105 protein-coding genes and 5 tRNA genes (2 of these 110 only partly in view) are annotated in these 115,343 nt (G+C 44.0%); 61 read left to right on the top strand and 49 right to left on the bottom strand.

Annotated features, from left to right (window positions below; all coding sequences use genetic code 11):
- Positions 1-932, bottom strand: partial view of a DNA gyrase subunit A gene (gene gyrA / locus CLV98_RS08385; RefSeq protein WP_109673859.1) — the 5' portion only. Its footprint begins 1,681 nt before the window's first position; the window shows 932 of its 2,613 coding nt (coding positions 1-932); it begins with the start codon at positions 930-932; its stop codon lies off the left edge, out of view.
- Positions 933-1,177: 245 nt separating this feature from the next.
- Between gyrA and CLV98_RS08380 the strand changes: the two genes are divergently transcribed.
- The 3 genes from CLV98_RS08380 to CLV98_RS08370 are packed head-to-tail and all read left to right on the top strand — an operon-like array spanning position 1,178 to position 4,146.
- Complete coding sequence (locus tag CLV98_RS08380; RefSeq protein ID WP_510185937.1) at positions 1,178-2,512, top strand: gluconate:H+ symporter; 1,335 nt, start codon at positions 1,178-1,180, stop codon at positions 2,510-2,512.
- Positions 2,513-2,536: 24 nt separating this feature from the next.
- Positions 2,537-3,019 carry a RidA family protein gene (locus CLV98_RS08375; RefSeq protein WP_109673857.1) on the top strand — a complete coding sequence of 161 codons (483 nt, stop codon included), beginning with the start codon at positions 2,537-2,539 and terminating at the stop codon, positions 3,017-3,019.
- A 17-nt stretch (positions 3,020-3,036) separates the two neighbouring features.
- Entirely contained in the window at positions 3,037-4,146 is a 1,110-nt protein-coding gene (locus tag CLV98_RS08370) for a D-TA family PLP-dependent enzyme (RefSeq protein WP_109673856.1), read from the top strand.
- A gap of 77 nt (positions 4,147-4,223) precedes the next feature.
- Here CLV98_RS08370 and CLV98_RS08365 read toward each other — a convergent pair whose 3' ends face one another.
- From CLV98_RS08365 to CLV98_RS08350, 4 genes are all read right to left on the bottom strand, one after another.
- Positions 4,224-6,449: a bifunctional alpha,alpha-trehalose-phosphate synthase (UDP-forming)/trehalose-phosphatase gene (locus CLV98_RS08365; RefSeq protein WP_109673855.1), complete on the bottom strand. Its 2,226-nt coding sequence runs from the start codon at positions 6,447-6,449 to the stop codon at positions 4,224-4,226.
- 310 nt (positions 6,450-6,759) lie between these two features.
- Entirely contained in the window at positions 6,760-7,113 is a 354-nt protein-coding gene (locus CLV98_RS08360) for an iron chaperone (RefSeq protein WP_109673854.1), read from the bottom strand.
- Between the two features lie 199 nt (positions 7,114-7,312).
- Positions 7,313-7,385, bottom strand: a tRNA-Thr gene (locus CLV98_RS08355).
- A 111-nt stretch (positions 7,386-7,496) separates the two neighbouring features.
- Positions 7,497-9,401, bottom strand: a complete 1,905-nt coding sequence (locus CLV98_RS08350; protein ID WP_109673853.1) for a DUF349 domain-containing protein — start codon at positions 9,399-9,401, stop codon at positions 7,497-7,499.
- Positions 9,402-9,507: 106 nt separating this feature from the next.
- Between CLV98_RS08350 and pdxH the strand changes: the two genes are divergently transcribed.
- Complete coding sequence (gene pdxH, locus CLV98_RS08345; protein ID WP_109673852.1) at positions 9,508-10,149, top strand: pyridoxamine 5'-phosphate oxidase; 642 nt, start codon at positions 9,508-9,510, stop codon at positions 10,147-10,149.
- A 70-nt stretch (positions 10,150-10,219) separates the two neighbouring features.
- On the opposite strand, the gene CLV98_RS08340 is transcribed toward pdxH, so the two are convergent.
- The 5 genes from CLV98_RS08340 to CLV98_RS08320 form a co-directional block, all read right to left on the bottom strand.
- A complete protein-coding gene (locus tag CLV98_RS08340) occupies positions 10,220-11,497 on the bottom strand; it encodes a citrate synthase (protein ID WP_109673851.1) in 1,278 nt (425 codons plus the stop codon).
- Positions 11,498-11,833: 336 nt separating this feature from the next.
- A complete protein-coding gene (locus CLV98_RS08335) occupies positions 11,834-12,253 on the bottom strand; it encodes a hypothetical protein (RefSeq protein WP_109673850.1) in 420 nt (139 codons plus the stop codon).
- A gap of 27 nt (positions 12,254-12,280) precedes the next feature.
- Positions 12,281-13,234, bottom strand: coding sequence for a tRNA (adenosine(37)-N6)-dimethylallyltransferase MiaA (miaA, locus tag CLV98_RS08330; RefSeq protein WP_229203266.1), 954 nt, complete (start codon positions 13,232-13,234; stop codon positions 12,281-12,283).
- A gap of 43 nt (positions 13,235-13,277) precedes the next feature.
- A complete protein-coding gene (locus CLV98_RS08325) occupies positions 13,278-14,174 on the bottom strand; it encodes a hypothetical protein (RefSeq protein ID WP_109673849.1) in 897 nt (298 codons plus the stop codon).
- 330 nt (positions 14,175-14,504) lie between these two features.
- Entirely contained in the window at positions 14,505-15,482 is a 978-nt protein-coding gene (locus CLV98_RS08320; RefSeq protein WP_109673848.1) for a Gfo/Idh/MocA family protein, read from the bottom strand.
- Positions 15,483-15,534: 52 nt separating this feature from the next.
- Here CLV98_RS08320 and CLV98_RS08315 point away from each other — a divergent pair, with 52 nt between their 5' ends.
- The gene (locus CLV98_RS08315; RefSeq protein ID WP_109673847.1) at positions 15,535-15,765 is read left to right on the top strand and encodes a VF530 family protein; all 231 of its coding nucleotides are present in this window, start codon (positions 15,535-15,537) and stop codon (positions 15,763-15,765) included.
- A 16-nt stretch (positions 15,766-15,781) separates the two neighbouring features.
- Here CLV98_RS08315 and CLV98_RS08310 read toward each other — a convergent pair whose 3' ends face one another.
- Together CLV98_RS08310 and CLV98_RS08305 are read right to left on the bottom strand one after the other, a co-directional pair.
- Positions 15,782-16,081, bottom strand: coding sequence for a hypothetical protein (locus CLV98_RS08310; RefSeq protein WP_109673846.1), 300 nt, complete (start codon positions 16,079-16,081; stop codon positions 15,782-15,784).
- A gap of 13 nt (positions 16,082-16,094) precedes the next feature.
- Positions 16,095-16,481, bottom strand: coding sequence for a YchJ family protein (locus CLV98_RS08305; RefSeq protein WP_109673845.1), 387 nt, complete (start codon positions 16,479-16,481; stop codon positions 16,095-16,097).
- Positions 16,482-16,695: 214 nt separating this feature from the next.
- Between CLV98_RS08305 and CLV98_RS08300 the strand changes: the two genes are divergently transcribed.
- Positions 16,696-17,931 carry a DEAD/DEAH box helicase gene (locus CLV98_RS08300; RefSeq protein WP_109673844.1) on the top strand — a complete coding sequence of 412 codons (1,236 nt, stop codon included), beginning with the start codon at positions 16,696-16,698 and terminating at the stop codon, positions 17,929-17,931.
- Positions 17,932-17,993: 62 nt separating this feature from the next.
- On the opposite strand, the gene CLV98_RS08295 is transcribed toward CLV98_RS08300, so the two are convergent.
- Both CLV98_RS08295 and CLV98_RS08290 read right to left on the bottom strand, forming a co-directional pair.
- Positions 17,994-18,458 (bottom strand): CHRD domain-containing protein, encoded by a 465-nt coding sequence (locus tag CLV98_RS08295; protein ID WP_109673843.1) that lies wholly within the window; start codon positions 18,456-18,458, stop codon positions 17,994-17,996.
- Positions 18,459-18,536: 78 nt separating this feature from the next.
- Positions 18,537-19,151 carry an SH3 domain-containing protein gene (locus CLV98_RS08290; protein ID WP_229203265.1) on the bottom strand — a complete coding sequence of 205 codons (615 nt, stop codon included), beginning with the start codon at positions 19,149-19,151 and terminating at the stop codon, positions 18,537-18,539.
- Between the two features lie 190 nt (positions 19,152-19,341).
- Between CLV98_RS08290 and CLV98_RS08285 the strand changes: the two genes are divergently transcribed.
- From CLV98_RS08285 to CLV98_RS08275, 3 genes are all read left to right on the top strand, one after another.
- Positions 19,342-19,414 (top strand) — tRNA-Lys (locus CLV98_RS08285).
- Positions 19,415-19,494: 80 nt separating this feature from the next.
- Positions 19,495-19,567: transfer RNA gene (locus CLV98_RS08280), tRNA-Lys, on the top strand.
- 80 nt (positions 19,568-19,647) lie between these two features.
- Positions 19,648-19,720 (top strand) — tRNA-Lys (locus CLV98_RS08275).
- 459 nt (positions 19,721-20,179) lie between these two features.
- Here the strand turns inward: CLV98_RS08275 and CLV98_RS08270 are convergent.
- The 5 genes from CLV98_RS08270 to CLV98_RS08250 all read right to left on the bottom strand — a co-directional run bounded on the left by CLV98_RS08270 (position 20,180) and on the right by CLV98_RS08250 (position 26,540).
- Positions 20,180-20,860 (bottom strand): ABC transporter ATP-binding protein, encoded by a 681-nt coding sequence (locus CLV98_RS08270; protein WP_109673841.1) that lies wholly within the window; start codon positions 20,858-20,860, stop codon positions 20,180-20,182.
- A 1-nt stretch (position 20,861) separates the two neighbouring features.
- Entirely contained in the window at positions 20,862-22,121 is a 1,260-nt protein-coding gene (locus CLV98_RS08265) for an ABC transporter permease (RefSeq protein ID WP_109673840.1), read from the bottom strand.
- On the bottom strand, positions 22,118-23,197 hold the full coding sequence (locus CLV98_RS08260; protein ID WP_109674024.1) for an efflux RND transporter periplasmic adaptor subunit: 1,080 nt from the start codon (positions 23,195-23,197) through the stop codon (positions 22,118-22,120). The genes CLV98_RS08265 and CLV98_RS08260 overlap by 4 nt, the downstream gene beginning before the upstream one ends.
- Positions 23,198-23,447: 250 nt before the next feature.
- On the bottom strand, positions 23,448-24,710 hold the full coding sequence (locus CLV98_RS08255; RefSeq protein ID WP_109673839.1) for a DUF1501 domain-containing protein: 1,263 nt from the start codon (positions 24,708-24,710) through the stop codon (positions 23,448-23,450).
- Between the two features lie 18 nt (positions 24,711-24,728).
- Positions 24,729-26,540, bottom strand: coding sequence for a DUF1800 domain-containing protein (locus CLV98_RS08250; protein WP_109673838.1), 1,812 nt, complete (start codon positions 26,538-26,540; stop codon positions 24,729-24,731).
- A gap of 450 nt (positions 26,541-26,990) precedes the next feature.
- Between CLV98_RS08250 and CLV98_RS08245 the strand changes: the two genes are divergently transcribed.
- A tRNA-Leu gene (locus tag CLV98_RS08245) sits at positions 26,991-27,077 on the top strand.
- Between the two features lie 47 nt (positions 27,078-27,124).
- Here CLV98_RS08245 and CLV98_RS08240 read toward each other — a convergent pair.
- Complete coding sequence (locus tag CLV98_RS08240) at positions 27,125-27,736, bottom strand: deoxynucleoside kinase (RefSeq protein ID WP_109673837.1); 612 nt, start codon at positions 27,734-27,736, stop codon at positions 27,125-27,127.
- A gap of 250 nt (positions 27,737-27,986) precedes the next feature.
- Here CLV98_RS08240 and trhO point away from each other — a divergent pair, with 250 nt between their 5' ends.
- Positions 27,987-28,976: an oxygen-dependent tRNA uridine(34) hydroxylase TrhO gene (gene trhO / locus CLV98_RS08235; RefSeq protein ID WP_109673836.1), complete on the top strand. Its 990-nt coding sequence runs from the start codon at positions 27,987-27,989 to the stop codon at positions 28,974-28,976.
- On the opposite strand, the gene CLV98_RS08230 is transcribed toward trhO, so the two are convergent.
- Positions 28,973-29,470, bottom strand: a complete 498-nt coding sequence (locus CLV98_RS08230) for a GNAT family N-acetyltransferase (protein ID WP_109673835.1) — start codon at positions 29,468-29,470, stop codon at positions 28,973-28,975. The two genes, trhO and CLV98_RS08230, sit on opposite strands and share 4 nt — an antisense overlap.
- 108 nt (positions 29,471-29,578) lie before the next feature.
- On the opposite strand from CLV98_RS08230, the gene surE reads away from it, so the two are divergent.
- Positions 29,579-30,349, top strand: a complete 771-nt coding sequence (surE, locus tag CLV98_RS08225) for a 5'/3'-nucleotidase SurE (protein ID WP_211319998.1) — start codon at positions 29,579-29,581, stop codon at positions 30,347-30,349.
- Positions 30,350-30,371: 22 nt separating this feature from the next.
- Positions 30,372-31,940, top strand: coding sequence for a GH3 family acyl-acid amido synthetase (locus CLV98_RS08220; RefSeq protein WP_109673833.1), 1,569 nt, complete (start codon positions 30,372-30,374; stop codon positions 31,938-31,940).
- 73 nt (positions 31,941-32,013) lie between these two features.
- Here CLV98_RS08220 and CLV98_RS08215 read toward each other — a convergent pair whose 3' ends face one another.
- The gene (locus CLV98_RS08215; protein WP_109673832.1) at positions 32,014-32,628 is read right to left on the bottom strand and encodes a LysE family translocator; all 615 of its coding nucleotides are present in this window, start codon (positions 32,626-32,628) and stop codon (positions 32,014-32,016) included.
- 1 nt (position 32,629) lies between these two features.
- A complete protein-coding gene (locus CLV98_RS08210; protein ID WP_109673831.1) occupies positions 32,630-33,175 on the bottom strand; it encodes an NUDIX domain-containing protein in 546 nt (181 codons plus the stop codon).
- Positions 33,176-33,220: 45 nt separating this feature from the next.
- Between CLV98_RS08210 and CLV98_RS08205 the strand changes: the two genes are divergently transcribed.
- The 3 genes from CLV98_RS08205 (at position 33,221) to CLV98_RS08195 (ending at position 36,010) form a co-directional block, all read left to right on the top strand.
- On the top strand, positions 33,221-34,222 hold the full coding sequence (locus CLV98_RS08205) for a cation diffusion facilitator family transporter (protein ID WP_109673830.1): 1,002 nt from the start codon (positions 33,221-33,223) through the stop codon (positions 34,220-34,222).
- Between the two features lie 73 nt (positions 34,223-34,295).
- Positions 34,296-35,219 (top strand): sugar phosphate isomerase/epimerase family protein, encoded by a 924-nt coding sequence (locus CLV98_RS08200; protein ID WP_109673829.1) that lies wholly within the window; start codon positions 34,296-34,298, stop codon positions 35,217-35,219.
- A gap of 305 nt (positions 35,220-35,524) precedes the next feature.
- The gene (locus tag CLV98_RS08195; RefSeq protein ID WP_158281219.1) at positions 35,525-36,010 is read left to right on the top strand and encodes an LEA/WHy family protein; all 486 of its coding nucleotides are present in this window, start codon (positions 35,525-35,527) and stop codon (positions 36,008-36,010) included.
- Positions 36,011-36,254: 244 nt separating this feature from the next.
- Here the strand turns inward: CLV98_RS08195 and folE are convergent, their stop codons facing one another.
- Together folE and CLV98_RS08185 are read right to left on the bottom strand one after the other, a co-directional pair.
- The gene (gene folE / locus CLV98_RS08190; protein WP_109673827.1) at positions 36,255-36,941 is read right to left on the bottom strand and encodes a GTP cyclohydrolase I FolE; all 687 of its coding nucleotides are present in this window, start codon (positions 36,939-36,941) and stop codon (positions 36,255-36,257) included.
- Positions 36,901-37,317, bottom strand: coding sequence for a 6-pyruvoyl trahydropterin synthase family protein (locus tag CLV98_RS08185; protein ID WP_109673826.1), 417 nt, complete (start codon positions 37,315-37,317; stop codon positions 36,901-36,903). Before CLV98_RS08185 ends, folE begins: the two co-directional genes overlap by 41 nt.
- A gap of 285 nt (positions 37,318-37,602) precedes the next feature.
- Between CLV98_RS08185 and CLV98_RS08180 the strand changes: the two genes are divergently transcribed.
- From CLV98_RS08180 to CLV98_RS08155, 6 genes are all read left to right on the top strand, one after another.
- Positions 37,603-38,952, top strand: a complete 1,350-nt coding sequence (locus tag CLV98_RS08180) for a Gfo/Idh/MocA family protein (protein WP_109673825.1) — start codon at positions 37,603-37,605, stop codon at positions 38,950-38,952.
- Positions 38,953-38,990: 38 nt separating this feature from the next.
- Positions 38,991-40,217, top strand: a complete 1,227-nt coding sequence (locus tag CLV98_RS08175; protein ID WP_109673824.1) for a sugar MFS transporter — start codon at positions 38,991-38,993, stop codon at positions 40,215-40,217.
- Between the two features lie 2 nt (positions 40,218-40,219).
- Positions 40,220-41,311, top strand: a complete 1,092-nt coding sequence (locus CLV98_RS08170) for a GHMP family kinase ATP-binding protein (RefSeq protein WP_109673823.1) — start codon at positions 40,220-40,222, stop codon at positions 41,309-41,311.
- A gap of 149 nt (positions 41,312-41,460) precedes the next feature.
- Positions 41,461-43,470 carry a (E)-4-hydroxy-3-methylbut-2-enyl-diphosphate synthase gene (ispG, locus tag CLV98_RS08165; protein ID WP_109673822.1) on the top strand — a complete coding sequence of 670 codons (2,010 nt, stop codon included), beginning with the start codon at positions 41,461-41,463 and terminating at the stop codon, positions 43,468-43,470.
- A gap of 54 nt (positions 43,471-43,524) precedes the next feature.
- Positions 43,525-43,704 (top strand): DUF6728 family protein, encoded by a 180-nt coding sequence (locus CLV98_RS08160; RefSeq protein WP_109673821.1) that lies wholly within the window; start codon positions 43,525-43,527, stop codon positions 43,702-43,704.
- Complete coding sequence (locus tag CLV98_RS08155; protein ID WP_109673820.1) at positions 43,701-44,075, top strand: MmcQ/YjbR family DNA-binding protein; 375 nt, start codon at positions 43,701-43,703, stop codon at positions 44,073-44,075. Before CLV98_RS08160 ends, CLV98_RS08155 begins: the two co-directional genes overlap by 4 nt.
- 79 nt (positions 44,076-44,154) lie before the next feature.
- On the opposite strand, the gene gldC is transcribed toward CLV98_RS08155, so the two are convergent.
- Together gldC and CLV98_RS08145 are read right to left on the bottom strand one after the other, a co-directional pair.
- Positions 44,155-44,505 carry a gliding motility protein GldC gene (gldC, locus tag CLV98_RS08150; protein WP_109673819.1) on the bottom strand — a complete coding sequence of 117 codons (351 nt, stop codon included), beginning with the start codon at positions 44,503-44,505 and terminating at the stop codon, positions 44,155-44,157.
- 62 nt (positions 44,506-44,567) lie between these two features.
- Complete coding sequence (locus CLV98_RS08145; RefSeq protein ID WP_211319997.1) at positions 44,568-45,299, bottom strand: DUF4197 domain-containing protein; 732 nt, start codon at positions 45,297-45,299, stop codon at positions 44,568-44,570.
- Positions 45,300-45,408: 109 nt separating this feature from the next.
- On the opposite strand from CLV98_RS08145, the gene CLV98_RS08140 reads away from it, so the two are divergent.
- From CLV98_RS08140 to CLV98_RS08120, 5 genes are read left to right on the top strand one after another with little or no spacing between them, the layout of a single operon-like run.
- Positions 45,409-46,677 (top strand): competence/damage-inducible protein A, encoded by a 1,269-nt coding sequence (locus CLV98_RS08140; protein WP_109673817.1) that lies wholly within the window; start codon positions 45,409-45,411, stop codon positions 46,675-46,677.
- 59 nt (positions 46,678-46,736) lie between these two features.
- Entirely contained in the window at positions 46,737-48,062 is a 1,326-nt protein-coding gene (locus tag CLV98_RS08135) for a dihydrolipoamide acetyltransferase family protein (protein ID WP_109673816.1), read from the top strand.
- A 2-nt stretch (positions 48,063-48,064) separates the two neighbouring features.
- Positions 48,065-48,598: a 5' nucleotidase, NT5C type gene (locus tag CLV98_RS08130; RefSeq protein ID WP_109673815.1), complete on the top strand. Its 534-nt coding sequence runs from the start codon at positions 48,065-48,067 to the stop codon at positions 48,596-48,598.
- Entirely contained in the window at positions 48,595-49,272 is a 678-nt protein-coding gene (locus CLV98_RS08125) for a response regulator (RefSeq protein WP_109673814.1), read from the top strand. The genes CLV98_RS08130 and CLV98_RS08125 overlap by 4 nt, the downstream gene beginning before the upstream one ends.
- Before the next feature lie 2 nt (positions 49,273-49,274).
- Positions 49,275-50,651, top strand: a complete 1,377-nt coding sequence (locus tag CLV98_RS08120; protein ID WP_109673813.1) for a sensor histidine kinase — start codon at positions 49,275-49,277, stop codon at positions 50,649-50,651.
- A gap of 343 nt (positions 50,652-50,994) precedes the next feature.
- On the opposite strand, the gene CLV98_RS08115 is transcribed toward CLV98_RS08120, so the two are convergent.
- The 3 genes from CLV98_RS08115 to CLV98_RS08105 form a co-directional block, all read right to left on the bottom strand.
- Positions 50,995-51,741: an acyl-CoA desaturase gene (locus CLV98_RS08115; protein ID WP_109673812.1), complete on the bottom strand. Its 747-nt coding sequence runs from the start codon at positions 51,739-51,741 to the stop codon at positions 50,995-50,997.
- 113 nt (positions 51,742-51,854) lie between these two features.
- On the bottom strand, positions 51,855-52,517 hold the full coding sequence (locus CLV98_RS08110) for a DUF4159 domain-containing protein (RefSeq protein ID WP_109673811.1): 663 nt from the start codon (positions 52,515-52,517) through the stop codon (positions 51,855-51,857).
- A gap of 10 nt (positions 52,518-52,527) precedes the next feature.
- Positions 52,528-53,241 carry an RsmE family RNA methyltransferase gene (locus CLV98_RS08105; protein ID WP_229203264.1) on the bottom strand — a complete coding sequence of 238 codons (714 nt, stop codon included), beginning with the start codon at positions 53,239-53,241 and terminating at the stop codon, positions 52,528-52,530.
- 6 nt (positions 53,242-53,247) lie between these two features.
- Here CLV98_RS08105 and CLV98_RS08100 point away from each other — a divergent pair, with 6 nt between their 5' ends.
- The gene (locus CLV98_RS08100) at positions 53,248-53,436 is read left to right on the top strand and encodes a hypothetical protein (RefSeq protein WP_109673810.1); all 189 of its coding nucleotides are present in this window, start codon (positions 53,248-53,250) and stop codon (positions 53,434-53,436) included.
- Positions 53,437-53,607: 171 nt separating this feature from the next.
- Complete coding sequence (locus CLV98_RS08095; RefSeq protein ID WP_109673809.1) at positions 53,608-54,618, top strand: glutamine synthetase beta-grasp domain-containing protein; 1,011 nt, start codon at positions 53,608-53,610, stop codon at positions 54,616-54,618.
- A 75-nt stretch (positions 54,619-54,693) separates the two neighbouring features.
- Here the strand turns inward: CLV98_RS08095 and CLV98_RS08090 are convergent, their stop codons facing one another.
- Both CLV98_RS08090 and CLV98_RS08085 read right to left on the bottom strand, forming a co-directional pair.
- Positions 54,694-55,248: a hypothetical protein gene (locus tag CLV98_RS08090; RefSeq protein ID WP_109673808.1), complete on the bottom strand. Its 555-nt coding sequence runs from the start codon at positions 55,246-55,248 to the stop codon at positions 54,694-54,696.
- A 25-nt stretch (positions 55,249-55,273) separates the two neighbouring features.
- The gene (locus tag CLV98_RS08085; protein WP_109673807.1) at positions 55,274-57,460 is read right to left on the bottom strand and encodes a glutamine synthetase III family protein; all 2,187 of its coding nucleotides are present in this window, start codon (positions 57,458-57,460) and stop codon (positions 55,274-55,276) included.
- Between the two features lie 215 nt (positions 57,461-57,675).
- On the opposite strand from CLV98_RS08085, the gene CLV98_RS08080 reads away from it, so the two are divergent.
- Positions 57,676-59,430 (top strand): LTA synthase family protein, encoded by a 1,755-nt coding sequence (locus tag CLV98_RS08080; RefSeq protein WP_229203263.1) that lies wholly within the window; start codon positions 57,676-57,678, stop codon positions 59,428-59,430.
- A 38-nt stretch (positions 59,431-59,468) separates the two neighbouring features.
- Complete coding sequence (gene mtaB, locus CLV98_RS08075; protein WP_109673805.1) at positions 59,469-60,788, top strand: tRNA (N(6)-L-threonylcarbamoyladenosine(37)-C(2))-methylthiotransferase MtaB; 1,320 nt, start codon at positions 59,469-59,471, stop codon at positions 60,786-60,788.
- A gap of 69 nt (positions 60,789-60,857) precedes the next feature.
- Here mtaB and CLV98_RS08070 read toward each other — a convergent pair whose 3' ends face one another.
- From CLV98_RS08070 to CLV98_RS08060, 3 genes are all read right to left on the bottom strand, one after another.
- Positions 60,858-62,177 carry an ammonium transporter gene (locus tag CLV98_RS08070; RefSeq protein WP_109673804.1) on the bottom strand — a complete coding sequence of 440 codons (1,320 nt, stop codon included), beginning with the start codon at positions 62,175-62,177 and terminating at the stop codon, positions 60,858-60,860.
- A gap of 53 nt (positions 62,178-62,230) precedes the next feature.
- Complete coding sequence (locus tag CLV98_RS08065) at positions 62,231-63,436, bottom strand: porin (RefSeq protein WP_229203262.1); 1,206 nt, start codon at positions 63,434-63,436, stop codon at positions 62,231-62,233.
- A 345-nt stretch (positions 63,437-63,781) separates the two neighbouring features.
- Positions 63,782-64,132: a 4Fe-4S binding protein gene (locus tag CLV98_RS08060; protein WP_109673803.1), complete on the bottom strand. Its 351-nt coding sequence runs from the start codon at positions 64,130-64,132 to the stop codon at positions 63,782-63,784.
- Between the two features lie 131 nt (positions 64,133-64,263).
- Here CLV98_RS08060 and CLV98_RS08055 point away from each other — a divergent pair, with 131 nt between their 5' ends.
- From CLV98_RS08055 to CLV98_RS08040, 4 genes are all read left to right on the top strand, one after another.
- Positions 64,264-65,289 (top strand): acyl-CoA reductase, encoded by a 1,026-nt coding sequence (locus CLV98_RS08055; protein WP_211319996.1) that lies wholly within the window; start codon positions 64,264-64,266, stop codon positions 65,287-65,289.
- Between the two features lie 164 nt (positions 65,290-65,453).
- Positions 65,454-66,563 (top strand): ATP-grasp domain-containing protein, encoded by a 1,110-nt coding sequence (locus tag CLV98_RS08050; protein ID WP_211319995.1) that lies wholly within the window; start codon positions 65,454-65,456, stop codon positions 66,561-66,563.
- A gap of 118 nt (positions 66,564-66,681) precedes the next feature.
- Positions 66,682-67,896, top strand: coding sequence for an aspartate aminotransferase family protein (locus CLV98_RS08045; RefSeq protein ID WP_109673801.1), 1,215 nt, complete (start codon positions 66,682-66,684; stop codon positions 67,894-67,896).
- Between the two features lie 47 nt (positions 67,897-67,943).
- Complete coding sequence (locus CLV98_RS08040; protein ID WP_109673800.1) at positions 67,944-68,834, top strand: aldose 1-epimerase family protein; 891 nt, start codon at positions 67,944-67,946, stop codon at positions 68,832-68,834.
- A gap of 66 nt (positions 68,835-68,900) precedes the next feature.
- Here the strand turns inward: CLV98_RS08040 and trxA are convergent, their stop codons facing one another.
- From trxA to CLV98_RS08025, 3 genes are all read right to left on the bottom strand, one after another.
- On the bottom strand, positions 68,901-69,233 hold the full coding sequence (trxA, locus tag CLV98_RS08035) for a thioredoxin (RefSeq protein ID WP_109673799.1): 333 nt from the start codon (positions 69,231-69,233) through the stop codon (positions 68,901-68,903).
- A gap of 85 nt (positions 69,234-69,318) precedes the next feature.
- Complete coding sequence (gene dnaE / locus CLV98_RS08030; protein WP_109673798.1) at positions 69,319-72,969, bottom strand: DNA polymerase III subunit alpha; 3,651 nt, start codon at positions 72,967-72,969, stop codon at positions 69,319-69,321.
- A 61-nt stretch (positions 72,970-73,030) separates the two neighbouring features.
- Positions 73,031-73,696 (bottom strand): DUF2461 domain-containing protein, encoded by a 666-nt coding sequence (locus tag CLV98_RS08025; RefSeq protein ID WP_109673797.1) that lies wholly within the window; start codon positions 73,694-73,696, stop codon positions 73,031-73,033.
- A 256-nt stretch (positions 73,697-73,952) separates the two neighbouring features.
- Here CLV98_RS08025 and trpS point away from each other — a divergent pair, with 256 nt between their 5' ends.
- From trpS to CLV98_RS08005, 4 genes are read left to right on the top strand one after another with little or no spacing between them, the layout of a single operon-like run.
- A complete protein-coding gene (gene trpS / locus CLV98_RS08020; protein WP_109673796.1) occupies positions 73,953-74,924 on the top strand; it encodes a tryptophan--tRNA ligase in 972 nt (323 codons plus the stop codon).
- A 2-nt stretch (positions 74,925-74,926) separates the two neighbouring features.
- The gene (locus CLV98_RS08015) at positions 74,927-75,493 is read left to right on the top strand and encodes a phosphatase PAP2 family protein (RefSeq protein WP_109673795.1); all 567 of its coding nucleotides are present in this window, start codon (positions 74,927-74,929) and stop codon (positions 75,491-75,493) included.
- 39 nt (positions 75,494-75,532) lie between these two features.
- Complete coding sequence (locus CLV98_RS08010; RefSeq protein ID WP_109673794.1) at positions 75,533-76,477, top strand: ribose-phosphate pyrophosphokinase; 945 nt, start codon at positions 75,533-75,535, stop codon at positions 76,475-76,477.
- Between the two features lie 37 nt (positions 76,478-76,514).
- Positions 76,515-77,081, top strand: a complete 567-nt coding sequence (locus CLV98_RS08005; RefSeq protein ID WP_109673793.1) for a 50S ribosomal protein L25/general stress protein Ctc — start codon at positions 76,515-76,517, stop codon at positions 77,079-77,081.
- A gap of 73 nt (positions 77,082-77,154) precedes the next feature.
- Here the strand turns inward: CLV98_RS08005 and CLV98_RS08000 are convergent, their stop codons facing one another.
- Positions 77,155-78,081 (bottom strand): 2-hydroxyacid dehydrogenase, encoded by a 927-nt coding sequence (locus CLV98_RS08000; RefSeq protein ID WP_109673792.1) that lies wholly within the window; start codon positions 78,079-78,081, stop codon positions 77,155-77,157.
- Between the two features lie 95 nt (positions 78,082-78,176).
- On the opposite strand from CLV98_RS08000, the gene pdxA reads away from it, so the two are divergent.
- From pdxA to CLV98_RS07975, 5 genes are all read left to right on the top strand, one after another.
- Positions 78,177-79,295 carry a 4-hydroxythreonine-4-phosphate dehydrogenase PdxA gene (pdxA, locus tag CLV98_RS07995; RefSeq protein ID WP_109673791.1) on the top strand — a complete coding sequence of 373 codons (1,119 nt, stop codon included), beginning with the start codon at positions 78,177-78,179 and terminating at the stop codon, positions 79,293-79,295.
- A 22-nt stretch (positions 79,296-79,317) separates the two neighbouring features.
- Positions 79,318-80,205, top strand: a complete 888-nt coding sequence (locus tag CLV98_RS07990; RefSeq protein WP_109673790.1) for a YicC/YloC family endoribonuclease — start codon at positions 79,318-79,320, stop codon at positions 80,203-80,205.
- Positions 80,206-80,466: 261 nt separating this feature from the next.
- The gene (locus tag CLV98_RS07985) at positions 80,467-82,266 is read left to right on the top strand and encodes a tetratricopeptide repeat-containing sensor histidine kinase (protein WP_109673789.1); all 1,800 of its coding nucleotides are present in this window, start codon (positions 80,467-80,469) and stop codon (positions 82,264-82,266) included.
- A gap of 53 nt (positions 82,267-82,319) precedes the next feature.
- Positions 82,320-83,504: a class I SAM-dependent methyltransferase gene (locus CLV98_RS07980; RefSeq protein ID WP_109673788.1), complete on the top strand. Its 1,185-nt coding sequence runs from the start codon at positions 82,320-82,322 to the stop codon at positions 83,502-83,504.
- Positions 83,505-83,579: 75 nt separating this feature from the next.
- On the top strand, positions 83,580-85,901 hold the full coding sequence (locus CLV98_RS07975) for an efflux RND transporter permease subunit (protein ID WP_109673787.1): 2,322 nt from the start codon (positions 83,580-83,582) through the stop codon (positions 85,899-85,901).
- Positions 85,902-85,963: 62 nt separating this feature from the next.
- On the opposite strand, the gene CLV98_RS07970 is transcribed toward CLV98_RS07975, so the two are convergent.
- Positions 85,964-86,692 carry a proteasome-type protease gene (locus CLV98_RS07970; RefSeq protein ID WP_109673786.1) on the bottom strand — a complete coding sequence of 243 codons (729 nt, stop codon included), beginning with the start codon at positions 86,690-86,692 and terminating at the stop codon, positions 85,964-85,966.
- A gap of 627 nt (positions 86,693-87,319) precedes the next feature.
- Between CLV98_RS07970 and CLV98_RS07960 the strand changes: the two genes are divergently transcribed.
- The 9 genes from CLV98_RS07960 to CLV98_RS07920 all read left to right on the top strand — a co-directional run bounded on the left by CLV98_RS07960 (position 87,320) and on the right by CLV98_RS07920 (position 100,254).
- Entirely contained in the window at positions 87,320-88,618 is a 1,299-nt protein-coding gene (locus CLV98_RS07960; protein ID WP_109673784.1) for an MFS transporter, read from the top strand.
- A 57-nt stretch (positions 88,619-88,675) separates the two neighbouring features.
- Positions 88,676-90,985, top strand: coding sequence for a DUF7133 domain-containing protein (locus tag CLV98_RS07955; RefSeq protein WP_109673783.1), 2,310 nt, complete (start codon positions 88,676-88,678; stop codon positions 90,983-90,985).
- A 157-nt stretch (positions 90,986-91,142) separates the two neighbouring features.
- Entirely contained in the window at positions 91,143-92,303 is a 1,161-nt protein-coding gene (locus CLV98_RS07950) for a THUMP domain-containing class I SAM-dependent RNA methyltransferase (RefSeq protein WP_109673782.1), read from the top strand.
- Between the two features lie 146 nt (positions 92,304-92,449).
- On the top strand, positions 92,450-93,067 hold the full coding sequence (locus CLV98_RS07945) for a hypothetical protein (RefSeq protein ID WP_229203261.1): 618 nt from the start codon (positions 92,450-92,452) through the stop codon (positions 93,065-93,067).
- A gap of 205 nt (positions 93,068-93,272) precedes the next feature.
- Positions 93,273-94,844 carry a hybrid sensor histidine kinase/response regulator gene (locus CLV98_RS07940; RefSeq protein ID WP_109673781.1) on the top strand — a complete coding sequence of 524 codons (1,572 nt, stop codon included), beginning with the start codon at positions 93,273-93,275 and terminating at the stop codon, positions 94,842-94,844.
- Positions 94,845-94,856: 12 nt separating this feature from the next.
- The gene (locus CLV98_RS07935) at positions 94,857-98,459 is read left to right on the top strand and encodes a response regulator (protein WP_109673780.1); all 3,603 of its coding nucleotides are present in this window, start codon (positions 94,857-94,859) and stop codon (positions 98,457-98,459) included.
- A gap of 54 nt (positions 98,460-98,513) precedes the next feature.
- Positions 98,514-98,882, top strand: a complete 369-nt coding sequence (locus tag CLV98_RS07930) for a response regulator (RefSeq protein ID WP_109673779.1) — start codon at positions 98,514-98,516, stop codon at positions 98,880-98,882.
- Positions 98,883-98,887: 5 nt separating this feature from the next.
- Entirely contained in the window at positions 98,888-99,697 is an 810-nt protein-coding gene (locus CLV98_RS07925) for a CheR family methyltransferase (RefSeq protein ID WP_109674020.1), read from the top strand.
- Positions 99,679-100,254 carry a chemotaxis protein CheB gene (locus tag CLV98_RS07920; protein WP_109673778.1) on the top strand — a complete coding sequence of 192 codons (576 nt, stop codon included), beginning with the start codon at positions 99,679-99,681 and terminating at the stop codon, positions 100,252-100,254. The genes CLV98_RS07925 and CLV98_RS07920 overlap by 19 nt, the downstream gene beginning before the upstream one ends.
- Here the strand turns inward: CLV98_RS07920 and CLV98_RS07915 are convergent.
- On the bottom strand, positions 100,251-101,564 hold the full coding sequence (locus CLV98_RS07915) for an NAD(P)/FAD-dependent oxidoreductase (protein ID WP_109673777.1): 1,314 nt from the start codon (positions 101,562-101,564) through the stop codon (positions 100,251-100,253). The genes CLV98_RS07920 and CLV98_RS07915 overlap by 4 nt on opposite strands.
- A gap of 205 nt (positions 101,565-101,769) precedes the next feature.
- On the opposite strand from CLV98_RS07915, the gene CLV98_RS07910 reads away from it, so the two are divergent.
- Positions 101,770-102,258, top strand: a complete 489-nt coding sequence (locus CLV98_RS07910; RefSeq protein WP_109673776.1) for a TlpA family protein disulfide reductase — start codon at positions 101,770-101,772, stop codon at positions 102,256-102,258.
- Between the two features lie 82 nt (positions 102,259-102,340).
- A complete protein-coding gene (locus CLV98_RS07905; protein ID WP_109673775.1) occupies positions 102,341-102,820 on the top strand; it encodes a Dps family protein in 480 nt (159 codons plus the stop codon).
- Positions 102,821-103,064: 244 nt separating this feature from the next.
- On the opposite strand, the gene CLV98_RS07900 is transcribed toward CLV98_RS07905, so the two are convergent.
- Positions 103,065-103,448 (bottom strand): DUF2958 domain-containing protein, encoded by a 384-nt coding sequence (locus CLV98_RS07900; protein WP_109673774.1) that lies wholly within the window; start codon positions 103,446-103,448, stop codon positions 103,065-103,067.
- Between the two features lie 309 nt (positions 103,449-103,757).
- On the opposite strand from CLV98_RS07900, the gene CLV98_RS07895 reads away from it, so the two are divergent.
- Complete coding sequence (locus CLV98_RS07895; protein WP_146202247.1) at positions 103,758-103,988, top strand: hypothetical protein; 231 nt, start codon at positions 103,758-103,760, stop codon at positions 103,986-103,988.
- A 330-nt stretch (positions 103,989-104,318) separates the two neighbouring features.
- On the opposite strand, the gene CLV98_RS07890 is transcribed toward CLV98_RS07895, so the two are convergent.
- Positions 104,319-104,969 carry a response regulator gene (locus tag CLV98_RS07890; RefSeq protein ID WP_109673772.1) on the bottom strand — a complete coding sequence of 217 codons (651 nt, stop codon included), beginning with the start codon at positions 104,967-104,969 and terminating at the stop codon, positions 104,319-104,321.
- Between the two features lie 115 nt (positions 104,970-105,084).
- On the opposite strand from CLV98_RS07890, the gene CLV98_RS07885 reads away from it, so the two are divergent.
- Complete coding sequence (locus CLV98_RS07885) at positions 105,085-105,459, top strand: VanZ family protein (protein ID WP_109673771.1); 375 nt, start codon at positions 105,085-105,087, stop codon at positions 105,457-105,459.
- On the opposite strand, the gene pgi is transcribed toward CLV98_RS07885, so the two are convergent.
- The 5 genes from pgi to CLV98_RS07860 all read right to left on the bottom strand — a co-directional run bounded on the left by pgi (position 105,438) and on the right by CLV98_RS07860 (position 111,181).
- Positions 105,438-107,087: a glucose-6-phosphate isomerase gene (pgi, locus tag CLV98_RS07880; RefSeq protein WP_109673770.1), complete on the bottom strand. Its 1,650-nt coding sequence runs from the start codon at positions 107,085-107,087 to the stop codon at positions 105,438-105,440. The genes CLV98_RS07885 and pgi overlap by 22 nt on opposite strands.
- Before the next feature lie 115 nt (positions 107,088-107,202).
- A complete protein-coding gene (locus CLV98_RS07875; RefSeq protein ID WP_109673769.1) occupies positions 107,203-108,039 on the bottom strand; it encodes a sugar phosphate isomerase/epimerase family protein in 837 nt (278 codons plus the stop codon).
- 78 nt (positions 108,040-108,117) lie between these two features.
- On the bottom strand, positions 108,118-108,936 hold the full coding sequence (locus CLV98_RS07870; protein ID WP_109673768.1) for an alpha/beta hydrolase: 819 nt from the start codon (positions 108,934-108,936) through the stop codon (positions 108,118-108,120).
- Between the two features lie 36 nt (positions 108,937-108,972).
- Positions 108,973-109,878: an ROK family protein gene (locus CLV98_RS07865; RefSeq protein WP_109673767.1), complete on the bottom strand. Its 906-nt coding sequence runs from the start codon at positions 109,876-109,878 to the stop codon at positions 108,973-108,975.
- A 52-nt stretch (positions 109,879-109,930) separates the two neighbouring features.
- Positions 109,931-111,181: a sugar MFS transporter gene (locus CLV98_RS07860; RefSeq protein ID WP_109673766.1), complete on the bottom strand. Its 1,251-nt coding sequence runs from the start codon at positions 111,179-111,181 to the stop codon at positions 109,931-109,933.
- Positions 111,182-111,473: 292 nt separating this feature from the next.
- On the opposite strand from CLV98_RS07860, the gene CLV98_RS07855 reads away from it, so the two are divergent.
- Positions 111,474-111,638, top strand: a complete 165-nt coding sequence (locus CLV98_RS07855; RefSeq protein ID WP_109673765.1) for a lmo0937 family membrane protein — start codon at positions 111,474-111,476, stop codon at positions 111,636-111,638.
- A 152-nt stretch (positions 111,639-111,790) separates the two neighbouring features.
- Positions 111,791-112,069, top strand: coding sequence for a hypothetical protein (locus CLV98_RS07850; RefSeq protein WP_109673764.1), 279 nt, complete (start codon positions 111,791-111,793; stop codon positions 112,067-112,069).
- On the opposite strand, the gene CLV98_RS07845 is transcribed toward CLV98_RS07850, so the two are convergent.
- On the bottom strand, positions 112,066-112,782 hold the full coding sequence (locus CLV98_RS07845) for an arylesterase (protein ID WP_109673763.1): 717 nt from the start codon (positions 112,780-112,782) through the stop codon (positions 112,066-112,068). The genes CLV98_RS07850 and CLV98_RS07845 overlap by 4 nt on opposite strands.
- Before the next feature lie 143 nt (positions 112,783-112,925).
- Here CLV98_RS07845 and CLV98_RS07840 point away from each other — a divergent pair, with 143 nt between their 5' ends.
- The gene (locus CLV98_RS07840; RefSeq protein WP_109673762.1) at positions 112,926-113,612 is read left to right on the top strand and encodes an ABC transporter ATP-binding protein; all 687 of its coding nucleotides are present in this window, start codon (positions 112,926-112,928) and stop codon (positions 113,610-113,612) included.
- Positions 113,613-113,678: 66 nt separating this feature from the next.
- Positions 113,679-115,343, top strand: the 5' portion of a protein-coding gene (locus CLV98_RS07835; protein WP_229203260.1) for an ABC transporter permease. The gene runs 885 nt beyond the window's last position; 1,665 of the gene's 2,550 nt are visible here — the first part of the coding sequence; its start codon is at positions 113,679-113,681; the stop codon falls past the right edge of the window.

Raw genomic sequence — 115,343 nt, 5'->3', positions numbered from 1 at the left:
GCATCCTTCTTCAGGTCAAATACAATTCGCATCCCATCCCTATCCGACTCATCTCTGATATCGGAAATACCATCCAGCTTTTTATCATTGATCAATCCAGCAATCCTTTCGATCATGCTCGCCTTATTGGTCATATAAGGGATTTCGGTAATGATAATCTGCTCCCGGCCCGTTTTGCTTTCTTCAAAATGCGCTTTGGCACGTATGATGATGCTTCCGCGTCCCGTTTCAAAGGCCGATCGAACGCCTTGATAACCGTAGATGGTACCACCCGTTGGGAAATCGGGCGCCTTGATATACTCCATCAACTCGGCGATGGTAATTTCTTCGTTGTCGATATAAGCCAATGTGCCGTCGATAACCTCCGTAAGGTTATGTGGTGCCATATTGGTAGCCATACCTACGGCAATACCCGAAGAACCATTTACCAAAAGGTTTGGAAATTTACAGGGCAATACCGACGGCTCCGACAGGGAGTCATCGAAGTTGGGGACAAAGTCGACAGTGTCTTTACCCAAATCGGCCAAAAGTTCCTCAGCCAATCTCTTTAACCTGGCTTCTGTGTAACGCATTGCGGCGGGATTATCTCCATCTACCGAACCGAAGTTACCTTGCCCATCGACTAAGGGATATCTTAAAGACCACGGCTGTGCCATACGCACCATGGTGCCATAAACTGACGAATCGCCATGTGGGTGATACTTACCCAACACCTCTCCTACTATACGTGCCGACTTTTTATGTGCTCTATTATAATTAACACCTAAATCTGACATTCCATAAAGTACCCGCCTATGTACCGGCTTCAAACCGTCACGTACATCCGGTAGGGCACGGGAAATAATAACCGACATCGAATAATCGATGTACGCACCTCGCATTTCCTCCTCAATATTAATGGGGATAATGTTTTCTCCAGAAGATTCTGCCATAAAGAATTAGAAAAGAATCACAAATTTTAATGTGAGATTCGCAAAGTACAAACCGTCACCGAAATAATACAAACAATAGTTTCTTAAAAGATCAAATTTCGTCAATTTAAGCCACTCTAACAAACTATCTTTTCACCAATCTGAGCAGGGTGACTTGGTACAGTCTGAGCGATGATTATTCCTCAAAGGATACGTATAAAACTCAAATTTTTACAGTATGAAATTTTAGGAATTGTCTTCTTTACATGATCCTATTTCTATCTAAACACCTTGTTATGCCCATAGTATTGACAGTAGTAGCCATCTTAATGCTTATTTTATTAATAGCCTGGCTAAGAATTGACACCTTTATTTCCTTTTTACTCGTTTCTATCGGTCTTGGCTTCGCCAGTGGCCTCGAGGTGGCCACCATCACCACGGCCATCCAAAAAGGAGTAGGTAATACGCTCGGTGAACTCGTACTGATCGTAGGCTTTGGTGCCATGCTGGGGAAAATCGTAGCCGACAGCGGAGCGGCCCAACGCATTACCGATGCGCTCATCGGTGTTTTTGGTAAAAAGAACATACAATGGGGAATGGCTGTGGCCGGTTTTGTAATAGGCATCCCCCTGTTCTATAACGCCGGCTTTGTGATTGTCATCCCGCTTATATTTATGATAAGCACTACTGCTGGCCTTCCTTTGCTTTATGTAGGAATACCCATGCTTTCGGCATTATCGGTAGCCCATGGTTACCTTCCCCCTCATCCATCTCCCGCCGCCATCGCCAGCCAACTGGGCGCCGACTTAGGGCAGACCCTGCTTTACGGAATCATCGTTTCGATACCGGCTATTGCGGTGGCAGGCCCCATATTTGGAAAATCGTTAAAGAGGTTTAAACCAAAACCCGACGAAGCCCTATTCAACGTGAAGCCCCGCCCCACTGAGGAACTCCCCGGCCTTGGCGTCAGTCTTTTTAGTGCCCTCCTTCCTGTTTTACTTCTTACCAGTATGTCGGCCGTAAAGTCACAGTTCCCCGGTAACAAGGCGATGGAATTACTGGCCGAACCCTATTTTGGCATGTTGCTGTCGGTATTAGTAGCCGCCTTTACACTCGGTATACGCCGGGGACAATCCATGGTACAATTAACAAAATCGATGGAAGATGCCTTTAAGGGGGTTTCTGTAATATTGCTTATCATTGCCGGCTCTGGTGTTTTTAAAGAGATGATGACGGTTGGCGGAGTGAGTATCTACATCGCCGAGGGGTTGAAAGAGGTAGCCATGTCCCCGTTATTACTAAGCTGGGGAATTGCAGCAATCATCCGTGTTTGCGTTGGGTCTGCTACTGTGGCTGGCTTAACGACTGTCGGAATATTAGGCCCTCTTTTGGCGAATACCGGCGTCAAGCCCGAACTGATTGTCTTGGCTATTGGTTCTGGTAGCCTCATGTTCTCTCATTTAAATGACGGAGGCTTCTGGCTCTTTAAGGAATATTTTAACCTTAGCATCAAAGATACCCTTCTGACTTGGTCGGTGATGGAGACCATTGTCTCTGTAATGGGGCTCTTAGGCGTATTACTTTTAAATATTATTCTCTAATACTAACACTTATCTAGCAAAACTATGATTATTGAACATAACCCAGAGGCTAATTTTACCAAACTTGGCCTTGCCTTGCCCCCCGCTCCTCAGCCGGTAGGGGTTTATAGGCCACTCTTGATCGTCGATAATCGTTGGGTTTATGTGTCGGGCCATGGCCCTTTACGCGAAGACGGCAGTCTTATAACTGGACAGATAGGCAACGAACTCAACGAAGAGGAAGGAAAGCAGGCCGCCCAACAGGTTGGACTTGCTATATTGGCCACTCTAAAAGCCCAGCTGGGAAGCCTCAACCGGGTAAAAAGAGTCATCAAGGTGCTTGGGATGGTCAATTGCTCGGCCGATTTTCGCCGTCACCCGGTCATCATCAATGGCTGCAGTGAGTTATTTGCACAGGTCTGGGGTGAAGAAATGGGCGTCGGAGCCAGAAGCGCCGTAGGGATGGGTTCATTACCCGACAATATCTCCGTGGAAATAGAAGCCATGTTCGAGCTCGAAGAAGAATAATTACAAAACAAAATAGTATGTGGTACCAATTGCAGAATGAATCAGAAGTATGTTCCCCAGGACTTCTATTTTACAAGGAAAGAATAATTGAAAATATAGGCAGAATGATCGCCATGGCCGGAAGCCCCGATCGGCTAATCCCTCATGTCAAAACTCATAAGACCAGAGAGCTCGTGCTCCTGCAACTAGAACAAGGCATCACCAAATTTAAGTGTGCCACTATAGCGGAGGCCGAGATGATCGCCTCCTGTGGCGGAAAGTGGATATTGATCGCCTATCAGATGGTTGGCCCCAACCTCGACAGGCTCTCTCAATTAAAACAGCAATATCCCGATGCATTTATAGCCTCATTAATCGATGATATGGATGCCGCTAAAGCACTTAACACCGTATCCGAAAAATACAAATTGGAGGCTCCCATCTATATCGACATCAACGTGGGTATGAACCGTACGGGTCATAAACCAGACGATTCCCTCCCTGCCTTCATCGATAAGCTTTCGCAACTCCCCCAACTCGCTGTAGATGGCCTACATATTTATGACGGGCAAATTCATACACCCGATTATTCGGAACGGAAGACCCTAACCGATAGTACCTATGAAACAGCGCTACCGATTATCGACTATGTCTTAGCGAAAATAGGGCCTCATATTAAAGTCGTTGCCGGAGGCTCCCCCACTTTTAACATCCACAATTTAAAACCTCAGGTTTACCTAAGTCCAGGCACCAATGTACTGTGGGACGCCGGATACGACGAAAGCTTTAAGGATCAGAGCTACCTCACTTCGGCCTTGATACTGACCAGGGTCATATCAAAACCAACGGAGAACATCGTCACCTTAGACCTAGGCCATAAAGCCATAGCCGCCGAAAACCCCATTGACAGGAGGCTCCGAATCTTAAATATGCCTTCCTATGAACTTTTAAGTCAAAGTGAAGAACATGGGGTATTGAGAGTTCCCAGCGATGTATGGCAACAGATTTCTGTGGGGGATACCTATTATGTGGTTCCCTTTCATGTATGCCCTAGCGTAGCGTTACACGAATTTGCCTCTATCGTCGAATATGGCACCGTCCGACAGGAATGGAAAATCATTGCGAGAAGTCGTCGTATCACTATCTAGCTACGAAAGCAAGAAAGAGGTTGGACTATGTGGTCCAACCTCTTTCATTTACAAATACGATTGTGCATTGTTCGCCCTTATTTCTTTAACTGCAATAAGAAGTCATATACTTCATCTTGACTCCTTAAATGAGCCCGTGCAGCCGACAACATATCTCCCACCTTGATGGTAAACGAAGTATCTGGTAGTTCAATAAACATATCCTCATCGGTTTTATCATCGCCCATAGCCAAAATAAAATCGTAATTCCCAGCTTCAACCATTTCTTTTGCAGCCGTTCCTTTATTAAAGGCCGTTTTCTTCACCTCTACGACCTTGTTACCATCGATAATCTGAAGATTAAGCTCTGGCTGGATATAATTTTTTAGTTGCCAAACTAACTCTTGTGCCCGGCGGGTGGCATACTCTTTGTCTTCCGCTGTTCTATAGTGCCAAGCCAAAGAAGTTTCTTTTTCTTCTACCACTGCGCCAGGGCATCGTTTGGCATACATGTCCATAATGGGCTGTATACTCTCTTTCCAGTTCTCCTCGTAGTTTTCGTTCAACACCCATTCAGTGCTCTCCTTGGCTTTGATAAGCGCCCCATGCTCTGCAATAATATGAACAGGCATATCCAAGAACAACTGGCTTAAGAAATGCCTATCCCTACCGCTTATAATAACCACAGTATCATTTTCGGCAAATGCAGCAATCAATTCCTTAACTTCGTCGCTAACAATAGCTTTGGCTGGATCGGGAACGATAGGCGCCAAGGTTCCATCATAATCGAAGAATAATATTCTATTCCCAGCCTGATGATAGGCATCCCGGATTTTCGCAATCCCGGCCTTATTAAGGAAAACTTGTCTCAATTTTTCGTGTTCTTGTTCTAACATAGTTATTTGTGTAAAGAAATCGTTTGTCCAGGCAAACACATCATATTCTCTAATTCTAGAACGCATGACTTTCATACGCTTTTCTTGCTCCTCCTTCGGCATATCCAAAGCCAGCTTAATGGAATCGGCAATATTCTGTTTATCGAGAGGGTTTATGATGAGAGCCTCTCCTAGCTCGGCAGCAGCTCCAGCCATTTCGCTCAATATTAATACCCCCTGACAGTCATGACGACTCGCCACATACTCCTTACAAACCAGATTCATCCCATCTCTTACTGGGGTAATCAGTGCAATATCGCTGGCAGTATACATCCCCACCAATTCAGCAAAAACCATGGAACGATACTGATATATGATCGGCTGCCAATTGATGTTTCCATAGGAGGCATTAATCCGTCCGACCGTCTGGTCTATTTCTGCCTTCATTTGCTGATAGAGCTCAATGGTGTCGCGAGAGGGCACTACTACCATAACGAATGCTACCCTCCCATGCCACGCTCCATTCTGTTCCAAAAACCGTTCAAAGCCGTCGAGCCTGTGTAATATCCCTTTGGAGTAGTCGAGCCTATCCACCGAAAAGATAATCTTCTCTTTAAGCATTTCCCTCGCCACGGTTCTTTCCTTTATAACGTCGGGATCCGCATAGGCTTTATCAAACTTTTTGAAATCGATACTAATGGGGAAGGAATCTATCTTTACAATCCGGTTGCTTAGATTAATATAGTGCAACTTATTACCATGACCCAGCACCATCCGTACGGCTTTTAAAAAGTACTCCACGTAATCGTTGGTATGAAAACCTACCACGTCGGCACCAATAATCCCCTCCACAATCGACTTCCTCCACTCTACGGGAAGCATGCGAAATAACTCATAAGAAGGGAAAGGAATATGGAAGAAAAAGCCTACTTTATTATTTGGAAACTTCTCCCGGATCATCTGGGGCAGCAACATTAACTGATAATCCTGCACCCATACAATATCACCAGGCTGTATGATCTCCTCTAATTTCTCAAAAAACAATTGGTTGGCCGTTTTATAAGCCTGATAATATGCTTCATCGAAACTCGCATGGGAAGGAAAATAATGACATAAGGGCCAAATCAAGTCATTACAAAAGCCTTCATAATAGTTTTCATTTACATCTTCAGGAATAAATACGGGGTGCGCTTTAAAACTATCGTTTTCCAGTGATTGGCCTTCCAGTTCTTCCTTACTGTTGTCGGTATAACCGATCCACTGTATCTTATCACCGGATACAACCGGGGAGTGGGCTCCATCGCCAACTAGCGATAAAACAGCTGAAACCAATCCTCCTGAATTTTGGAATAAATTTACGCCATCTCCTTCTCTTACAATTTTGAAAGGCAACCTATAGGCGACGATAATCAATCGACCCGAATTTTCATCTTCTTGTGTGTTCTTCATATATGGTAAAGGCTCAAAAATATAGAGCTAATTAGTAAATAGACGATCAAGTACTGTTTAATATACAACAACTGTACCGCAAAACAATGAAACTGAGCAAATGAACCGAGGAAAAAAGGAATTCTTAGGTTAAATATGATTTTACTAATAATTGTTTGAAGAATATGATTTGACGTAAATAGTAGGACCCCACCGCCGTTCATGGCAGGCACAATCTGTGGTAAAACTTCCCCATTTATATCCAAAACCCTATCGATGCCTCCTCTTTTCGATAAGAAACTACCTTGAAGTCACCCCTCCTTGCACCAAATCATTGGCGACTTTGGTTATAATTTTCCGCAAGCCTAAAGCGCACGATACGCTCGATCAGGTCATAGGGTATTGGCTTATCGAGCGGAAACTGAACCGATCCCTTACCTTGTTTGTATGCAGCAAGCTCCTCTGCAAATTCCTGATGCCCCGAGGGGGTGGCATAAAAACCTATATGTTTTTTAAACGCCGCAAAATACACCAACGGCTTCCCCCACGACTTATAGGCCGGCATCCCATAAGCTATCAACTCTTCCGATTCTGGAGCCGTGGCCAGTATGAGCGCCCTTATTCTTTTAAGAACTACCTGTACCTCCTCAGGAAACTGGGCCATATACACTTCAATTGCATTCATAACACAAGCTGGTTTGTCGGTTTAACCTAACCCCTAAATTATGGAATAAGAATAAATATTGAAGCTTTTCACAATTTAATAAAATGGTTTTTGTAGTAGGCCGGCTGGCCTATATCTTTTTATATGGCGCGTAGAAAGGGCTGAGAGGGGTATAAAAACACAAAAGCACTTAACAAATATGCTAAGTGCTTTTTATGCGAGCCTCCAGTCGGGATCGAACCAACGACCTACTGATTACAAGTCAGTTGCTCTACCAGCTGAGCTATGGAGGCTTTTAATTCCGGATGACCGTGTGTCATTCCGTTATTGTGGTGCAAAAGTAGGCTAAAGATTTATTACATGCAAGCATTGAATAAAAATATTTTCTACTTTTTTTTCGAAAACTATATAGCCTCCTGAATAATAGTCAGTTGATGTTTTAAATCCTCTAACTGCTCCAGAGCGGCATTTATCTTCCTTTCAAATTCTGCCTTCAATCGATCCGAGGTCTTCGACTTCGCAAAAAATTCTATATTATTTTGCCAAAGCGCTATGTCGTTCTCCAGTTGGGTAACTTTTCGGCGAATATCGGTCTCCTTGCGGTATAGGCCTCGGTTATTCTCCCCATCACGTACCAGCTCCACTTCACTTTCCAAAACGGCCTGCTCCTTCTCTTTACTCGACAACTGAGCTATGGCACTCACATAGGCATTAATAGCGGCAATATACCTTTTTTGGGTAGCCTGCATGTCCTTTTTAGGAACGAAGCCAATCGACGACCATTCCGACTTAAATGCCGACAATAGGTTCAATGTCGACTCGTCCTGGCTGCTGGCCGCATTTTCAATTCTTTCGATCAAGTCGACTTTCTTAGCCAGGTTCTCTTCAAATTCCTTCTCTACTTCTTTATTCTTAGAGCGCTTATTTTCGAAATAGCCATCACAGGTCTTTTTGAATCGATCGTAAATAGAATCCTTGAACTTTTCAGGAACCTGTCCTACCCCTTTCCATTTCTTTTGCAGCTCAATAATTTTTTGAGTATTCGCCGGTGTGTCTTCACCCGTTGCGAGTATCGCCTCTGCTTCCTCACACATTTTGGTTTTCAACTCGAGGTTCACCTCTCTTTTGGCTTCCAACTGCCTAAAGAACTCCCCTTTGTTATTAAAGAAAGTCTTAAGAGCTCCCCAAAACTTCTTACTCAAGTCTTTGCCTTCGTCCCGAGGCATCATCCCCTTATGAGCTACCCACTGATCCTGGAAGGCCATGATCTCCTTGGTCTTGGCATTCCACTCCTTAATACTGCTGGACTGGAACGCAGTAAAAGGGGCAATTTCATTATAGATGGCCAATTTATGCTCATAATGCTCTTTCATCGACTTCTTCTGCTCGGCATAAGAAGCACGTTGAGCATCATAAAGAACGTCCATTGCCAACTTAAATCGTTGCCAAAGCTGCTCCTGTTCTTCCTTAGGCGCTGGGCCTAGATGCTTATACTCTTCAAAAATAAGGTTGGCTTCGGCGAGTATCTCCCTCGACATGGGCCGAGACTCTAATGATTTGCCTAGTTCTTCTACCTTTTGGCATAACTCAGCTTTCAATTCCGCATTTCTACGTCTATCGAGTTCCTTAAGTTCGAAATAAATATGACGGTTGCTAAAATAACGATCGATTAGCGCATTATAGGTAGCCCATAGGGTTCCATTATGCGGTGAAGCGATATTGCCGGCAACTTTCCATTCTTCCTGAATTTTTTTAAACTCTTCCCAGCTACTTTTCAAGCCAGAAGCGTCGGTTTCCCGACCTTCTTCCTCGTCGAGCAACTGGCGCAGCCGTTGCAACAATTCCGTCTTGACGGTAAAGTTCCTTTCCTTTTCTTTATCTTGCTTTTGATAAAAGGCCTGTTTGAATCCTCTGATCTCTTTCGAAAGTGCGTCTATTTGTCGTAAATGCTCATCGGACTTAAACTCAAACCCTTCTTCGGCTCCAGTTTCCTCGATGTAAACTTTTAGAGCGGCTTCCCTTTCTTCCTTTTTGGCTTGGTCGGCTATCTGACGGATTTCCTTCACCACCGTTTCCACCTGGCGAAAGGATGACATCTTAAATTCTGGATGCTGTACCTTCGCTAGTTCGCCTTCAAGCGCCTTTACCAAATCTTCCTTTGACAACAGGCTGTAGTCCACATCGGGGGTATCCTCTTCCGGTTCCTCCTCCAAATCGTTTTGAAGATCTATTTCTAGGGAATCTATTGTGTTTGTTGTCAGGTCCTCCTGCTCATTGCTACCGACCCCTGTGTTTTCTTCCTGTGCCATCGTGTTAAAAATTTCGTAAGTACGTTCTTCTGAACTACAAATCTAACAATCTTTCCATTGAAATGGCTATTTTTGGTCTTCTAACATTTCAACATAATTGAACTAAATGACTAAAACCTTAGCAAATATTAGAATTGATTATACCTTGGACGGTTTAAGGGAGAAAGATTTGGCACCAAATCCTCTTATGCAGTTCGAAAATTGGTTTTCTCAGGTATTAGCCGCTAACATCACTGAAGCCAATGCCATGCTGCTCAGTACTTCGGTAAACGACCGCCCCACGAGCCGCATCGTCCTACTGAAGGGCATGGACCAGGACGGGTTTGTCTTCTATACCAACTACCAAAGTAGCAAGGGTATCGCCATGGCCCATAACCCGCAGGTCGCTCTCACCTTCTTCTGGAAAGAACTCGAGCGCCAGGTGCGTATTGAAGGACGATCTCAGCAGGTTTCCGATCAAGAATCTGACGAATACTTTGCATCCCGGCCACGAGAAAGTCAATTGGGCGCATGGGTGTCCCACCAAAGTGAAGTAATAAAGGACCGCGATATTTTAGACAAGACCCTGCAGCAAGTCCAAGCAAGGTTCAAGGACCAGCCCGTTACCAGACCACCTCATTGGGGAGGTTATCGGGTAATACCCTCCTATATGGAGTTCTGGCAGGGGCGCCCTAGTCGGCTCCACGACAGGCTGGCGTATTTCAAAACAGAATCCGGAACCTGGAATATCGAAAGGCTTAGCCCCTAATAGGCCCATACAAAGCAAAAACGCCTCAGTTTTCACTGAGGCGCTTTTGCTTATAATTCTTAGCTTCCTATTAACGCTCGCTCATCGCTACAAAGTCGCGCTTTACTGGACCTGTATATACCTGGCGTGGACGACCGATAGGCTCCTTATTGGTGCGCATCTCTTTCCATTGAGCGATCCATCCTGGTAAACGGCCAATCGCAAACATCACGGTGAACATATTGGTAGGTATTCCAAGTGCTCTGTATATAATGCCAGAGTAGAAGTCTACATTCGGATATAGCTTTCTTTTTACGAAGTATTCGTCTTCTAGAGCTGCTTTCTCCAACTTCTGGGCGATTTCTAACACTGGATCTTTAATTCCTAGCTTATTCAATACATCGTCCGCTGCTTTTTTGATAATCCGTGCACGTGGATCGAAGTTTTTATACACCCTATGCCCGAAGCCGAATAAACGGAAACCACTGGTTTTATCCTTGGCCATATCAATGTACTTCTGAATGTCCCCTCCATCATTTTTGATGGCTTCTAGCATTTCTATCACTTCCTGATTGGCACCGCCATGCAATGGACCCCATAGCGCACTAATACCCGCCGAAATGGATGAATAGATATTCGCTTGTGAAGAACCTACCAGACGAACCGTTGAAGTCGAACAGTTTTGTTCGTGATCGGCATGTAGGATCAAGAGTTTGTTCAACGCTTTGGCTACTACCGGATCTACCTCATAAGAGGCTACTGGCAAGGCGAACATCATATTTAAGAAGTTCGAGCAATAATCCAGATCATTCTGTGGGTAATTAACCGGATGACCTTGCGATTTCTTAAAGGACCAAGTGGCGATCGTAGGCAACTTGGCCAACAAACGAATGATATGAAGGCTGGTAAGGTCCTCGGCGTCCTGGTGGTCAGGATAAAAAGCGCTCATAGCACTTACCAACGACGACAATACACCCATCGGATGGGCATTGACAGGGAACCCTTCAAATATCTTACGCATATCCTCATTTACTAAGGTATGCGTGCGAATTTCGTATTCAAAATCAGCATATTCCTTTTCTGTGGGTAGTTCCCCAAAAATCAATAGATATGCTACCTCTAAAAAAGTGGCCTTTTCAGCCAAATCCTCGATAGAGTACCCTCTGTAATTTAGTATCCCATTCTCACCATCTAAAAAAGTAATAGCGCTTTTGGTGGCACCTGTATTTTTATAACCGGCATCAATGGTAATATGGCCAGTTTGATCCCTTAATTTCGCAATATCTATCGCTTTTTCCTTTTCACTACCTTCTATTATTGGAAATTGATAAGATTTACCGTCAAGGGTTAATTCAGCTACTTGAGACATATAAACTAAAATAAAATTATTAAAAGGTTAGTACAAATATGATTGAGCGAGATACGCAAAATCAAAACGGCGTTTGAATCAGATTCTACTTAGCAGACATGTTATCTTAACATGAAATCTATCATTATGCTTGCGAGAAGGGCTCAAACACTAGCTGCAATATCTTAAAATTCCATGTACTTTCTATTACTATCTATGTTTTATTTGTGAAAATTCAATTTTGATAGTTTAAAGTTTCACAATTTATATTTTTAATTCTACTTTTTAAGGCCTGCATCCTATTTGCCCTTCTCCAACTTGATTTTTCTAACCAAGAACTACCTTTATTTAGACGAACTAGCACTCCTTTTGCCCTGAACCTAATAACAATTTTATAAGATACCAACCAAAAATGCCAGTCATAATAACCGGTAATAAATAGGCCCCATATATAAAGGATTTGCCTGTCATTCGATAAGTCACCGTACTAAACGTATGATGAACATACCATAAAAATGCTACCGATAGCCCCATAAAGCCCCCCAACAACATTTTCGCCTTGCCAGGCTGTGCCCAACGCACAACGGCTTCGCTTATAATAATAACGCCCAATAGTACCAGACTGACCGTCAGTAAGGCCCTTGGAAAGGTCTTGATATAATAATGCTGGTAGAGCAGTATACCCAACTTACCCACGATATTGGGGTGCGATAATAAATAGGCATTCGTAATGGCCAAGAGTCCTAATAATAACAGACTGCTCACTCTTTTTGTCATAGGGAGATAAATGGAAATATTTCTAGTTTAAATTTTATACCTTCTATAGGTATCTACAATATAATTTGTTTGTTGATCAATTGGTTCATTTGGGTTTAACCAATTTATGGCTACCCCATCCTTTTCCATTTTTCTGAAAAATGTCATCTGCCGCTTTGCGAAACGATGAATTTCAGTTTCTAATTTGGCAACCATTTCGTCGTATTTCAGATCCCCGACCAAGTACATCGTGATCCATTTATATTCAAGGCCATAGTAAATAAGCTCCTCAGCCGACAGCCCCTTATTGAGCAAGGAAGCCACCTCTTCAATCAGTCCGTTCGCAAGCCGATCTTTAAGTCTTATCGTAATTCTGTGCCTGCGAAGGTCCCTGTCAGGGTTAAGCCCAAATACCACAGCCGGATAAGCCCGATTTTCGATGGTTTCTGGATCAATGTCAGGATTGGCCGACAAAAAGGTGACGATTTCAATGGCTCTCATCAATCGTTTTGTGGTAGAGATATCGGCAGAGGGAAAGAGATGGCCCGGAAGTCTTTCCCAAAGCAGTAGGAGAGCATCTCGATCCATGGTGTGGAGCCGCTCTCTCAAAGAAGGATCAATAGGGATTTCCAAATGCCGATGCCCGGCCAAAAGTGCTTGAAGATACATGCCCGTACCGCCACAAAGCAAAGGAACCCTCCCTTTCGCAACAATACTGGGATATACCTTCCTAAAGTCCTCCACAAATTCACGCACATTATATTGATGCCCTGCAGCCACAATATCGATGAGGTGATAGGGGACTCCCGTATATTCCGCCAAATCCTTACCTGTACCTATATCCATTCCCCGATACACCTGCCGGGAGTCCACACTGACAATCTCGCCACCTAGCCGAAGTGCCACCTGTACGGCTAGCCTGGTCTTGCCCGATGCGGTGGGCCCTAAAAGCACCAAAAGTGGCGTTTGCTCCATACTGTCTTTGTGTTCACCTATAGCCATGCTACACTTTCATTATAATGATACTCGCCTTTTAACCTATCCTTTAACATGGGGAAGCGTCAAATGACTTAACCAATTTTACACTTCCCTGATTCCATATCTCCGTGTTGCCGTCGACTGGCTGACTGGTCGGGGACAGGGCTACTCGTTGCCACTGGGGTGCACCGATACTAAATGAGACGGCCGGACTACAAGAAATAGGCGCAAATCCAAGACGCTCATAGCCGGAGCCATCGGACCAATCCAGGTCAGCATAGGTCATCAGATCGTCGGCATGCACCTCTAGGGAAAACGCTTTTATTAATTTACTTAAGCCCCCCACTACGGTATGATCTATTAGATTGGCAAATCGAATCAACTCAAAGGAACGATAAGGCCTGCCCTTCTTTTTAAAAACACGAACGTGACTAAACGTAGCGACAGAGACCAACAATTCTTCGGAATCACCAGTAACCATCTGTAAACTAGGGTTTAATACCCTAAAATATTGCTTAGGAAGGTACAATCCAAATTGATATTTGGACATGGTAGCACCTTGCAAATGATGGTTATTCAAGAATTGTTTGGATGTCGCTTTATCCACTCTCCGCACTTGGGTCAATCTGCCGGGTAGCGTTTCGGATAGACCAATGAGTCCACGAAGTCTCGACTGAACAATCGATTTTTTCCCTCTCCACTGATCCTCCCATAACAGGACAGCGGCTCCATAACGATTGCGGTGTGCCTGTATATATTGAATATAATAACACCTCAAGTCCTGCCGCCCATTCGGAGCGTTTTGCCAAGCCTGAAGGGACACGATGGCCACTAATACGGGTGGTTTGGAGGGGTGTTCGAGTATCAATGGCGCTATGAGTCCATTAAATAGGGGGAGCTTCTCTATTCGGCAATTCGGCAATTCCCTTGCCCAATGGGCTATTTCATCAGTTACAGTTAGCATACAACACAGGGAAGTCCATCTCTTATAAAAAACACAGCCAACCATTTTCAGGCAGGCTGCGTTCTACCCAACTACTTAGATCGTTCTACTTAGTAGTCTTTCTTACCGTCCTTTTTGGCCTTTTTCTCGGCTCTTTTTTCTTTTAAATTTTTCTCGGGCTCTTTTTTGCTACTCCCTTTGTCCAGATTTTTCCCCTTTGCCATGACCTTTTACGTTTAATGTGACATACATCTTTCGATCGACTGGGAATAGACGCTACGCAGACCATACCCAATTTTGGAGGTAAATTTACGGACTGAATTTTGAATAAACCCTACGGTAAGAAAATATCTATGCCGTTATCCAGTCCAAAATCATATTGGCACGCATGCCACTGGCACCGGTACTGGGGCATTTGCCCTCTCCACGGAGGTCTTTTACGATCAGGTCTATCAATGGTTGCTGGACATGCTCAGGGTATGGGATCGTAAATGTTTGAGAACCAGAAGCCGTTTCTAAACGAATATCAAACTTCTCGAAAAATGAGAAATCAATTCGACCTTTACTCCCTATAATGGTAGCCGCATCCTCTCTCTGGGCCTTGTCGACGGTATAGCACCAGCTCCCTTTTCCTAACGCACCCGATTCGAACTCAAAGTTGGCCATCGTGATATCGTCGGCCTTGTACAGTCCAGCCTGATTCCTTGAAATACCCTGTGCAGACTTAATAGGTCCCAAAATATACTCTAATAAATCGAACTGGTGGGAAGCAAGATCATGAAAGTGCCCCCCTCCAGATATTTCTGGATCTACCCGCCAGCGGGGTTTTGCGTCGGCCCCAACCTCTTCGTCGTAGGGCTGCCATTGCAGGGTAATATCCACGAAGCGAATGTCTCCAATGACCTGAGAATCGACCAGTTCCTTTAATTTTACAAAGTATGGAAGGGTACGTCGATAGTAGGCTACAAACAAAGGGACCTCTGTCTGGCGGCTTACTTCAAACATACGGGCACATTCGGCGGCATTTCGAGCCATGGGTTTTTCTACATACACGGGCTTTCCCGCTCGAAGGGCCTTTTCGGTATAGGCCTCGTGAACATCGGGAGGGGTGGCTATATAGATGGCATTGACCTCCGGATCATTAATAAGATCGTCTACCTGGTCGTACCAGCGAGGCACTCCATGTCTTTTGGCATAATCGGCCGCCAAAGTACCATCACGGCGCATCACCGCTACCAAGCTAGAGTTGACAACTTTATTAAATGCCGGGCCGCTCTTCACTTCTGTCACGTTTCCACAACCAATTATTCCCCATTTTATTTGATCCATCACTATCTTTACAGTTTATTTATTACTTATTTAAAAACAAAGCTAAAATGCCATGAATGAAACTTCCCAACAGCCCAACAACCCCCTACATGGCAAAACCTTAGAATATATTTTAACCGAACTATATGATTACTATGGATGGGAGCAATTGGGCTACTATATTAATATCAACTGTTTCCAAAAGGATCCATCCATAAAAAGCAGCCTCAAATTCTTAAGAAAGACCCCCTGGGCACGCCTTAAAGTAGAGCAGCTATACCTTCGTATGCTCGACCGCCGATAAGGTTTTGGCCAATGCTTTAATCCTCCTCGATGTCCTGGCTAGAGGGGCGGTTCGATTGAAGTTCGTTATATCGATTGATGGCCTCTAGGTCCTGCTTATAGGCCTCGAACCGCTCTAACCATTCCTGATCTTTGTGCGCTAACTCTTCCAAGTGCCCTTGTTTCATTTCCTTAAAAATATAAAGCGTAAGGACAAAAAGCCCTGCCACCAGCATTTGAAAGAAACCATCCCGCAAATTACCAGCCGCCATATAACATAAAATAAAAACGATAAAGCTCACCATAAATCGGCCAATCGCAAATTGTCTGAAAACCATATTCGAAGTTTAGTTAAATAGCTTCGTTAAAAACACCATCCAGATAGTACCAGATCCCATCTTCCTTAACAAAGGTGGACTTTTCATGGTGCAAACGCAATTTGCCCATTTTATCTCTGAACTGCGCTATAAATTCGACCCGATTCTCATCCGCCTTCACGATCTCCAGGTCTTTCCAAATATTTGCCCGCGCCCAAGAACCCACCTCATCCCTATCAAACTCCCCTCTTTTGGAGACATGGGTAGTAGTGAGGAGGTAGTCGATATGATGGGTAACATAGGCCGAATACCGGGAACGCATCAGTTGTAACGCCGAGCCCGCCTTTACTTTCCCACTCAGCAGGGGGGAACAACATGTAGAAAACGCCTCACTTGATCCACAAAAACATTTTTTACTCATCGATTTTTCCTATCTTAAATTCTATAAACCCATTTTATAGTTTCAGCAATTTACTGGTCCAGGTCATATATTCCAAAAGCAATACCTAGACTAACCCTACCAATATATCGAGCCTTAAGAATACAATAACCTATTATATCACTTAAGGGTTTTATCTTTGTACCAAATTTACCGATAGATACTAGCAGATAGTGCCTGTCATAGCCCAATCCATATGAAATTTGAAGATTACCGAATAGCCGACGAAATAAAACTAAATTTGACAGAAGCAGGGTTTAAAAAACCCACAGACATCCAATATAAGGCTATTCCGGCCATACTTAAAGGAGAAGATGTGCTGGCTATCGCGCAGACGGGAACCGGAAAAACCGCGGCATTCGCCATTCCAGTAATCGATTTGATCCTTAAAAAGAAAAGCTCCTCGCGTTCAGAGGGAATTAAGTGCCTGGTAATGGTACCCACCAGAGAGCTAGCCACCCAAATCACCAAGGTGTTTCAACAGCTCTCCAAACATACCAAGGTACACGCTTATGGTATCGTAGGTGGGGTAGAACAAGACCCCCAGATTGCCAAACTAGAAAAAGGAATAGATATACTAATCGCCACCCCTGGCCGACTCTTTGACCTGGTCAATCAAGGTCATATTCGACTGACTGACGTGCAGACGTTGATCCTCGACGAAGCCGACCATATGCTTAAGCTTGGATTTTTAAAGGACATTCAAGATGTCATCAAATATTTGCCCAAAAAACGACAGACCCTGTTTTTCTCGGCTACCATCGATGAACAAATCAAGAAAATAGCCTATTCGTTAGTCACTCGTGCCATAAGGATACAGATCTCCCCCAATGACCGTGTAGCCAAAAATATCAGCCATTCCGTCACCTATATCCAAATGGATGATAAACGTTTCTTTTTGGAACGGATGATCAGGCAGAATGAAGAAAGCAAAATTCTGGTTTTTGTACGGACAAAAGTCCGGGCCGAAAGGGTATTTGCCGCCTTGGAACGAATGGGAATAAAGTCGGTAACCCTTCATGGCGACAAAGATCAAGAAAACAGATTTATTGCCTTGGAGCAATTCCGCAGTGGGGATATCCATGTGATGATAGCCACCGACGTTTCGGCAAGGGGTATCGATATAGAAGCCGTGGACTTTGTGGTAAACTATGACCTCCCCGAACAGGTAGAAAATTATGTCCATCGGGTAGGACGAACAGGAAGAGGGGTAAACAAGGGTCAGGCGGTATCTTTTTGTAGCCCTGAAGAGAAGCCCCTCCTTCACGAAATACAGCATTACTTAGGCAACCCTATTAATGTGCTCGATATGAGCAAAAGCGAATATGAGGAGACCATCAACTTCACTGAAGATACCAACCTGGATTTGTCCAGCCTGATGAAAGAGGTGGAAGAATTTCAATCCAAGAAAAAGAAACCTAAGAAAAAATAAAAAATCGGCCTGTAAGCATTAAATAACTTACAGGCCGATTTTTTTGGGGAAGCATCTATATCTTAATACTCTTCCTCGTCAGCTAGAATTTGCCCCCTTAATTCCCCATAAACGTTGTCCTTAGTAGGGATATTCACATAGAGTGTACCCGTGATCAGCGCAGTTTGCTGGTCGTTGGTCAAGGTTTCGGATCCTTGGATTTGTCCACCAGTTGGATTGTTGGCAAGTTCAAACAAAATAGGCCCCGCTTCCCAAGCCGGTGTGGCATGATTAATGGTCACCGAAGTGGGGGTAACGTTTTGAAAAGTAATGTTATACTTCAGCGACATTGTACTTTTATTGTATTCAAAAACTCCTATGCCCTTGCCAGCGGCTGATACGCGTGGAACCGTTTGATCACTGTTGATCGTGGCTGTAAATTTTACAATATCATCCTTGTGAGGGCCTTCTTCTTTACAGGAAAGCATAGTCCCCACCATGAAGATGGAAGTAAATAAAAGTAAAATTTGTTTCATTGGCTTTTTCATACAACTTCAATTAAATAAAGAAAATAGGCTATAAATATACATACAAACTTACAAAAAAATGATACCAACCTAGAACCACTAAATATTTCTGACGTCAGAATGACGGATATAAACAATGGAGTTGTTCCAAATGATGCGATACCAATGGTCCACAGACCCAAGAATTGTAACCCTATGCCCCTTCCCTACCCGATCGACCACGGAAGCCGCTGCGGTAGGATTTTCCCTTAAAAAAGTTTTGGGATTGGTGATGACCGCCGAACGGTACAAAGAAGGCAAGTTGATAATTACCCCCACTACCAACAAATAGGTTAGTATCGATAACTTATGGACGATCAGAATACCCTGTCTTCTCTTGGTTTTCCAGTACATGATGTAAATGATATAGGCCCCAAAAACCAATAATAGCAGGGGCAAATAGGCCCCATACCTCCGATAAAAAATTATAAAATAGCTGTAATCATTAAAATCATACCCTTTAAGATTATGCTCTGAAGCCATTTTATCCATCTTTTCAAACAAGGTTCTTGACGGATTTACAAGGGCCAGTTGACTCAAGTAAAACAGAACATCTGAATAATTCCCGGTCCTTTCCGACAAAAAAGCGAGCTTTAGAACCATGGGTTGGTTATTTTTTTCGGAATTTGTAAAGTTTTTTTTATACAGGCTGAGGGCTTCCGTATATTGGGCCATAGCAAACAGAGAATCAGCCTCTTTTAACGCTGCAATATCCCGTGAAAAGGCCCATTTTGGGGTAAAAAACAAACCCATAAAAATACAAAATCTCAGGTATTTTATCACTAGTACTTGCATTATACTTTTAAGAATTCTACTTTTGCATCGCAATTACGGAAAACGCCTCGGCTAATCCAACAAAATTAACGATTCTGTAGCTCAGCTGGTAGAGCAATACACTTTTAATGTATGGGTCCTGGGTTCGAATCCCAGCGGGATCACAAGCTTTTCAAGTTTTAGGCTTTAGGCCCTAAACTTTAGGCGAAACTGAAGTTGAACAGTTATTTTTAAATCAACACTCGATTCTGTAGCTCAGCTGGTAGAGCAATACACTTTTAATGTATGGGTCCTGGGTTCGAATCCCAGCGGGATCACAAGCTTTTAAGGCTTTAGGCTCTAGGCCCTAAGCTTTAGGCTAAAACTGAAGTTGAACAGTTTATTTAAATCAGCAACCGATTCTGTAGCTCAGCTGGTAGAGCAATACACTTTTAATGTATGGGTCCTGGGTTCGAATCCCAGCGGGATCACACCTTTTTAATAGCCAAAGACCGCAAGTCTTTGGCTATTTTTGGCTATAAGCAGGTGGCATCCCCTGTGGCGTGCAATCTATGATCTGAGCCTCCACGGACCATCATCTTCATATGCCAAAAACGAATGGAACGATCGGCGATCAAACCATTTTATTGGGAGCCTAATCTGATAATATTACAAATACAGGTGGGAGGGTCTGAATAGAAAAGACAAACATCTTCGACCCCTCACGATGTGGCTCTAAAGGCCTTAAATTTAGCACGGGCCGCCCTAGCGGTAAGTTGATCCCTAAAGCCGGACCTAAGCAGTCGTATGGAAGCGGGCCTGAGATGGATGGGGGCAAATAGGGATCAATATATACAGCAAGCATATCCTTAGCATGCAAAGTGAAATTTTTAATAGTAATACCCAAGGGTTTTACAATCCATAGTTTGTCCTAAGAAAAAGCGAGAACATCAAAATTTGGTAATTTTCCCATCTTCCATTTCGATGACCCGATGTGTTTTTTCTGCAAAACTTTGGTCGTGGGTGACAATAAGCAGGGTCTGGTCAAATTCTTCCGCCAGGCGCTTAAAGATATCGAAAACCATTTCACTATTTTTTTTATCTAGGTTTCCGGTGGGTTCATCACCCATTATAATATCCGGGTCGTTGATCAAAGCACGGGCTATGGCTACCCGCTGTTTCTCACCCCCCGAGACACGATTAGCACGCTTCCCAGCCAAATGTTCTATTCCCAACATTTTTAACCTTACTAAGGCCCTATGCTCCACTTCATCATGGCGGTACTTATTTAGCTTTAAGGCTGGTAACATCACATTATGCAAAACTGTAAATTCATTCAGCAAGTAATGAAACTGGAAGACGAAGCCAATCTTTTCATTACGAACCGCAGCCAGTTCGGGTTCCGTTCTATGAATCATCGACTCCTCATCGATCAGCAATTCGCCCTCATAGTCGGTGTCCATGGTCGATAATATATAAAGCAAAGTCGACTTGCCACAACCCGATTTACCCGTCACAGAAACAAATTCACCCTTTTTGATTATAAAATTGATGTCCTTCAAAACCTTGACCGTAACAGGATCTCGAAAATACTTATTAATACTCCTAGCTTCCAGAATAATATCTCCCATTTTATTTACCACGGATTATAACAACCGGATCGACCTGGCTCGCCTTTCTTGAAGGAAACCAACCGGCCAAAAAGGTTGTGATGAGTGAGAAAGACGTCCCAATGGCATAGAACGCGAGGCTATAATTGACAGGATAGGTCGTTATAGTAGGCAAGGAGGCCGTTGTAAACGGAACCTGATCGATCAGCAACGACAAGCCAAATCCGAGCATAAGCCCTAATACCCCTCCAAAAAAGCCTATGCTCAGGGCGATCAGTAAAAAAATACTTTTTACATCGCTACCCGAAAACCCAATGGCCTTCAGTATGGCTATGGAATCCATTTTTTCGAATATCATCATATTCAAAATATTATAAATCCCGAAGCCGGCGACAATTAGCAAGGTTATACCTACCGCATAAGAAATAAGGGTTCTGATAAAACTACCCGTTTCAAATTGTGCATTGGCGGTTTGAATATCCTCAGCATCGGTTCCAAAAATCTGTCGGTACTCTTGCGCTATGGAGGGTGCCTGAGTCATGTTGGTCAGTTTGATCTGAATGTCTGTAATATAATCACCAGGCTTGCCCAGTAGTTTCTGGGTGGTCATTATAGAGGCATAGCTTTGTACTTTGTCAAACTCTAACATACCCGACTGAAAGAAACCCACCACTTTTAAGGGAAAAATTTCTCCTTTGGCGGTAGTAACCTGAACCACGTCACCCAGCTCGGCGAGGAGCTTATCGGCCAGCCCTTTGCCAAGAATGATACTATTGGGCACTTTTTCGAGGTCAGCAGCCTCTCCGGCTACGATATAATCGTTAAAATGAAAGAGTTGGCTCTCCTTTATCACCTCTATGCCATTGACGACCCCGGTGATCTCTATAGCCCCGGCATTGAAAAACACTTGAGCCGTAATTTTGGGCGAAAAACCACTCACCCGTTTATCTTCCTGAAGCACCTGCATGATCGCCCCATTATTATAGATAGACTGTCTGTCACCCGAAGCTTTGATGGATCTAATAAAATGATGGTAATCGGCATACTCCTTCACCTGGTATATAGGCTGATTAGGGTTCGGTTTTATTTCGTTGTATAAGCGAATATGGGGAGTCCTGTTGAGTACCAAGCCATCGAGCAAGTCGTTGAGCCCTGTCATAAAGCTGAGCAAGGTGATAAACATCCCGATGCTAAATGTGACACCAATGGCCGCAACAAGCGTCTGCTTCCACCTGGCCAACAACAGTGCTTTGGCCACATCGATAATCAAATGGTAATTCATTCTTGAGGGATCGTTATAAGATCATTTTCAGTGATACCAGAGATAATCTCCACACGCTGGTAATCCTTTAACCCTGTAACTACCTTTCTCTTTATATTGTTTTCGAGCATGACGGAGTCGCCAGGCATTAGGTAATTCCGGGGGATTGTGAGTACCTTGTCTTTTTTGCTGATCACGATATTCGCTTCGCAAGTAAGGTAAGGATATAAGGTAGGAGGAGCCTTTATAAAATCGGCCTCCACGGTAAAAGATTTGGAACGTTCGTTCATGACGGGTATGATGCTACTCACTACCGCTTCAAATAGCTGACCTTTATAGCTATCCATAGACAGAAATAGATTTTGCCCTATTTTTAGGCTAGCAATGTCATTTTCGTCGATCTGTAATTCCAGTACGAAATCGTCTGAAGCCCCTACGATAGCCACTGGGGTGGTCGCATTGACCATCTCTCCAGCCTCCTTAAAAATATCATAGACGGTACCATCTATTTCACTTCTAACCGTATAATCCTGGGCCATTGATTTTGAAATTTCCAATAATTTAAGCGATTGCTTCCTTTGAAAGGCGATCTGTTTTTTAAGGTCAGCCAAACGAAGTTTTGCCGTTTCCAAGGCATTTTCAGAATTCTGATAGGTCAACGTCCGAGCATCTAATTCGTTTCGGGTCCCTATATTTTTGGCCCATAAAGCCTTTTGTCGTTCCAACATAGACCAATCGTTATCCCGCTTCGTCTGGGCCAAGTCAATAGCTATGGTTAGCTCCTCCAGTTTTTCTTTATTAGCCGCTTCGGAAGCATATTGGGCAGTAAGGGCAGCATTATCGGTATTCAATTTAGCCGTCACATTGGTAATCTGAATAATGGGGGTTCCCTTGGATACAACCTGGCCTTTACGCACCAATAGCTTACTAATGATCCCAGGCGATGCAGCATAGGCCTGATACTGATTTCGGCTTTTAACGATACCCGACGCATACACCGACTCCGTAATAGGGCCAACTGTCGGCTTTAGATGCTCAGTTTTGCTCTGACAGGCGAACAATCCAATCAAAATAATAAGCGTTATATATAACTTCATGACCAGCGGTCTATTAAAAAATATGAAATATCTGAACAGGGTGGATATTCGAATTAAGGTAAGCGCTTTCACCATATTACGAATTTAGCAGGCTTTTCGGTGAAAGCCTGTAAGTAAAAACATTTTTCCTTATGACATAAGTCAGACTATCCCCCACATAAGGGAGTACGGGCATGGTATGCATACAAAAAAACTGCCTGATTCAACTAGATGTTTCTTCAGGCAGCTCTATATTCAAATCTCCTTTGCATCATACCTTCATGATATTTAATGGAGTACCCGTCCAATCAGGAAAAATGGAACTAGAGGAATTAATAGACAAGTGGCTTTGAGCAACTTCCGAAAAAACGGCTCTAAAGTCGGTGGTAACCTTCAAATCGCGGCCATCCTCTAGGTTTTCTTTGGCCAAGGGGTCTAACTTTCCATATACGACTCCCCCATTTACGTCTTGTCCAAGAATAAAATTGCAGGAGGCTCTTCCATGGTCGGTTCCACCGGTACCATTCTCCTTCACCGTACGCCCAAACTCCGTCATACTCATGAGGGTGACTTGGTCCTGTAGACCACCCAAATCTTCCCAAAAAGCCTCAATACTATTCCCAAAGTCGGTTAGGTTTCTAGCAAAAGTACCATTGGTACTTCCTTGGTTAAAATGGGTATCCCAACCATTAGATTCGGCAAAGCCAATCTCCATACCTACGTCCATCTTAATCAATTGGGCTATTTGTTTTAGGGAATTGCCCAGTGCGGACCTTGGATACACCACACCTTCCAATGGCTTATAGGCGTTCACATCCGTTTTCTGTAACATCTTCATCGCCTCAAAACTATCTTTACCAGTGTTACGCAGTAACTCAGAACTCGTTTGTTCATAGAGTGCTTCAAAACTGTTGGCGGCCATGCCGGCACCCGTTTTGCTCCCTTTCATCTGTATATTAAAATCTTGTAGATTACTGATCGCTACCGCTGGCTGATTGCCATACAAGGAACGAGGCAAGGCAGAAGTGAGACTTACGGCTTGAAACGGACTTATAGTCCCCCCATGGCCATTTTCAAGTAGTCGGTTGAGCCAGCCGCTGGAGGTTCCTTTTCTGAACGGTGTCCCCGACTCCATATAATCCTGTGCATCGAAATGCGATCTGGTCGTATTAGGCGAGCCTATTCCATGGACGATAGCCAATTGTTTTTCGGCAAATAGCCTTTCAAAACCCTTAAGGGCCGGATGTAGTCCGTACCGACCATCCAAATCGATGAGTCCTCCCCCTCCAGCCCCAGGGGCAATGAAAAGGTTAGGCCTTGCCGCCTGCAAATGGGTATCCGTAAAAGGGGTAACAGCCATAAGTCCATCCATAGCACCACGCTGAAAAATACAAACCAGGGTCTTCTTTGGCCCATTTGGGCGATTAAAAGCCTTAGCCGCTGCCTGTAGCACAAAAGTGGGCAAGCCTCCCGATAGGCCGGCAGCAAACACGGCCATACCACTACTCTTAATAAATCCTCTTCTCGTGATCATAAAACAATATTAGGTTATTTAACGACGCTGATATTCTGGTGATCCTAATATGACGCCTACCACTTGCGCCAACATATCGGGCTGTTTCGGTGTATTTCCCTTATTCTTTTTCCTGGAGCTGGCCCAATCCATCGAACTATCTAACTTGGCACCGGAAGCCGACTGTTCCACCTTTTCATGTAAGTTGGGATCGGTCAATAAAGGCTCGAGACGAGACACATTGATAGCCGGTACGCGGTCAGGGAGGATAAGACTTAGGTATTGCGCTAAGGCCGCCTGAGCACTTTCCGGTTCATGGCCCCGATTTAAAGCCAACAGATCGACTTGAGCTCCGGGTATCTTCCCTGACGCCAGCGCTAATCCAAAATTCATGCGATTCAGTAAAGCCCCCGTATTAATCCAATAAGTGCCAATATCAGGAAAACCGGTGGGTGCCTGGTAGGCATATAGTTTTTCTCCCATCCGATTCGACCAGCTATAAATTTGGTTGGGGTTATCTATTTCAACATTTAAGTTCCGTACCGCTCCAACGACCAATTCGAAGGGCGACTTTGTTTTGTCAGCTTTTAGCGCCTCTTTCCAGAATTCCGGGGATTCTACCATTACCATCAATACGGCTTTAATATCACCTCCTGTCTTCGTAAATTCCTTGGCCATGGTACTAACTAGCTGCTGAGGTGGTTCATCACTAACGAAGCGGACCGCCAATTTCCTCGATATAAACTGGGCAGTAGAAGGGTGGTTTGCCAGCATATGGATCAGATCGACCCCCTCCTGATACCCTGCTTGCGGTCCAAAACGATGTCCCATCACATTTTTAACGCCTTGATCGTGCCGGCGTTCAGCAAACATAAAATCACCATCAATGATAAAGGCTTCCGAAGCGAACCCCCTCCTACCGCTACGGTCGGAGGCGGACTTGCCCATCGCATAGCTACCCATCGGACGCACGGTCCACCCGGTGAGCACCCTTGCGGCTTCTGTGACATCCTCTTGGGTATATCCCCCATCAACACCCAAGGTATGGAGCTCCATTAATTCCCGCGCATAGTTCTCATTGAGTCCTCTATTGGCCCTTCCCTTCGCGCCCCCCTTGGCCGATGGGGCACTTGCCACGCTACTGAAATTATCGAGGTAATAGAGCATCGCTGGTGACTTAGCAGTAGCCAGGAGTAAGTCATTAAAATTCCCTAAAGCATTGGGACGGATCACATCTCGCTCGTAGGAGGGGATATAAAGCGCACAAATATTTTTGGTAGCAGAGACATTGAAATGGTTAAACCAGAAACTCGTCATTACTTCCTGCAACTGATTTCGGCTGTATATCGACCTATAGACCTTTTGGCCTACCAACTGTCGCTGAAGCTCTTGAGGTGCCTTCCACCCCTTTTCAGACATATACTTCATTAAGTCGCTCCGATAGCTCTTGTCCCCCTTTTGAACCGAATCTGGAGCGATGACACCCTCTTTGATCGCCAGTCGGAGTACTTGTCCAGGATTGCGATAAATGGCCAGTATGGAGTCATTTCCTAGGTCGAGGGCATCATATTTATTCAAATACTGGTTGAGGCCCTCATCCGATCGTTCAGCTCTTAACTGATTCTCAAACCATGTTTCAATTCCTTCCTCCAGCAGCTTATCCACTTCGCCGGGTCGAGCTCCATAAGTAAACCTACTCAAGAGGCAGGCCGCAGCCTGACGATCCGAAAGTCCTGCCCTTTGGTATGGAAACCTCTTGGTAACTCGCCCCGTATCTTGATCGGAACGCGCTGCGGGTAGTACAAAAAAACAACCACATACGAATAAGATTAACCAAAGTCTTTGTCTCATATTTTCCAGAGTTTTTCTAATGCATCATTTGACCAATTAATCCAAATAGGTTTAATTAGCGCATATTAAATTTATGCCAGTACCGTATCGAATTGGAAAATAACGCCCCTATGCTCAGGTATGCGAGAGTGGGAGAAACATGGCAGTCGCCCTGTTAAATATAAGATACCAATAGGCTCCGGGACAAGGTCGGTACCTACACACGACTTTTAAGGCGGACATCCCGGCGCCTAGCCCCCGATACCTATAAGAGATTTGCGGTGGTTATTATCTCATTAAAAATCGATAATACTAAATAATTGACCTTCAAAGCCTTGTAAAATAATTAGCGATAATCGAGTAAAAACAAGATAAATGATTGGTGAAATACACTTTTTCCAGTACTTTTGCAGCCTGTTGGAGAAGCAATTTCTTTTTGAATTTGGCTCCAGCACCTCAAATATATTTTTCGGCCAGGTGGTGGAATTGGTAGACACGCTACTTTGAGGGGGTAGTGCTCATTAGGGCTTGGGAGTTCGACTCTCCTCCTGGTCACCAAAAAAGGTTACAATTAATTTTGTAACCTTTTTTTTGTGGGCATTTTTCTAATAATAAAGTTCTTTATCTATTAGAGAAGTGATGTATTTGAAGTCTTCGGGGTTGTTGACAAAATCCAAATGATTGACATCGATCTCCAACACCTTTCCATGTAAATAATGGTCTACGAAGTGGCTGTATTGTTTATTGAGGTTCGACAGGTAGTCCGCTTCAATTCCAGATTCAAAGTCACGCCCTCTCATTTGGATCTGGGATTGGAGCTTGGGCAGGTCGGCTTTTAGATATATCAAGATATCCGGCGGACGTACCGTATTAATAATGGAGTCGAACAACATTAAATAGGTTTCGTAATCCCTTGGCGTCAGCAAATCGCTCTCAAATAAATTCTTGGCGAATATATAAGCGTCCTCATAAATGGTACGGTCCTGGATAATGGTCGTATAGGTCGCAGATTGTATTTTTTGAATCTGGGCAAAACGACTATTCAAGAAAAAGATTTGAAGATTAAAGGCCCAGCGCTGCATATCCTCATAAAAATCGGCCAAATAGGGATTACCATCCACTGCCTCATACATGACCTCCCAGTTATAATGTGCACCTAAAAGCCTAGTAAGGCTTGTCTTACCGGCGCCGATATTCCCTACTACTGCTATATGCATGATGGTAAATAGTTTGACATAAATGACAAAGTTAGCAGTAAGCCTCCTTTCCTGCAAACCAGTGGCTCCGCTATAACGGGTGGTATTCCAGGAAAGATGCAGCTGCTAACACGCTCCAGTTTTAATGGAAGCCCACGATAAAATTGCTGCTTAAGCACAACGACTTTCGTAAAAACTATCATTATTCGTATATTTGCGACCTCAAAGCGACAAACAAAACGTTTAGGCACCATCAATCAGACAGAATACCATGAAACCATACCGCGTCATTCTATATTATTGCTATTCTCCCATTGAAGATACAGAAACCTATAGAGACGAACATCATCTTTTTTGTGTACAAAATAATCTGCTAGGAAGGATTATTATTGCAGCAGAAGGGCTAAATGGTACGGTATCGGGCACTCCGGAGGACTGCCAGGCCTATATGGACTATGTACGATCGGATGAACGGTTCAAGCACGTCGCCTTTAAAGTAGAGGAGCACGATAGCATTGCCTTTCAAAAATTACACGTCCGCGTCAAGGACGAAATTGTAAATTCTGACCTTCCCGTTGACCCCTTAAAGCAAACCGGCAAACACCTAGAACCCGCCGAGTTTAAGGCCTTGTTGAACGACCCCGACGTAGTACTGGTCGATATGCGTTCGGACTATGAACATGAAGTCGGCAAATTCAAGGGAGCTATTACCTTCGATATGCACAATTTGCGCGAGCTTCCCGAGCATGTAAATGAAATAGCCCATCTGAAGGACAAAAAGATTGTCACCTACTGTACTGGAGGCATTAAATGTGAGAAAGCCAGTGCCTACCTCATCGACCAAGGGTTTCAGGACGTTTATCAGTTGCACGGGGGAATAATCCGGTATGGCCTTGAAGAAGGAGGTGAAAACTTTGATGGCAAATGTTATGTATTCGACAACAGGATCACCGTGGACGTCAATAAAGTTAACCCTACGGTCATCTCCAAATGCCATATTTGTGGCACCCCCTCCGACCGCATGGTAAACTGTGCCAACGCAGCCTGCAACGAACATGTGCCCATTTGCGAGCAATGTGGCTGGGAAATGGAAGGAGCCTGTTCAGAAACTTGTAAGGCGGTCCCCGATAAGCGCATCTACGATGGAACTGGCTATTATGTGAGTAAGAGCAACCATTATCAACCCATACAAGGCCTTAAAAGCCAGAAGCGGAATTTGATAAAAATGAAACTCGCTCAAAGAGCAAGTTCCGTTGATTAGGCCAGGACTTTGGTAAGAACATAATCGTTCATCCAGTACGGGCCAATAGGGATGTCCTCTTCACGTATAATTTCATAACCCATTCGCTCATAAAAGCCTCTGGCTTTGTTGTGGCGATTCACATTGAGATTAAGACATACTCCCCCTTTTTGTATTACATAACTTTCGGCGGCTTGGAGCAAAAACTTACCGGCTCCTGTTCCTTGGCTCGAAGGCAGCACATATATTTTGTGCAGTTTATATATATGAGAAGCCACCCAACCGATGGAAGCGAATCCAACCAAATTTTGATCCTGAAATAATAAGATAAAATGTTGCCCTTGCTGCATCTGATCGGCCAAGGCTTGAGGGGCATATAGGGTATCGAACATATACTGGAGTTGCTCCTCCTGCAATATATGCTTATAGGTAGGCGCCCAAATTTTTGACTGAAGTATAATGATGGATTCTATATCCTCGATGCCGGCATCTTTAATGCTAAAATTGGTCATCATATTGAAAATTGGCTTAAGTTTGTCGAGTAATCAAACTTCAAAGATAATAAAAAACAACTTTGCTCTAGCGAATTCGCCAAGGGCAAGTCAACGAATAAAAAAACAATAATGACAAAACCGCTTATTTTAGTTACCAACGACGACGGTATCACCTCCAAGGGTATTCGTAAACTGGTAGACGTTATGAAAAACATTGGGGATGTAGTGGTGGTCGCACCCAACAGCCCTCAATCGGGAAAAGGCCATGCCATTACTATAGGGGAGCCTCTGCGGTTGTACGCTACCGATATTTTTGATGAAATCGATGAATACGAATGCTCTGGCACTCCCGCCGATTGTGTAAAACTGGCCAAACATTATATTTTAAAGGACCGTAAGCCCGACTTAGTGGTTAGTGGAATTAACCACGGAAGCAATAGTTCCATTAGTATACTTTATTCGGGTACGATGTCGGCGGCTATAGAAGGAGCCATAGAAGGTATTCCGGCCATCGGATTTTCACTATGTGACTTCAAGGAGGATGCCGAATTTGACCATGCCCTACCCTATATAGAACGAATTACACGGGAATCCCTTTCCCATGGCATCCCCAAAGGAGTAGCCCTAAATGTCAATATTCCAGCCATAAATCAGGAGCCAATCAAAGGAATAGTAGTCTGTAGGCAAGCGAATGCCAAATGGCAGGAGACTTTCGACTACAGGGTCGATCCTAACGGAAGAGGGTATTTTTGGATGGCTGGCGACTTTATTAACTTTGACAGCGAAAAAGGAGATACGGATGTTTGGGCATTAGACAACAACTATATTTCTATCGTTCCGAGTCAATTCGATCTGACAGAATACGAAGCGGTACGGGAATTGCAGTCCTGGAACCTCTAATTCACTTAACGTAATTGTTCTAATGGCACTCGTAGGTAGCTTATTAAAGAAGGGGATTCGATTTGGCAATTTGGTAGCCAATCGTAAGAAAAAGAGCGTATCGCTTCAACAAAAAAAAACCTTAGCCAAACTTTTGGCAAGGGCTAGATATACAGAATTCGGGGAGACCTATAATTTTGATGACATCCTTTCGAAAATCATTTTCGAAAAGGAAGATGCTTACTATGAATTATACAAGGCTACCGTCCCTATTTTTGACTATAATACTATTTTTAATAATTGGTGGCAAAAGTCGGTCGATGGCAAGAAAGATATATGCTGGCCCGGCCGAATTAAATACTACGCTTTAAGCTCAGGTACCTCCGAGGCAGCCTCGAAGTATATCCCCGTCACCAAGGCCATGTCCAAGGCCATTCAAAAAACCAGTATCCGCCAGATCCTCTCACTAGGCCATTATAAGGACCTACCCGACGATTTGTATGAAAAAGGATTCTTGATGCTGGGTGGGAGTACCAATTTAAACAATAATGAGGACAAGCATTATGAAGGTGACTTAAGTGGCATCACAGCCAAGCAAATCCCCTATTGGTTTCGTCCTTATTATAAGCCAGGCCAAAAAATTGCCGCTGAAAAAGACTGGGGGCTTAAACTGGAAGAGATCACCCTTCAAGCCAAAGACTGGGATATTGGGTTTATTGTGGGCGTCCCCGCTTGGATTCAGCTCCTGATGGAGAAAATCATAGCCCATTACCAGGTGCGCACCATACATGATATATGGCCAAACCTCAGGGTGTTCGCCCATGGAGGAGTCTCTTTTGAACCCTACCGTAAGGGATTTGAGAAACTACTCGCCAAACCACTCATTTACATCAACACCTACCTGGCATCCGAAGGGTTTATTGCCTATCAGACTCGTCCAGATGCGCAGGGGATGGAACTGGTCTGCGATAATGGCATATTCTTTGAGTTTATTCCTTTTAACGAGCTAAATTTCGACTCGGATGGCACCCTATTGCCCAACCCACAAACCTATAAGATAGACCAAGTTCAAGACCATATTGAGTATGCTTTGCTTCTTTCTACCTGTTCTGGGGCTTGGAGGTATCTGATCGGGGATACCGTGAAATTTGTCGACAAAAGCCGTGGTGAAATCAATATTACCGGCCGGACCAAACATTATCTGAGCCTCTGTGGGGAACATTTATCGGTCGATAATATGAACAAGGCCATCGACCTCGTCTCCGATACCATGGGAATTACCGTTAAAGAATTTACAGTATGTGGAGTTAGCCACGACAACCTGTTCGCCCACCACTGGTATATAGGTGTGGAAGACGACGAGACTATCGATGCAGAAGTCCTCAAATCCAAGTTGGACAGCAAACTCGCAGAACTCAACGACGACTATGCCGTCGAGCGCAAGCATGCCCTCAAGGACCTTATCGTGACCATCGTACCCAATCGCGCATTTTATGGATGGATGCAGGCCAAAGGAAAGATGGGTGGGCAAAACAAATTCCCCCGCGTTTTCAAAAATTTCTTGGTCGACGACTGGACGGGCTACTTGAAAAATGAAGGCTTTATTTCCTAAAGCTAGGCACTAAAATCAAAGCCAGTTCTGATTGATCAGAGCTGGCTTTTTTTGTTGGCGTAATCAGACTCGGTTAGCTTATAAAGCTCGAATACGCCAACTGCAAGGCAATACCAACGAATACTACCCCTGTTAGCCTATTGAACAGTGTTAGAAAACGTGGTGTAAACCACTTTTTAAGCTTATGCGAAAAAATGGCAATGACACATTCCACCACAAAGATGGACACCACACTGGCCCCAAAGAACGCATATTCTTGGTAAAGGGTGTACTGTAAAGCCGTTCGAATGTAGGTGGCAATGGTGACCCAACTAATAAAGTTGATGGGATTAAGGCCATTTAAGAGGAACCCGGTCGAGAAATAGAGGATAAAACCCCCAAAACGCGTTTTAGGATAGGCCATTTCAGGCTTTTTACCTATCAAATTGCTCAACCCCATGGCACCCAGAAACAACACCCCTACAGCCGCCATTCCTTGCTGAAAATAAGGAATATCGGGCAAAAAAGAAGTCCCAAAAATGGCAAAAAAAACGAATAGCAAGTCACAGACAAAAACGCCAAATGCAATTTTAAATCCCGCTGTATACCCGTTATCTACGCTGTTTTGAACTAAAGAAAAGAAAACAGTACCGAAGGTAAGGCATAAACCTACTCCCGTAAGTACTCCATATAAAAGTGATTCCAGCATATTAGATACCCAAAGACCTAGCGGCCATTAAAATGGCACAAACGGAAAGAGAGTCCGTTATTTCCGAACGCATTACCATCTCCACAGCCACCGAAAGGTGAACTTTCTTAATTTGTAATTGTTCCGTCTCTTCGGGTTCGGCCTCCCCTTGGGTGAGCCCTCTGGCAATAAATAAGAATCCTTCTTCATTGGTCGCCGAATTGGAGGTATGAATCCGCGCAAGGGTATCCCATTGTTGCGCTACCAAACCAGTCTCCTCTTTCAGCTCCCGTTTTGCAGCATCCAGAGGCTCTCCTTCTAAGCTCCCTCCCCCTTCGGGTATTTCCCAGGAATATTCTTCGATAGCATATCGATACTGCCCCACCAAATAAATATTATTCTGCTCATCTAAAGGAAGTACTCCGATCGCTTTATTTTTAAATTGTACCAACCCATAAATCCCTTGGTTTCCAGATGGGTTGATTACCTCCCTATGACTTAACGCTATCCATGGGTTCTCATAAACCGTGTTATCCGAAAGGGTTTTCCAGTTGTTTTCAGTAGACATAAGCCGTTAATTATTAGTAAATTTGTATTTTACCCTTGACCGATAATGCAAAGAAACCAAAATAAGCGCAAACAACGTCTCATTCTCCTGTCTTTTCTGGCCAGTATAGGCTTATCGGTTTTAAAATTTACAGCCTATTATCTTACGGATTCCAATGCCATCCTCAGCGATGCTTTAGAGTCCATCATCAATGTAATCGCTAGTGGGTTTGCTTTCTATAGCATATACCTGGCCGCCCAGCCCAAGGATCAAAACCACCCGTATGGTCATGGCAAAATAGAATTTTTCTCGGCTGGCTTTGAAGGCGCACTAATCATCATAGCCTCCCTCTATATCATCTACGAAGCCATTTTAAGATTAATACATCCGGAGCCTATCCACAATCTTGGATGGGGATCCTCCATTATCTTATTTACTATTCTGGTAAACGGAGGCATTGGCTACTTGCTGGTCAAGGAGGGTAAAAAAGTAAATTCAAAGGCCCTTAGTGCCGATGGTCAACACTTACTTACCGACGTGATCAGCAGTGTGGTACTTATACTCAGCGTCATGCTCATTTGGCTTACCGATTGGAACTGGATCGACAGCGTAGCCTCCTTACTTTTTGGTGTATTTCTAATATACAATGGCAGCCGGCTGGTCAACAATTCCGTGTCTTTATTAATGGATGCCACCGACCCAGAACTACTCGATAGAACGGTAGGCCTTTTATCTGACAAAAAACAAAATCATTGGATCGACATACACAACCTGCGGGTACAACAATATGGAGCCGATTTGCACATCGATTGCCACCTCACCTTACCCAATTATTGGGACCTCGGTCAGGTTCATGGCGCTATTCATGATTTTGAAAACATCTTAAAAGAAGCCAATGTCGCGGAAACGGAGGTATTTGTACATGCTGACCCTTGTCTGCCACAATGTTGTGGATTCTGTAGAGTAGAAAACTGTCCTATCCGTCAGACTCCTTTTTTAAAAGATATCCATTGGACCCGAGAGCTTCTGGTAAAAAATGAAAAGCTATATAATGGCGCTGAAAAATGATATCCAGAATTTCCACTTATATTTGAATTCATAAATAGTCTAATTTTCACATATCAAATAACAATCCTTAACCATGCAAGTTTCAAGACGTGAGTTTTTAAAGCAGGCGAGCTTTGGTGCTTTAGCCGCAGCCTCCATAGGCGATTTATGGGCCAATCCAGCCAAAAAACTGTGGTTCGACATCTCTCTAGCGGAATGGTCCTTACACAAAGAACTTAGAGCCAATACCATCACCAATTTGGATTTCCCTGAAATAGCAAAAAAGGAATTCGGAATTTCTATAGTAGAATATGTAAACCAATTCTTTAAAGACAAGGCAGAAGATACGGCCTATCTCAATCAACTGCTCACCAGATGTAAAGATAATGGAGTAAAAAACCATTTGATTATGATTGACGGAGAAGGTGGAATGGCGGAGTTAGATGCCACCACAAGAAACAAGGCCATAGAAAACCATTACAAATGGGTGGAAGCCGCAAAATATTTGGGCTGTAAGACCATCCGGGTAAATGCCTACGGTAAGGGCTCCGACGCTGACGTAGCCAAGGCTGCCGTAGAAGGCCTGAGCAAATTAGGCGAATTCGCCTCTAAAACTGGCATTAATATCATCGTTGAGAACCATGGAGGTTCTTCTTCTAATGGAAAATGGCTTTCAGGAGTGATGAAAGAGATCAACATGAAAAATGTTGGAACCCTACCCGACTTCGGAAATTTCTGTATCCAAAGAGGAAAAGATGGGTGTGAGGAGTCGTATGACCGCTACCAAGGAACCGAAGAACTCATGCCATATGCCAAAGGGGTAAGTGCCAAAACCTATGACTTCGATGCCAAAGGCGACTGTATTGAAACGGATTACTATAAAATCCTAAAGATCGTAAAAGACAGTGGCTTTAGAGGAATCGCCGGGATAGAGTATGAAGGTCACCAGCTCTCGGAAAGAGAAGGGATTAAAGCAACCAAAAACCTATTGGAACGCATTGGACCGTCTATACGTTAACCGACCATGACCCGATGAGATGCCCGGCAACCCCGGGCATTTTTTATGTTATAATACCAGATAAAATAAATTCTAGTAGATTAAACAAAAGAAGAAAGGCTACTATTATTAACAGCAATATCATTCATTATAATAAAGAATAACACTATAATTTATATTGATTATGGCCATATTTTATAATATAAATTGTGACCATTTCGTTACAGATTAGTCTAATTGAGACTCTTTACCTGTTTAGGTTCATGCAAAAATCACCAGATCTTAGCACTAAAAGTTCACTTTCAAGCTTAGCATTCTACACACCAATGAAAATCAATCAGATCAAAGCAGCAATTTTAATCTTTGGAATATCCATGTTTATATCCTGTAGCGAGTTTACTGCGCCGCAGATTGTCTCGATGCAGAACATTCAATTCCAATCCTTACGTAATAACGAGTTGCACTTTTCATTGGAGAGTACCATCAAAAACACCAACACAATCCCCTTATGGGTCGACAAAATGGAGGTAGCCGTTTTTTTTGATGGGGAATTAGTAGGAACCGCCGACTCGCCCGAACAAATCAAATTACCAGGAAACACCACCTCCGACGTCACCTTGCATTATAAGGTGCCCATCAAGAAGCTAAAAAGTAACTTTATAAGTCTGCTGAGTAAAAAAGAAATTCAGTTAAAGGTAGAAGGGAAGTACACATTCAAGAACGATCTGAAGGATATTACCATTCCATACACCTACGAAACCCCATTCAATATGAAGAAGCACCTAAGCGGGTTACTATTGGGTAGTATCTAAAATTCAACTCATTCCCATATGGAAGAGCTCAAGGAGACCTAAGTAAAAAGAGGCCATTCTCTAATTTGAGAAGGCCTCTTTTTGTTTATATACCATACTTTATTGCGACTGGTTCGTACTGCTGTCGGCAAGAGACAGACCTTCCTCGACAACGATTACTTATCCCTTGGCTATTATAGTGCCCATACTCTTACCATATCATGGGCATTTTGGGGCCAATTGACCAGTTTGTATTTCGGGATCGTTAAAGATTCAAATAACGTAAAAACTCATTTCGAGTGTCCTCATTTTCGAACTTCCCACTATAGGCCGATGTAATGGTAGAGCTACCCGTATCTTTAATACCTCTCGAATGCACACACATATGTTGTGCATCAATTACCACTGCAACATCTTCCGTAGAGAGGGCCTGTTTTAGCTCATTGGCGATCTGCATGGTAAGTCGTTCCTGGACTTGAGGGCGTTTAGAATAAAAATCAACAATCCTATTTAATTTTGAAAGGCCGATCACCTTCCCACTCGATATATAGGCCACATGCGCTTTTCCGTAAATCGGCACAAAATGATGTTCGCAGTTAGAGAACACCGTAATATCCTTTTCGACAAGCATCTGGTTATACTTGTATCGATTTTCAAATAAGGTTACTGAAGGTTTATTAATGGGATTCAACCCACTGAATACCTCTTCAATATACATCTTGGCCACCCTCCTAGGAGTTCCATTCAGGCTATCGTCGGTTAAGTCCAGCCCCATGATCTCCATAATATGACGAAAATGTTTTTCGATTAGGTCTATCTTCTCCGAATCTTCCATGGCGAAAGCATCCTTCCTGAGGGGTGTCTCCAAGGACGACATTGAATGGTCCTCTCCCATATGTTCGATCATCTCGTCAGTCGGCAGGATATTCAACAAAGTTCCGTTCTGTTTCATATAAACGTATTTTCAGAGCAAGCTCTGGATCAATTAATTTTCTAAGGATATCATGTATCACCAAGGTGATATTTTCGGCAGTAGGGTTTAGCGTTTCGAACTCCTTAAGGTCTAAATTCAAATTTTTATGGTCAAAGCGATCGATAACATGCTGCCGAATCAGTCTGCTAAGATATTTCATATCGATCACAAAACCCGTTTCGGGATCGACCCTACCAGTAACCTGTACAATTAACTCATAATTATGACCATGATAATTGGCATTATTGCATTTGTCAAAAACCTCCCGGTTTTGCTCCGCCGTCCATGCCTTATTGTGTAGCCGATGTGCAGCATTAAAATGTTCTTTACGGAACACGGAAACCCTAGGATTCATTTGATATTCAGTTAGTTATACTAAAAACTCTTTTTAATGTCGTTACAAAGGTTGTGTCCAACACATTAAAAAAACAGGGATATGGCCAGGATTTCAGAATTTGCCCTCGCTAAATTTTAACGCTTAGATTTAAAAAAATGTTCAAATTTGGAGATTTTAAAATCCATGGGAGGTATTGAAGTGTAAAATTATAATTAATAAAAAAATTTAAAAATAACATTAATGCTCGTAAATTGCATCAACAGAGTGCACAAAAATAATATTCCTAACCCATTATGAATTGATATGAATAGACGAGATTTTATTCAAAAGTCATCCCTGGCCGCCACCATGACCAGCCTCCTACCCCGAGGGATCGAGGATTCCCCCCAGCCCTCCGACAGAGTCAGGTTAGGGTTTATTGGGGTGGGCTTACGTGGACAGAGCCATTTGCAGCAAGCCCTGTTTCGGAGCGATGTGGACATCAATGCGATCTGCGACATAGACCCCAACGCTATCGAAGCGACCTTGAAGCTCATTCAAAAAGCGGGCAAAAAGAAACCGACCGTCTATTCTAATGGGGATGAGGACTTCCTCAATATGGTAAAACGAGATGACTTGGACGGTATCCTTATCGCAACTCCATGGGAATGGCACGTTCCGATGGCCCTGGCTGCCATGAACGCCGGTAAATATACCGCTGTTGAGGTTTCGGCTACCGTAACCTTGCAAGAATCCTGGGACCTGGTCGACACCTATGAAAAAACGGGATCACATTGTATGATATTGGAGAATGTATGTTACCGCCGCGACGTAATGGCCGTAATGAACATGATCAGGAAGGGAATGTTTGGAGAGATGCTCTACGCGCATTGTGGCTACCAACACGACCTTCGAGGGATTAAGCTCAACGATGGGAAAAGCAATAACTTAGGAGTAGAGTTTGGAGAGAAGGGGTATTCGGAAGCCAAATGGCGGACCCAACACTCCGTAGACCGTAATGGCGACATATATCCTACACATGGCCTGGGCCCGGTGGCCCACTGGTTAGACATTAACCGGGGGAATAGGATGATGTATCTGACGTCCATGGCCACAAAATCCCGCGGGCTTCATAAATATATCGTGGACCATGGCGGCCCCAACCATCCTAATGCAGAAGTAAAGTTCGCATTAGGCGACATTGTGACGACAAATATTCAATGTCATAACGGAGAAAATATAGTCCTGATCCATGACACCAACTCTCCAAGGTCTTACTCTTTGGGCTTTAGGGCACAGGGCACCGAGGGTATTTGGATGAACGATGGGAATTCGATCTATCTAGAAGGCGTTTCTCCCAAGGAGCATGTGTCGGAACCGGCAGCACCTTATCTCCAGAAATATGACCATCCTCTTTGGGCCAAGCACGAAAAAGAAGCTGAAAATGCAGGGCACGGTGGTATCGATTACTTCGTTTTTCGTGGTTTTGTAGAAGCAATAAAAAGGAAGGTAGCCCCACCTATCGACGTATATGATGCGGCCGCCTGGAGTGCTATCAGCCCATTATCGGAGCTATCGATTGCTCGAGGCAGTTCACCCGTCGAAATACCAGACTTCACCAGAGGCAAATGGCGTAACAATACCCGTATTTTTGGCCTGAATAACGAATTTTAAAGTATATTAATTAACTTCCAAAATAACCACCATTCTCAATGAATAATAAAAACAATTACCTAGGCCCTCTCCTCATCATTGGTGTACTCTTTTTTGTCATGGGTTTCGTGACATGGGTAAATGGTACCTTAATTACCTTTTTCAAAAAGGCATTTGGACTCGACAATACCAGCTCCTATCTGGTGACTTTTGCATTTTTTATCTCTTACACCGTCATGGCCATCCCCTCATCGATGGTTTTGAAAAAGACAGGATTTAAGAACGGGATGTCGTTAGGCTTACTGATTATGGCCTTGGGAACCCTAATTTTTATTCCTGCAGCCGAAATGGCCTCCTATGCCTTGTTTCTAGTAGGCTTGTTTACGATAGGCATTGGACTCACCCTGCTGCAAACCGCTTCTAACCCCTATGTTACCATTCTAGGCCCCAGAGATAGTGCGGCGCAACGGATTAGCATCATGGGTATTGCCAACAAATCGGCTGGTATCATCAGCCAGGTGGTAATTGGAAGCCTTCTGCTTTCGGGTGTGGCAGCTACGGACCCCATAGAGGAGCTCGACAAGGTGACCGTTCCATATCTTATTCTTACGGCCATTCTGATAGGCCTTGCCCTTCTAATTCGCATGTCGAAGGGGATGGTGGAAGTGAGTGAGGAAGAAGAAGAAAAACCTACCACAGGACTTACCGAGCCAGTTGTTGAAAAAACGAGTGTCTTCCAGTTCCCCAACCTGGTATTAGGAGTTATTGCCTTGTTTTGTTACGTGGGCGTAGAGGTAATTGCCGGCGATACCATCATTAATTATGGGGTTTCCTTGGGCTTTCCCGAAGAAGAAGCCAGGCTATTTGGCACCTATACCCTTGCGGGGATGATGTTCGGATATTTACTAGGCATTGTGCTTATACCCAAATATGTTAGTCAGCAAGCCTATTTAATCTTTTGTTCGGTACTGGGTATTGTCGTTACTATAGCCGCTATATTCTCTACAGGCTTTACCTCCGTTCTTTGTATAGCAATTCTTGGGTTTGCCAACGCCGTTATTTGGCCTGCCTTGTGGCCATTAGCCTTGAGTGGACTCGGCAAGTTTACCAAAATAGCCTCAGCATTTTTGGTAATGGGTATTTCTGGAGGAGCCATATTACCACTCGTTTATGGAGGATTAGCTGACAGCATCGGGAGCACACAACAAGCTTATTGGCTAATGGTCCCTCTATATTTATTTATGTTATACTTTGGCTTTATCGGCCATAAAAAGAAAAGCTGGTAAGAATGACCATATCAACACCCGGGAGAATATGTCTATTCGGCGAGCACCAGGATTACCTGGGCTTGCCGGTTATTGCATCGGCAATCTCTCGTCGCATTACTTTACAGGGAATACGCCGATCGGACCGCCAAATCGTTCTTCATCTTCCAGATTTGGGCCTGACCGAGCAGTTTGACCTGGACCATACCCAGCCGTATACTCAGACAAGAGACTATTTTAAAAGTACCATCAATGTCTTAAAACGGAAAGGACTCCAATTTTCTAAGGGTTTTGAGTGCAACATCCATGGCGATATCCCTATCAATTCGGGAACCTCTAGTTCCTCGGCATTGATAGTTAGCTGGGCACACTTCTTAGATCAGATGAGTGATAACCCCATGAACCTCAGCCAAAAGGAATTAGGGGAGGTCGCCAATATAGCAGAAGTGCTGGAATTTGGTGAGCCTGGCGGTATGATGGACCATTATTCTACGGCCATGGGTCATGTCATTTATTTGGAATCCACTCCAGAGTTGTCGGTAAAAACCCTTACCCCACCACTCGGTACTTTTGTCCTTGGCGATTCCCTCGAGCCCAAGGATACGTTAGGAATCCTTGCCCGATGTAGGTTTGGTATGGAGGCCGTTTTTCAAAAGATCAAACAAACGGATCCATCATTTTCAATTTTTGATATCGGTTTGGAGGACAGTCTGTCCTATCAAAAATTCCTTACCAAGGACGAGTATAGCCTGTTAAAGGCCAATATTGAAGATAGAGATATATTGCTGGAAGGAAAAAAACTTCTTTCAACATCGGTCGCCACCGACCAGTCCCATTTCGATCAGCGTTTTGGTGAATTATTATATGCGCATCACCTCAATCTGCGCGACCATAAACGCACCTCAACGCCCAAAATAGAGCGGATGATGGACGCCGCATTAAAAGCGGGTGCCCTAGGTGGTAAGATTAATGGTTCGGGAGGAGGAGGTTGCATGTTTGTATACGCCCCCCAAGGTGCCGAAAACGTAGCCGACGCCATTAGGCAGCAAGGCGGTAAAAGTTATATTATGCAGGTCGACAAAGGGACAGTCCGTCATGAAGATTGCCCAAAGTAAGAAGAAAACGATTATTTTTGCCCAGAGTAAATTACTCTGGGCTTTTTTTTGTTTGAAAGATACGACTCCATTAACCCCTTCCAATCATGGAAGCCCTTCACTCAGACATAGACCTACCTGCTCAATGCAGATTTAGACATTTTTAATATATGCGCATCGACGATACTAGCGACAGAAAATCAGGCATCTATTGCCCTTCATTAACTCAATATACGCGTAGGAAAACGATCGCAGTCCAGATCGGAGACCTTCCGTTGGGGTCGGATTATCCGATTCGTATTCAGTCAATGACAACCGTTGACACGATGGATACCCAAGGCTCAATAGAAGAGGTGATTCGGATGGTCGATTCGGGCTGTGAATATGTGCGTATCACGGCTCCAAGTGTAAAGGAGGCTCAGAACCTCGAAAACATAAGGAATGGATTGCGCAAACGGGGCGTTCATGTACCCCTCATTGCCGACATACATTTCACTCCAAATGCCGCAGAATTAGCGGCCAAAATCGTAGATAAGGTCCGTATTAATCCAGGGAATTATGCCGACAGGAAACGGTTCGAAGTCATTGATTATTCTGAAGAATCCTATGCCGCTGAATTGGTAAGAATCAGGCAAAAATTTGTCCCGCTCATTTCTATTTGTAAAGAATATGGAACCGCCATGCGCATAGGTACCAATCACGGCTCGCTTTCCGACCGCATATTGAGCCGCTATGGCGACACCCCACTAGGCATGGTGGAATCGGCCTTAGAGTTTTTAAGGATTTGCGAAGAGCACGTATATTATAATATAGTGCTCTCTATGAAGTCCAGCAATACCCAAGTAATGGTAGAGGCTTATCGCTTGCTGGTAGAACGAATGGATGCCGAAGGATTAAAGCCCTATCCGCTCCATTTGGGAGTTACCGAAGCGGGAGAAGCCGAAGACGGGCGCATCAAATCGGCGGTGGGCATCGGAACCTTGCTCGAAGATGGCCTAGGGGATACCGTGCGGGTATCGCTTACTGAAGCCCCAGAAAATGAGGCTCCTGTAGCCAAAACATTGGTAGACCGCTACGTAAAGCGGCTACCTCATGAGCCTATACCTCCCCTAACGAAAATCCCCATTAACCCTTACCAATATACCCGACGTCATACCCAGGAATGGGGCAATATAGGGAGCGGAAATGTGCCTAGGGTCGTAGCCGATTATTCTCAGATAAAACTTGAAAAGTACGATCAGCTGAAAGCAGTTGGACATTTTTACCTTCCCGTACCCGACAAATGGGCCATGAACGACCAAGGAGCCGACTATATCTATACCGGCCAACAACCGGCCGCCTTCATGCTACCCAACGGCCTCAAGGAGATTATGGATATAGATCGCTGGGCTTTATCCGACGACAAGGCCAATAAATACCCGATGTTTACGGCCCAGCAATGGATGCACCGAGGCCTGGCCGAAATTTCGGAAAACTTGAATTTCGTTAGATGTACCATTCACGACTTTTCCGAAGACCTCCTTCAGTGTTTAAAGTCCTACCCTAACCTAGTACTCGTGCTCTCGAGCCATAACCAGCATGCTATGGCTGAAATGCGTCGTGTATTTTTCTTGCTACTCGAACATGAACTCCCCATTCCAGTCATCATAGAAAGAAACTACTCGGCTTACTTAGGCGATGCCCTCACCCTATATTCGGCTACCGATATTGGTGGGCTACTCATCGACGGATTGGGCGATGGCCTCATGCTCTCTCCCGACCTTCCCGAAGAAGCCACAGCGGAACAAAACCTCGATGCTTTGAAATCATTTAATGGCATCGCATTTGGAATATTACAGGCGGCTCGCACCCGCATGTCCAAAACTGAGTATATATCTTGTCCTTCTTGTGGCCGCACGTTATTCGATTTGCAGGAAACAACCGCCATGATTCGTCGGCATACCGAACACTTGAAAGGGGTCAAAATTGGCATTATGGGTTGCATCGTCAATGGACCGGGCGAAATGGCCGATGCCGATTATGGATATGTGGGAATGGGAAAAGATAAAATTTCGTTATACCGAGGACAACAAGTGATTAAAAAGTCGGTCCATACCGATTTTGCTGTGAAAGAGCTTATAGAGCTCATCAAGGAGGACGGTCGCTGGATCGAGCCTAGCGAGGTAGAAGTTTTAAATTAGATTATTATTTATAAGCAGTCCTGGAGACTGCCTCAGAATAAAACAACAGTTCATATGAAAAAGTACTTTCAACTCGGCGAAGTATTTCAATATTTCGTTCGCGTCTTCAAAAAGCCAGATCCCAATATGCCTACCTCCTTTAATCTGAGGGTGATGCATGGTATCAACAAAATATCTATTGTGATGTTTCTTTTCGCCTTAGGCGTCATGCTATTCAGAGCCCTAACCCGATGAATCAAGAACTGCTCCGAGACTACTGCCTATCGTTCCCTGGAGTTACCGAGGAACTACCCTTCGGCCCTGACATACTAGTATTTAAGGTGATGGGAAAGATGTTTTTACTCACTGGTTTGGATGAAATCGATGTGAGTTATAATATCAAATGTGATCCAGAACTGGCAGTAGACCTTCGTGCGCAGTACCCAGCGGTGCAGCCGGGTTATCATATGAATAAAAAGCACTGGAATACGGTACATATCGATGGATCAATACCCACCGATATACAATTGAGGTGGGTCAAAGACTCTTACGACCTGGTGGTCAAAAGCCTGACGAAGGCCCTACAGCAGGAGTTAAACTTGCTTGGTAAAGAAGGGGAAAATTAACTATAACCACAGTTGATTATAGCCACAATAAGAGCCTGGCAGCCGTTTAACGAATACCAGGCTCCCTAGACATACGAAATCAAGCTTCTTTTGCAGCCGCTTTAATTTCTTCATCCAATTTTTTACTCAGCGTGCCGCAGACACCCTCAATAGCGTCGGCCATCACCTTGTCGTTAGTGGCCGTAAGAAGGGTATCCGCAATACCACTCATGAGCTCAATATAAAACCTTTTCATATCGAAGACCTCCATGTCCTTCGTCCAAAGATCTATTTTTAACGTCCCCCGGTGGTAATGATCCCACACCCCTATAGCAATGGCGCGCGTATCATTAATTCCCTCATTGGGATTATCGGTAGCATTCCAATAGATTTTCTCGGGGATGTTCTGGCTGTCCAGTTCTACGTTAAAGTTAATGTCTGATTTCTTCATAAAGGATTTAAATTGTATACCCACCAATAAAGGATTTACACGCTAACAAGTTCCCGAAAAGGTCATTTTCCAATCTGCCCGAACACCTTTTCGAGTAAGCCAGTCACCCTTGCAGCCGGATCTTCCCTGATTTTCTTCTCCTCTTGGGCGATAAGGGTATACAAGCCATCTATCGTTTTTTGAGTCGCATAGGCTTTCAAATCCGGATCCACCTTCTTTACAAAAGGCAGCTTATTATACGTTCCTACGATTTCACCATAATATTCGGTGGCCTTGTTGAGATTTAAGGTACTATCAACCACTGGAAAGAAAGTCTTAAATAGCTCATCGTTAGTAGACCGGCGAAGGTAATCCGTAGCGGCATCATCCTGCCCCTTCAAGATCCCCATGGCATCCTTGATGGTCATAGAGGTAACGGCCTTCACAAAGATGGGCTTCGATTTTTTTGCAGCATCTTCAGCCGCCCTATTCAACGCCAGGGTAAACTTATCCACCTCAGCACCAAGTCCCATCTTAGTGAGCGTCTCTGCCACCTTTTGCGCCTCAGGTGGAACGGCTAGCTTTATTAATTCATTTTTAAAGTACCCATCCAACTTAGAGGCCTTTTCGGAACTATTGCCAACACCCACGGTAAGGGCTTCTTTTAGGCCTCTTACGATTTCATTTTCCGACGAATCTTCACCAGAACTCTGTTGCTGGCCAAATATTTTCTCAAGCCCTTTTGATATTTGCGCCTGAGAAGCACAACTTGTAAGACTAAATAAGATAAGTCCAATAATTACCTTTTGTTTCATCCTGATTTTATGTTTGTTAATTAGTTACTACGGTTCAAACGTAATCAATAACGATTAATTTTGCTTAATTTTGAGAAATAAATGCAATACCTCAATCCATTCCTTATACATGAATGAACTCATAAAGGCTGAAGTTATAACCATCGGAGACGAAATATTATTTGGACAAATCACCGATACCAACACCCAATGGATCGGTGCTCAACTTACCGATATGGGCATAAGACCCTCATGGAAAACATCTGTAGGAGATAACAAACAAGATATTCTTAATGCTTTTTCGGAGGCGAGTAAGCGAGTACGTGTCGTCATCGTAACGGGTGGCCTTGGCCCCACCAAGGATGACATAACCAAATATACCTTTTGTGAATACTTTGGATCTGAATTAAAGATCCACGAAGAAGCCCTGGCTTTCATCACCGACTTCTTCGAGAAACGAGGCCGGGCCATGACGGCCCTGAACACCCAACAGGCCGCATTGCCTACCAATGCCACTTACATCCCCAACCGGTGGGGAACGGCCCCTGGCATGTGGTTCGAAAAAGACGATATCATATACGTTTCCTTACCTGGGGTGCCTTATGAAATGAAGAACCTGATGGAGCACGAAATCCTCCCACGACTAAAGGAACGATTTCGAGGCAACATTATCAAACACAAAGTCGTTAAGACGATTGGCATTGGCGAGTCATTTTTGGCAGAAAAAATATCGGACTGGGAAGATTCCCTACCCAGTCATATTAAACTGGCCTATCTCCCACATTTTGGACAAGTTCGGCTTCGGCTCACCGCCACCGGGTCAGACGAAACCCGGCTCGACCATGAGTTGGAAGAATTGGTAGCCTCGCTTCTTCCTTATATTGAAACTTATGTTTTTGGTTTCGATCAGGACGAAATGGAAACCGTAATTGGCAAGTTATTGTACGAGCAACAAGCCACCATGGGAATCGCTGAAAGTTGTACCGGCGGCTTTATTTCACATCGTATTACGGCCAACTCCGGATCCTCCTTGTTCTTTAAAGGTGCCGTGGTCAGTTACAGTAACGATGTAAAGCGTACGCAATTGTCTGTAAAAGAGGAGACCTTACAGGCCTTTGGTGCGGTAAGCGAACAAACGGCCATTGAAATGGCTGAGGGCGCTCGAGAAGCTCTTGGAGCCACCTTTGCTATAGCCACCACGGGCATAGCGGGGCCAGATGGAGGCACCGAAGAAAAGCCAGTTGGCACTATTTGGGTAGCCTGTGCCTCCCCATCGGGGACCAAAACACAATTGCTACAATTAAAAAGTAGCCGTAAGATCAATATTGAAATGACGAGCTCTTATGCATTAAACCTGCTGCGCAAGTCGATAATTGACCATTACCAAGCTTTGGTATAATCTTTTAATTTAGTTGATTCGATTCGATTTTAAGATTGGATCTGTATAGATAAGGGTATATGAAAATAATAGAAATGTTAATGCCCCCTTTGGGCGAAAGTATATTAGAATGCACCGTTTTGGGTCAGCTCAAGGCGGAAGGTGATAAAGTAACTATCGATGAGTCGGTGCTGGAAGTGGCTACAGACAAGGTCGATACGGAGGTCCCCTGTCCGTATGAAGGCAAACTCATCGCATGGTTAGTAAAAGAAAATGATGTGGTAGCCATAGGAAGCCCCGTTGCCAGAATAGAAGTAGATAACCAGGTTGAGGCACCTACCAAGGGTGATGAAACTACAGATAACGGTGAGGCTCTGCCAGCGGCGTCGCCAGCAGCCCCATCAGCCTCTACTAAAGAGGTCGAAGAACTAGAGTCTCAGCTTGAACAAGCCATAAAGGGCCTTGATACCCAAGCTAAAGCGCATCAAGTGGAATCGATAGGGAGTCAAAATCAACAATTCTATTCGCCGTTGGTGCAGAGCATCGCCCGCCAGGAAGGACTTAGTATGGACGATTTGGCTAGTATTCCTGGCACAGGAGTCGAAAATCGCCTCACAAAAAATGACTTACTCGCATTTTTAGAGAAAAAAACGTCGGCACCTACGGCACCAGCACCGGCTGTGACTCTTCGCCCCGGTGAAAACCAGATCATAGCGATGGACCGCATGCGTAAAATGATTGCTCAACGCATGCTGGAATCTAAGAAAACTTCTGCCCACGTAACCTCCTTCATAGAAACCGACATGACTCCTATTGTGAATTGGAGAAATGGCGTTAAGGACAAGTTTAGGAAAAACTCTGGAATTGGAATTACCTTCACCCCTATCCTCATTGAGGCGGTCGTAAAGGCATTAAAAGACTACCCCATGATGAATATATCCGTTGATGGGGACAATATTATTCTAAAAAAGGACATCAATATTGGTATGGCAGTGGCCCTACCCGACGGTAACTTAATAGTACCCGTCATACATCAGGCCGATCGGTATTCCCTAGCCGGCTTAGCGCAAAAAGTTAATGAGTTGGCCAATAAGGCAAGGAAAAATCAACTTAAAGCCGATGACCTCGCCGGAGGAACCTATACCGTATCCAACATCGGGGCCTTTGCTAATCTGATGGGAACCCCTATTATCGTTCAACCTCAGGTAGGAATTATGGCCTTTGGTGCCATAAAGAAAAAACCTGCCGTATTGGAAACACCACAAGGTGATCTGATAGGGATTCGTAGCCTGATGTACGCCTCACATACCTACGACCACCGCGTGGTGGACGGCTCGTTAGGGGGGCTTTTTTTGAAAAGGGTAAATGACTATTTAGAAAATTTTGATCCAAAACAGACCATCTAAATATGATTAAACTAGCGCTGGACATGGATGATGTATTAGCCAATACACACGAAAAATTGGTGGACATCGTCTTGAATGAATTTAAAAGTAACCTTACAGAAGCCGATTTGCATCGTGCGGGCCTAAGGGAACTTCTACATCCAAAGCAGTATCAGCGCATCCTTAAGATAATGGATAGTCCCGGGTTCTTCAAGGACATCAGCGTCAAAGAAGGTGCCCAGGAAACGGCCCATAAGTTGAGTCAGTACTACGATATTTATATAGCGACGGCCTGTATGGAGTTTCCCAATTCCTTTCAGGACAAATTTAACTGGTTAGCCCATCATTTCGATTTTATACCATGGACCAACCTAATATTTTGTGGCTATAAAAGTATTCTGAATACGGATTACCTCATCGACGACCATCCTAGAAATTTGGCACATTTTCAAGGAAAAGGAATTCTTTTCACCGCGGCCCATAATCGAAGCGAAACTGTTTATCCTAGGGTAAACAACTGGTCAGAGGTGGGCGAGCTATTTATTCCAAACAAATGAAACTATTGCTCATCGAAGACGAGCCTAAAACGGTTCAATCCATCAAGCAGGGGCTGGAAGAAAACGGCTATGAGGTGGACATCGCCTATGATGGCCTCATCGGTCGCCAGCTGGCCAGAAGCCATGCCTATCAGTTGATCATTAGCGACATCATCATTCCGGGCATCAATGGGATCGAACTGTGTAGGGAGCTGCGAAATAGTGGGGACCAAACCCCCATTTTAATGCTTACTGCCCTGAGCACTACCGACGACAAAGTAACGGGATTGGACGCTGGGGCGGACGACTATTTGGTGAAACCTTTCGAATTTAAGGAGCTCATGGCACGCGTGCGTGCGCTCACGAAGCGAGGTAGCAACGTGAGTCAGACTTCACAGATACTACGATTTGCCGATCTGGAGGTATCCCTGGACGCCAAGACGGTGTACCGTGCCGAAAACAAGATAAACTTAACAGCCAGGGAATTCAATTTGCTGGTTTATTTGATACGAAATCAAGGCCGTGTCGTTTCCAAAGTAGAAATCGCCGAACAGGTATGGGATATCGGCTTCGACACCGGCACCAACGTAATTGAGGTATATGTTAATTATCTTCGTAAGAAGATCGATCGGGACTATCCTGTAAAGCTCATTCATACCCAGTTTGGGATGGGTTATGTCTTAAAAATTGAATAGCCATGCAGATAAGAACCAAGCTTACCATTCAGTTTTCGGTGTTAGTAAGCGGTATTCTCTTGGTTACCTTTCTAGCGGTCTATTTCTTCTCGTATTTTAATGTGACGGAAGACTTCTACGATCGTTTACGATCCAAAGCATCTTCTCGGGCGGAACTCCTGTTGAAGGTGCCCCAGGTCAATAATGACATTCTAAGGGCCCTGGATGAAACCAACCGGGACCTGATCTATAATGAGAATATACTCATATTTGACGAAAAGAATCGTCTCATCTATAGTAACCTGGCCAATCCTCGTCTGAAAGCCTTACATGTGTCCAACTTTTGGCTGGATGAAATTCGCCGAACGGGGCAAATTAGGTACCAAGATGGAGCGTATAAGGTGGTAGGCCTCTATTATAAATACCCCTTCAACAGAGCCGTGGTGTTACTGGGCGCCCAAGATCTGTACGGACAAGCTAATTTATCCAACTTAAGTACCCTGCTCATTGTACTTTTTGTAATCCTGACGGCCATAGTAGCACTGGCCGGCTGGACCTTCTCGTGGCGGGCTTTGAGTCCGATGTCCAAGGTGATGAACGATGTGGAGGGCATCCTACCTCAAAAACTGAACAAACGACTCGATGTTCCGAACCAGAACGACGAGATCGGGCGCTTAACGAGTACCTTCAATAAACTGCTCGATCGGATAGAAACGGCCTTTCAAATGCAAAAAATATTTGTGGCCAATGTGAGTCATGAACTTAAAAACCCCCTTACCAAAATTAGGTCCCAGCTGGAGGTAAGCCTGCTCAAGACGAGAGACCCGGAGACTTACCAGAAAACCATCCGTTCCGTTTTGGAAGATATCCACGAATTGGCACAGCTCTCAAACACCCTGCTCGAACTTGCTAAGGTGAGTGAAGATCATCATGAATTGCTCACTGAAGTCATTCGGGTCGACGACCTGCTCCTAGATTGTCGACAAACCTTGAGCCAGACATATTCGCAGTATCATATATTGATCCAATTCGATAACCTCCCTGAAGATGACGCCTGGCTCGAACTGACCGCTAGCACCACCCTGCTGAAGACGGCTTTCCTGAATCTGATGGATAACGCCTGTAAGTTCTCTGAAGACCATACCGTACGAGTTGGCATCGAAGCCTTTGAAAACAAGCTTATCGTATTTTTCGATGACTCAGGGAAAGGAATACCAATGAACGATAAAAGTCTTGTATTCCAACCTTTCTACAGGAGCGAAAATACCGCCAACGTAAAAGGTTATGGCATAGGACTCTCTTTGGTAGAAAGGATCGTAAAGCTACATAATGGAACCATTACGATAGATTCTAAAGAAACTAAAGGAACGACCTTCGTCTTAGAATTTTCGAGAGTCTAAGCAAATTCTAATATCGATTTAAGCCAAAATTAATAACTAATATTGATATTTGTAGAAATAGAAAATCAGATCAATCATTGAGAGATACATAGATTTTTCATTTTTTGTGGTGTTAATTAACATACTTGGCAGGTGTCGTTCACACCTGCCAAAGTTTTTTTGTAGGCGCTTAATGAAAGAATTGTACACCGCAGCGGCATCTATGCACTTTATTGGTCCACGATGTATTGGACCGGCAGCATAAAAGCTCATAGCCCAAGGGCAATCCGTTTATAATAGGAATACTCATATATCCAAAGAGCCGACTATTGGTCGGCTCTTTGGATATATAGAAAGTGCTTTGTTAATTTTTCTTTCGAATCTCTATTATTTTCAATCGATTCAGAAGCTTTATAACCGGATAGGTAGGGTCAATTTCAAACCATTTGGACCCAAAATTAATGCTATTAGGGCGCTTATGGTGGTTATTCTGAAAGAGCTCCCCCATCATAAGGAAGTCGAAAATTAATGAATTTTTAGACTTATCCTGATTATCGAAATTCTGATAACCATATTTATGTCCACTCCAATTGACTATGGCACCATGGATAGGGCCCATCAACAAATGGATGGGGATAAGGAAAAAGAAGGCCCAATGCATATCTAAATAGAAAAAAGCAACTAGGTAAAACGCGATGTATAAAAGTCCCCAAACAACACGCGAAATCCAGCTATCTCCCAAACGTTCGATAAGATTCCATTCGGGGTAATTACGCTCAAACTGCGCCTCTATTACACGCTTTCTGTTCAATACGGCATTGTAGATATCCTTGGTTTCCCACATCATGGTAAAGACATTTTTGGTATGATGGGGTGAATGAGGATCCCTTTCTGTGTCGCTAAAAGCGTGGTGCATACGGTGCAATATGGCATAAGCCCGAGGACTTAAATAGGACGACCCCTGCGACAAATAGGTGAGCAAATAAAAGAATCGCTCCCATGGTTTGCTCATAATAAACATTTTGTGAGCGGAGTAGCGATGTAAGAAAAAGGTTTGACAGAATAAGGATAAATACCAATGTACTGCAAAGACGGCGAGAACAATATACATGTAATCTACAAGAAGAATTAAACTGAATGAGCTACAAATTTACGAGGTAACAACCAGAAATCCATATATAATGCCAAGCAATTTAGACCTAATCTAGTCAAGTATATTAAAACCTAATAGACCGTAAAGGCATAAATGAGCAAATTAGCTCCCATTTGCAAGGCTTTGGCTCGTGAAGCCTCGGAGTCGTTATAGAGCGACTGGTCCTCCCAACCATTCCCCAAATCACTTTCATAGGAATAAAAACAAAGTAGTCGGCCCTCCCAAATGAGTCCAAATCCTTGAGAAGGCTTCCCGTCGTGCTCATGTATCTTAGGGAGTCCGTCCTTAAAAACATACCTCGACCGATAGATTGGGTGGTCGAAAGGCAGTTCGACAAAGGATAATTCTGGAAACACTTTTTTCATTTCCCTACGCACGAAAGGATCCAGGCCATAGTTGTCATCGATATGGAGGAAGCCACCAGCCAGGAGGTAGTTCCTTAAGTTTTCGGCTTCTGCATTCGTAAAGACAACATTCCCATGCCCGGTCATATGGACAAAAGGATAAGTAAAAAGATCGGGGCTCCCTACCTCCACCACATCTTCTTGCGCACTGATATTGGTTTGAAGCTCTCGATTACAAAATTGGATCAGATTGGGCAGGGAGGTTTTGTTAGCATACCAATCCCCTCCTCCACTGTACTTGAGTTTTGCAATTTTAACATTACCCTGTCCGTTCACCAAGGAGATAGTGAAAAGAACCAAACTAAGAAGTAATCCTACTTTTTTATTCATAGTTTATGATTTAGATGATCTGATACGCCAGATTAATAGCATGACAGGCAAGCACTGCCGCTGTTTCGGTCCGTAAACGTGTAGGGCCCAGCGATACGGGCGTATATCCATGTCGAACGGCCAGCTCCACCTCTTCTTCAGTAAAATCACCTTCGGGACCTATTAGCATCACGGATGGCCGTTGCTTATCAACGAAGCTGAAAGCGTGCTTGGTGTGGTGCTGCACCGGAACATAGGCGATTAACCGGGTTACTGTACCCGGTAGTCCCACAAAGTCCTCAAAGGACTTTTCAAGCCTGATGTTGGGAAGGAATACCTGTTGCGACTGCTTCATAGCGGCAATGGCAATCCGCTGAAGACGAGCCAAATTGACCGAACGGTTGATCCCCTCGGTATGGGTATGGCTGGTAACTATAAAAATGATTTCGTCCACGCCCATTTCAGTCATCTTCTCAACCATCCATTCGTTTCTTTCCGCCTTTCTGGTAGGAGCAATACCCATGGTGATGCTGGCTTCAGGACGAGGGAGCACATTCGCTTCTAACACTTTATAGAGCACCTTCTTTCCATGATAAGAGATGCTGCATTTCTGTAAGGTACCATTCCCATCCGTCACATAAATTATATCCTGGGCACGTAGGCGTAATACTTTAAATATATGTCTTGATTCTTCGTCGTCGAGTTCATGAAGTGCCAGGTCGGGCTGATAAAATAGATGCATCATATATAAATGGGTGTTAACCCCAAAAGTATAAAAAAACACGCCAAAATAGGTGAACCGCTTGTTCATTTTGGACTTTTAAATCAGGCTCGCAAAAAACATTATTTTCAAAAAAAATTAGTTTTTTTTGAATTTGCGGCTTACAATTCAACCACATTTTTCACAATTTTTCAAAAAATAGGCAAAACAGCAGAATAATACAAATGACCTTTTCTATAAGAATAATACATTTTTAGATTACAATACTGCTATAATCACAATAATATTCGGCAAAAATGATTTTTTTGATAGATTTATTTCCTAAAAATACATATTTGCATTAATATTGTGTCGTTATACTAATTAGTCACCACCTTATCGTATATTATTATGTCAAAATCCAAACTGGAATATATTTGGTTGGATGGTTACAAGCCTACCCAAAGCTTACGTAGCAAAACTAAAATTGAAATCGATTTTAGTGGAAAACTGGAAGACTGCAGCATGTGGTCATTCGATGGATCTTCAACAGAACAAGCCCTTGGTGGTTCTTCCGACTGCCTATTGAAGCCTGTATACATCATTCCAGATCCTCAGCGTAAAAATGGATACTTGGTAATGTGTGAAGTTATGAATGCCGATGGCACCCCACACGTTACGAATGGCCGCGCCACCATAGAAGATGGAGACAACGATTTCTGGTTCGGATTTGAACAAGAGTATTTCTTGTGGGATGAAGAAACCAATAAGCCACTAGGATTCCCTGCAAACGGATACCCTGCACCACAAGGTCCTTACTACTGCTCAGTAGGCGCTAAAAACGCTTTCGGACGTGAAATCGTAGAAGAACATTTAGATGCATGCCTTGAAGCCGGATTGAATGTTGAAGGTATCAATGCGGAAGTAGCTGCAGGACAGTGGGAATTCCAAGTTTTCGCAAAAGGAGCCCAAGAAGCTGGAGATCAGATCTGGCTGGGACGTTACCTACTCGAGCGTATCGGCGAAAAGTATGGTGTTTCTATCAACTGGCACTGTAAGCCTCTAGGTACCCTAGACTGGAATGGTAGTGGAATGCACGCCAACTTCTCAAATACTGCTTTGAGAACCGCAGGAAGCAAAGAAGTTTTCGATAAAGTATGCGAAGCCTTCCGTCCTGTTGTTAAGGAACATATTGACGTATATGGTGCAGACAACGACCAACGTCTAACGGGATTACACGAAACAGCAAGCATCCACGACTTTAGCTATGGAGTTTCTGACCGTGGCGCTTCTATTCGTATCCCTGTAATCGTTCCTGCCAAAGGTTGGAGCGGATATTTGGAAGATCGTCGTCCTAACTCGGCTGCCGATCCTTACAAAGTTGCCGCAAGGATTATCAAAACAGTAAAGTCGGCTGTATAAGCACCAACGTACTGTATATAAAAAGGAAAAGCCCGATAAAAATCGGGCTTTTCCTTTAATAACATACTTCAATAATTAGTCTTCGTCTTCCGTAGTAAAGGAATAGAGCGTATTATCGAGCTGAATACGTCCGGTATTATAGGCGATTATAAAATCAGAAATAATTTTATCATTAATTTCAGTTTTATTCAATCCTACCTCCAGACCAATCCCATAATCGAAGTCCGTATCGATTTCGACATGCTCTTTGACTTTGATCTCTTCATTTTCCTCTATCTCCTCAATAAATTCGGTTAAGAGTTCTTCAGCCTCTTCTTCGGCATCCAGATCAATGTCATCGACATCACTCCGTTCATCGGGCGGCAGATAGTCGGGCATCTGGGCCTTCAGTCTTTCCAATGCCGCCTCATATACCAAAGTAGAATGATGTAAGCGAAGCGTATAAATCAAGGCGTCAAAAACCACCTCTTTGTCCTTATACCAACCTACGAACTGAACATGAGCATGCTCGTTATTCTCGTCCTGTTCCTCCAACTCGTCGGCAACATGAACGAAATTCAAACGCTCCGCCTTGCACTCCCTTTTAAGCTGGTCGATCTCTTCAGGGTCGAAACCTGGGTTCTTATACATTAGAATTGACAATTAAATTAATAAATTACTCTAAAAATAATATCTCTCTATACTTCGCCAAAGGCCAGTCTTCGTCATCAATCAACAACTCTAGTTTATCGACATGATAACGAATCTCGTCGAAATAACCTTTTACATCGGACCCATATGCCTTAGCTTTTTCATAGAATCCTTCTATAACATTGGCATTCTTCCGAGCTTCGGTCATTTCATGCACCAATCTCTTGATAATCACCACATGCTTCGATATTTCCCGTATGATTTCCTTAATAGGTTCGGCCTCCTCGGTCATATCCAAATCACTAAGTGCACGAGCCGTTTGCGCCAGTTTGAACTGATACTTCACTACGGTAGACACCACATGATTCAGCGCTAGGTCGCCAATGACACGGGATTCAATCTGCAATTTTTTTACATAGTTTTCTAATTCTATCTCATAGCGTGCATGAAGTTCACGGGCGTTCAATACCCCTACTTTGCGGAAAATCTCGATGGTAGGTTCCTCTATAAAGGCATGCAAAGCATCGTAGGTCTCTCGAATATTGCTCAATCCACGTTCGGCGGCTAAGGCTACCCACTCGTCAGAGTACCCGTTTCCTTCGAATAAAATTCGCTTCGACTCCGTATAATACCTTTTAAGAATGGCCACATTAGCACTCTTCTTTTCCTCGCCAGCAGCAAGCCGTTCATCCATCTCCCGCTTAAACTCCATTAACTGGTTTGCAACGATCGTATTGAGGACAATCATGGCGGAAGCACTGTTTTGAGAACTTCCTACCGCCCTAAATTCAAATTTGTTACCCGTAAAACAAAAAGGAGATGTCCTATTCCTATCCGTATTATCCCTTTGCAAATTAGGTATTCTACTGATGCCCAGTTTATAGTAAAAGTTCTCTCCTTTTTCGACAGTAACCTCACCTTTACTTACCAGCTCTTCGAGCATGGCCGTAAGCTCACCACCCAAAAATACCGAAACGATAGAAGGAGGAGCCTCATTGGCACCTAGCCGATGTTCGTTGCTGGCCGAAGCGATGGACGCTCTTAACAAATCGGCGTGGTCATGCACCGCCTTCACTACCGTCAACAGGAAAGTGAGGAATCGTAAATTCTCTTTAGGCTTTGTAGTTGGCGCCAGTAGGTTGATACCATTATTGGTCGACAACGACCAGTTATTATGCTTTCCACTACCATTAATTCCCGCAAAAGGCTTTTCATGGAATAACACCTGAAAACTGTGCCGCTCTCCAACTTTCTGCATCAAATCCATCAGTAGGGCATTATGGTCAATTGCCAGATTGACTTCCTCAAAAGTAGGAGCACATTCAAATTGACCTGGAGCCACTTCGTTATGACGGGTCCGAACGGGAATTCCAAGCTTAAGCGCTTCAAATTCAAAGTCGGCCATAAAGGCATTGACCCTGGGGGATATAGAACCAAAATAATGGTCGTCGAGCTGTTGGCCTCGTGCTGGGCTATGGCCAAACACCGTCCTACCCGACATCAACAAGTCGGGCCGGGCATAGTACAAAGCCTTATCGACTAAGAAATACTCCTGCTCTATCCCTAATGTAGGTGTTACCTTGTCCACCTCCCTATTGAAATACTGGCAAACGGAAGTGGCCGCTTTGTCCAACATTACCAAAGAACGCAATAAAGGCGCCTTGTAATCCAGGGCTTCACCGGTATAAGAGATAAAAACCGACGGAATGCAGAGGGTCTTCCCTCCTGCCCCGTTGTCCATTAGAAAGGCCGGCGAGCTAGGATCCCAGCCTGTATATCCACGTGCCTCGAAAGTAGCCCGTAGCCCTCCGCTAGGAAATGACGATGCATCTGGTTCTTGCTGAACTAAGGCGCTTCCTTTAAATTTCTCAACGGCTTTGCCTTCTGAATTCAAGTCAAAAAAGGAATCATGTTTTTCGGCAGTAGTTCCTGTAAGTGGTTGGAACCAGTGTGTATAGTGAGAAGCTCCCTTAGAGATGGCCCAAGATTTCATAGCTGTAGCAACTTCTTCGGCCACTTCTCTGTCGATCGTCGATCCAGACTTTATGGCATTCGAGATTTTGGTATAGGCTTCTGTCGATAATAAAGTTCTCATCACCTCATCACTGAAGGTGTTGCTGCCATATAAGTCCGCAACCTTTTCGGTGGGGGGGGTAAGAGTCGGCGCTATTCTACTCAGTGCCGTTTCATAGGCATTGGAACGAAATGTCATAAATATGTATTTAAATATAATCGATCCCCAAAAATATCTATTAAAACCAACAAACTATAATATTTTTGGCGACATAATCATCAAATGGTTGTTATCATAAAGAAAATTATCAGACTTTTGCCCTTTTTTAGTACGTCATGCGACCAAGAATTCAATTTTTAATATTATACTGGCTTTGTTGGGTATTGCTCTTTCAATTTTTTAGAGTGCTTTTTATGGCCTATCATTATACGAAGGCCTTGGAACTACCCAGCTACTATTGGGCTTTGAGTGCCTGGCATGGTGTCCGGATGGATATCTCTTTCGCTGGTTACCTTCTAGTGCTTCCAACATTATTGATGGCTTTTACCTTTAAGAGATTTAATTGGTATAAAAGTTTTATCCACTCTTATAGCTTACTGACCACTTTCATCATAGCGTTGCTAGTATGCGTGGACCTAGAGCTATTCCGAGCATGGGGTTTTAGAATCGACGCCACCTCCCTACATTATTTGCAGTCCCCACGAGAAGCATGGGCCTCTATGAGTTCCGCTCCAGTCGGATTTATATTGAGTATCGGACTGTTCTTATTCGGAATTAGTTATTGGCTATTAACGAGAATAGCGGCCCGTACCTTGCCTCAACTGCGGCCATTGTCTCCGATTATAAGCCTATTATTTTTCATTATTGCGGCCGCTGCCTGGATTATCCCCATCCGTGGCGGCCTCCAGCTGGCCCCCATGAATCAAAGTACGGTGTACTTCAGCGAAGAAAGTTTTGCCAATTATGCGGCAGTAAATGTACCGTGGAATTATTCGAGTTCACTCATTCACCAAACCTATAACAAGGACAATCCCTTCAGGTATTTACCCGATTCCACGGCCCGTCAAAAAACCAGGGCCCTTTATGATGACCAGGTCCCTCAGCTGACACTCGTCGATAGTGGACGCATCAATGTGATAGTCCTCATCTGGGAAAGCTTTACGGCCAAAATAGTAGGTACACTAGGAGGATTACCCGGAATCACCCCCCAGTTCGACCAGTTGGCCCAGGAAGGAATACTGTTTACCAATATATATGCCAGCGGCGATAGGAGCGACAAGGGCATGGTGTCCATCTTAAGCGGGTATCCCGCCCAACCAACCCGCTCGATCATTAAGATCCCAACCAAAACGCTCCATTTACCCTCTTTACCCAAGAATTTCAAACAACAAGGCTATTCTACCGCCTTCTATTATGGAGGAGAAACGGAGTTCGCCAATATGAAGAGCTATTTTTTGCAGCAAAAGTTCGATAATATTGTCGATATACATGCATTCAACAAGTCGGATATGAATTCCAAATGGGGTGCTCACGATCATGTGGTTCTCAACAGATTCCTGTCCGACTTGGATCATGCCCCCCAGCCCTTCTTCAATACCTTATTTACCCTGAGCAGTCATGAACCCTTTGAAGTTCCCGTACCAACGGTCATTGCGGGCACTAGCCAGGAAAAACTGTTCCTAAATGCCCTTCATTACACCGATCGTTCAATAGGCGATTTTGTAGCGGCAGCCAAAACCAAACCCTGGTGGAAAAATACCCTTTTGGTAATCATTGCCGATCATGGCCACCCGATGCCAGCAACAGAAGCCGGTAAACCCTCCCAATTTCATATCCCTATGCTATGGCTTGGCGGGGCGCTAAAAAACACCGGGTTACGAATAAACACCCTCGCCTCCCAAACGGACTTGGCCAGCACGCTGTTGCATCAGCTGGGCAAATCCTCCCATGACTTCGAATGGAGTAATGATATCTTCGATAGCCATCGACAAAACTTTGCCTATTTCGCTTTTAACAATGGCTTTGGTTGGGTAAGACCACAGGGATATTTGATTCACGACAATATCGGCGGCAATATTATTGGCAAGGAAGGGAATATCAATCCTGCGGAATTAGAAAATGGAAAGGCCTATCTGCAGACATCCTTTGGCGATTATTTAAGCCGTTGATGAGAAAAGATGTAAATTTGCGGTCTTAAAGAAAAATCATGAAGAAAGTTGCATTTTATACCCTCGGCTGTAAGCTTAATTATTCCGAGACTTCCTCAATAGGAAGAATGTTTGAGCAAAAAGGTCATACAAAAGTCGAATTCAATGATCGGCCCGATGTATTTATAATTAATACCTGTTCGGTAACAGAAAATGCCGACAAAAAATGTCGGAAGATCGTTCGCGAGGCACAGAAAATAAATCCAAATGGCTTTGTAGCCATCATCGGTTGTTATGCCCAGCTTAAGCCTGTGGAAATTTCGGAGATCCCCGGTGTAGATGCCGTGCTGGGCGCCGCTGAAAAATTCAGACTGGTCGACTTAATCGATACGTTCGAAAAGGTACCCCAAGACCAGAATGCGGTAGTCCATGCCTCCGACATATCAGAAGCCTTGGAATATCATAATTCCTACTCGCTCAACGATCGTACCCGTACTTTCCTGAAGGTCCAGGATGGGTGCGACTACCCTTGCTCCTATTGTACCATTCCCTTGGCGAGGGGCAAAAGCCGATCCGACACCATCGAAAATATACTAAAATCGGCCAGAGAGATCGCTGACAGAGGGGTCAAAGAAATCGTCTTGACTGGGGTTAATATTGGCGATTTTGGGCTTCAAAATGGCAAGAGAACGTCCACCTTCCTAGAACTGATACAAGCTCTGGACGAGGTGGAGGGTATAGCCCGATTCCGAATTTCATCTATAGAGCCTAATTTACTGTCCGACGATATAATATCGTTTGTGGCCCAGTCTAAGCGCTTCGCTCATCACTTCCATATACCGCTACAATCGGGCTCCGACTCGGTATTAAGTCTGATGAAAAGGCGCTATCGAAAAGGGCTCTACGAAGAACGCGTCAATAAAATCAAACAACTCATGCCCGACTGTTGTATTGGAGTCGACGTGATCGTAGGGCATCCTGGCGAAACTCCAGAACGATTCATGGAAACCTATGACTTTCTGAATAGACTGCCCGTATCTTATCTACATGTTTTTACCTATTCAGAAAGGGACAACACCGCTGCCTTGGAGATAAAACCCGTAGTCGACAAATCGGACAGGGCCAAGAGATCCAAAATGTTGCATATTCTTTCAGAGAAGAAGAAACGTCATTTCTATGAAAGTCAAATTCAGAAAACTGGGACCGTATTATTTGAAGATGAGCAACAGAATGGGCAGATGTTAGGTTTTACTGAAAACTATATTCGCGTAGCGGTTCGTTACGATCCCTTGTTGATCAATGAAACAAAACAGGTAAGTTACCAGCTCATCAACTCCGAAGGACATATGGAGGTATATGAGGCCGAGCTGGCCTCTTAAATCGTATAGAATAGCAAAAAAAATAGCCGGAAAGTTCCGGCTATTTTTTTGAAATAACATCCTTAAATTTTACGCTTCTACCAAAAACTCATCATGCTGGCTTACATCCAAGCCATCTTTTTCGTCTTGCTCAGAAACCCGTAGTGGCAAAATAAGATCGGTAATTTTAAGAAGTAACATCGATCCACCGAAGGCGAATGCCGACACACCTACTAGGGCAATCATATGATTAATAAATAATGAAGTCTCACCAAAAGCTAGTCCTTGATCGGTTACGGCGGAGTTTACACCAGATGAAGCAAATACACCTGTCAACACCATACCTACCATACCACCTACACCATGGCAAGGGAATACATCTAAGGTATCGTCCAAAGTAGAGCGGGTACGTAGGTGAGCTACATAGTTACTAATAACTCCTGCAATGGTACCAATAAATAATGAAGATGGGATGGTTACAAATCCGGCGGCGGGTGTGATGGCTACAAGACCAACTACAGCACCGATACAGAAACCAAGGGCAGACACTTTTTTACCTTTAGATACATCGAATAATACCCAAGCCAAACCTGCGGCACCTGCGGCGGTATTGGTGTTAGCAAAGGCGGCTACGGCCAAAGGACCAGCAGAAAGAGCAGAACCAGCATTGAAACCGAACCAACCGAACCATAGCAATCCAGTACCCAATAGTACGAATGGGATGTTAGCAGGAGGCAATACATGGTCGTCCATCAACGACTTACGTCTTTTAAGGTACATGGCACCGGCAAGAGCGGCCCAACCAGCCGACATATGTACAACAGTTCCACCTGCAAAGTCAAGAACCCCCATGTTGAATAGTAGGCCATCTTCATGCCATGTCATATGGCACAGTGGAGAATAGATAAAGATTCCGAAAAGAATCATAAACAGCACATAAGAACGGAAATTAACACGCTCGGCCATAGACCCCGTCACCAAGGCTGGAGTAATTACGGCAAACTTCATTTGGAACATGGCAAACAAAGCAAATGGAATGGTTCCCCAAGCGGGTGCGTCCAAAACACCTTGGAACATAAAGTAAGTTGTAGGGTTTCCAACAAAACCACCGATATCGTCACCGAAGGCTAGGCTAAAACCTACCAATACCCATACAACCGATATGACCCCCATGGCAATAAAGCTTTGAAGCATCGTCGAAATCACATTCTTGTTGTTGACCATACCCCCATAAAAGTAGGCAAGTCCTGGAGTCATTAATAATACTAGAGCAGAAGCTACAAGCAACCATGCGGTGTCACCGGAGTCAATGCCCTCTGTTACGATCTGGGTAGGCACATTTGGAACAAATACACCTATTAAACTGATCGCTAACAAAATAATCAGCGGGATATAATTACGCTTTTCCATATAAAGAGGTTTTTTTGGGATTAATTAAGAAGGTATAAAATTAGATTAAGATATTAGAATTGGTAAATAAAAGCCATTCCGAAGGTTGTTTGGCTATTTTTGGTAAAGTTGCCATCAGAATCCTCAAACTGCTGGGCCTCATTGGATCCTGAAAGTTTAGGATAAGCATCTAAGCGAAACTCAGGCTTCACCAAAATATGTCCGTCGGCTAAAGAGATATTACCTGAAATGGTATAAGAACTCACATGTGTACCCATTCCAGCCCTGTTTACCAGGCCTCTTACACCACTGTCGTTATTGAAATACTCGTAACGTGCTCCAAGTCCAAAGTTATCGGATAGGGATACATTCGAATAAAGTGCAAATCCACCCCATGATTCAGAGTCAGATGGACCGCCACCTCCTTGATAGTCGCCTTTTTGGGCACCATATGCGGCATTAACACCCAGTAGCAACTTGTCGGAAACTTGGTAACTTGTTGTAAGGTCGAGTACGCGATAGAATGCATCAGGCTCCTTACCATCGGCACCAGGGTTGGCCTCATTGCTATTAATAAAGTTCAAATACACATTCCAGTCGGCTACAGGAGCGAAATACAACTGACTGATAATCCCTTTCTTGCGGTTGTTATCACCAAGACCATCCACATTGTTGACCACCCCTACCATTAGAGAAGCCCTGTCAGAGAAAGCATAAGTAGCTTTAAGACCTGTGTGGTAGAAAGGCCCGTTATTAAACAAATTAGAAAGAGAGTAGTTAAAGTTGGCTGGGGCGTCTATTACCTCATATCCGATATGGGTACCAAACTGACCAGCGGTCATCGAGAATTTGTCTGAAAAATTGTACGTGAAATATGCCTGCTTAATAGCCAGAGCCGTGCTAAACAATGCATTTCCATAATTACCCATATTTGCATTGGGTCCAAAAGTAAGATCAACCACGGCTTCAGACTTGCTGTTGGTATAGGCTACCTTGGCCTGCACCAACCCTATCTGAAATTCACCCGACTTAATATCGAACACCCTAGCGTTCGAAGCTCCTGTGTTGGACCGAGACATTGGCCTGTTAAAGTTAGCCGAATAGTATGAATCCAAATAACCCGAAAAAGAAAAAGCGCCTTGAACCTCTTCATTTTCCTGTACCTCGGTAACTGACGTAACGGCTTCAGTTACTTTTTCATTTTTCTTGTCTCCTTCGGTATTTGCAAAACCCAATAACGAGACCATCAATGATAATACTGTACAATAGACTTTTTTCATAATTTTATTCTGTAAGGTGATTTATTTTTTCCGGATTACATTTGACATCAAATATTGTTGAAAAATAATAAATATCAAATTTTTAGGGTGAATAATATCCAAATTTCAGACATTTTCTAGTAATAATACTCTATTTTCCTACCAAATAACTATGCAATTTAAATTTTATATACTTTTTAAAAACTTTTAATATATTCTGTCTTTTCTATTTTAACCAAATTTTATCTACTTCAATAAAAAATGAGAGGAATTAAATATTATGCATATACTACAATTTTCGGAGAGGCATAAACACAAAAAAACCCGCCATATGGCGGGTTTCTTAACGGTAAGCTCTACAGGTTGCTATTCCTCGGCATGCAACCATGCCTTCTTGGCGTACAAGGTTTCTTCATCCTCTTCATGTTCAGGATCGGGAACACAGCAATCTACCGGACAAACGGCAGCACATTGAGGTTCCTCATGGAATCCCATACATTCTGTGCATTTATCATTCACTATATAGTAAAACTCGTCCGAGACAGGAGATTGTTTCTCCGCTCCACTTACGACGGTGCCATCGCCAAAATCTACTTCATCTAAACTGGTCCCATCTCCCCAAGTCCATTCTACACCACCTTCATAAATCGCCGTATTTGGGCATTCTGGCTCGCACGCCCCACAATTTATGCATTCATCGGTTATCATTATAGCCATAGTCGCCGGATTGTTTATATTTGTTGCTATTTCTTGTCGTTACAGACAACAAATATAACTATTTAAAGTTTCACAACAATCAGAAATTTTGAATCCATTCAGGGTTTAACATTTTCTCCATTAATTTTATAATGATTTCAAGAATTAAGCAAATAAATGCATTCACCCAATTGGGTTCCTTTATAGAAGACCCGCAAAACCAAGCCATTTTATCGGACTGGTGCCAGGCGGCCTACCTCAAAAACAATTGGTTTAAACCCGAGCTAGTCCAACAGTCCTTGCTCGCCCTGGCTGAGCAATATCTAAGAAAAAATAAGCTGGAAGCCTGGCTGGAAAAATACCCGCTACCAAATTCACCCTGTAAAGTAGGTGTAGTGATGGCGGGCAATATCCCCGCCGTGGGCTTTCACGATGTACTATGTGTACTGGCCTCAGGCCACACTTTACTGGCTAAGCCCAGCACCGACGACCAAGCGCTCATGCTACTGCTCCTTCAAAAGCTGATCAGCTTCGAACCAAGCCTAGCCGAACAGATACAAATCGTCGACAGACTCAACGAAGCGGATGCCTATATTGCCACGGGTAGTGACAACACAGCCAGGTACTTTCATTACTACTTCGCGAAGAAACCCCATATCATTCGCAAAAACCGAACCTCTATCGCCATTCTGACCGGAGAGGAGACCCACGAAGAACTGAAGGCCTTAGGCGAAGACGTTCTAAAATATTATGGACTTGGCTGTCGTAACGTCTCTAAAATATATGTCCCAAAGGACTATGAATTTACGCCCTTTTATGAGGCAATAGAACCTATGGCCGATCGATTTTTAAATCATCATAAATACTTTAACAATTATGAATACAATAAATCAATCGTACTCATCAATAGAGTCCCTCACTTTGACAATGGCTTCCTAATACTTACAGAGAGCCCAGCACTGGTTTCCCCCATAAGTATGCTACATTACCAGCGGTACGAGCGATTGACTGATATCGAAGAATCACTCGTAGATCAACAGGAAAAAATACAGTGTGTTATTTCCTCCTCCCAGTTAAATTGGCCTCATTCTATTGAAATGGGAAAAAGCCAGTCGCCAGGCCTGTCCGATTATGCCGACAATGTAGATACCATGAAGTTCTTAAGCTCACTTGGATAAAAACCTCTCGATGGAGGGTTTAATAATTAATACCGCATCGGCAATGCCCTCGTTGCCGATGCAGTATTAATTTTGTATCTTTCCTTGGTTTACGGCCAGAATCGCGGCATTTGCCGATCAAGTGTATTTTGTTTTATTTACTGGCATCGCTAAAGTCCCCAAAAATGAAAAAGATCGGAGTATTATTTGGATCAGAAAACACCTTTCCCCATGCCGTGATTGACAGGATCAACGGCAAAAACATTCCAGGAATTTTAGCAGAAAGTGTACAAATAGATATGGTATCGAACGGACACCCGCTGGGCTATGCGGTCATCGTGGATCGAATAGCCCAGGAAATACCATTCTATTCGGCCTTCCTTAAAAATGCGGCACTAGGAGGAACAGCAGTACTCAACAACCCCTTTTGGACTGGTATGGATGAGCACTATTTCAACAATTCTTTAGCAGAAAAAATCGGCATTTCGGTCCCTAAAACCGTATTGCTCCCTTCCAAGGAGCGACCCGACGGCACCAACGAGAACTCATTTAGAAACCTAGCCTTTCCCATGGCTTGGGAGGAAATGTTTCGGCAGATAGGGTTCCCAGCCATGCTTAAGCCTCATCGAAATAGGATGGGCACAAAAACTTTTAGGGTGCTAAATCCACAGGACTTATGGAACAAGCACGAGCAGACGGGCCAAGAAGCCATGTTGCTGCAGCAAGAAATTAATTTCGAGGCCTATTATAGGTGTATATGTGTAGATCGGAAAGAGGTACTCATTATGCCTTATGAGCCACGCCATCCACACCACCTTCGCTATGCCATCGAAATGCCCGCGGCAACTCCCGAGCACCAGCAAGTATTGGACCGTATGAAAAATGACACCTTACGACTCAATGAAGCCCTTGGCTACGATATGAATGCGGTAGAGTTCGCCGTCAAAGACCATGTCCCCTATGCCATCAACTTTTGTAATCCGTCGCCCGATGTGGACATGTACTCCGTAGGCCCCGATTACTTTGAATGGATTGTGGAGGCCACTGCCAACATGGCCATTGCCCGTGCTCAAAAGGTAGAACCTAATCAGACAAACCTTACCTGGGGTACTTTCCTTAGAGAAAGCATCCTTGGCTCAGCTATTGACCACCCAGAAAAGCCAACCCCAAAAGCCCGTCGAGAAAGCACCAGCCCTAAGAAAGCAGGAACCAAAGCGCCCATGTCGGCCAAAAAATCCACCACCTCCAAGAAGCCTGGTGGCGCAGCCTCGAACCAGGATTTACCGGCCGATTGATAACCAAACATTCCGCATTGCTTATAGGCCATTCCATTCGCACCAAGCCCTATCATACTTTTATTACTTTTAAACTTTCAAACCAACCAATACTTTTAAAAAGTACGTTACTTTCGAAATGCACATAAGTCAAAGACAATTATTTTTTCAAAATATAGCGCAAACCTCAGATACACCATTGGCTTTAGAAATAGAACGAGCCGAAGGGCTCTATCTCATAGACAACGACGGCAAGCAATATCTGGACCTGATATCTGGCATAGGCGTGAGCAATATTGGCCATAGGCACCCTGAGGTCTTGAAGGCCATCCACGAACAGCTCAACAAACACATGCATTTGTTGGTATACGGGGAATTCGTACAAGGCAGCCAAACCCAACTGGCAGCAGCCTTGGCCGAAACCCTCAATAAAACGACGGCAAGCCAGGCTCCCTACGGGCCCATCGACCATATCTACTTCACTAACTCAGGCACCGAAGCGGTGGAGGGCGCCATGAAGCTGGCAAAAAGATTTACTGGAAGAAGCGAATTTATATCCTGTACTAACGCCTATCATGGGGCAACGCAAGGGGCTTTAAGCCTTTCGGGAGCCGAATATTTCAAATCAAACTTCAGGCCCTTACTACCCGGCATCAGTCAGATCAGTCATGGAGTGGAGTCGGACCTTGACCAGATCACCCAAAAAACAGCGGCAGTAATCATAGAAATAGTAGGGGGCGAATCGGGAATACGTCTCGCCTCCAGTGGGTACTTCCAAGCCCTACGGAGCCGATGCACGCAAACAGGGACCCTTTTGGTCTTAGATGAAATTCAAACGGGTTTTGGCCGAACCGGAACATTTTGGGCATTTGAAGACTATAATATTTACCCCGACATTCTTTTAAGTGCAAAAGCCATGGGGGGAGGCATGCCTATTGGTGCATTTATGGCCCCTCAAACGATTATGCAAGTACTGAAAAACAATCCTGTATTAGGTCATATCACCACCTTTGGCGGCCATCCGGTAAGCTGTGCCGCCTCCTTGGCAGCCCTGCAAGTGACCATCCACGATGACCTGGCTAAAAAAGCCATTGCCAAAGGAGCGCTTTTCAAATCGCTACTTGTCCATGAGCGTATAAAGGAAGTTAGAGGGAAGGGATTGATGTTGGCCGTCCAAATGGAATCGTTTGATATCCTTAAAACTACCATCGATCGTTGCATTGAAAGAGGACTCATTACCGATTGGTTCCTGTTTTGCGACGATGCTATGCGCTTAGCCCCGCCACTGACCATCCAAGATCATGAGATTAGGGAGGCTTGTAGCACCATATGCCAAGTATTAGACACCCTATAACCCCATTACGCTAGTCCTTTTTATAAACTAACACCCGGTTTTCTGCCATGCGAGAAACGATTTCAAATGAATATTTACAAATATCGGTTTTGACCAAAGGAGCTGAATTATGCGAAATAAAATCTAAATCATCGGGCAAGGATTTCCTATGGAATGCCGACCCGGCAATCTGGGGCAGCCATGCACCAGTACTTTTCCCTGCCATTGGCGCGGTAAAAGATGGTTATGTACGTTATTATGAACAGAAGATACCACTACCCCGACATGGCTTCGTCCGAAATAATGAGCGTATCACCCTGGTCGAAAAAACTTCCGACTCTTTATGCTATTCTTTAACGTATGACGATCAGACCTGGAAAGTATATCCTTTTCAATTCGAATTTTTTATTCGTTATCGCCTCAACAAGAATCAAATTATAGTCGAACATACCATCGTTAACCCCGGTGAGGCGGCCCTGTATTTTTCGCTGGGTGGGCATCCGGCCTTCAAATGCCCCATTAACGAAGGGGAATCCTATTCCGATTATTATTTAGAGTTTGAGAAGTCCGAAACAGAGCCTACTTGGTTGTTAGACGAGCAGGGCTTGGTCTTAAAAAGCACCAAACCCATGTTACAGAACACCAAATACCTCCCGCTTAGTCATGAATTATTTGCAGGTGATGCCCTGATTTTTAAGAATTTAAAATCTAAAAAAGTAACCCTAAAGAGTCATTCGAGTACGGACCAAGTGCAGGTTTCCTTTCATGATTTCCCTTATTTAGGGATATGGGCCAAGCCTAACGGCGATTTCGTCTGTATAGAACCTTGGCAGGGAATAGCCGATGCTGCAGATACTAACCACGACCTATTACAAAAGGAAGGTATGCTAAGCCTAGCAGGGAAGGAAAGTTATGAAGCGAAATTTACCATTCAGATCAGCGAAGGCATCGAGCAGTAGGTTCATCATACAAAAGAGGCAGGATGCTCGCATCCTGCCTCTACTATTATATTCAATCAATAACAATTAAACGGTCGCTACGATTTGGGCCTTAAGTTTCTCTTCCAAAGTCGTTTTAGGAACTACCCCAACCACTTTATCGACCAATTGGCCCCCTTTAAATATCATAAGTGTAGGAATACTACGGATACCAAACTTGGCTGGAATTGCCGAATTCATATCCACGTCCATCTTACCGATAATAGCTTTGCCTTCATATTCGCCGGCCAATTCTTCAACCACCGGTCCTATCATTTTACAAGGCCCGCACCACTCTGCCCAAAAGTCTACAAGTACTGGTTTTTCGCTCTGGATCAATTCTTCAAAGGTGCTATCGGTAATTTCTAGTGCTTTTCCCATTTTAAGTTCTGTTTCTTGGTTATTAATAAGTTGTATGATTAATCAATTTTACCGTTTAAAAGTTCCCAGTTTGAAGAGCACAAAATCAATTCAAATAAAACTTCACCCCGTCCATGAGCCCGAGCGTTTTAAAAAGCTCATTGCTGGGCGCCACCCGAAAGCCCCTCGAGAGCAACTCAACTTCCATTCTCGATTCTTGATCCACCACCACCACATTCAGCGCACAACTTCCAGGGTTACTTTCAAATGTTTCCTTCAATATTTGAATAGTCCGCTCATCGATAAACTCCAGGGGTAAATTTACCTTGATTTTACGGCATAGTTTTTCACGAATTTCAGTTAATAACTGAATGTGCAATACCTTAAATTCAAAATTGTCCTCTTGTTTCCAGCGATTCTGAACCCGGCCTTTAATATGAAGAAAATGCCCGACTTGAAGGTAATTTTTAAAACGGATATAATCCTCCCCACCTAAGAGTATTTCTATAGAACCTCCATAATCCTCAATCCGAAAGATCATAAAGGTATTACCATTCCTAGAAGTTCTCTCCATGGCACTGGTCACAATACCCCCTATGCTAATTTCTTTATCGTAGTTTCGCGGGCGTTTCTCACCTTCCGGTATCAGCATCACTTGGTCGGCGGTGCAGGTACAGAAGTTTTCGAGCTCTATTCGAAATGAATCTAAGGGGTGTCCGGAAATGTAGAAACCCACGACCTCCTGTTCATAACGCAGCTTCTCTAAGTCGCTCCATGGTTGGGCATCGGTGGTCTTAGGCTTTACTAGCAGGGCATCATTTCCGCCGAACGCTCCGAATAAGGTGGCTTGGGCGGAGTTTTTTTCACTATGAAAATTATTCGCGTAGCGTATCAGGCGTTCGATAAAAGTACCCGTCTCGTTGGGTTCATGGGCGAAAAAATTGGCCCGGTGATATTCCGTAAAACAATCGAACGCACCGGCATAAGCCAAGCTCTCAATCGTTTTTTTGTTGACCGTCCGTAGGTTCACCCTGGTTATAAAATCGAATATATCCTTAAAAGGACCGTTCAGGTCTCTTTCTTCAATAATAGACTCCACCGCCGCATCACCACTGCCTTTAACACCCGCCAACCCGAACCGTATCTCACCCTTGTCATTGGCATTGAACTGCCTATCCGACTCATTAATATCGGGCCCGAGTACCACAAGGCCTTGGCTCTTACACTCCTCCATAAAGAAGGTAATTTTCTCGATATTACCCAAAGAGCTGGTCAATACCGCCGACATATACTCTGCCGTATAATGCGCTTTAAGATAGGCCGTTTGATAGGCCACAAAGGCATAACAGGTAGAGTGCGATTTATTAAAGGCATAAGAGGCAAATGCCTCCCAATCGGTCCATATTTTTTCCAGCTTCTTTAAATCAAGGCCTTTTTCGCCTCCACCCTTCATAAAGTCGCCCTTTAGTTTGTGCAGGGTTTCTATCTGTTTCTTACCCATGGCCTTCCGGAGGGTATCGGCTTGCCCTTTGGTAAAACCACCCAGCTTTTGCGACAAGAGCATCACCTGCTCCTGATACACGGTAATACCGTAAGTATCGGCTAAGAACTCCTCTAGTTCAGGCAAATCGTAAGTAATTTCTTCTTGCCCGTTTTTCCGTCTGATAAAGTTAGGAATATAGGCCAATGGACCTGGACGGTACAGGGCGTTCATGGCGATCAAATGCTCGAACCGATCTGGAATCAATTCGCGCATGTATTTTTTCATACCATCCGATTCAAATTGGAATATGGCATTGGTCTCCCCCTTTTGAAACAGCTCGAAAACCTTTTTGTCGTCGAGAGGGATATCGTCGATTACGATATCGGTACCATGGTTCCTTTTGATCAGTCGCAGAGCCTCTTTTATAATAGTAAGGTTGCGCAATCCCAAGAAGTCCATTTTGATTACACCGGCATCTTCTATAATTTTCCCTTGATACTGAGTAATCAAAAATTCCGAATCCTTGGAGGTACTCACCGGAATAATCTCAGTAAGGTCGCTGGGCGCTATAATAATTCCCGCTGCATGAATACCCGTATTCCTAACGGTCCCCTCCAGCCTTTTGGCCTCCTGAAGGACAGAGGCTTGCAGATCATTCCCCGCTATGATCGAACGCATCTTTTTAACGTTATCCAGTTCTTCGGGCGAGATCCCCTCTTTCTTTAACAAACTCCCCTCTCCGTCCAAAGGAGCCGTGAAGATCCGATTCAGGGTCATCCCATAACTAGGCTTATCTGGAACGAGCTTCGCCAGGGTATTAGCCTCAAACAAGGGCAGGTCCATAACCCGAGATACGTCCTTTATAGCCGACTTGGCCGCCATGGTACCATAAGTAACGATTTGGGCCACCTGGTTATACCCATATTTCTTCACTACATAGTCGATCACTTTCTGCCGCCCTTCATCATCGAAGTCGGTATCAATATCGGGAAGTGAAATACGATCAGGATTAAGAAAACGCTCGAAAAGCAGATCGTATTTAATGGGGTCGATATTGGTAATCCCTGTGCAATACGCCACAACCGACCCGGCTGCCGACCCCCGTCCAGGGCCGATAAATACACCCATCTTCCGACCGGCATCAATAAAATCTGCCACAATCAAGAAGTATCCTGGGAAACCCATATTTCGGATGGTATCCAGCTCAAAGTTGAGCCTATCCTCTATCTGTGCGGTGATGGTACCGTATTTGGCCTTAGCGCCTTCAAAAGTAAGATGTCTTAAATATTCCCATTGATTGAGCACATCGGCAGTAAGCTCCTTTTTTCCCACCATTTCGGAAAGCGTATGAGTTTTAAACTCATCGGGTATTGGAAAGTTGGGAAGCAAGATATCCTTTCGTAAATCCAAATTCTTAATCTTGCCGACTATTTCGTTGGTATTGTCAATCGACTCGGGCAGATCGTTGAACAGGGACATCATCTCCTGCGTATTCTTGAAATAGAATTGATCGTTATAAAAGGCGAATCGAGACCCTTTTGGGATGCCCTTTTCATCGTCAAAGTCTTTGGATTTTGGCGTGCTCTGCTTGTCACCGGTATTGATGCACAACAGGATATCGTGAGCGTTCCAGTCCTCCTGATCCACATAATGGGAGTCGTTGGAGGCTATAATTTTAACATTGTATTTCCTTGCCAGCCGAATCAGCACATCGTTAACAATGAGCTGATCTCGAATTTCATGGCGTTGTAGCTCTACATAAAAATCCTCTCCAAACAGGTCCAACCACCACCTAAATTCTTTTTCTGCCTCAGCTTCTCCTTTCCGAAGGATCGTTTTAGGGATAATGGCCCCTATGCAGCAAGTGGTAGCGATAAGGCCTTGGTGGTACTTTACGATTAATTCTTTGTCGATACGAGGATATTTACCATACATCCCTTCTATATAGCCCAGCGAACACATCTTCACCAAGTTTTTATAGCCGATTTCATCCTTAGCCAATAGCAACTGATGGTGGCGCACATCCTTTTTCTCCTTGGTAAATTGCCTAATATGCCGGTCCTCTACCACGTAAAACTCACAACCGACTATGGGCTTAATGCCCTGCTTATTGCCCTCGGCCACAAACTCGAACACGCCAAACATATTGCCGTGGTCGGTGATGGCCACGGCAGGCATATTGTCGGCCTTGGCTTTTTTAAATAACTTTTTTATATCCGCCGCCCCATCGAGTAAGGAAAACTGGGTATGGCAGTGAAGGTGCGAAAATTGCATAATTTAGTTGGATAATTGGGGTGTCAGATAGGAGCAAACCAGGCTTAGCCTAAGGAAAGGTTTATTCTTCTTGATATAATATATAATTCATATAGTCGCAATATGGTTTCAATACGAGAATACCCTCCATGACACGTTGCAGAAAATCGGCAGACAATACCTCTTGATCGGTAAAGGAATGCGAAAAGAACAAAGATTTTCGCCTCAACAAGTCTATTTCCGGATGGTCTTTAGGGTATCCCTTCGGGGCAGTCTTAAGGCTTTCTCCATGTAGAACGGGGAAGTACGACTTAAATTTTTCGGATTCAATGATGTCCCGAATTTCGTGGGCGTTATAGTCAATTTCTTGACGATACCGCGCCAGCTCCGCCGCTGTAGGATTCCACATTCCACCTCCTAATAACGACTGACCGTTTGGCTGAATGTGCAAATAATAGTCCACCCTACCGGCGCCTCTCCCACCAGGTCCTATTCCCGCACTAAGATTTAGCTTATACGGGGACTTGTCCTTGGAGAACCTAACATCCCTGTTGATTCTAAAGATACAATCCTTGGGTTGAAGCGGACCCAGATCCTGAATAAGACCTATCTCGCCTATTAAGTTGGACACAAAAACTTCGAAATCGGCTTTGGCAGCGTCATAAGAACTTCTATTCGCTTGAAACCAGTCCCTATTATTGTTTTGAGCGAGGTTTTTTAAAAAATTAAGCGTGTTCTGATGAAGCATATGATGGTATTGGCTAAAGTATAAGTAAAATATCCCGGGGAGGAGGGTGTTGCCTTTAAAGTGGAAAATTGGTGATAAGATTCCTAATTATTTCAAATTTACTACGTTTTTCTGACTCAATTTAACGTATTTTGAACTTTGTTTGATGGACCTACCTACACCTCGGTACCCAAAGAAGTAGCTACCCAATTGATAGCCAGTCTTTAACCAAGAGGGTTCGTCTATCAGTGTAAACTTATCACCCGATCAAAACAAAATGTCCAGAATATTAACAGGGATTCAGAGTAGTGGTCGCCCGCATTTGGGCAATATCTTAGGGGCCATCCTTCCGGCCATTGAGCTCTCCAAAGTCCCCGGAAACGAATCATTTTTCTTTATCGCCGACTTACATTCCTTAACCACCCTAAAGGACGGGGCCTTACGCCAGGAGTATGTGAGGGCCATTGCAGCAACTTGGCTGGCCTTTGGGTTCGATACTAAAGAAAATGTATTCTGGCGGCAATCCCGAGTGCAGCAGCATACCGAGCTAGCCTGGTATCTCAACTGTTTCACGCCATTCCCCATGTTGGCCAACGCTACCTCCTATAAGGACAAGTCTGAGAAGCTCTCCGATGTGAATGCAGGCCTATTTACTTATCCGGTGTTGCAAGCCGCCGATATTCTCCTATATAATGCCCATATCATTCCGGTAGGAAAGGACCAAAAACAACACCTGGAAATGTCTCGTGATATTGCCAACCGGTTCAATTTGCTAGCTGGTGAGGAAATACTCGTACTACCTGAAGCGCGAATAGATGAAAAACTCATGACCATTCCGGGTACCGATGGCCAAAAAATGAGCAAATCTTACCATAACTTTATAGATATCTTTCTACCCGAAAAGGAATTAAAGAAAACGATAAAGAAGATAATCTCCGACTCTACCCCTTTAGAAGAGCCCAAGGATTGGAGCAGCGATATCACCTTCAAGCTCTATTCCCTTCTGGCGACCGAATCGGAAATCCAGGAGATGAAAACGAATTACGAAAAAGGAGGTTACGGATACGGCCACGCCAAACAAGCCCTTTTGGAGTGCATTCTAACGAAGTTCGATGAACCTCGGCGCATCTTCAATTATTATATGGAGCACCCCGACGAACTCGAAAAAATATTAATTGAAGGGGAAGACAAGGCGAAAGAGGTGGCTGAGTCGACCATTCAAAAAGTAAGAAAGGTACTCGGGTTTTAAACATGAATGAGAGCCTCCAGCATCTTATTAGCCTCGACCAGCGTATTTTCCTGGCGTTAAATGGGCAGCATAGCCCTTTTTGGGATGTTGTTATGTCCTGGATCACCTACAAATACAGCTGGATCCCTATGTATCTGATACTACTGGCAGTAACGATTCGAAAGAACAAAAAAGGGGCCATTGCCATGGTAATCGCGTTGATAGCGGCCGTGGGCCTCGCCGACTTCGTTACCTCGGGACTGATGAAACCCTACTTTGCCAGGCTCCGTCCTTGCCATGACCCGGTCATTTCCCAGCTCGTACATACGGTAGACGGCTGTGGGGGTATGTTCGGTTATGCCTCCTCGCATGCCTCTACCAGCATGGCCTTGGCCATTTGTTGGATCTTGCTGATGGGCCCTCAATTTCGTTTTCTGCTTGGATGGGTCCTCATCTATTCTTATAGCCGAATTTACGTAGGAGTACACTACCCATTAGATATTTTGACAGGATGGTTGGCAGGATTTCTTATTGCACTGCTTAGTTTCAAGGTATATCAGACATTTTTACCTAAAAACAGTCATAATTAATTGATTTTTATATAATTTTGCGCAAATTTTCACTTAGCCATGGGTTCATTCAATACCGTTAAAATCTTTTCAGGAAGTCAGTCAGAATACCTTGCCAAGGACATCGCCCGGTTCTATGGAAAGGAACTGGGTGGGTACACCCTGCGTAAGTTCAGCGACGGAGAGTTATCCCCAAGTTTCGAAGAGTCTGTTAGGGGCTGCGATGTATTTTTAATCCAGTCCACATTTCCTCCTGCCGACAATTTGATGGAGCTTTTGCTGATGGTAGATGCCGCACGCAGGGCTTCAGCTCATTATGTTACGGTGGTCATTCCATACTTTGGCTATGCCAGGCAGGACAGGAAGGACAAGCCAAGGGTGGCTATAGCCGCTAAGGTAGTCGCTAATTTGCTCACTTCGGTGGGCGCTGACAGGCTGATGACTGTAGACTTACATGCGGGACAAATTCAAGGTTTTTTCGATCTGCCTGTAGATCACCTGGAGGGTACGTCCATATTTGTTCCATATATACAATCACTAGGCCTAAAGAACCTGCTGATTGCTTCCCCCGACATGGGTGGAGCCGCCAGGGCGCGTAATTTCGCCAAGTTTTTGAATGTAGACATGATCCTTTGTGACAAGCATCGGAAACGGGCCAACGAAATAGCCAGCATGCAGGTGATTGGAGACGTGGAAGGAATGGACGTGGTGTTGGTAGATGACCTGATCGACACGGGAGGAACCCTGTGCAAAGCAGCCGAAATCATCAAGAATAAGGGTGCTTCGTCGGTTCGAGCCATAAGTACGCATCCAATTATGTCTGGTAAAGCGCACGAAAACATTGCAAACTCTGTTTTGGAAGAGTTAATCGTTACCGACACCATTCCTTTGAGTCAGCAAAATGAAAAAATAAGGGTTCTATCGGTGGCCGAATTATTTGCCAAAGCCATAGGACGTATTAGAGACCATGAATCTATTAGTTCATTATTTATAAATCAACAGTAAATTAGTATTTTTAACTTCTTATTAAATAAATATTCTTATGAAAAAGCATGAGATTGTAGGGTTTAAAAGAGCGAATCTCGGCAAGACGGAAGCCCAAGAATTACGTTCACAAGGTTATGTTCCGTCTGTTTTGTATGGTGGCGCTGAGCAAGTGCATTTTTATGCACCGGCTATGTTGTATCGCGACCTGCTTTTCTTACCAGATGTATTTAATGTTACTCTCAATATCGAGGGTACTATATACCATGCCATTTTACAGGAAAAACAATTCCACCCTGTAAATGACTCTTTGCTTCATGCCGATTTCTTGGAGATCGTGCCAGGCAAGGAAATAAAGGTGGATGTACCCGTAAAACTTACAGGAACATCTGCTGGCGTAATAAAAGGTGGTAAAATGAACCAAAAATTGCGTAAATTGCGCGTGCAAGGAATGGCGGATAATATTCCAGATTTCGTAGCAGTAGATGTTACTGACCTAGATTTAGGAAAATCTGTTAAGGTTGGTGCAATTACTCCCGAAAATTATGTTATATTGACGGCCGCAAGTAACCCCATTGCTTCTGTAGAGATCCCTCGGGCACTACGTGGTACATTGGGCAAATAAGTATTTTATTTTTCATGGCTAATAGATGCAAACGTGCCGACCAATGGTCGGCATATTTGTTTTATAAGGTATCCTAAAATTTCTCGGCGATCTGACGAACGAGCACCTCGTTGATCCGAACATAACTCTCATGGGTCCATCCCCCAATATGTGGGCTCAAAACCACCCGATCAGAGGTCTTCAAATAATCGAATGCCCCTTGCTGTTGCTCGGTCAGGGTGTGCAGCTTCTCATTTTCCAACACATCCAGACAGGCCCCTCTTACTTTGCCAGACTCTAAGGCCCTCACCAGTGCCGGCAACGACACCACTTCCCCTCTAGATAGGTTCATCAAATAAAACGGCTTAGAAAATGAAGAAATAAAGGAATCATTAAACCAGAATCGGGTTTCCCCGGTCAGGGGCACATGAAAACTGATCACATCGCACCGGCGTTGGAGCTCTTCTAAGGAGGCTTCCTGGGCATATTCGTCCCCATAATTGGTAAGGTAACGGTCGTATGCCAACACTTCGCAACCAAACCCCGAAAAGCGCTTGGCCGTGGCACGTCCATTATTGCCATACCCAATGATCCCCACCGTCTTATGGAGGAGCTCCACTCCCCTATTGCCTTCCCGATCCCAGACCCCCTGCCTCACCTGCCGGTCGGCACGCAACAGATTATTAAAAAGTGCCAAAATCATACCCAGGGCTTGCTCCCCTACGGCATCACGGTTGCCCTCTCCAGCATGAAACAGCTGCAATTGGCGCTTGCCCACTGCGGCCAGGTCGATCAGGTCCAGTCCAGCCCCAGCACGGGCAATAAACTTCAGAGTTTGTGTGGAGGATAAAAACGCTTCATCCACCTTAGTCTTGCTGCGAATGACCAACCCATCGTAGCCATCCAAACGAGCCATTATCTCGTCTCTTTTCAGTTTTGGTAAATAATCATACGACCATCCATGTTGTTCAAACATATTAAATATTGAAGGATGCATCGTATCAACGATCAGTATTTTCATAGGAGCACAGTATTTTTTGTAACTTGCCAACGGAATGCGGCTCACAAAATTAACAGGATTCGCTAACCGAATTACAAATAGTAGAATTTACATAAATGAACGATCTAATTACCAATAAGCCCATTATCGGCATTACCTTGGGCGATTATAATGGCATAGGCCCCGAAGTCATTCTTAAAGCACTAGAAGGCAATCAGTTATCTAAGCTCTGCACACCTGTCATTTATGGCTCGATGCGTGTGTTGAACTACTATAAGAATCAACTGGGAATGAAAGATTGGTCGCTACATGGTATCCACAAGGTGGAACAAGCCAATCAAAAATTCACTAATGTCATTACTTGCTGGACCGACCAACAGGTAGAAATAGCCCCTGGCTCCATTACGGCGGAGGCCGGACAGGCATCTCTAGCCTGTTTGAAACGGGGAGTCGAGGACTTAAAAGATGGTAAAATACATGCCATCGTAACCGGGCCCATCAATAAGGACAATATTCAGAGTCCTGAGTTCTCCTTTCCGGGCCATACCGAATTCTTGGCCAATGCCTTTTCGGTAAACGACGCATTGATGTTTATGGTGTCCGGTGACCTTCGGGTCGGGGTATTGACCGGTCATATTCCACTCGGACGCGTTCGGTCGCAGGTTACGACCGACAAATTGAGCAGAAAAATAGAACAAATGCTCGCTTCCCTCCGTATGGACTTCGGCATAAAGAAACCCAAGCTGGCTATTCTGGGGCTCAATCCCCATGCGGGCGAAAATGGGTTGATCGGGAGTGAAGAGCAGGACGTGATCCAACCCACCCTGCAGGCTTTTCTCGACAAAGGGGAACTGGTTTTTGGGCCGTTTCCTGCCGACGGCTTTTTCGCTGCCAGCACCTACAAGCAATACGACGCCGTACTAGCCATGTACCACGACCAGGGCCTTATACCTTTTAAAGCCATTGCCTTCAATGAAGGGGTCAATTTTACTGGAGGTCTACCGGTAGTACGGACCTCGCCCGACCATGGAACGGCCTATAATATCGCCGGGAAAAACCAAGCAGAACCTGGGTCCCTCTTACAAGCCATCTACTTGGCTAGCGATATATCGACCTACCGTACCGAGAGTGCCTCCATCGAAGCCAATGCGCTCGTTTCAAAGCCTCAACAATCCGAAAACCAGCATCCGGCCAAATCCGGAGGTAAACAAAGATTCAATAATTCTAATAAATAAGATATAACTAAAAAAACACCTGATGCTAAAATCAATGACCGGATACGGCGTATCCACAATTGAAACCGAAACCCTAAATGTATCGGTGGAAATTAAAACACTAAACGCAAAGTTCTTAGATTTATATTGCCGCATTCCTCGAAACTATTCCGATAAAGAAATAGAAATACGCAACTTATTGACGCAGGCTCTAGAAAGAGGCAAAGCGGAACTCACCCTTACCGTGCAGCCAGTTGGAAAAACGGTGGCCTCCACCACAGTCAATAGAACCTTAGTAAAAGCTTATTTTGAAGATTTAGCTGGCACTTCCAAAGAAATGGGCTTTGAGCCTGACCGCACGGCACTCCTAAAAATTGCCTTGCAACTGCCCAATGCCTATAATAATGACGCGGCTCCAGACCTGGACAAAGAGAACAACTGGAATGTGATAAAACAAGCCGTAAAAGAAGCCCTTCAAAAGTGTAATGTATTCCGTCAGCAAGAAGGCCAAATGACCGCTGCCAAATTCAAAGAATACATTCAGACCATTGGCGAATTACTGGAAGGGGTAAAAAAACAAGACCAGGAGAGAATTCCCGCCGTTCGTCAGCGGCTGGAGAAGCAGGTAACCGAGCTTTTGGCTGAAGACAATTATGACAAGAATAGATTTGAACAAGAACTCATCTATTATATAGAAAAATTTGACATCTCCGAAGAGAAAATAAGGCTGAGTAATCATCTCGAATATTTTACTGAAACATTAAACCTTCCGGAAAGCAACGGAAAGAAGCTGAATTTTATAACCCAAGAAATTGGCAGAGAGATCAATACGATAGGTTCCAAGGCCAACGATGCCACTATTCAGAGACTAGTAGTTCAGATGAAAGACGAACTCGAAAAGATAAAAGAACAAACTTTAAACATCATTTAAGATGGTCCACTGATATGCAAGACCCCACAGTAAGCTGTTTGGGGTCTTGCTCTTTCTACAAAGAACATCCCCCTACCTATCAATTTTATGGTCCGACACCGGGATGCGCTAAGCGTACCCCAGTCTAGTACCAGATAGGCTATGAACATATCACAAATTCTTGTATACAAATCGATGTAAAAGGTTATATTTGAACTAGAAGAACTGGCAAGTAATGTCCGTGACTCATGACGCATAACCCACCCTTAAGTTATATATTGGATGTCATTTATTTTTAGAAATCAACTCCATCTGCTTTGGATAGTCCTATTAGTACCCTTGGTGGGAGTGCTCCCCCTCCAAGGGCAGCCAGTTGACGACGTGATTAGTTCTGACAAAGGACTCTCCGCCCTGACATCCACTGGAAACTTTGCCAAGGACACCATGCTCATTAATAAATATAACCAATTGGCCCGTAAATATCTGTTTCACGACGCCTCGGTGACCATTCGATATGCCAAAGAAGCCCTAGCATTATGTCAGAAAAACCATTGGGATCGGGGGAAACTTGACACCTACAATCTTTTGAGCACCTATTACCTGATAGACGGTAGTTACGATATACTCAGAGAGATTTCTAATGAAAGCTATAACTTATCGATCAAGCTAGACCTGCCCGTATATAAGGCGTATGCGGAACGGTTTTTGGCCGAAAGCTATGCAGAATACAGGGAGTTTGACAAGGCCTACTTTTACTTTGAAAGTGCCTTGGCCACCTTCATCAAGTATAAGGCCGACAGCGCTCAAGCCTTATGCCTCGAGAATATCGCCAACTACCACCGGGAAAAGAACGAGTGGGAACTGGCCGAAGAAAACTACAATAAGGCATATCAGCTCAACGACCAATTAAATAATCCCTTTGGTAAGGCATCCGTTCTTCAGTCGGAAGGGTATATGTGCCTACGTCGATTACAGTTTCAAAAGGCCGAAAATCTATTTTATAGGGCCCTAGCGATTAACAAATCCATCAACAACCGATATGGTCTACTGAACGTTTACAATGATTTAAATAATTTCTATTATATCACCAACGACTTTGATAAATCTATAGAAATCGGTAAGCTGGCCCTGGACTTTTCAAAAAGATATCACTCCACCCTACATACCAATTGGGCGCTCAATTGCCTGGCAAAAGCCTATAAAAAGAAAAATGATCTGCCGACCACAGTAGAATACTTAGAACAAATCAGTTTTTTAAGGCGGCTGACGCACCAGGAACGTATCGAACGGCAGTTTACCATGTCGCAGCTGATGTTCGATAACAAACAAATGGATATTGAAATACAAAACAAGACCATTGAAGAACAAAACGCGATCCAGGTATTCCTTATTGGAATATTGGTCTTGAGTATCATATTTGCGATCTTTTTATGGAGGGCCAACATCAATCTACGCAAGAAAAATGTAGAAATCAAGGGTGCGTTAATAAAGGGACAGACCCTCGAACGCAAACGTGTGGCTGCCGAACTTCACGACAGCCTGGGGGGGACGTTGGCTTCCCTAAATTGGTACCTATATGGGATAGACAAAAAGATACTTCCCGATCATGAACGCACCATTTACAACAGTATTCAACAAATGGTAGGCAAGGCCTATAAGGATTTGCGCAGCCTATCCCATAACCTGATGCCCGACGATTTGGAAACCCATGGCCTCGTACTGACCATACAAAGGCTGGTAGATAAACTCAATGAAAATAATGAGATCAGCTTTACATTCGATGTAAGTGGCCTCGATGAGCGCCTAGGAAGTAAGGTAGAGTTTGAAATGTATAGCATCATACTCGAACTCACCAATAATATTCTAAAACATGCCCAGGCCAAATTAGCAAGAATTCAGATTGAGGCAGACCCTCAATTTATCAACTTAACGGTTTCGGACGATGGCATAGGCCTTCGTGTAAAAACAGATGGTGGGATGGGCCTTGGCAATGTACGCAACAGGGTACAAAGCCTTTCCGGAACACTAAAAATACAAATAGAAAATGGCACCTTCATCTTCATTAAGATTCCTCGAACTTGAGTAACCATTTGAATATCCATCACAGTCCTGGACCGACCAGATTAATATAACCAATGACACCCAACCAATTACAGAATACCTTTTTTAGTCACTTTAAAGAGGCCCTCGACGGGGGCACCTTCATCTCTGCCTCATTGGGCCATTATAAGGGAGAAGAAAAGGATTTGAAGAATATTTATATCAAAAGCATCAACATCAAGCAGGGGCCTAGGCTTAACTTAGTTTTCCGCTATAAAACCAAAGACATTACCAAGAATTATACCTTCGATGAAGGCCTCAATATCCTGGCTACCTATCTCAGCAACGCATTTCTGATTGGCAATCTCTTCACGAGTAGCAAAGATTATCAGTATGAAGTTTTGGCCAATGGCCAGCAAAGACTGAGGCAATTGGAGCCCTCCAAATCCCTTTCTGCGAAGTCTCAACATGACCAACCAAAGCAGCGGTTGATTTCCTCTACGAGCGCCTCCTATTTGCATGAACTCGGCATTACTGACGGCGAAGGTAGGGTCTACAAAAAATCACAGGATAAGTACAAACAAATTAATCATTATATAGAAATTCTTAGCTCGTTATTGGCCGAACTCCCCAGCGAGGCTCCCATACACGTGGCGGACATGGGCTCAGGAAAGGGTTATTTAACCTTCGCACTTTACGATTACCTCACCAAAACTACCAATGCACCCATATCCGTCACTGGTGTAGAATACCGCCAGGATTTGGTAGAATTATGCAATCAAATCGCTTCAAAAAGTAACTTTAATAACCTCCATTTTATTGAAGGAACCATCGAGCAATATGAACCCGAAGACTTGCAGGTGATGATTGCCCTACATGCCTGTGATACGGCCACCGACGACGCCATTGCCAAGGGAATAAATGCGAATGCCGACCTCATCGTAGTGGCTCCATGCTGTCATAAGCAAATCAGACGTTCTATGGAAGCTTCAAATGGGGCGACGGACCTACAGTTTTTACTAAAACATGGTATTTTAATGGAACGTCAGGCAGAAATGGTTACTGACGGTATCCGTGCATTGGTCCTAGAGTATTTTGGCTACAAAACCAAAGTGTTCCAGTTCATTTCGGATGCGCATACGCCTAAAAACGTGATGATTACCGCATTAAAAACAAAAAGGGATCCGGTACAAAATCAGCGTACCTGGAAAAAAATTCAGGCGGCTTTGACCTACTTCGATATTGATTATCATCATTTACTTCGAATTCTGAACCTCTAAGGATTTAACCCCAATCGTCATTTTTCTCAACTGGCTGCTTATCTTTGTGGCTTTGAATACCAAAAAAAACCCGCTATGTGGAATAAAATAGCCTCTTATATCATTCGATATCGAATGGTATGGGTAGCACTAATACTCTTTTCAACGATTTTCATGGCCTACCGGGCCAGTAAAATTGAACTATCCTATCAATTTGCCAGGATACTACCTTCTACCGACCCCATTGAAAAAGAATACCAGGATTTCAGACAGCGATTCGGTGAGGATGGAAGTGTGATGGTGATAGGATGGCAGGACGAACAGCTATTTGAATTGGATAAATTTAAAGACTGGTATGCCCTAACCACCGAAATAAAGGAAACCAAAGGCATAAAAAATGTATTGTCGCTGGCCAACCTTCAGAAAGTGGTAAGAAATGATAGTTTGAAACGCTTCGATTTCGAACCCCTGTTGAATCATGCGCCCACCACGCAAGTAGAGGTAGACAGTCTGAAAGAGCGCGTTGCCAATCTTCCTTTTTATGATGGCCTCATTCTGAATTCCAAAACAGGAGCCACCGTGATGGTAATTACCTTCAACGACAAAGACCTCAATTCGAAACGCCGACTTACAATAGTCGATGATTTAGAGGCTATGGCCGAAAAATTCGCTCAAAAACATCAGGTGGATCTGCATTATTCCGGAATGCCCTATATCAGGACCGTCAACATGAAAAAGATTTCCAGTGAAATGGAGCTCTTTATGGGGCTAGCCATCCTGGTAACACTCATTATTCTATTTGCCTTTTTCAGGTCATTTAGGCTTACCATGCTCTCAATCGTGGTCGTACTAATAGGCGTAATCCATTCCGTAGGACTACTGGAGCTATTTGGCTTCAAAATAACGGCCTTAACAGGCCTGATCCCACCCCTTCTCATCGTGATTGGGGTTCCTAACTGCATCTTTTTGATCAACAAGTATCAAATAGAGCTTACTTCTGGCAAGCCAAAGGATGAATCGATTCGACAAATGGTAGGTCAAATCGGCCTATCCACCTTCCTGGCCAACTTCACGACGGCCATTGGTTTCGGCGTATTCTATTTTACCAATAGCATCTTGCTGGTGGAGTTTGGTGTAGTAGCGGCCATCAGTGTGATGATCACCTACGTGCTCTGCCTATGCCTCTTGCCCATCACTTTGTTCTATATGAGCAAACCTAAAACCCGCCATCTAAAGCATTTGGAAGGTAAATGGGCTGCCGGTTTTTTAGAAAAAGTAGATTACCTGGTTCATTTCAAGCGAAAAGAAATTTATATCTCCATGGTCGTAGTCATATTGATTTCGGCCTATGGAATGACCAAAATTAAGGCCATAGGCTATGTAGTCGACGACCTCCCCAAAAAAGATGTTGTATATACAGACTTGCGGTTTTTCGAAAGAAATTTTAATGGGGTCTTACCTTTCGAAGTAATGGTCGACACCAAGGAGCCTAACGGAGTTTTTGGCAATCAGGCTCGTACCCTATACAAGCTCAAGGCCCTGGAGAACCTGATGGCCAAATACCCTGAATTCTCTAAACCGGTGTCGGTAGTGCAGGCTACCAAGTTTTTGTACCAAGGTTATAGAGGTGGCGATAAAAAATACTTTGCCCTGCCTGGAGCCATGCAGCTATCCAAAATGAAGGATTATTTATCCAATCAGGAAGGAGCATCCGAGCAGTTGAATTCATTTTTGGATATTGACAAAAGGATCACCCGGGTCAGTTTTCAGATGGCCGATGTAGGTTCTGATAGCATCAAAGTACTTCTCAGCGATATTCGTCCGAAGATCGACTCCATTTTTAACCCGGAGCAATATCATGTAGCCCTTACCGGACATAGCCTGGTGTTTCTAAAAAGCAACGACTACCTCCTGAGCAACCTATATGAAAGCCTCTTAATCGCCATTATCCTGATCGCCATAGTAGGAATGGTTCTATTTCGTTCTATCCCCATTATCTTACTTTCGAAACTACCTTGTTTAATTCCCCTGGCCCTGACGGCCGGTATTATGGGCTATTTTGGAATTTACTTCAAGCCTACTACCATCCTTATTTTCAGTATTACATTCGGCATAGCCTCCGATGGCACCGTGTACTTTTTGACACGTTACCGCCAAGAACTCTATAATCACGGGCTGAACCCGTCTCAAGCAGTCACCCAATCCATATATGGAACCGGACTCAGTATGATCTATACAGCGGTTATATTGTTCTGCGGGTTTTCGATATTCGCCGCTTCGAGCTTTGGAGGTACTGCCGCCATGGGAGTCATGGTGTCCATCACCCTGTTGGTCGCCATGTGTACCAATCTTATACTACTACCCGCCCTCCTGCTTTCAATTGCCAAGCGGCAGGGTAAGAATGTAAAACCAGTCTAAAACCATGACCTGGAGTCAAGCCTTATGCTGCTTGACTCCAGGTCATGGACATCAAAACCAATTTAATCTTTCGGCATTTTGTCGAAGCTGCTGTCCATCCATTCTTCAGGAATATCGTTTAGAGCATCTTTTAGCTTATCGGCCCATATCCCTGACACCTGCTGTAGGTCTTCTCTATGATACCGGTGTTCCACCACTTGAAAGCTGTTCTTTTTATAAAGCACCACATCGATAGGGAAATCTACGTCATTATTACTCACTCGGGTGGAGTCGAAGGATAGAAATGCCGCCTTAAGTGCCTGCTTCATGGTAGAATCCTCATCAATAACCCGGTTTAGAATGGCTTTCCCTTGTCCTGAATTCCCAATTATCACATAAGGAGCACCTTCGTCCAATTCCACCCAGTTGCCTTCGGAATATAATAAAAACAGCTTATGGTCGGCGTCATCTTCCAACTGCCCCCCTACAATGGCATTCAGATTGAACCGAAAGCCCGATCGTTCTAACGTTTTTTTATCTTCTAGTGCTACCCGCTTGATTTGCTCTCCAAAAGCATTTACGGCCTTGTACATCTTGTTATAGACCATCCCCTCTTCAATAAGCTCCTCAAAGTAGTGCACGGCCTTATCCCTAACGGAGCGCAGTCCACTGGTCATAATAAATAAGGAATGCCCCCCTTTTTTGGCTAGATAAACCTTCTTCTTGGAACTCGTGTCGGTACCAGCCGTAATTCTGGTATCGGCCAGCGCTACCAAGCCTTCTTTTAATTTAATACCCAAACAATATGTCATAATTTCAAAATTTCAATTTGCTACTTTTTTAATTATTCGGGCAAATTTACCAATAATGTTAGACGAATATCGAAGCCATAAGTTATTTGTTGATTCCGTGCCCGCCAGCCCAGGCCATACTCTGCCTAACATTATACTGCTCCCCTAGTCTGAAGGTGACGAGACACTTACCAATTAAAATATAGATAGCCCGTCCTAACCCACTATTCAAAAGACTACGACTAACGACCACCCTACCTATTCCAGCTTGCATAGGCCCTGCCTGTAGATTCAATACTCTTTTTTTTCGATAACGCAGCCTAAATGGGTACTATAATACTGATAAAGAGAGGGGTATGACACAACCAACTAGTTACTATTATGAGTATCGAAGTTACATAGAATAGTAACTCATGGCCTGTACGAACCTAAATAAAGTTGATATACCCGTGCAGAATTGAGTCAGCATCTTGGGGATGGCCTAATAAAAACGAGCTCACAAGGACCATATAGGCTAGGGCTTAGAATTAAAAATTAATATAAATCCACCCAAATTCAAGGGTAAATTGCCAAAAAAGCAGTCTTATGGCTTGAGGACACCGAAGAACTAAACCCAAAACATCCTTTAGTAAATCATTTTTATAAATCATGAAACAAACCAATACCGGAAATTACCGCTGGGTCATATGCGGGCTCCTATTCTTTGCCACTACCATCAATTATATCGACCGTCAAATACTCGGACTCCTTAAACCGACCCTTGAGGTAGAGTTTAACTGGAGCGAGTCTGACTATGCTAATATAGTCATGGTCTTTGCGGCCTGTTATGCTTTTGGATACATCATATTTGGTAGTATTATTGACAAAATAGGTTCGAAATTGGGGTATGCCGTATCCATCATCGTATGGAGTATTGCAGCCATCTGGCACGCGTTTGTGAGCAGTACCTTTGGCTTTGGTGCGGCAAGGGCCTTGCTTGGTCTTGGAGAATCGGGGAATTTCCCGGCGGCTGTAAAAGCCACGGCTGAGTGGTTCCCAAAAAAGGAAAGAGCCTTGGCAACTGGTATTTTCAACTCAGGTACCAGTATTGGAGCCGTGGCTGCTCCGCTAATGGTCCCCTGGTTATTGGGCAGTTATGGCTGGCAAGAAGCTTTCATAATCACCGGGGCTTTAGGTTTCATATGGTTAATTTTCTGGTGGTTTTTGTATGAACTACCATCACGTCATAAAAAAATATCTCAGGCAGAGTATAACTATATCCATGAAGATGAAGAAGTGGAAGCCGTCGATGCCAAACCCATTAAATGGGCTGTCCTTTTAAAACTTCGTCAGACCTGGGTATTTATAGTGGGTAAATTATTAACGGATCCTATCTGGTGGTTCTTCCTATTTTGGTTGCCCTCTTACTTTGCAACCACTTTCTCTCTGGATTTGAAGAAGCCCAGTCTACATTTGGCACTGGTTTATACCGCCACTACATTTGGGAGTATCGGTGGAGGATATATCTCTTCGGCACTTATCAAAAAAGGATGGAAGCCTTTGAAGGCAAGGAAAACGACGCTTCTAATATTCGCACTGGCCGTTTTGCCGATCATATTGGCCAAATATGCAACCGATATATGGGTAGCTGTAGGAATTATCAGCTTAGCAGCCGCCGCTCACCAAGCATGGAGCGCCAACATTTTCACCATCGTATCGGATTTATTCCCGAAACGTGCGGTAAGTTCTGTAGTGGGTATTGGAGGAATGGCAGGATCTTTGGGATCAACTTTATTCCCCTTACTAGTCGGATTTTTACTAGATTATTATAAAGACAGAGGGAATATAGGGGCAGGTTATAATGTTCTTTTTGTAATTTGCGGCTTGGCGTATCTATTGGCTTGGGTTATTATTCAGATGTTGACCAAAAACATGAAGCCTGTAGAAGAGGCTATAAAAGTCGAATAAACAAACCAAAAAGTCATAATAGCCGTTAAACTATAAATATCAATATAGTAAATTAGAATGAAAAGATTACGCATTCCCCTTTATCTTACCGTTGCCAGCTTGACCTTGTTTTATTGTCAATCCAATAAGCATACGATCAACAAGCTTGTATCGACGGCTACGGAACCTGAAGTGAAAGTGGATAGCTTTGATAGCTCTCCCTTTTTATCACCCCAAGAAGCCATGAAGCGTTTTGAAGTTACCGATGGCTTCAAAATCCAACTCATAGCCGCAGAGCCCTTAGTAAGTACACCCGTGGCCATGATCTTCGACGACCAGGCACGTATGTATGTGGCCGAAATGACCGGCTATATGCCCGACAGTCTGGGTACGGGGGAAGAAATCCCCAATGGCAATATTGTGATCCTAGAGGATTCCGATAAAAATGGTGTTTATGATAAACGTAAGGTCCTTATAGACTCGCTGGTGTTGCCTAGAGCCCTGTGTCTGATAGACGATGGTATTTTGGTAGCGGAACCAACCAATTTATGGTTTTATAAATTGGATAACGACCAAGTAGTTGGCAAGGAATTAGTAGATCCCCAGTACACCGAAGGTGGAAATGTAGAGCACCAACCCAATGGCTTGCTTCGCGCCATGGACAACTGGATCTACAACGCTAAGTCGGCCAAACGTTACAGAAAGTTGGATGGAAAATGGGTCATCGAACGCACCCACTTCCGTGGCCAATGGGGAATCACCCAAGATAATAACGGTAGAATATATTACAATAATAACTCTCAAAATCTTCTGGGCGATTATTTCGCTCCTGGCTTAGGCGCTTGGAATAAGAATCAGAAAAGAGTAGAAGGTTATAACGAAAAGGCCGTAGCCAATAATAAGGTATACCCCATTCGACCCACTCCAGGTGTGAATAGAGGGTATATGAAGAATATCCTGAACGATCAGCTGAAGCTAAACGAGTTTACCGCTGCTTCGGGCCCCATGATATACCGTGGCGATCTGTTCGGAAAGGAATTCGCATTTAATTCCTTCGTGCCCGAACCTTCCGCCAATTTGATCAAGAGAAACATCATGTCCGAAAATGGGTATGAAGTGCATGGAGAACAAGCCTATACGGGCAAGGAGTTTATCGCCAGTACCGACGAACGTTTCAGACCAGTGAACCTTTATAATGCTCCCGATGGCTCCATGATCATACTGGACATGTACCGGGGAATCATTCAGCACAAGACCTATTTGACCCCCTATTTGAAGAACCAAATTGGAATGCGCGAACTCACACAACCGCTGTCGGCGGGTAGGATATACAAGGTAGTTCCGACCTCCTTCTCACCCAAATCAGTGGTATTGTCAGCGGAGCCTACTGCGTTGCTGGCCTATTTGGGTCATGAAAATGGATGGATCCGCGATAGAGCCCAACAGAATATTATAGACCGTAAAATCACCTCCTTGGTGCCGAAATTGAAGGCTGCCATGGCCCAAACTGAAAATGAGCTAATGGCCATCCATGCTTTATGGACCTTGGAAGGCCTAGGTGAGCTGTCGGCAAAGGAAGTAGTATCGACCATAGCCAGCAAACCTTGGGTAATTCGCAGACAAGCCTACGCAGCAGTACCTTCGGTAATATCTGCCCAAAACGAGCCTGAGTTTAGTCGTGTATTTGCCGAAAGGTTCGCAGCCAATGATACGTTATCGGCTCCGTATTTGGCTTACTTGGCCAATTATGTGTCGGTTTATAACAAAAAAGCCGCCGACGATTTGCTTGTTAAATTGGCCAAACGATATGCTAATAACCCGTATGTCGCCGATGCCATCATTAGCAATTTACAAGACAGAGAGGACCTTTTTGAAAAGGAAATAGCCAATTCGGTCGATTCTAAAAGCTATTTGATTTCAGAATTAAAGAAGACGAGTAAGGCTGCCAGTGAGGCGCGTAAAAACCGCAACCCAGATATCCTTAAGAAGCAGTTTCCAAAAGGAGAAGCACTCTTTACGTCGGTATGCCAGACCTGCCATGGTCCCGATGGGAATGGAGTAGCCTCTTTGGCTCCCCCCCTCAACCAATCGGAATGGGTAACCGGTGATAAAAACCGATTAATATCGGTAGTGCTTTTTGGACTAACTGGCCCAGTAACGGTAAATGGCCACATGTACCAGACGCCCGAAGTAAGTGGTGATATGCCCGGAATTGGCTATGACGACGCCATGCAAAATGAAGACATTGCCCAGCTCTTGTCCTATATTCGCAAGTCGTGGAGGAATAATGCCGACGTAGTATCTACCCAAGAGGTATCGACGGTTCGTAAATCCTTGGCGGGCAGAGAGAATGCCTTTACCGAAACGGAACTAAATTCAAGACAATAAATAGTAAAAACTTACCATGGGGGTTAGGTCGATATTGAAACTATCGCCTAACCCCCATGGTATTTTCGCCCCTACCGCCCCCCTTCCCTCATTACGATGGACGGGTAATCGATAAGAATTCATACCTTTGCCCCCCGATTAACTTTACTGGCCAATCATGTCGATATTTAATACTCCTTCCAAGATCACCATTACTTGTCATAAATGGCACGCCCCCTACCTCGAAAAAGAGGTATTGGAACTGGGCTACCAAGTCGAACACAGCTTTGTTACTGGAGTAAAGCTCCTAGGTAACCTCAATGACTGTATTCGATTGAATATGAACTTAAATTGTGCGAGTCAGGTGTTGTTCAGCCTTGGACAGTTTAGTGCTTCTAATGCCAGTGAAGTCTATCAATTTGTTCGCAACCTGGCTTGGGAAGAATATATAGACTCAAAGGGTTATTTTACGGTGACGAGTAATGTCAAACATCCTACCATCAAAAATAGTATGTTTGCGAATGTCAAAGTGAAGGACGCTATTGCCGATAGATTTATGGAGCGGTACGCCGAAAGACCATCTTCTGGGTCGGAGTTCCGTGGAGCCGTAGTGCATCTGTTTTGGAATGAATACGGAGCAGAGATATTCCTAGACACCTCAGGTGAATCGTTGGCCCGGCATGGTTACCGCAAGATACCTGGACGGGCACCCATGCTGGAGGCATTGGCCAGCGCTACGATTTTGGCCAGTCGGTGGGATAAAGACTCCCCCTTTATCAATCCCATGTGTGGCTCGGGAACCTTGGCCATCGAAGCCGCACTGTTGGCGAGCAATACCAAGCCTGGCATCCACCGCGATCATTATGCTTTTATGCACCTCAAAGGCTATGACGACGAACTCTACCTGTCCGAATTAAACGCGCTAGAAGAGGCCATTCATGAAGATCTGACCATCGAGATTATTGCCAGTGATATCGATGAAGATGCCGTCAATAACGCCCGAAAGAATGCCATTGCAGCCGGTGTGGCCCAGTATATCCGTTTCGAAGTATGCGATTTTAGAGACGCTACTATCCCCGAAACTCCCGGTGTGCTATTTATCAACCCGGAGTATGGGGAGCGACTTGGCGAACTCGAAGAGCTTACCGACACTTATAAAGAGATAGGAGACTTTATGAAGAAAAAATGTGGCGGCTATCTGGGATACATCTTTACTGGAAACTTGGATCTTGCAAAAAAAATAGGATTGAAAGCAAAGAAACGAACTGAATTTTTTACCGGTAAAATTGATTGTCGATTATTGGAATATGAGTTATACCAAGGAAGTCGGGACAAATAATCCTTTTCCCGTTCATAGAGTAATAACTACGGTACCAATAAAAGAATATTTCCTTAATTGCGTTTCTTACTAGTAGGGCTTGGGACCGACATCCTGCCAATCTGGAAACGATATGTGAACCTTGCGCTATCATCATTAACAGAACTATGCAGCAACAACAAGGAATAAAATCTCGAATTTTGAAATATTGGATGGCAAGGCTTGCCGTGGTACTCCTGCTAGCGACCGCAGAATCTTGTAGTTGGATAGGCCCTAAGCCCAGCTTCGACGATGATTTTACCACTTATCGTATTTCCAATGGAAACCATGAAATCGATGGAAACCATATAACTCTGTTTTCGGGAACCTCTCTCAACTTCCAAACCATCTTTGATAGCACGGCTATATACCAGACCGTTATTGCTGAAAATCAATATGATATCAATAAACTAATGGGCTTTTCCGATTGCAATAGCCCTCACCATGAAAACAGCGCCCGATTTGGCTGGAACTGGTACGCAGACTCCTTACACATTTTCGCCTACACCTATAAGGATGCCCAAAGGATCACCCAGGAATTGGGCACGGTAGCCTTAGGTGAGATCAACACCTACTCCATCACCATTCAAGATGACCAGTACATTTTCGCACTCAACGGTAACCAAACTACCATGCAACGTCATTGTAGTGGTGGAGTCGGAATTGCTTATACCCTTTTACCCTACTTCGGAGGCGACGAACCCGCCCCCCAGGACATATCGATCAAAATCCGTTTACTGGATTGAGTCATTACGTAGGATATATTCTAGCCCCGTGATAGCCCTAAAATTTTATCTTCAAATAAACTTGAGTTTATATAAGGTTTTAGGGAGGTGTGGAACGATTTTTTAGTTATTTCGAAAGACTCAACCCATGGCCTGTGAAAAGGGACATCAATCGGTATTTACGCCCATTGAAGCCTTTTTATGGTCAATGTGAAGCTTTCAAAATATGATTTTAATAGTTGACGATAGGCTGGAAAACATTCTACCCATCAAGAAAATTCTAGAACTACATCATTACCAAACTGATACGGCGCAATCTGGAGAAGAGGCTTTAAAGAAAGTTCTTCAGAACAGCTATTCTGTTATTGTGATGGACGTACAAATGCCGGGAATGGATGGATTTGAAGTGGCCGAAACCCTATCGGGATATAGTAAAGCCAAGGATATTCCTATTATCTTTCTGTCGGCGGTCAATACCGAAAAGAAGTTTGTAGTGAGGGGGTACGAATCAGGTGGTATCGATTACCTGACAAAACCCGTCGATAGCGATATATTATTATTAAAAGTAAGGACTTTTAATAGGCTATTCCAACAAAATAGAGCCTTGCAAGACGTTCAACAAAGGCTGGAAACGGAAATCGATATTCGTAAAAACACCGAAAAGGAGCTTCATCTAAGGGTTCAAGAACTATACTTCGTTCTGGAAGCACTTCCACAACTCGCTTTCACCGTTAACAAGGAAGGGGAAATAGAATATACCAATCGGCATTGGCTTCAATATGCCAAGGACAGAAAAAGCTTTCCTGAGACCCATCCCGACGACTTAATCAGCTATTCCTGGAAACGACTTTTCGTTGCCGGCGAAGATATTGAGGGCGAGCTACGCCTAAAAGATCGGAACACGGGGCTTTATCGCTATTTCTTGATAAAACTAACCCCCATACCTGAAGAGAATGGTATCGTCCGTTGGGTTGGAACACTTACCGATATTCATAGTCAAAAAATCACCCATGAAATCCTCGAACGAAGGGTGGATCAACGCACTCAAGAATTATTGGATAAAAATACAGAGCTAGAGACTACCAACCATGAATTGCAACAATTTGCATGGGTAGTGTCTCACGACTTAAAAGAACCTCTCCGAAAAATACAGACTTTCAACGCCCTAATCAAAGATAAATATTTGGCCAGAAACGAGGAAGCTAAAGCCTACTTGGATAGGTCCATAGGTGCCTCCGCCAGAATGTCCTTATTGATTAGCGACTTATTAGATTACTCCCGTTTGTCGGTGTCGGCAAAGTTTCAGCGAACCGATTTGTATCAAATGATTCAAGAACTACTCCTGGATTACGAAGAGCTCATCACCTCCAAAAAAGCCATCATTACGATTGGAAGTATACCCGAGGTCGACAGTATTCCGAGCCAGATACGACAGGTATTCCAGAATCTGATCAGCAATGCTTTAAAATTCTCTAAGCCCGATGTCGCCCCCATCATTGAAATTTCGGCCGACAGAATAACTAGCAAGAATTTCGATTCAGAAGCGAGTGTATCGGGGCCCTATTGCCGTATTACCATTTCAGACAACGGCATTGGGTTCAATGAAAAGTTCCTCGACCGGATCTTTATCATTTTTCAGAGACTCAATAATATTAGCGATTATGAAGGTACTGGAATCGGACTGGCGATAGCAAAAAAAATTATTGACAAGCACGAAGGCATCATTACTGCCCGAAGCATAGAAAATGAAGGAACACAGTTTATTATCGTTCTGCCCATTGATCAAACAAACCTCTAATCTGGCCCTAATATGCTTACATTAACGAAGGATAAGGTGTACTCAAAAAATATCTTGCAACAACTAAAAGTCATCTTTTCGGTGTCAATAATACTTTTAATCTGTAGCCTTGCAGCTTCATTTTATAGTACGCACCAGCTCATCAAAAATTCAGAGATGGTTAATAGTACCAATGAGGTGCTGGTACAATCCGAACATCTTTTGTCTGTGCTCAAGGATGCCGAAACTGGCCAAAGGGGGTATTTGCTCACCCAAGACAAGAAATTTTTAGAACCTTACACGGGGAGCTATACCAAACTGACCGAAATATTTTTGAGGCTTCAAGGATTGACCGGACAAAGTCCAATTCAGCAAAAAACCTTAACTAGTCTAAAAGAAAGATACGAAGCCCGTTTTGCGCAACTGGAAAAGGTGATCACCCTATCAAATAACACCGACAACCGAAATTATACTGAGCAAGAACTACAACAAGATATGTTGTTAGGAAAAAAAATAATGGACGATATCCGCATCATTATTCAAAGCCTGACAACCGAAGAAAACAGGAAACTGCAAGAAAGACTCGACGATCAGGAGGTGTTTATACAATACACCCCGTACTTCTTGGTCCTAGCCGCCTTAATATCCATTCTAATCACCATGTTTGCCTTCTTACGCATTCAAAACGATATTAAAATCAGGGTTCAAAAGGAAATTGCTTCAGAAAAGACCTATCAAGAAACTAAAAGTCGGATCACCGAGATGGTGGCGCTGACAGACCGAATCACCCAAGGCGATTATGACGTAGAAAGTACCGATACCGTAGACGATGAGTTGGGCCGCATATTCCGGTCATTAAACACCATGACCGCCTCCCTAAAGCATACGTTTGAAGACCTTAATCGAAGGAATTGGTTACAAGCCGGTGCACTCGAACTTGGGAAAGCAATGCGGGGCGAAAGGCTTTTAAACCATTTGACGAACAAATTACTCATTTCCTTTGCAAAGCATTTGAATGCCCCCGTGGGCACCTTTTATGTAGTGGATTACGATCAGAATTTCAAATTATTCTCCTCCTACGGGACGACGCACGCTCCTAAGAATATCGATTTCGAAAGCGGAATTATCGGGGAGGCCATGAGCTCGGGGCGTATCCGGGTAATCGATCGGCTTGGAGAAGACTATTGGAAAATTGGTTCGAGTCTTGGGCAAATGCCCCCCAGCACCATTGTCGTAATTCCATTGCAGTATGGCTCCGAAACCATTGCGGTATTGGAACTGGCTCTTATGAGCAAGCCTAGCGATTTGGAACTTGAATTTATAGAACAAAATCTAGAGTTGATGGCCATAGGAATCAACTCGGCCTTGGATTTTATTCGACTTCAAAACTACTTGGAAGAAACCCAAGCCCAAGCAGAAGAGCTTCAGGCACAACACCAAGAACTCGAAAACCTAAATGCGGAGCTAGAGGCCCAGTCTCAAAAGCTCCAAGCCTCAGAAGAGGAACTGCGTGTTCAGCAAGAAGAATTGCAACAGACCAATGAAGAACTGGAGGAACGAAGTAGTCTATTGGAGGAGCGCAATGGAGAAATATTACAGAAAGCTCAAGAGTTGGCCATCTCCACGCGTTATAAGTCCGAGTTTTTGGCCAATATGTCTCATGAGCTAAGGACTCCGCTCAATTCCATCCTACTATTAAGTAGACTCCTCAAAGATAACGACTCCAAGAACCTTTCTGACGACCAAGTTGAATACGCCACGGTTATCAATGCCTCAGGGAATGGTTTGCTGGCTTTGATCGACGAAATCTTGGATTTGTCTAAAATTGAGGCCGGCAAAATGGAGCTTGAATATCAAGAAACCGACCTTAAAATGCTTACCTCGGAGTGGTCTGGCTTGTTTACCCCTATTGCAAAACAAAAGCATATCGAATTTCAGGTTGAGATTGATAGCTTGGTCAATCGGGTAATTGAAACCGACCGGATGCGCTTAGATCAAATTATTAAAAACCTGATATCCAATGCTCTGAAGTTCACCAGTGAGGGAAGCGTTATACTTAGCATCAAAAATTCAAGACAAAAAGGCTATATAGACTTTATAGTTAAGGATACAGGAATAGGCATAGCCCCTGAAAAACAACAGATGATATTTGAGGCTTTCCAGCAAGCCGATGGCTCTACCAAACGCAAATACGGAGGCACAGGACTAGGACTTTCCATTTGCAAGCAACTCGTCAAGTTACTTCGAGGAGACATCACCTTGGAGAGCCGGGAAGGGGTTGGCAGTACCTTTACCTTGACTCTCCCTGTTTACGAAGTCCAAGCCCAACTCAGCCCATACGAAGAATCCCTAGAGCTTCCAAGCCCAACGGTCGAGATAGCCAAGCCAGAAGACCAATTTGTAAGTACCTATATTCCGGAAAATATACCGGACGACAGGCATCAGATTCACCCAGGCGACCGCTGTGTGCTGATTATAGAAGATGATGTGCCCTTTGCTAAATCATTGCTCCAATATACCAAAAGCAAGGGCTATAAGGGTATTGTAGCCGTGCGAGGGGATGAAGGCCTCAAGCTAGCCATACAGTTTATTCCAGTGGGCATTCTTCTGGATCTGCAATTGCCGATACTGTCGGGATGGGAGATTATGGACCAGCTCAAGAAAAACAAAACGACCCGGCATATCCCAATTCATATTATGTCCTCACATAAAATGAAAAACCAAAGTCTGGTAAAAGGAGCGGTTGATTTCATTGACAAGCCGGTGGCCATTGAAAGAATGAAAGAGATATTCGAAAAAATTGAATATGTCGTCAGTAAAAAAGCCAAAAAGGTATTAATCGTTGAGGACAACCCAAAACATGCCAAAGCTTTAGCGTTCTATCTAAATTCCTTCGATATACAGGCCGAGTTAAACGAACATATTGAAGATGGTCTATTGGCACTAAAGTCTAAGAATATAGACTGTGTCATTCTGGATATGGGCATTCCAGATCAGAAAGCCTATGAGACCCTGGAAATGGTCAAGACTACTCCTGAATACGAAAATATTCCCATAATTATTTTTACAGGAAAAAGTCTTTCCCTCAATGAAGAACTACGGATCAAACAATATGCCGATTCGATCATTGTTAAGACGGCCCACTCCTATCAACGCATGTTGGATGAAGTTTCGCTCTTCCTTCATATTATGGAGGAAAATACTCATCCAAATGAACCCAAAGGGATAGCCAAAAACTTAAGGGGAATGAATGAAGTGCTTCATGGGAAAACCGTTCTCATTGCCGACGACGATGTCCGGAACATTTTTTCTCTTTCCAAATCCTTAGAAAATTACAAAATGAACGTCCTTACTGCTTTAGATGGCCAGGAAGCCATGAGCAAACTGGAAGAGTACCCGAATGTTGACGTGGTATTACTCGATATGATGATGCCCAATATGGATGGTTATGAAACTGCACGTCGCATTCGACAAAATAGCCAATGGCGAAACCTCCCTATCATAGCAGTCACAGCTAAGGCCATGATGGGCGATAGGGAAAAATGTATTTCGGCAGGGGCCTCCGACTATATTACCAAGCCCGTAGATGTCGATCAACTCATTTCCCTACTACGGGTATGGCTTTTTGATAAGTAAAAGTATTCTATACGGATTTCCTACTGGACGAATATCAACTACAATATCTAACCGATGGATTCAAAAAATAAAATACTGATCATTGACGATGATGAAAGGAATATATTTGCCCTTTCGGCGATGCTACGATCCAAGTCCTTTCAATGTATCGCCCGTTCCGATGCCCGAGAAGCACTTGCCTTACTCCAATCCAACGAACCTATAGATGCTATCCTGATCGACATGATGATGCCCGATATGGACGGTTACGAAGCCATTCCGCTCATCAAGGCACTCGAAAATCGCCAGAAAGTACCCATCTACGCAGTTACTGCACAAGCCATGAAAGGGGATCGGGAAAAGTGCCTGCTTGCCGGTGCCGACGACTATATTCCTAAGCCGATTAATATTGATCGCTTGTTGGAACTACTTCAAAAGATATAATGATAATGATTTCAGACCAGGAACTAAATATCCTTCTCGAAGATATATACCGGCATTACGGTTACGATTTTATAGGCTATTCGAAGGCTTCCTTAATCAGGCGGGTAAAGCGAATTTGCAATATGGATAAATTTGGTAATCTTACAGAATTGCGTCATCGCTTGTTTGAGGACGACAGCTATGTGAAAAGATTCATTGAAGAGCTCACTGTCAACGTTACAGAAATGTTTCGTGACCCTTCTTTCTATAGAGCACTTCGCCAAGAAGTTATTCCCGCTCTAGCTACCAAACCTTTTATACGAATTTGGCATGCGGGATGTTCTACGGGAGAAGAGATATTCTCGATGGCCATACTCCTGGAGGAGGCAAATATTTTGGACAAGGCCTTGATCTATGGCACTGACCTCAATGCCACCGTACTCGAAAATGTAAAACGTGGAATGGTACCTCTGGACCAAATGAAGAAGTATTCGGAGAATTATATCGCCTCTGGCGGCCAACAGGACTTCTCTTCCTACTACACGGCTCATTATGGACAAGCGAAGCTGCTCAGCAGGCTGACCGACAAAGTCATTATCTCTACCCATAATTTGGTATCGGATAGCTCATTCAATGAATTCGACCTAATTATCTGTAGGAATGTGTTGATTTATTTCAACAAAGACTTGCAGGAAAGGGTCTTACAATTATTCGAATCCAGCATTTCAACCCTCGGGTTTTTAGCATTAGGAAGTAAGGAAACCATCCGTTTTTCAGCTATCGACGGGAATTTCCGCAAACTTAATCAAGAAAAGATATGGAGAAAAACGAAATAAGGTCGAAATTGGTCGTCATCGGGGGGTCTGCCGGAAGCTTGCCCTTTCTATTCGAAGTACTGCCACGCATTTATTCACCCATCCAGTTTAGCATATTAATAGTACTTCATCGTATGGCAGGAACTGACTCCAATCTGGAGGCCCTGCTTCGTAGCAAATGTTCAATCCCCATTATTGAGGTAGAAGATAAGCTACCATTACAAGACGGATACATTTATCTGGCTCCTGCCGACTATCATTTACTCATAGAAGAAGGCAGGTCCTTCGCTTTGGACGATGATGAAAAAATCCATTTTAGCCGACCTTGTATCGATGTCACCTTTCAGTCGGTGGCCCAGGCCTATGGTTCCAGGGCCACAGGAATTCTGCTGTCGGGGGCCAATGAGGATGGTACCCTTGGCATGGCTAGTATACGAAAGTATGGCGGACTGGCCATAGTGCAAAATCCTGCTTCGGCTCAAATGCCCGTCATGCCGCAATCCGCCATTGATCTGGGCCATTATGACCGCATATTAGGAATCGAACAAATCGTTAGTTTTTTGAATGAACAGGTCTAGGCCTCCGACTCACGCTCACTCTCTGGCTCCATCTGCTGTTCATCGTTTTCCGAATGAATGGGCTTTATTATCATCCGTAGCGACTGATCGTTGGTGAGGTAGGCAATCATCCAGTTATAGAAGGTCTTTGCCCTGTTCCGATACGATATTAAGGCAAAGAGGTGGATAAACAGCCACGCGAGCCATGCCGTCACCCCATCGAGGTGCCATTTGGGTTTGGGTAAGTCTACAACCGCCTTCATTTTCCCAATAATGGCCATGGAACCTTTATCGATATACCGAAAAGGGATCAAAGGCTTATTATTTAACGAACGTTCCAAGTTCTTCACTAGGTTTTTGGCCTGCTGAATGGCCACCTGGGCCACCTGAGGATGACCAAATGAATAATTCTCGTCGGTCAATTGCAAGCATGCGTCCCCAACGGCGTAAATATTATTGGTTTCTGCTACCAGGTTCGTTGCGTCGACCAACAAGCGGTTAGAACGGCCATAAGAAGTATCAGAAATACCCTCGAAGCGAAAGGCGGTCACCCCAGCCGCCCATATCAGGGTTTTGGTTTCGATGATCCGACCATCTTTAAGGTATACTCGGTCGTCTTTAAAGTCCTGAACCCTACTTTTCAATAATATATTCACCCCCAACTCTTTTAAGTCCCTAAGGGTGTCTTGTTGCGAAGCGACGCTCATAGGAGATAAAAGCGCTTCTCCACCATCTACCAAAAATATTTCACTGCCCTTGCCCACGAGCTCAGGATACTCCTTGCGCATAATGCCATTGCGCAATTCAGCAAAAATACCAGACAGTTCAACGCCAGTAGGCCCCCCACCGGCAATCACAATGGTGAGTCGCTTCTTGATTTCGTCGGGGTCGTTACTGATACTGGCCTTTTCCATTTGCTGTAACAACCGGTTTCTCATCCCGATGGCATCGTCGACGGTCTTCATAGCAATAGCGTTTTTCTTAACATTTTCCATGCCAAAGAAATTGGTATGAGCTCCTGTAGCTATGATTAACTTGTCGTATGGAAGTATTCCATTATTCAACAACACCTCATTGTTTTCCTGATCGATGCGCTGTAATTCCCCTAATCGAAACTTTACATTCCGTTTCCCGCGAAATAGTTTGCGGAAAGGATAACTGATGCTCGAGGGCTCCAAGAACCCCGTAGCCACCTGATACAATAAGGGTGGAAAGAAATTGTAGTTATTTTTATCTACCAATATAACCTCAAATGCACGATGATTGGCCAACTCTAAGGCCATATTGATCCCAGCAAAGCCTCCTCCTATAATGACAACTCTTGTAGACATATTTTAAATATATTGATTAATTAAACGTAGTGCGGCAGGCGGTCCCGCCCCTCCTCTCGTCGCAATTCTATAGAAGCCCATCCTCAATTACCATGCCTCATTCCAAGTGAAACTTACTTAAAATGTCAATGTCTGTTAATTGTCGATTAAAATAGATCATTTAATTGAAACTTATATAAATTGCGACAAAAATCCGATTAATATCATGCAAAAAAACCGAGTTATACAAATTTTAGTGAGCATTTTGTTTGTTAGCCTATCAGCCAATGCACAACTTGTTCCAGTACAAAAAATTGCCCCATTCAATATTAAGCTTACCAATGGCCAGAGTTATACGGCCAACCAAATGGCCAAAGGCCCAACAGTACTCATTTATTTCTCTCCCGACTGTGACCATTGTGTAGACTTTACCGAAGACCTCCTAAAGAACTATTCGGTGATCGCTAACAAACAAGTGGTCATGGTGACATTTCAGGATATGAAAATGCTAAAGCCATTCGTTCAAAAGTTCAAATTAAGCCAATACCCTAATATTAAAGTAGGTACCGAAGGGAACAGCTTTACGGTTCAGCGTTACTATAAAATTCGATCGTTTCCCTATATCGCCATATACGATAAAAATGGCAACCCAGTAAGAACCTACGAAGGGGTACAGTCGCATGCAGCCATCTTCAATACCTTAAAAAATATCTAATTCCCAAATGGAATGGTTTTTTAGATGTTAGTTTTATATTACCTTTAGAATCATAGCTGTACGCTATTTAAATCTCCCCATTATGGATGCAAAAAACATCAGTCTAAAAGAGAAGCAAGTATTACCAGTGGTCGATTTGCTAAACCAATATCTGGCCAACTACCATATTCATTACCAAAAATTAAGAGGTTGTCACTGGAACATTAAGGGACAGAATTTCTTTACGCTTCATGTCAAATTTGAAGAGCTATATACCAATGCGCAGCTAACAATCGACGAAATCGCGGAGCGGATACTTACCTTGGGCCAACCGCCTCATAGCCGCTTTGCCGATTATATCAAAGAATCGGCCATTAAGGAGATCGACACCATAGGCATGAAAGATATGGCCATGGTCGATGCCCTCCTCGAAGACATGTCCAAACTGATTGAAATGGAAAGAGACCTGCTGGACGCTACCGACGAAGCCGGTGACGAAGGGACCAACGATATGGTCAACCGTTTTATGCAATTCAAGGAAAAAAATACTTGGATGTTGCGCTCTTTCGCTGGAAAAAAATAAACCTATAAATATCAGCCCTTCCTAGCACCAATGCGTAAGACGCGCTGGCCGCCAGGAAGGGCTGAATGGTTCAATGTGGCGCTAACGCTACAGTACCTATCGATACACCCCCATTACTTGGCTGAATGTTAATGAATTACGGAAATGGTCCCATTATTGGGGAGTATTGGGGATAAATATCTACAACCATTCCTCATTATAATATACTTCAGAGTAACTAACTTACTGATACGGTCGAATCCACTTATCTCCCTATCTCCGCTTTTAAGAGTTCCGCATCGATAGTGATAGCCTTATGATTAATGGCCGCCTTCAGATATACACTCATTGGGTATAAGCCTTCGAAATCAGGGTCCATTTCTACCATAGGCACCTTCAAACGGGCATGCTTTATGGACTCTAATTGTAATAAGGATACATATCCAATTTCCGGCTTTCCCTGACCCAAATCGCAGAGACCATAGGCAATTTCATTTTTCTCATCGAGTTCCGAAAGCAACCATTGAACCTTACCATACTTGGAATGCAACCTTACCACCGGCTGGTGGTCCTTCTCCAATTCATTTTGCACCTCCTGCGCATTATGAATCATAATCTCTCTTAAATTATCGGGTATTATCTGTGACATCCTACAAAGTTATCCTTTTGCTCAGATTCTTTTAAAAATAAATTAATAACCCACGTCTAACACCCGACGAGGCGCCGTTTTTTTTTTGAGGAAAGCCCTAATTGGAATTCTAAAAACGATCATTACAGCATTGTTAATCGACTATAGCGACCAACTACTCACTGAAAACGACCATACAATCAAACGCGTATTATTACTCTTGTAGGAGGGGAAGTATTCAGATAAATTTGACTAACAATCAAACTTAATATTATGAAAAAGCTACTCAACCTTAGTACAATGGTTACGACGATAATCGTACTATTTTTTATGACTAACTGTAAAAAGGACAGTGCTGGGCCCCTGAATCCTTTAAATTGTAGTACCAACGCCGAAAAGGTTACCGCCGCAGTCACCACCTTTTCGCAAAACCCCACCAATGCCAACTGCGAGAAATATAAAGAGGCAGTTCGGGACTTCTATAAAAGCTGCTCGACGTTTTATACCGGAGCCACTAAAAAGGATTTAGATGATTTCTTGGCAGAACCATGTGATTATTAACTGAAAGTGGACCATGGAGCGGAGAGTTACGTAGGGTTTTAGACATAAATGGATCGTTATCCCCTTGGACGAGGATCTGGCCAATACACCAAAAATACGAGGAAGGTAATCAAATAAAAACACCCACTCTTCTAGGGGTCCAAGACCGCAGATGAGTGGGATTTAGAGGAGGGTATACGTCGCTAAGGTGTAAAACGCAACTTACCTTATTTTGCATGACGAAATTCCAAAAAAAAATTGGCAAAAAAAATCATGGAAAACCATGAAATATTACGATTGACTATAAAAAACGTAATTTTAATCGATTTAAAGCCCGAACCTTTTCTTTAATTAATCGATAAGCTCGTTTTTAACGGCAAAAAGCACCATTCCTACCACACTCTTCGCTCCTATCTTCTGCATCAGATTTCTACGGTGGGTTTCTACTGTCGGGACACTAATGTATAGTTTTTCGGCAATTTGGTTGGTCGACAATTCCTTGGCGACGAGCCGCAACACCTCTATCTCCCGTATGGTTAAGTTGGCGAAGCCACCGGGGGTACTTTGCGACCCATCTTTATAAATAGCTAATTCGATCACTACCTCGTCACTAAAGTATCTTTTACCTGCTAAAATGGTATTGATGGCATATATCAGTTCCTCGGTGTCTGCCATCTTTAAGATATAGCCATTGATTCCCATTTTGATGGCCGATCTAATCTGTTGGGGTTCCTCAACCATCGTTAACATCAATATCTTCAGATCGGGTATTTGTTGTCTGGCCTGTGCACATAAGTCGATTCCATTAATGATCGGCATCCTAAAGTCACATATGACCAGATCGACTGGATGTTCCTTTAAATACTGTAAGGCCTTCATACCATTTGTAAAAACGGATACAATTTCCAGGTTTTCAAATGAAGACAACAGAATAGACAGGCTATCCAGCACGATCTGATGATCATCCACAAGTATTATTCGTGCTTTATTCGGTTGCGTCATGGGTACTAAATATCCAATAAAATTGGAAGAGGCAGTCGGTTGAATCTATTATATTGCGAAATATATGGATTTTATCGCACCAATCTAGTAAAAAATTGATGCCACAACTAATGTTATGTTAAAGAATTTTGTTTCCTATCTCCAACAGCATAGCTGGGTAGCGCTGTTATGGACCATATTGGTGTACCTGAGTTGCAATTGGCCAGCCAGTGATATTCCACATAACCCTACGCCAGGTTTCGACAAACTCGTACATGTTATTTTCTTCGCGGTAGGAGTTTCTCTATGGCTTTTCCGAACCAAGATGTCCTTCTACAAAATGTTTGTATACAGCTTCCTCTTCGGATTGTCGATAGAAATATCCCAGTGGCTACTACCATTCAATCGGAGTTTCGATTGGTGGGATGTTCTGGCAGATACCACTGGGACTCTTATGGCGTTTTTAATATACACCGCTATGGTTAAGTATTACCTCCAACGCTTGTATTGATTAATCAACCCGTTGGTAGAGCTGTCATGTTCGGTTACAGGCCAGTCGTTCTGGAGCTCTGGATATATCTTATTGGCTAGTTGCTTGCCCAACTCAACACCCCATTGGTCGAAGCTATAGATATTCCAGATAATTCCTTGAACGAATATTTTGTGTTCATACATCGCTATCAGACTCCCCAAAACCTTAGGAGTTATTTTTTTTACCAATATGGAATTGGTAGGCTTGTTGCCCTTAAACACTTTAAAGGGAGCAAGCGCAGCGATTTCTGCATCGGTTTTACCAGCCGCTTTTAGCTCGGCGCTCACCTCTTCCAAAGTCTTACCGTTCATCAATGCTTCTGTCTGCGCAAAATAATTGGACAGAAGCATTTTATGATGCTCCCCTATTGGGTTGTGGCTATTGGCCGGTGCAATAAAATCGCAAGGAATAAGCTTGGTTCCTTGGTGAATCAGCTGATAGAAAGCATGTTGACCATTGGTGCCTGGTTCACCCCAAATAATGGGCCCAGTTTGGTACGACACCTCATTCCCAGACCGATCCACATATTTCCCATTACTCTCCATATCACCCTGCTGAAAATAAGCGGCAAAGCGGTGCAGATACTGATCGTAGGGTAAAATAGCCTGTGATTGGGCATCGAAGAAGTTGTTATACCATACGCCTAACAGCGCCAGTATGACGGGCATATTACGTTCGAGCTTGGTATTTCTGAAATGATTGTCCATCTCATGCGCTCCGGACAATAGTAATTCAAAATTCTGGAAGCCGATCGAACAGGCAATAGAAAGGCCTATGGCCGACCACAGAGAGTAACGCCCTCCTACCCAGTCCCAAAAACCAAACATATTTTCGGTATCGATCCCAAACTTAGCCACTTCAGTGGCATTGGTAGAAATGGCTACAAAGTGTTTTTTTACGTGTTCTGGGTCCATCGCCGACTGCAGAAACCACTCCCGTGCGCTATGCGCATTGGTCATCGTTTCCTGGGTGGTAAAGGTCTTGGAGGCGATCATAAAAAGGGTGCGCTCAGGATTGAGTCCCTTTAAAGTTTCGGCGATATGTGTGCCATCCACGTTAGATACATAATGCACGTTCAACCCTTTTTTGGCGTAGGATTTCAATGCTTCGGTCACCATGACGGGGCCCAAATCACTCCCACCAATTCCTATATTAACGATATCGGTTATAGACTTACCCGTATAGCCTTTCCAAGTTCCTTGACGTACATTATTAGAGAAATTTTTCATTTTCTCAAGCACCTCATTTACCTCAGGCATCACATCCTGGCCGTCTACCATCACGGGGGTGTTGGACCGGTTGCGCAAGGCCGTATGAAGTACCGAGCGGCCTTCAGTAGCGTTGATGGCCTCACCTTGGAACATTTGCTCAATGGCTTCCGCTACCCCACATTCTTCGGCTAACTGTACCAAATAGGTACGAGTACGGGTTGTGATTCTGTTTTTGGAGTAATCCAGGAAGATGTCGCCCATCCTGATCGAAAACTTACGCTGGCGGTCAGCATCTTCGGCAAATAAATCTCGAAGATGCTTCGGCGAGATGGTCTTATGATGGCTTTTCAGCTTTTTGAATGCATTGGTCTTATCAAAGGCTACAGATTTGAGCATAGTCGTATAAAAAAGTTAAGTCGGTAAATCCAAAATTTTACATTGAAATTAGCAGCTTTGCATGCTAACTACTTGCAAAATTAGAATTTTGACCGACTTAACCACAGTTTTATTACTAAGATGCGTCCACGACCCCTCTAAAATACCCTACCGACTCGGCAATACCTGCCAACGGATCATGCATATCCTTCTCATATTCAAGACTGCAAGTGCCGCTGTACTTTACTTTTCGAAGCATAGCCACAAAAGCAGGAATGTCGATAATACCTCTGCTTAACTCACAGGTCTTCCCCGCCTTTTCTGCGGCCGTAACGTTTTTGAGGTGAATATCGAAAATCCTTTTATGGTATCGCCCCATATCGGCAATGGAGTCCTGCTTGTCGCGCACATTATGCCCCATGTCGAAACAAATTCCCATACGGGCATCCATATCCTTTATTTCCTTATAAATGGACGCTGCATTCGGGAATAGATCTATGTCGGGACCATGATTGTGAATGGCATACCTGATATTAAAGGCTTTCACTTTGGACTCTACATAAGGAAGTAGCTCCATATTGGGCACTCCGACGATCAGATCGACCCCTACCCGCTTGGCGTAATCGAAGGCCTTATCTACCGACTCTTTGGTCTTAGCATAAATGGGCCCTACCCCATAACCCTGTACATTGGCAGCCTTAAGCTTTTGATGGAAGGCCGCAATTTCGGCATCAGTGCTGTCCATGGGAAGATGAAAATCTTTGATGCACAGATAATTAACGTCTGTTTTTTGCATCATAGCCAAGGCCTCATCGAGCTTAAACTTGACGAAGGTATATCCTGCTATCGCCAATTTAAAAGAATCCTTCTGCTTTTTGCCAGCTATTGGGGCCGACTGTAACTTAGCCCCGCCAAACGATGCCAATGCTAGGCCTGCCAGGCTTTTCTTTACGAAATTTCTTCTTTGATTCATATTTCAATCATGTTTGTTTCATTATGCGTATCCATAAGGACGAAAAAATCGCAATAGGCACCCCTTTTTGTCTAAAATTTAGTTTTTACTACTAGTCACCCGATTGGCAAAGCCCATAAGTGGTAGGTAAGCAGGCACCAACATACTGTGGCCATATCCATCCATCTCATATAGGGTTACATCCTGATGCCCGTTGAGCTTCATCATGCGCATCATGAGGGCGTTCTCTTCATACCGCCCCAACATTTCCATCTCCCGGTCTCCGGTGATCAATAGCATAGGAGGAGCATCGCCTCTGGCGTGAAATAATGGGGCATATTTGTCAATAGTCGGTTGTTTTTGACCAATTCCAAGTTCCTTACGAACCGTCATATGCGTAATACAATGCCCGCTCAAAGGCGCAATACCGGCCAAGCGGTTGGCATCTATATTGTATTTTGCCAGATAGCTCTTATCGAGTCCCACCATGCTGGCCAAATAACCGCCCGCAGAATGACCTGTGATGATTATTTTATTGGCGTCACCCCCCATATCCCCTATGTGGTTAAAAACCCAAGCAGTGGCCGCTGCCGCGTCCTCTATATAAGCTGGGTGCCGCACCTTCGGAGAAAAGCGATAGTTGGCGGCGACCACGATAAACTTTCCAGTTTTTAAGGTTGAAGGAATCGATTTGTTACCTCCTTCCAATCCCCCGCCATGAAACCACAGCAGCGTCGGTAAACCTTTGGCATTGTCGGGCACGTATACATCAAGCACACATCGCTCTTGCATATAAGAATCCTGAGCCGATATAGACTCCGGATAATAAGCAATATTCGACTTTAAGGTACCTTGTCCCATAGCCATGGAAATGGCTAGTGGACAGAGTAAAATAAACATTTTAAAATAGTTCATCATAATTCATTAAGGGTTAGGAATTAGTGTCGGGAATCACTAGAGTAAGGCGGCCCCAAATACACCGGCGCTATCGCCTAATCGTGGCTTTAGGATGGGTGTAGTAAGTCGACGGTTGTTAAAAATGTATGATTTTATTTTTTCATAGCCCTCCGTATACAACAGATCGATATTACCTACCCCACCGCCTATTACGATCAGGCCTGGGTCAATCACATTAATAAGCGTCGAAATGGCACGTCCATAGTACTCCAATAGTCGATCGACGGTGGCAGTGGCAATGGGGTCCTCACCAGACTCGTACCGTTCCATAATCGCCTTCATGGTCAGTTTCTCCCCGCTGTTTTGTTCATAGTAACGCTGCAAGGCCGGTCCTGAAATGACCTGTTCTACACAACCCGACTTTCCGCAATAACAGGGCTGTCCATTTTCTTCCAGAATATTATGTCCCCATTCGCCTCCAATGCCATGATGGCCAGCAATTATTTTTTGATGAACTACCAAGCCACCTCCAACTCCAGTGCCTAAGATCACCCCAAATACTACTTCTGCCTCGGGATAGTCCCTACCAGCCCCCATCAAAGCCTCGGCCAATGCGAAACAGTTGGCATCGTTGGCCAGTTTTACAGGTATTCCCAGCAAACTCTCCAAGTCCTTGCCCATTGGCTTACCATTCAAACAAATGGTATTAGAGTTTTTCATGAGTTGGGTATCCGGCTCTAACACACCAGGGGTGGCAAAACCTATCCGCTCAGGAGAGTAGCCAACCTGATCTACCACCGAATCGATAAGTTTCTTAATTTGGTTCAATATATGGTCATAGCCTTTGACCGATTCGGTAGGTAGTCGCTCCCTAGCCAGTACTTTATTGTTTTCGGCAGGGTCCATCACCACACATTCGATTTTGGTCCCTCCCAAATCGATCCCCCAAAGTTTAGTGTTCATTTTTCTTCTATTTCAATTAATATAAATGTATAATTCTGGTAATTTCAATCTATTATGCCCTCTTCTCGGATACCTTATAGAATTTAAAACCAAATAAGAAAATCATAAAGTAGCAAATAATAGGCAAATAATAAGCATGGGCCACGTTGGTATCGGCCACCGCTCCCATGGCAAAGGGAAAAAATGCACCGCCCACTACGCCCATGGAAATAAAAGAAGAAGCCTGCTGCGTATGCTTGCCCAGATCCTTAAGCCCTAAACTGAAAATAGTAGGAAACATAATACTAAAGAAAAAGTTTAAACTTAATAGGGCAATAAATGAAACTACGCCGAGATCTTGTCCTATCAGGATACATGCTACCATATTGCAAGCTGCAAAAATGGCCAAAAGTTGATGGGGAGCAATAAATTTCATTAAAAATGTACCTACAAAACGGCCTAATAACATCAGTCCCATAAAGAGGACCATATAATTACCAGCTACGGCATCAGTGAATCCCATTTTTTCATGACCGTAATTGATAAAGAAGGCCCAAGTTCCGCCTTGTGCCGCCACATTAAAAAACTGAGCTATAACGGCCCATCTAAAATGGCGCTTAGCAAATAATGCCTTATAAGAACTGGGACCAGTTTCTTCTACTTCGGCTTGGTCGCTGTGTGGGTCTAACAAGGCCGGCACTTTAACAAAAGCGAAACAAAATGCAATGAAGGCAATCACCGATCCGATAACAATATACAGGACCTTTACGGAGGTAAGATCGGTACTACCGGCGACATTGTTCCTTAGCAGGAAGTAAGATCCTATGGCAGGCCCCAATATGGCCCCAAGTGCATTGAATGCCTGTGCAAAATTGATCCGTTGGTCACTGGTGCGCTGATCACCTAATGCGGCCACAAATGGATGAGCTACGGTTTCGAGCGTAGAAAGACCACAGCCCAAGATAAACAAAGCCACTCCGAAATAGGCGAAAGACGAAGCCGCTGCTGCCGGTACGAATAAAAATGACCCCGTAGCAAATAAGGTCAAACCCAATAGCACCCCATTTTTATAGCCAAACCTTTTCATGAATAGTCCTGCGGGAATCCCCATCACGAAATAAGCCCCAAAGATGGCAAACTGGACGAATGCCGACTGCGTTTTTGACAGACTTAACACATGCTGGAAATGCTTGTTAAGGACATCGCCCATCGTAATAGCAATACCCCAAAACATGAACAGGGAAGTAACAAAAATGAGTGTTACTAAATACTTTTTGTCGGTAAATCGTGCTGGTTGTTCAGCGACAGAGGAAGTTAAAGGCATTTATGACTAGATTTAAATGGTAAAATAAATTAATGCATAATGATAAGCGCCATTCTGGAGCTAGCCTGAAAAATTGCCCTCATGATGTCGTGTTACCCCAACTGCAAAAACCTTTTAGCTGAACCTCCAATCGTAGATATATCGCTACATATCCAAAGGAAAAGAATCAACAAGTTTTTAGAAAAATTGACCACAACCCCATTATCAAACCAATTTTACGAGCAGGCCACGACTGGCATCTAAATTGTAAAGCCACAAATATAATATTATACTCATATAAACTTGATTGGAAATGGGAAATCTTCTTTATACGATAGCCGTAATTTTAGTAATATTATGGCTAATTGGTTATTTTGGTTTTGCCAGCTTTGGGCTGGGCAATATTATTCATGTCTTGCTGGTCATAGCCGTGATCGCCATCATACTACGGCTCATCCGTGGTGACCGGGTGGTGTAGCGACCCCATCGTAGGGAAGGCAGTAAGTGGCAGGGCTTTGGATTGGCGCAAGGGAGGTGGGGAGGAAACTGGTTGTTGCCAGACCTCTCAGACCAATGCTGCGCCACTCCTGCTTCAGCCTGGAGTAATCAAAAATATTGGAGTCGGAAAGTATGACGCATGAAAAAATAATTGAGCGGGATGGTCAGACCCAAATAAAAATATCGGTTTGGCTTTACGTCTATCAAAACGAGTCGAAATGGGGCTTTTTAGTCTTAATCAAAGACAAGGACTCCGACCAGTGGCTCGATCCATTTGCCTATGAAACCTACCAAAAAAAGAGGGGAAAAGTCACCGAATCATCGCTACATCCGTCAGCCACTGTATTGGCAACCGAAAAGGAAATTCAAGAAGTAAAACTAGAATTATGGAAAAAAATAAAACCGCTCTAATGTTCTAATAAGGGTTGGAGCGTAGCCCATACCGTATTGGCTACTATCCGATGGCCTTCCTCATTTGGATGAATGCCATCGGGCAGGTTTAAGCTTGGCTCTCCTCCTACTCCTTCCAATAAAAATGGAATAAAGGCGATATCGTTTTCCTTTGCCAATTCGATATAAAGTTGCTTAAATTCTTTGGTATAGGCCAACCCAATATTCGGTGGAATTTGCATTCCGGCCAAAACCAGCTCGGCTTCCGGGTACTTGGCCTTTACCTTATCTAGAATCTGTTGGAGGTTACTTCGTGTGTCTGCCAAGGAGATGCCACGTAATCCGTCGTTCCCACCCAGCTCGAGTACAAAGATGTCTACAGGTTGTTTCAATAGCCAATCGATCCGACTGTTGCCCCCGGCCGTAGTTTCACCACTCACCCCTGCATTGATCACCCGATAAGCATAGCCCAACGAATCCAGGCGTTTTTGAATGAGTCCGGCAAAGGCCAAAGAGGAGTCGTCCAAGCCATAACCGGCAGTAAGGCTGTTCCCGAAGAATACGATGTTTTTTTTGACAATCGTCGAATCTACCGAACGATTATCGGACGATTCTTGTAACTTGCTATCAGTTTCATTTTTACTCTTATTGCAGCTCCATGCTACAATTACGATGGCGAAGAACGAAAAAACACGAAAAACAAAAGGCAACGATAGCTTTAGATGATGTTTCATTTGAAACTATTAATTTGGGTGCAATAATCACGATACATTTAAACCATGGCCGGCGGATGGGTGTCAGCCAAAGCATAGCCCAAAAATAGTAAAATGCGTTGGCATTACTAATCCGAGCCTTATTACCTTTTAACTTCCTTTTAATGCATACAATACTTCAACTTCAGCAAGTAGGTAAAATATACGGTAGTGGTAACTCGAAATTATCCGTTTTAAAAGATATCAACTTTTCGGTACAGGCTGGCGCTACATTGAGTATCGTGGGGCCATCGGGAAGCGGGAAAACAACTTTATTGGGCCTATGTGCAGGCCTCGACCGAGCCTCGCAGGGAACGGTAACCCTGCAAGACACCGTCCTGAATGATCTTAATGAGAACCAATTGGCCGCCATCAGGAATCGATACATCGGGTTTATCTTCCAAAACTTCCAACTCTTACCGACCCTTACGGCCCTCGAAAATGTAATGGTACCGCTAGAACTACGTGGAGAAAAAAACATTCGCAAAAGATCCTTGGATTTGCTCGACAAAGTAGGACTATCGGAAAGAAGTCATCATTATCCCACTCAGCTAAGTGGTGGGGAACAGCAGAGGGTTTCCCTAGCCCGAGCCTTCTCCAACAATCCCAGTATACTTTTTGCAGACGAACCCACAGGGAACCTGGACGCCGAAACGAGTGACAAAGTGGTTAAACTCCTGTTTGAGCTTAACCAAGAGGCAGGAACGACGCTCATACTCGTGACGCATGATATGGAACTTGCGGCCAAAACGCAGGGAATTATCAAGATAAAAGGCGGGAGTATCGAGGCGAACCATCAGCAGCTTGGCTGACAGCCCCCACGCACCCCCCTCCAGAGTCCTCAACACTTCAACCGCCTTGCAGCCAATCGTTACTTTATGTCGAATATGAATGATACGCCAAAACTCAAATGGCTCTTTAAAATGGCATGGCGCGATAGCCGCCGTAACCGGACGCGCCTGCTGCTGTTTATTTCTTCCATCGTATTGGGGATAGCAGCACTGGTGGCCATCTATTCCTTAGGGGAAAGCCTGACCACAAATATAGATGATCAAGCCGCTCAGCTTTTGGGAGCGGATCTGGCCCTATCTACCAACAAGGAGCCTTCTGGTGATGCCTTAACCTTGATTGATTCTATAGGCCAAAATCGATCCGAAGAAATCAGTTTTGCTTCAATGGTCTATTTTACCAAAACGGGAGGAAACAGACTGGCGCAGATCAAAGCGCTAAAAGGGGAATACCCTTATTATGGATCCCTCGAAACCATCCCTTTACAGGCGGGCCACGAATTCCGCAACCAGCGCCAGGCCCTCGTAGAACAATCGTTAATGCTACAATACCAAGCCCAGGTTGGTGATAGCATTCAGGTTGGAGCCGTCACTTTTGCCATAGCCGGTATCTTGGAAAAGGCCCCAGGTCAAAATGGTATCACCAGTACCGTAGCCCCGGCAGTATATATCCCCATGCAATTTTTGGAGCAAACGGGGCTCATGCAAAAAGGCAGTAGAATTGTGTATCGCTATTTTTATCGGCTCGACAACCCCCAGCAAGCCGAAAACCTTAGCAGTTCATTGAAAGAACGTTTCGAGCTGGCAGACTTGGACTATAAAACCATAGCCATTCAGAAAGAAGACACCGGCAGGTCCTTTAGAGACCTCACCCGTTTTTTGGGACTCGTGGGCTTCGTAGCCCTGCTATTAGGATGTATTGGCGTGGCGAGCTCTATTCAGATCTATATCCGAGAAAAAATCGCCTCCATAGCCATCCTAAGGTGCTTGGGGGTAAGGCCCAACGAGGCATTTATGATCTATTTGATTCAAATTATAGGCATTGGACTCTTGGGCTCCTGGTTGGGAGCTGTGCTGGGCACTTTTATTCAACAAGTGCTCCCAGTGGTTATCAAAGACTTCCTCCCGTTCGACCTTATCGTAGCCATATCGTGGTCCTCCATCATCCAGGGCATTTTGATAGGGACCTTTATTTCCATCCTATTTGCAATGCCCCCCCTTCTGGCTATCAGGAACATTTCTCCACTGAATGTGCTGCGTAACGATTTGAATCAATTGACGAGTTGGAAGGATTCCACTTTATGGTTGATTTACACCATCACCCTACTTTTTGTATACTTGTTTTCCTTCTATCAGATGCAAAATGCCCGTACCGCACTGTTTTTTACATTGGGGGTACTGCTTTCTTTTGGACTATTATATGGGATAGCGCTCTTGTTGATGCGGGTACTAAAAAGATTTTTCCCGTCCTCATGGGGCTATTTACCCAGACAAGGCTTAGCCAACTTATTCAGACCTAACAACCAAACGGCCATCCTAATCGTGGCCATAGGACTGGCCACTAGCCTGATAGCGACCCTGTTTCTTACCCAAGACATATTGATGCAGCGCATCCAATTGTCTACCAGCGACGACCAGCCCAATATCGTCCTTTTCGATATTCAATCCCACCAAAAAGATGGAGTAATAGAAATTGCCCAGCGAAACAAGCTGGCCGTTCAGCAGATAGTCCCGATTGTAAACATGCGCCTAGAG

Source organism: Dyadobacter jejuensis, from assembly GCF_003149085.1.
GTDB classification, from domain to species: domain Bacteria; phylum Bacteroidota; class Bacteroidia; order Cytophagales; family Spirosomataceae; genus Dyadobacter; species Dyadobacter jejuensis.
This window is presented reverse-complemented; position numbering and strand designations above follow the sequence as displayed.

Excerpts from the sequence above, each read along its gene's own strand:
- CLV98_RS08045 (WP_109673801.1), top strand. The coding sequence starts at position 66,682 with ATGCACATAAGTCAAAGACAATTATTTTTTCAAAATATAGCGCAAACC.
- CLV98_RS08135 (WP_109673816.1), top strand. The coding sequence starts at position 46,737 with ATGAAAATAATAGAAATGTTAATGCCCCCTTTGGGCGAAAGTATATTA.
- CLV98_RS08005 (WP_109673793.1), top strand. The coding sequence starts at position 76,515 with ATGAAAAAGCATGAGATTGTAGGGTTTAAAAGAGCGAATCTCGGCAAG.
- CLV98_RS07845 (WP_109673763.1), bottom strand. The coding sequence starts at position 112,782 with ATGAAACATCATCTAAAGCTATCGTTGCCTTTTGTTTTTCGTGTTTTT.
- CLV98_RS07855 (WP_109673765.1), top strand. The coding sequence starts at position 111,474 with ATGGGAAATCTTCTTTATACGATAGCCGTAATTTTAGTAATATTATGG.
- CLV98_RS08125 (WP_109673814.1), top strand. The coding sequence starts at position 48,595 with ATGAAACTATTGCTCATCGAAGACGAGCCTAAAACGGTTCAATCCATC.
- CLV98_RS08270 (WP_109673841.1), bottom strand. The coding sequence starts at position 20,860 with ATGGGAGATATTATTCTGGAAGCTAGGAGTATTAATAAGTATTTTCGA.
- CLV98_RS08110 (WP_109673811.1), bottom strand. The coding sequence starts at position 52,517 with ATGAATAAAAAAGTAGGATTACTTCTTAGTTTGGTTCTTTTCACTATC.
- CLV98_RS08210 (WP_109673831.1), bottom strand. The coding sequence starts at position 33,175 with ATGTCTACTGAAAACAACTGGAAAACCCTTTCGGATAACACGGTTTAT.
- CLV98_RS08310 (WP_109673846.1), bottom strand. The coding sequence starts at position 16,081 with ATGGTTTTCAGACAATTTGCGATTGGCCGATTTATGGTGAGCTTTATC.
- CLV98_RS08250 (WP_109673838.1), bottom strand. The coding sequence starts at position 26,540 with ATGAGACAAAGACTTTGGTTAATCTTATTCGTATGTGGTTGTTTTTTT.
- CLV98_RS08140 (WP_109673817.1), top strand. The coding sequence starts at position 45,409 with ATGAATGAACTCATAAAGGCTGAAGTTATAACCATCGGAGACGAAATA.
- CLV98_RS08255 (WP_109673839.1), bottom strand. The coding sequence starts at position 24,710 with ATGATCACGAGAAGAGGATTTATTAAGAGTAGTGGTATGGCCGTGTTT.
- surE (WP_211319998.1), top strand. The coding sequence starts at position 29,579 with ATGACAAAACCGCTTATTTTAGTTACCAACGACGACGGTATCACCTCC.
- CLV98_RS07890 (WP_109673772.1), bottom strand. The coding sequence starts at position 104,969 with ATGACGCAACCGAATAAAGCACGAATAATACTTGTGGATGATCATCAG.
- CLV98_RS08055 (WP_211319996.1), top strand. The coding sequence starts at position 64,264 with ATGATTTCAAGAATTAAGCAAATAAATGCATTCACCCAATTGGGTTCC.
- CLV98_RS08265 (WP_109673840.1), bottom strand. The coding sequence starts at position 22,121 with ATGAATTACCATTTGATTATCGATGTGGCCAAAGCACTGTTGTTGGCC.
- CLV98_RS08105 (WP_229203264.1), bottom strand. The coding sequence starts at position 53,241 with ATGATGCATCTATTTTATCAGCCCGACCTGGCACTTCATGAACTCGAC.
- CLV98_RS08380 (WP_510185937.1), top strand. The coding sequence starts at position 1,178 with ATGATCCTATTTCTATCTAAACACCTTGTTATGCCCATAGTATTGACA.
- CLV98_RS08240 (WP_109673837.1), bottom strand. The coding sequence starts at position 27,736 with ATGCATATAGCAGTAGTAGGGAATATCGGCGCCGGTAAGACAAGCCTT.
- CLV98_RS07870 (WP_109673768.1), bottom strand. The coding sequence starts at position 108,936 with ATGATGAACTATTTTAAAATGTTTATTTTACTCTGTCCACTAGCCATT.
- CLV98_RS07905 (WP_109673775.1), top strand. The coding sequence starts at position 102,341 with ATGGATGCAAAAAACATCAGTCTAAAAGAGAAGCAAGTATTACCAGTG.
- ispG (WP_109673822.1), top strand. The coding sequence starts at position 41,461 with ATGCGCATCGACGATACTAGCGACAGAAAATCAGGCATCTATTGCCCT.
- CLV98_RS08305 (WP_109673845.1), bottom strand. The coding sequence starts at position 16,481 with ATGAGTAAAAAATGTTTTTGTGGATCAAGTGAGGCGTTTTCTACATGT.
- CLV98_RS08040 (WP_109673800.1), top strand. The coding sequence starts at position 67,944 with ATGCGAGAAACGATTTCAAATGAATATTTACAAATATCGGTTTTGACC.
- CLV98_RS08120 (WP_109673813.1), top strand. The coding sequence starts at position 49,275 with ATGCAGATAAGAACCAAGCTTACCATTCAGTTTTCGGTGTTAGTAAGC.
- CLV98_RS08185 (WP_109673826.1), bottom strand. The coding sequence starts at position 37,317 with ATGAATCCTAGGGTTTCCGTGTTCCGTAAAGAACATTTTAATGCTGCA.
- gldC (WP_109673819.1), bottom strand. The coding sequence starts at position 44,505 with ATGAAGAAATCAGACATTAACTTTAACGTAGAACTGGACAGCCAGAAC.
- CLV98_RS08300 (WP_109673844.1), top strand. The coding sequence starts at position 16,696 with ATGAAATTTGAAGATTACCGAATAGCCGACGAAATAAAACTAAATTTG.
- CLV98_RS08220 (WP_109673833.1), top strand. The coding sequence starts at position 30,372 with ATGGCACTCGTAGGTAGCTTATTAAAGAAGGGGATTCGATTTGGCAAT.
- CLV98_RS07925 (WP_109674020.1), top strand. The coding sequence starts at position 98,888 with ATGATTTCAGACCAGGAACTAAATATCCTTCTCGAAGATATATACCGG.
- CLV98_RS08080 (WP_229203263.1), top strand. The coding sequence starts at position 57,676 with ATGGCCTATCATTATACGAAGGCCTTGGAACTACCCAGCTACTATTGG.
- CLV98_RS07935 (WP_109673780.1), top strand. The coding sequence starts at position 94,857 with ATGCTTACATTAACGAAGGATAAGGTGTACTCAAAAAATATCTTGCAA.
- CLV98_RS07945 (WP_229203261.1), top strand. The coding sequence starts at position 92,450 with ATGCAGCAACAACAAGGAATAAAATCTCGAATTTTGAAATATTGGATG.
- CLV98_RS07865 (WP_109673767.1), bottom strand. The coding sequence starts at position 109,878 with ATGAACACTAAACTTTGGGGGATCGATTTGGGAGGGACCAAAATCGAA.
- CLV98_RS08365 (WP_109673855.1), bottom strand. The coding sequence starts at position 6,449 with ATGAAGAACACACAAGAAGATGAAAATTCGGGTCGATTGATTATCGTC.
- CLV98_RS08070 (WP_109673804.1), bottom strand. The coding sequence starts at position 62,177 with ATGGAAAAGCGTAATTATATCCCGCTGATTATTTTGTTAGCGATCAGT.
- CLV98_RS07875 (WP_109673769.1), bottom strand. The coding sequence starts at position 108,039 with ATGAATCAAAGAAGAAATTTCGTAAAGAAAAGCCTGGCAGGCCTAGCA.
- CLV98_RS08085 (WP_109673807.1), bottom strand. The coding sequence starts at position 57,460 with ATGACATTTCGTTCCAATGCCTATGAAACGGCACTGAGTAGAATAGCG.
- CLV98_RS08325 (WP_109673849.1), bottom strand. The coding sequence starts at position 14,174 with ATGCTAACTGTAACTGATGAAATAGCCCATTGGGCAAGGGAATTGCCG.
- CLV98_RS08000 (WP_109673792.1), bottom strand. The coding sequence starts at position 78,081 with ATGAAAATACTGATCGTTGATACGATGCATCCTTCAATATTTAATATG.
- CLV98_RS08295 (WP_109673843.1), bottom strand. The coding sequence starts at position 18,458 with ATGAAAAAGCCAATGAAACAAATTTTACTTTTATTTACTTCCATCTTC.
- trpS (WP_109673796.1), top strand. The coding sequence starts at position 73,953 with ATGTCCAGAATATTAACAGGGATTCAGAGTAGTGGTCGCCCGCATTTG.
- CLV98_RS08060 (WP_109673803.1), bottom strand. The coding sequence starts at position 64,132 with ATGGCTATAATGATAACCGATGAATGCATAAATTGTGGGGCGTGCGAG.
- CLV98_RS07915 (WP_109673777.1), bottom strand. The coding sequence starts at position 101,564 with ATGTCTACAAGAGTTGTCATTATAGGAGGAGGCTTTGCTGGGATCAAT.
- CLV98_RS08370 (WP_109673856.1), top strand. The coding sequence starts at position 3,037 with ATGTGGTACCAATTGCAGAATGAATCAGAAGTATGTTCCCCAGGACTT.
- CLV98_RS08180 (WP_109673825.1), top strand. The coding sequence starts at position 37,603 with ATGAATAGACGAGATTTTATTCAAAAGTCATCCCTGGCCGCCACCATG.
- CLV98_RS08025 (WP_109673797.1), bottom strand. The coding sequence starts at position 73,696 with ATGCTTCATCAGAACACGCTTAATTTTTTAAAAAACCTCGCTCAAAAC.
- CLV98_RS08170 (WP_109673823.1), top strand. The coding sequence starts at position 40,220 with ATGACCATATCAACACCCGGGAGAATATGTCTATTCGGCGAGCACCAG.
- CLV98_RS08115 (WP_109673812.1), bottom strand. The coding sequence starts at position 51,741 with ATGTATATTGTTCTCGCCGTCTTTGCAGTACATTGGTATTTATCCTTA.
- CLV98_RS08260 (WP_109674024.1), bottom strand. The coding sequence starts at position 23,197 with ATGAAGTTATATATAACGCTTATTATTTTGATTGGATTGTTCGCCTGT.
- pdxA (WP_109673791.1), top strand. The coding sequence starts at position 78,177 with ATGAACGATCTAATTACCAATAAGCCCATTATCGGCATTACCTTGGGC.
- CLV98_RS07895 (WP_146202247.1), top strand. The coding sequence starts at position 103,758 with ATGACTAACTGTAAAAAGGACAGTGCTGGGCCCCTGAATCCTTTAAAT.
- CLV98_RS08130 (WP_109673815.1), top strand. The coding sequence starts at position 48,065 with ATGATTAAACTAGCGCTGGACATGGATGATGTATTAGCCAATACACAC.
- CLV98_RS08090 (WP_109673808.1), bottom strand. The coding sequence starts at position 55,248 with ATGTATAAGAACCCAGGTTTCGACCCTGAAGAGATCGACCAGCTTAAA.
- CLV98_RS08290 (WP_229203265.1), bottom strand. The coding sequence starts at position 19,151 with ATGGCCCAATATACGGAAGCCCTCAGCCTGTATAAAAAAAACTTTACA.
- CLV98_RS08205 (WP_109673830.1), top strand. The coding sequence starts at position 33,221 with ATGCAAAGAAACCAAAATAAGCGCAAACAACGTCTCATTCTCCTGTCT.
- CLV98_RS07885 (WP_109673771.1), top strand. The coding sequence starts at position 105,085 with ATGTTAAAGAATTTTGTTTCCTATCTCCAACAGCATAGCTGGGTAGCG.
- CLV98_RS08215 (WP_109673832.1), bottom strand. The coding sequence starts at position 32,628 with ATGCTGGAATCACTTTTATATGGAGTACTTACGGGAGTAGGTTTATGC.
- CLV98_RS07850 (WP_109673764.1), top strand. The coding sequence starts at position 111,791 with ATGACGCATGAAAAAATAATTGAGCGGGATGGTCAGACCCAAATAAAA.
- CLV98_RS08160 (WP_109673821.1), top strand. The coding sequence starts at position 43,525 with ATGAAAAAGTACTTTCAACTCGGCGAAGTATTTCAATATTTCGTTCGC.
- CLV98_RS07920 (WP_109673778.1), top strand. The coding sequence starts at position 99,679 with ATGGAGAAAAACGAAATAAGGTCGAAATTGGTCGTCATCGGGGGGTCT.
- CLV98_RS07980 (WP_109673788.1), top strand. The coding sequence starts at position 82,320 with ATGACACCCAACCAATTACAGAATACCTTTTTTAGTCACTTTAAAGAG.
- trhO (WP_109673836.1), top strand. The coding sequence starts at position 27,987 with ATGAAACCATACCGCGTCATTCTATATTATTGCTATTCTCCCATTGAA.
- CLV98_RS08145 (WP_211319997.1), bottom strand. The coding sequence starts at position 45,299 with ATGAAACAAAAGGTAATTATTGGACTTATCTTATTTAGTCTTACAAGT.
- CLV98_RS08335 (WP_109673850.1), bottom strand. The coding sequence starts at position 12,253 with ATGACAAAAAGAGTGAGCAGTCTGTTATTATTAGGACTCTTGGCCATT.
- CLV98_RS07970 (WP_109673786.1), bottom strand. The coding sequence starts at position 86,692 with ATGACATATTGTTTGGGTATTAAATTAAAAGAAGGCTTGGTAGCGCTG.
- miaA (WP_229203266.1), bottom strand. The coding sequence starts at position 13,234 with ATGGCTATAGGTGAACACAAAGACAGTATGGAGCAAACGCCACTTTTG.
- CLV98_RS08320 (WP_109673848.1), bottom strand. The coding sequence starts at position 15,482 with ATGGATCAAATAAAATGGGGAATAATTGGTTGTGGAAACGTGACAGAA.
- CLV98_RS08175 (WP_109673824.1), top strand. The coding sequence starts at position 38,991 with ATGAATAATAAAAACAATTACCTAGGCCCTCTCCTCATCATTGGTGTA.
- CLV98_RS08100 (WP_109673810.1), top strand. The coding sequence starts at position 53,248 with ATGGGTGTTAACCCCAAAAGTATAAAAAAACACGCCAAAATAGGTGAA.
- trxA (WP_109673799.1), bottom strand. The coding sequence starts at position 69,233 with ATGGGAAAAGCACTAGAAATTACCGATAGCACCTTTGAAGAATTGATC.
- CLV98_RS08015 (WP_109673795.1), top strand. The coding sequence starts at position 74,927 with ATGAATGAGAGCCTCCAGCATCTTATTAGCCTCGACCAGCGTATTTTC.
- CLV98_RS07930 (WP_109673779.1), top strand. The coding sequence starts at position 98,514 with ATGGATTCAAAAAATAAAATACTGATCATTGACGATGATGAAAGGAAT.
- CLV98_RS08195 (WP_158281219.1), top strand. The coding sequence starts at position 35,525 with ATGAAAATCAATCAGATCAAAGCAGCAATTTTAATCTTTGGAATATCC.
- CLV98_RS08095 (WP_109673809.1), top strand. The coding sequence starts at position 53,608 with ATGTCAAAATCCAAACTGGAATATATTTGGTTGGATGGTTACAAGCCT.
- CLV98_RS07985 (WP_109673789.1), top strand. The coding sequence starts at position 80,467 with ATGTCATTTATTTTTAGAAATCAACTCCATCTGCTTTGGATAGTCCTA.
- CLV98_RS07960 (WP_109673784.1), top strand. The coding sequence starts at position 87,320 with ATGAAACAAACCAATACCGGAAATTACCGCTGGGTCATATGCGGGCTC.
- CLV98_RS07860 (WP_109673766.1), bottom strand. The coding sequence starts at position 111,181 with ATGCCTTTAACTTCCTCTGTCGCTGAACAACCAGCACGATTTACCGAC.
- CLV98_RS07955 (WP_109673783.1), top strand. The coding sequence starts at position 88,676 with ATGAAAAGATTACGCATTCCCCTTTATCTTACCGTTGCCAGCTTGACC.
- CLV98_RS07900 (WP_109673774.1), bottom strand. The coding sequence starts at position 103,448 with ATGTCACAGATAATACCCGATAATTTAAGAGAGATTATGATTCATAAT.
- CLV98_RS08340 (WP_109673851.1), bottom strand. The coding sequence starts at position 11,497 with ATGTCTCAAGTAGCTGAATTAACCCTTGACGGTAAATCTTATCAATTT.
- folE (WP_109673827.1), bottom strand. The coding sequence starts at position 36,941 with ATGAAACAGAACGGAACTTTGTTGAATATCCTGCCGACTGACGAGATG.
- mtaB (WP_109673805.1), top strand. The coding sequence starts at position 59,469 with ATGAAGAAAGTTGCATTTTATACCCTCGGCTGTAAGCTTAATTATTCC.
- CLV98_RS08050 (WP_211319995.1), top strand. The coding sequence starts at position 65,454 with ATGAAAAAGATCGGAGTATTATTTGGATCAGAAAACACCTTTCCCCAT.
- pgi (WP_109673770.1), bottom strand. The coding sequence starts at position 107,087 with ATGCTCAAATCTGTAGCCTTTGATAAGACCAATGCATTCAAAAAGCTG.
- CLV98_RS08315 (WP_109673847.1), top strand. The coding sequence starts at position 15,535 with ATGAATGAAACTTCCCAACAGCCCAACAACCCCCTACATGGCAAAACC.
- CLV98_RS08230 (WP_109673835.1), bottom strand. The coding sequence starts at position 29,470 with ATGATGACCAATTTTAGCATTAAAGATGCCGGCATCGAGGATATAGAA.
- CLV98_RS07840 (WP_109673762.1), top strand. The coding sequence starts at position 112,926 with ATGCATACAATACTTCAACTTCAGCAAGTAGGTAAAATATACGGTAGT.
- CLV98_RS08065 (WP_229203262.1), bottom strand. The coding sequence starts at position 63,436 with ATGAAAAAAGTCTATTGTACAGTATTATCATTGATGGTCTCGTTATTG.
- CLV98_RS08010 (WP_109673794.1), top strand. The coding sequence starts at position 75,533 with ATGGGTTCATTCAATACCGTTAAAATCTTTTCAGGAAGTCAGTCAGAA.
- CLV98_RS08200 (WP_109673829.1), top strand. The coding sequence starts at position 34,296 with ATGCAAGTTTCAAGACGTGAGTTTTTAAAGCAGGCGAGCTTTGGTGCT.
- CLV98_RS07990 (WP_109673790.1), top strand. The coding sequence starts at position 79,318 with ATGCTAAAATCAATGACCGGATACGGCGTATCCACAATTGAAACCGAA.
- pdxH (WP_109673852.1), top strand. The coding sequence starts at position 9,508 with ATGACTAAAACCTTAGCAAATATTAGAATTGATTATACCTTGGACGGT.
- CLV98_RS07950 (WP_109673782.1), top strand. The coding sequence starts at position 91,143 with ATGTCGATATTTAATACTCCTTCCAAGATCACCATTACTTGTCATAAA.
- CLV98_RS08155 (WP_109673820.1), top strand. The coding sequence starts at position 43,701 with ATGAATCAAGAACTGCTCCGAGACTACTGCCTATCGTTCCCTGGAGTT.
- CLV98_RS08350 (WP_109673853.1), bottom strand. The coding sequence starts at position 9,401 with ATGGCACAGGAAGAAAACACAGGGGTCGGTAGCAATGAGCAGGAGGAC.
- CLV98_RS08375 (WP_109673857.1), top strand. The coding sequence starts at position 2,537 with ATGATTATTGAACATAACCCAGAGGCTAATTTTACCAAACTTGGCCTT.
- CLV98_RS07940 (WP_109673781.1), top strand. The coding sequence starts at position 93,273 with ATGATTTTAATAGTTGACGATAGGCTGGAAAACATTCTACCCATCAAG.
- CLV98_RS08360 (WP_109673854.1), bottom strand. The coding sequence starts at position 7,113 with ATGAATGCAATTGAAGTGTATATGGCCCAGTTTCCTGAGGAGGTACAG.
- CLV98_RS07910 (WP_109673776.1), top strand. The coding sequence starts at position 101,770 with ATGCAAAAAAACCGAGTTATACAAATTTTAGTGAGCATTTTGTTTGTT.
- dnaE (WP_109673798.1), bottom strand. The coding sequence starts at position 72,969 with ATGCAATTTTCGCACCTTCACTGCCATACCCAGTTTTCCTTACTCGAT.
- CLV98_RS07975 (WP_109673787.1), top strand. The coding sequence starts at position 83,580 with ATGTGGAATAAAATAGCCTCTTATATCATTCGATATCGAATGGTATGG.